The sequence below is a fragment of the Pseudomonas asgharzadehiana genome (assembly GCF_019139815.1).
Taxonomy (GTDB): Bacteria; Pseudomonadota; Gammaproteobacteria; order Pseudomonadales; family Pseudomonadaceae; genus Aquipseudomonas; species Aquipseudomonas asgharzadehiana.
Genome location: NZ_CP077079.1, coordinates 804,903 through 920,245, shown reverse-complemented (window position 1 = coordinate 920,245; position 115,343 = coordinate 804,903). Strand labels below are relative to the sequence as shown.

General features: G+C 62.3%; 99 protein-coding genes, 2 tRNA genes and 3 pseudogenes (2 of these 104 cut by a window edge). 55 read left to right on the top strand and 49 right to left on the bottom strand.

The genetic code is table 11. The annotated features are described in order from the left end of the window. Positions 1–318, top strand: the 3' portion of a protein-coding gene (locus KSS96_RS04065; RefSeq protein ID WP_217855749.1) for a 3-oxoacyl-ACP reductase. Its footprint begins 1,026 nt before the window's first position; 318 of the gene's 1,344 nt are visible here — the last part of the coding sequence; its start codon lies off the left edge, out of view; its stop codon occupies positions 316–318. A 3-nt stretch (positions 319–321) separates the two neighbouring features. Beyond that, entirely contained in the window at positions 322–1,179 is an 858-nt protein-coding gene (locus KSS96_RS04060) for a MaoC family dehydratase (RefSeq protein ID WP_065879407.1), read from the top strand. Between the two features lie 269 nt (positions 1,180–1,448). Here KSS96_RS04060 and KSS96_RS04055 read toward each other — a convergent pair whose 3' ends face one another. From KSS96_RS04055 to pbpC, 5 genes are all read right to left on the bottom strand, one after another. Then, positions 1,449–2,006: a DUF4136 domain-containing protein gene (locus KSS96_RS04055; protein WP_068937852.1), complete on the bottom strand. Its 558-nt coding sequence runs from the start codon at positions 2,004–2,006 to the stop codon at positions 1,449–1,451. 43 nt (positions 2,007–2,049) lie between these two features. Next, positions 2,050–2,652, bottom strand: coding sequence for a DUF4136 domain-containing protein (locus KSS96_RS04050; protein WP_017527867.1), 603 nt, complete (start codon positions 2,650–2,652; stop codon positions 2,050–2,052). A gap of 24 nt (positions 2,653–2,676) precedes the next feature. After that, on the bottom strand, positions 2,677–3,426 hold the full coding sequence (locus KSS96_RS04045; protein WP_017527868.1) for a methyltransferase: 750 nt from the start codon (positions 3,424–3,426) through the stop codon (positions 2,677–2,679). Beyond that, positions 3,419–3,727, bottom strand: coding sequence for a MazG-like family protein (locus tag KSS96_RS04040; protein ID WP_017527869.1), 309 nt, complete (start codon positions 3,725–3,727; stop codon positions 3,419–3,421). The genes KSS96_RS04045 and KSS96_RS04040 overlap by 8 nt, the downstream gene beginning before the upstream one ends. A gap of 105 nt (positions 3,728–3,832) precedes the next feature. Continuing rightward, complete coding sequence (pbpC, locus tag KSS96_RS04035) at positions 3,833–6,145, bottom strand: peptidoglycan glycosyltransferase PbpC (RefSeq protein ID WP_135196353.1); 2,313 nt, start codon at positions 6,143–6,145, stop codon at positions 3,833–3,835. A 140-nt stretch (positions 6,146–6,285) separates the two neighbouring features. On the opposite strand from pbpC, the gene KSS96_RS04030 reads away from it, so the two are divergent. Further along, positions 6,286–6,579, top strand: coding sequence for a hypothetical protein (locus tag KSS96_RS04030; RefSeq protein WP_017527871.1), 294 nt, complete (start codon positions 6,286–6,288; stop codon positions 6,577–6,579). Positions 6,580–6,669: 90 nt separating this feature from the next. Here KSS96_RS04030 and KSS96_RS04025 read toward each other — a convergent pair whose 3' ends face one another. Next, positions 6,670–11,571: an alpha-2-macroglobulin family protein gene (locus tag KSS96_RS04025; RefSeq protein WP_217855747.1), complete on the bottom strand. Its 4,902-nt coding sequence runs from the start codon at positions 11,569–11,571 to the stop codon at positions 6,670–6,672. A 231-nt stretch (positions 11,572–11,802) separates the two neighbouring features. Between KSS96_RS04025 and KSS96_RS04020 the strand changes: the two genes are divergently transcribed. Further along, complete coding sequence (locus tag KSS96_RS04020) at positions 11,803–13,146, top strand: MATE family efflux transporter (protein WP_217855745.1); 1,344 nt, start codon at positions 11,803–11,805, stop codon at positions 13,144–13,146. 129 nt (positions 13,147–13,275) lie between these two features. Here KSS96_RS04020 and speA read toward each other — a convergent pair whose 3' ends face one another. The 4 genes from speA to KSS96_RS04000 all read right to left on the bottom strand — a co-directional run bounded on the left by speA (position 13,276) and on the right by KSS96_RS04000 (position 17,398). Next, on the bottom strand, positions 13,276–15,189 hold the full coding sequence (gene speA, locus KSS96_RS04015) for an arginine decarboxylase (RefSeq protein ID WP_017527874.1): 1,914 nt from the start codon (positions 15,187–15,189) through the stop codon (positions 13,276–13,278). 142 nt (positions 15,190–15,331) lie between these two features. Continuing rightward, on the bottom strand, positions 15,332–15,703 hold the full coding sequence (locus tag KSS96_RS04010) for a translation initiation factor Sui1 (RefSeq protein ID WP_017527875.1): 372 nt from the start codon (positions 15,701–15,703) through the stop codon (positions 15,332–15,334). 178 nt (positions 15,704–15,881) lie between these two features. Continuing rightward, positions 15,882–16,418: an NUDIX hydrolase gene (locus KSS96_RS04005; RefSeq protein ID WP_065879411.1), complete on the bottom strand. Its 537-nt coding sequence runs from the start codon at positions 16,416–16,418 to the stop codon at positions 15,882–15,884. Between the two features lie 2 nt (positions 16,419–16,420). Beyond that, positions 16,421–17,398: a DUF2333 family protein gene (locus tag KSS96_RS04000; RefSeq protein WP_370671257.1), complete on the bottom strand. Its 978-nt coding sequence runs from the start codon at positions 17,396–17,398 to the stop codon at positions 16,421–16,423. Between the two features lie 391 nt (positions 17,399–17,789). Between KSS96_RS04000 and KSS96_RS03995 the strand changes: the two genes are divergently transcribed. From KSS96_RS03995 to KSS96_RS03935, 13 genes and pseudogenes are all read left to right on the top strand, one after another. Next, the gene (locus KSS96_RS03995) at positions 17,790–19,460 is read left to right on the top strand and encodes a response regulator (RefSeq protein ID WP_017527878.1); all 1,671 of its coding nucleotides are present in this window, start codon (positions 17,790–17,792) and stop codon (positions 19,458–19,460) included. A gap of 1,499 nt (positions 19,461–20,959) precedes the next feature. Then, positions 20,960–21,475, top strand: a pseudogene (locus tag KSS96_RS28220) (methyl-accepting chemotaxis protein); the annotation flags it as partial. A gap of 297 nt (positions 21,476–21,772) precedes the next feature. Next, positions 21,773–22,228 carry a type II 3-dehydroquinate dehydratase gene (gene aroQ, locus KSS96_RS03985; protein ID WP_003171482.1) on the top strand — a complete coding sequence of 152 codons (456 nt, stop codon included), beginning with the start codon at positions 21,773–21,775 and terminating at the stop codon, positions 22,226–22,228. Between the two features lie 24 nt (positions 22,229–22,252). Next, positions 22,253–22,714 (top strand): acetyl-CoA carboxylase biotin carboxyl carrier protein, encoded by a 462-nt coding sequence (gene accB / locus KSS96_RS03980; RefSeq protein ID WP_065879415.1) that lies wholly within the window; start codon positions 22,253–22,255, stop codon positions 22,712–22,714. A gap of 17 nt (positions 22,715–22,731) precedes the next feature. Beyond that, positions 22,732–24,093, top strand: a complete 1,362-nt coding sequence (accC, locus tag KSS96_RS03975; RefSeq protein WP_017527881.1) for an acetyl-CoA carboxylase biotin carboxylase subunit — start codon at positions 22,732–22,734, stop codon at positions 24,091–24,093. A gap of 180 nt (positions 24,094–24,273) precedes the next feature. After that, complete coding sequence (prmA, locus tag KSS96_RS03970) at positions 24,274–25,152, top strand: 50S ribosomal protein L11 methyltransferase (RefSeq protein WP_017527882.1); 879 nt, start codon at positions 24,274–24,276, stop codon at positions 25,150–25,152. A gap of 30 nt (positions 25,153–25,182) precedes the next feature. Next, entirely contained in the window at positions 25,183–26,430 is a 1,248-nt protein-coding gene (locus tag KSS96_RS03965) for a DUF3426 domain-containing protein (protein WP_017527883.1), read from the top strand. 185 nt (positions 26,431–26,615) lie between these two features. Further along, positions 26,616–27,629, top strand: a complete 1,014-nt coding sequence (gene dusB, locus KSS96_RS03960) for a tRNA dihydrouridine synthase DusB (RefSeq protein ID WP_017527884.1) — start codon at positions 26,616–26,618, stop codon at positions 27,627–27,629. Beyond that, complete coding sequence (gene fis, locus KSS96_RS03955; RefSeq protein WP_017527885.1) at positions 27,626–27,946, top strand: DNA-binding transcriptional regulator Fis; 321 nt, start codon at positions 27,626–27,628, stop codon at positions 27,944–27,946. The genes dusB and fis overlap by 4 nt, the downstream gene beginning before the upstream one ends. Positions 27,947–28,027: 81 nt before the next feature. Beyond that, the gene (purH, locus tag KSS96_RS03950) at positions 28,028–29,635 is read left to right on the top strand and encodes a bifunctional phosphoribosylaminoimidazolecarboxamide formyltransferase/IMP cyclohydrolase (protein ID WP_065879416.1); all 1,608 of its coding nucleotides are present in this window, start codon (positions 28,028–28,030) and stop codon (positions 29,633–29,635) included. 104 nt (positions 29,636–29,739) lie between these two features. Further along, positions 29,740–31,032: a phosphoribosylamine--glycine ligase gene (gene purD, locus KSS96_RS03945; RefSeq protein ID WP_065879417.1), complete on the top strand. Its 1,293-nt coding sequence runs from the start codon at positions 29,740–29,742 to the stop codon at positions 31,030–31,032. A gap of 126 nt (positions 31,033–31,158) precedes the next feature. Next, on the top strand, positions 31,159–33,930 hold the full coding sequence (locus tag KSS96_RS03940; protein ID WP_065879418.1) for a hybrid sensor histidine kinase/response regulator: 2,772 nt from the start codon (positions 31,159–31,161) through the stop codon (positions 33,928–33,930). A gap of 154 nt (positions 33,931–34,084) precedes the next feature. Beyond that, the gene (locus KSS96_RS03935) at positions 34,085–34,681 is read left to right on the top strand and encodes a MarC family protein (RefSeq protein ID WP_003171467.1); all 597 of its coding nucleotides are present in this window, start codon (positions 34,085–34,087) and stop codon (positions 34,679–34,681) included. On the opposite strand, the gene KSS96_RS03930 is transcribed toward KSS96_RS03935, so the two are convergent. From KSS96_RS03930 to cobG, 5 genes are all read right to left on the bottom strand, one after another. Continuing rightward, positions 34,678–35,454, bottom strand: a complete 777-nt coding sequence (locus tag KSS96_RS03930) for a hypothetical protein (protein ID WP_017527889.1) — start codon at positions 35,452–35,454, stop codon at positions 34,678–34,680. The genes KSS96_RS03935 and KSS96_RS03930 overlap by 4 nt on opposite strands. A 224-nt stretch (positions 35,455–35,678) precedes the next feature. Next, complete coding sequence (gene cobJ, locus KSS96_RS03925) at positions 35,679–37,316, bottom strand: precorrin-3B C(17)-methyltransferase (protein ID WP_068936054.1); 1,638 nt, start codon at positions 37,314–37,316, stop codon at positions 35,679–35,681. Then, entirely contained in the window at positions 37,316–38,047 is a 732-nt protein-coding gene (locus KSS96_RS03920; protein ID WP_017527891.1) for a precorrin-2 C(20)-methyltransferase, read from the bottom strand. The genes cobJ and KSS96_RS03920 overlap by 1 nt, the downstream gene beginning before the upstream one ends. Then, positions 38,047–38,673, bottom strand: coding sequence for a precorrin-8X methylmutase (locus KSS96_RS03915; protein ID WP_017527892.1), 627 nt, complete (start codon positions 38,671–38,673; stop codon positions 38,047–38,049). The genes KSS96_RS03920 and KSS96_RS03915 overlap by 1 nt, the downstream gene beginning before the upstream one ends. Continuing rightward, positions 38,666–39,955 (bottom strand): precorrin-3B synthase, encoded by a 1,290-nt coding sequence (cobG, locus tag KSS96_RS03910; RefSeq protein WP_223271431.1) that lies wholly within the window; start codon positions 39,953–39,955, stop codon positions 38,666–38,668. Before cobG ends, KSS96_RS03915 begins: the two co-directional genes overlap by 8 nt. A gap of 95 nt (positions 39,956–40,050) precedes the next feature. On the opposite strand from cobG, the gene KSS96_RS03905 reads away from it, so the two are divergent. The 20 genes from KSS96_RS03905 (at position 40,051) to ureC (ending at position 58,195) form a co-directional block, all read left to right on the top strand. After that, a complete protein-coding gene (locus tag KSS96_RS03905) occupies positions 40,051–41,256 on the top strand; it encodes a bifunctional cobalt-precorrin-7 (C(5))-methyltransferase/cobalt-precorrin-6B (C(15))-methyltransferase (RefSeq protein ID WP_065879421.1) in 1,206 nt (401 codons plus the stop codon). Further along, positions 41,253–41,972 carry a cobalt-precorrin-6A reductase gene (locus tag KSS96_RS03900; RefSeq protein ID WP_217855743.1) on the top strand — a complete coding sequence of 240 codons (720 nt, stop codon included), beginning with the start codon at positions 41,253–41,255 and terminating at the stop codon, positions 41,970–41,972. The genes KSS96_RS03905 and KSS96_RS03900 overlap by 4 nt, the downstream gene beginning before the upstream one ends. A 365-nt stretch (positions 41,973–42,337) precedes the next feature. After that, complete coding sequence (locus tag KSS96_RS03895; protein WP_017527896.1) at positions 42,338–42,640, top strand: type II toxin-antitoxin system RelE/ParE family toxin; 303 nt, start codon at positions 42,338–42,340, stop codon at positions 42,638–42,640. Positions 42,641–42,643: 3 nt separating this feature from the next. Continuing rightward, the gene (locus tag KSS96_RS03890; RefSeq protein ID WP_017527897.1) at positions 42,644–42,931 is read left to right on the top strand and encodes an addiction module antidote protein; all 288 of its coding nucleotides are present in this window, start codon (positions 42,644–42,646) and stop codon (positions 42,929–42,931) included. A gap of 97 nt (positions 42,932–43,028) precedes the next feature. Further along, positions 43,029–43,424, top strand: coding sequence for a DUF2946 domain-containing protein (locus KSS96_RS03885; protein WP_017527898.1), 396 nt, complete (start codon positions 43,029–43,031; stop codon positions 43,422–43,424). A 47-nt stretch (positions 43,425–43,471) separates the two neighbouring features. Continuing rightward, positions 43,472–43,954: a copper chaperone PCu(A)C gene (locus tag KSS96_RS03880; protein WP_017527899.1), complete on the top strand. Its 483-nt coding sequence runs from the start codon at positions 43,472–43,474 to the stop codon at positions 43,952–43,954. Between the two features lie 11 nt (positions 43,955–43,965). Continuing rightward, complete coding sequence (locus KSS96_RS03875; protein ID WP_065879425.1) at positions 43,966–44,364, top strand: DUF2946 domain-containing protein; 399 nt, start codon at positions 43,966–43,968, stop codon at positions 44,362–44,364. A 93-nt stretch (positions 44,365–44,457) separates the two neighbouring features. Further along, a complete protein-coding gene (locus KSS96_RS03870) occupies positions 44,458–46,518 on the top strand; it encodes a TonB-dependent copper receptor (RefSeq protein ID WP_065879426.1) in 2,061 nt (686 codons plus the stop codon). A gap of 116 nt (positions 46,519–46,634) precedes the next feature. Next, entirely contained in the window at positions 46,635–48,017 is a 1,383-nt protein-coding gene (locus tag KSS96_RS03865; protein ID WP_017527902.1) for a PepSY-associated TM helix domain-containing protein, read from the top strand. 205 nt (positions 48,018–48,222) lie between these two features. Then, positions 48,223–49,488, top strand: coding sequence for an urea ABC transporter substrate-binding protein (gene urtA, locus KSS96_RS03860; protein WP_026067266.1), 1,266 nt, complete (start codon positions 48,223–48,225; stop codon positions 49,486–49,488). A gap of 72 nt (positions 49,489–49,560) precedes the next feature. Then, positions 49,561–51,063 carry an urea ABC transporter permease subunit UrtB gene (gene urtB / locus KSS96_RS03855; protein ID WP_135196320.1) on the top strand — a complete coding sequence of 501 codons (1,503 nt, stop codon included), beginning with the start codon at positions 49,561–49,563 and terminating at the stop codon, positions 51,061–51,063. Next, positions 51,063–52,130: an urea ABC transporter permease subunit UrtC gene (urtC, locus tag KSS96_RS03850; protein WP_065879429.1), complete on the top strand. Its 1,068-nt coding sequence runs from the start codon at positions 51,063–51,065 to the stop codon at positions 52,128–52,130. The genes urtB and urtC overlap by 1 nt, the downstream gene beginning before the upstream one ends. Next, on the top strand, positions 52,127–52,960 hold the full coding sequence (urtD, locus tag KSS96_RS03845; protein WP_017527906.1) for an urea ABC transporter ATP-binding protein UrtD: 834 nt from the start codon (positions 52,127–52,129) through the stop codon (positions 52,958–52,960). The genes urtC and urtD overlap by 4 nt, the downstream gene beginning before the upstream one ends. Positions 52,961–53,018: 58 nt before the next feature. Next, positions 53,019–53,717: an urea ABC transporter ATP-binding subunit UrtE gene (gene urtE, locus KSS96_RS03840; protein ID WP_017527907.1), complete on the top strand. Its 699-nt coding sequence runs from the start codon at positions 53,019–53,021 to the stop codon at positions 53,715–53,717. Between the two features lie 31 nt (positions 53,718–53,748). Further along, positions 53,749–54,588: an urease accessory protein UreD gene (locus KSS96_RS03835; protein ID WP_017527908.1), complete on the top strand. Its 840-nt coding sequence runs from the start codon at positions 53,749–53,751 to the stop codon at positions 54,586–54,588. Between the two features lie 174 nt (positions 54,589–54,762). Continuing rightward, the gene (gene ureA / locus KSS96_RS03830) at positions 54,763–55,065 is read left to right on the top strand and encodes an urease subunit gamma (protein ID WP_003171437.1); all 303 of its coding nucleotides are present in this window, start codon (positions 54,763–54,765) and stop codon (positions 55,063–55,065) included. Positions 55,066–55,074: 9 nt separating this feature from the next. After that, positions 55,075–55,587, top strand: coding sequence for a GNAT family N-acetyltransferase (locus tag KSS96_RS03825; protein WP_217855741.1), 513 nt, complete (start codon positions 55,075–55,077; stop codon positions 55,585–55,587). 5 nt (positions 55,588–55,592) lie between these two features. Continuing rightward, a complete protein-coding gene (locus KSS96_RS03820) occupies positions 55,593–56,126 on the top strand; it encodes a GNAT family N-acetyltransferase (RefSeq protein WP_068936064.1) in 534 nt (177 codons plus the stop codon). Then, a complete protein-coding gene (locus KSS96_RS03815) occupies positions 56,123–56,428 on the top strand; it encodes an urease subunit beta (protein WP_017526372.1) in 306 nt (101 codons plus the stop codon). The genes KSS96_RS03820 and KSS96_RS03815 overlap by 4 nt, the downstream gene beginning before the upstream one ends. 66 nt (positions 56,429–56,494) lie before the next feature. Then, positions 56,495–58,195, top strand: coding sequence for an urease subunit alpha (gene ureC, locus KSS96_RS03810; protein ID WP_017526373.1), 1,701 nt, complete (start codon positions 56,495–56,497; stop codon positions 58,193–58,195). Positions 58,196–58,237: 42 nt separating this feature from the next. Here the strand turns inward: ureC and KSS96_RS03805 are convergent, their stop codons facing one another. Beyond that, on the bottom strand, positions 58,238–59,176 hold the full coding sequence (locus KSS96_RS03805) for a DnaJ C-terminal domain-containing protein (RefSeq protein ID WP_017526374.1): 939 nt from the start codon (positions 59,174–59,176) through the stop codon (positions 58,238–58,240). A 239-nt stretch (positions 59,177–59,415) separates the two neighbouring features. On the opposite strand from KSS96_RS03805, the gene KSS96_RS03800 reads away from it, so the two are divergent. After that, on the top strand, positions 59,416–60,684 hold the full coding sequence (locus KSS96_RS03800; RefSeq protein WP_017526375.1) for an Hsp70 family protein: 1,269 nt from the start codon (positions 59,416–59,418) through the stop codon (positions 60,682–60,684). A gap of 116 nt (positions 60,685–60,800) precedes the next feature. Here the strand turns inward: KSS96_RS03800 and KSS96_RS03795 are convergent, their stop codons facing one another. Next, positions 60,801–61,814 (bottom strand): AI-2E family transporter, encoded by a 1,014-nt coding sequence (locus KSS96_RS03795; RefSeq protein ID WP_017526376.1) that lies wholly within the window; start codon positions 61,812–61,814, stop codon positions 60,801–60,803. 148 nt (positions 61,815–61,962) lie between these two features. Continuing rightward, positions 61,963–62,262 carry a PsiF family protein gene (locus KSS96_RS03790; protein ID WP_017526377.1) on the bottom strand — a complete coding sequence of 100 codons (300 nt, stop codon included), beginning with the start codon at positions 62,260–62,262 and terminating at the stop codon, positions 61,963–61,965. Between the two features lie 119 nt (positions 62,263–62,381). Here KSS96_RS03790 and KSS96_RS03785 point away from each other — a divergent pair, with 119 nt between their 5' ends. Further along, the gene (locus KSS96_RS03785) at positions 62,382–63,272 is read left to right on the top strand and encodes a DMT family transporter (RefSeq protein ID WP_065879431.1); all 891 of its coding nucleotides are present in this window, start codon (positions 62,382–62,384) and stop codon (positions 63,270–63,272) included. Here KSS96_RS03785 and KSS96_RS03780 read toward each other — a convergent pair. After that, positions 63,253–64,143 carry an esterase/lipase family protein gene (locus KSS96_RS03780; protein WP_017526379.1) on the bottom strand — a complete coding sequence of 297 codons (891 nt, stop codon included), beginning with the start codon at positions 64,141–64,143 and terminating at the stop codon, positions 63,253–63,255. The genes KSS96_RS03785 and KSS96_RS03780 overlap by 20 nt on opposite strands. Positions 64,144–64,319: 176 nt before the next feature. Between KSS96_RS03780 and KSS96_RS03775 the strand changes: the two genes are divergently transcribed. After that, positions 64,320–64,850, top strand: coding sequence for a ferritin-like domain-containing protein (locus tag KSS96_RS03775; protein ID WP_017526380.1), 531 nt, complete (start codon positions 64,320–64,322; stop codon positions 64,848–64,850). A gap of 115 nt (positions 64,851–64,965) precedes the next feature. Here the strand turns inward: KSS96_RS03775 and KSS96_RS03770 are convergent, their stop codons facing one another. Beyond that, positions 64,966–67,035, bottom strand: a complete 2,070-nt coding sequence (locus KSS96_RS03770; protein WP_217855739.1) for an AsmA family protein — start codon at positions 67,033–67,035, stop codon at positions 64,966–64,968. A gap of 359 nt (positions 67,036–67,394) precedes the next feature. Between KSS96_RS03770 and KSS96_RS03765 the strand changes: the two genes are divergently transcribed. Continuing rightward, complete coding sequence (locus KSS96_RS03765; protein WP_017526382.1) at positions 67,395–67,808, top strand: hypothetical protein; 414 nt, start codon at positions 67,395–67,397, stop codon at positions 67,806–67,808. Between the two features lie 149 nt (positions 67,809–67,957). After that, positions 67,958–68,590 carry a TetR family transcriptional regulator gene (locus KSS96_RS03760; RefSeq protein ID WP_017526383.1) on the top strand — a complete coding sequence of 211 codons (633 nt, stop codon included), beginning with the start codon at positions 67,958–67,960 and terminating at the stop codon, positions 68,588–68,590. 5 nt (positions 68,591–68,595) lie between these two features. Here KSS96_RS03760 and KSS96_RS03755 read toward each other — a convergent pair whose 3' ends face one another. After that, complete coding sequence (locus KSS96_RS03755; RefSeq protein WP_135196322.1) at positions 68,596–69,093, bottom strand: C40 family peptidase; 498 nt, start codon at positions 69,091–69,093, stop codon at positions 68,596–68,598. A 277-nt stretch (positions 69,094–69,370) separates the two neighbouring features. Between KSS96_RS03755 and ureE the strand changes: the two genes are divergently transcribed. From ureE to KSS96_RS03730, 5 genes are all read left to right on the top strand, one after another. After that, on the top strand, positions 69,371–69,871 hold the full coding sequence (gene ureE / locus KSS96_RS03750) for an urease accessory protein UreE (RefSeq protein WP_017526385.1): 501 nt from the start codon (positions 69,371–69,373) through the stop codon (positions 69,869–69,871). After that, positions 69,868–70,542, top strand: a complete 675-nt coding sequence (locus tag KSS96_RS03745) for an urease accessory protein UreF (RefSeq protein WP_017526386.1) — start codon at positions 69,868–69,870, stop codon at positions 70,540–70,542. Before ureE ends, KSS96_RS03745 begins: the two co-directional genes overlap by 4 nt. 24 nt (positions 70,543–70,566) lie before the next feature. Further along, on the top strand, positions 70,567–71,181 hold the full coding sequence (ureG, locus tag KSS96_RS03740) for an urease accessory protein UreG (RefSeq protein WP_017526387.1): 615 nt from the start codon (positions 70,567–70,569) through the stop codon (positions 71,179–71,181). Positions 71,182–71,204: 23 nt separating this feature from the next. Then, on the top strand, positions 71,205–71,777 hold the full coding sequence (locus KSS96_RS03735; RefSeq protein ID WP_068936072.1) for a HupE/UreJ family protein: 573 nt from the start codon (positions 71,205–71,207) through the stop codon (positions 71,775–71,777). 173 nt (positions 71,778–71,950) lie between these two features. After that, entirely contained in the window at positions 71,951–73,060 is a 1,110-nt protein-coding gene (locus KSS96_RS03730) for an AGE family epimerase/isomerase (RefSeq protein ID WP_065879434.1), read from the top strand. A gap of 41 nt (positions 73,061–73,101) precedes the next feature. Here the strand turns inward: KSS96_RS03730 and KSS96_RS03725 are convergent, their stop codons facing one another. The 8 genes from KSS96_RS03725 to amaB all read right to left on the bottom strand — a co-directional run bounded on the left by KSS96_RS03725 (position 73,102) and on the right by amaB (position 83,025). After that, positions 73,102–73,866, bottom strand: coding sequence for an SDR family oxidoreductase (locus KSS96_RS03725; protein WP_017526390.1), 765 nt, complete (start codon positions 73,864–73,866; stop codon positions 73,102–73,104). A gap of 790 nt (positions 73,867–74,656) precedes the next feature. After that, positions 74,657–75,373 (bottom strand): ABC transporter ATP-binding protein, encoded by a 717-nt coding sequence (locus tag KSS96_RS03720; RefSeq protein WP_017526391.1) that lies wholly within the window; start codon positions 75,371–75,373, stop codon positions 74,657–74,659. Further along, positions 75,370–76,245, bottom strand: coding sequence for an ABC transporter ATP-binding protein (locus KSS96_RS03715; protein WP_116079030.1), 876 nt, complete (start codon positions 76,243–76,245; stop codon positions 75,370–75,372). The genes KSS96_RS03720 and KSS96_RS03715 overlap by 4 nt, the downstream gene beginning before the upstream one ends. Then, entirely contained in the window at positions 76,242–77,519 is a 1,278-nt protein-coding gene (livM, locus tag KSS96_RS03710) for a high-affinity branched-chain amino acid ABC transporter permease LivM (protein ID WP_017526393.1), read from the bottom strand. Before livM ends, KSS96_RS03715 begins: the two co-directional genes overlap by 4 nt. 2 nt (positions 77,520–77,521) lie before the next feature. Continuing rightward, entirely contained in the window at positions 77,522–78,436 is a 915-nt protein-coding gene (locus KSS96_RS03705; RefSeq protein ID WP_003236186.1) for an ABC transporter permease subunit, read from the bottom strand. A gap of 201 nt (positions 78,437–78,637) precedes the next feature. Beyond that, complete coding sequence (locus KSS96_RS03700; RefSeq protein ID WP_027607701.1) at positions 78,638–79,774, bottom strand: branched-chain amino acid ABC transporter substrate-binding protein; 1,137 nt, start codon at positions 79,772–79,774, stop codon at positions 78,638–78,640. Between the two features lie 373 nt (positions 79,775–80,147). Next, positions 80,148–81,431 (bottom strand): L-pipecolate oxidase, encoded by a 1,284-nt coding sequence (gene amaA, locus KSS96_RS03695; RefSeq protein WP_065879435.1) that lies wholly within the window; start codon positions 81,429–81,431, stop codon positions 80,148–80,150. A gap of 103 nt (positions 81,432–81,534) precedes the next feature. Next, positions 81,535–83,025, bottom strand: coding sequence for an L-piperidine-6-carboxylate dehydrogenase (gene amaB, locus KSS96_RS03690; protein WP_065879436.1), 1,491 nt, complete (start codon positions 83,023–83,025; stop codon positions 81,535–81,537). 153 nt (positions 83,026–83,178) lie between these two features. Between amaB and KSS96_RS03685 the strand changes: the two genes are divergently transcribed. From KSS96_RS03685 to nadE, 3 genes are all read left to right on the top strand, one after another. After that, complete coding sequence (locus tag KSS96_RS03685) at positions 83,179–84,069, top strand: LysR family transcriptional regulator (RefSeq protein WP_017526398.1); 891 nt, start codon at positions 83,179–83,181, stop codon at positions 84,067–84,069. 139 nt (positions 84,070–84,208) lie between these two features. After that, positions 84,209–85,423, top strand: a complete 1,215-nt coding sequence (gene pncB / locus KSS96_RS03680; RefSeq protein WP_017526399.1) for a nicotinate phosphoribosyltransferase — start codon at positions 84,209–84,211, stop codon at positions 85,421–85,423. A 3-nt stretch (positions 85,424–85,426) separates the two neighbouring features. Further along, a complete protein-coding gene (gene nadE, locus KSS96_RS03675) occupies positions 85,427–86,254 on the top strand; it encodes an NAD(+) synthase (protein ID WP_017526400.1) in 828 nt (275 codons plus the stop codon). A 136-nt stretch (positions 86,255–86,390) separates the two neighbouring features. On the opposite strand, the gene azu is transcribed toward nadE, so the two are convergent. Continuing rightward, the gene (gene azu / locus KSS96_RS03670) at positions 86,391–86,837 is read right to left on the bottom strand and encodes an azurin (RefSeq protein ID WP_017526401.1); all 447 of its coding nucleotides are present in this window, start codon (positions 86,835–86,837) and stop codon (positions 86,391–86,393) included. A 332-nt stretch (positions 86,838–87,169) separates the two neighbouring features. On the opposite strand from azu, the gene KSS96_RS03665 reads away from it, so the two are divergent. Next, positions 87,170–87,352, top strand: coding sequence for a hypothetical protein (locus KSS96_RS03665; protein ID WP_017526402.1), 183 nt, complete (start codon positions 87,170–87,172; stop codon positions 87,350–87,352). A gap of 46 nt (positions 87,353–87,398) precedes the next feature. On the opposite strand, the gene KSS96_RS03660 is transcribed toward KSS96_RS03665, so the two are convergent. From KSS96_RS03660 to rnr, 13 genes are all read right to left on the bottom strand, one after another. Beyond that, a complete protein-coding gene (locus KSS96_RS03660) occupies positions 87,399–88,289 on the bottom strand; it encodes a transglutaminase family protein (protein WP_017526403.1) in 891 nt (296 codons plus the stop codon). After that, positions 88,289–90,775 (bottom strand): circularly permuted type 2 ATP-grasp protein, encoded by a 2,487-nt coding sequence (locus KSS96_RS03655; RefSeq protein WP_017526404.1) that lies wholly within the window; start codon positions 90,773–90,775, stop codon positions 88,289–88,291. Before KSS96_RS03655 ends, KSS96_RS03660 begins: the two co-directional genes overlap by 1 nt. 70 nt (positions 90,776–90,845) lie before the next feature. Continuing rightward, positions 90,846–94,136 carry a transglutaminase family protein gene (locus KSS96_RS03650; protein ID WP_217855737.1) on the bottom strand — a complete coding sequence of 1,097 codons (3,291 nt, stop codon included), beginning with the start codon at positions 94,134–94,136 and terminating at the stop codon, positions 90,846–90,848. Positions 94,137–94,312: 176 nt separating this feature from the next. Further along, positions 94,313–94,762: a hypothetical protein gene (locus KSS96_RS03645; protein ID WP_017526407.1), complete on the bottom strand. Its 450-nt coding sequence runs from the start codon at positions 94,760–94,762 to the stop codon at positions 94,313–94,315. Further along, complete coding sequence (gene ssp4, locus KSS96_RS03640) at positions 94,755–95,678, bottom strand: Ssp4 family T6SS effector (RefSeq protein ID WP_017526408.1); 924 nt, start codon at positions 95,676–95,678, stop codon at positions 94,755–94,757. Before ssp4 ends, KSS96_RS03645 begins: the two co-directional genes overlap by 8 nt. 213 nt (positions 95,679–95,891) lie before the next feature. Continuing rightward, positions 95,892–98,195, bottom strand: a complete 2,304-nt coding sequence (locus KSS96_RS03635; protein ID WP_017526409.1) for a YgiQ family radical SAM protein — start codon at positions 98,193–98,195, stop codon at positions 95,892–95,894. 96 nt (positions 98,196–98,291) lie between these two features. Beyond that, positions 98,292–99,689, bottom strand: a complete 1,398-nt coding sequence (gene dnaB, locus KSS96_RS03630; protein WP_017526410.1) for a replicative DNA helicase — start codon at positions 99,687–99,689, stop codon at positions 98,292–98,294. Between the two features lie 110 nt (positions 99,690–99,799). After that, a complete protein-coding gene (gene rplI, locus KSS96_RS03625) occupies positions 99,800–100,246 on the bottom strand; it encodes a 50S ribosomal protein L9 (RefSeq protein WP_003171376.1) in 447 nt (148 codons plus the stop codon). An 18-nt stretch (positions 100,247–100,264) separates the two neighbouring features. Further along, positions 100,265–101,158: a YybS family protein gene (locus tag KSS96_RS03620; RefSeq protein ID WP_017526411.1), complete on the bottom strand. Its 894-nt coding sequence runs from the start codon at positions 101,156–101,158 to the stop codon at positions 100,265–100,267. A 36-nt stretch (positions 101,159–101,194) separates the two neighbouring features. Then, on the bottom strand, positions 101,195–101,425 hold the full coding sequence (gene rpsR / locus KSS96_RS03615; protein WP_003171373.1) for a 30S ribosomal protein S18: 231 nt from the start codon (positions 101,423–101,425) through the stop codon (positions 101,195–101,197). Positions 101,426–101,454: 29 nt separating this feature from the next. Continuing rightward, entirely contained in the window at positions 101,455–101,877 is a 423-nt protein-coding gene (rpsF, locus tag KSS96_RS03610; protein WP_003171371.1) for a 30S ribosomal protein S6, read from the bottom strand. Between the two features lie 247 nt (positions 101,878–102,124). Then, a complete protein-coding gene (gene rlmB, locus KSS96_RS03605) occupies positions 102,125–102,880 on the bottom strand; it encodes a 23S rRNA (guanosine(2251)-2'-O)-methyltransferase RlmB (protein WP_003217493.1) in 756 nt (251 codons plus the stop codon). Further along, positions 102,877–105,507, bottom strand: coding sequence for a ribonuclease R (gene rnr / locus KSS96_RS03600; RefSeq protein ID WP_068937862.1), 2,631 nt, complete (start codon positions 105,505–105,507; stop codon positions 102,877–102,879). Before rnr ends, rlmB begins: the two co-directional genes overlap by 4 nt. A 224-nt stretch (positions 105,508–105,731) precedes the next feature. On the opposite strand from rnr, the gene KSS96_RS03595 reads away from it, so the two are divergent. From KSS96_RS03595 to KSS96_RS03580, 4 genes are all read left to right on the top strand, one after another. Beyond that, positions 105,732–105,818 (top strand) — tRNA-Leu (locus KSS96_RS03595). Between the two features lie 153 nt (positions 105,819–105,971). Continuing rightward, positions 105,972–106,058, top strand: a tRNA-Leu gene (locus KSS96_RS03590). Positions 106,059–106,202: 144 nt separating this feature from the next. Further along, positions 106,203–107,228 carry an extracellular solute-binding protein gene (locus KSS96_RS03585; protein WP_017526413.1) on the top strand — a complete coding sequence of 342 codons (1,026 nt, stop codon included), beginning with the start codon at positions 106,203–106,205 and terminating at the stop codon, positions 107,226–107,228. Then, entirely contained in the window at positions 107,228–108,793 is a 1,566-nt protein-coding gene (locus KSS96_RS03580) for an ABC transporter permease (protein ID WP_065879440.1), read from the top strand. Before KSS96_RS03585 ends, KSS96_RS03580 begins: the two co-directional genes overlap by 1 nt. Positions 108,794–108,916: 123 nt before the next feature. Here KSS96_RS03580 and KSS96_RS28215 read toward each other — a convergent pair. The 6 genes and pseudogenes from KSS96_RS28215 to hflK all read right to left on the bottom strand — a co-directional run. Further along, positions 108,917–109,423 (bottom strand): annotated as a pseudogene (locus KSS96_RS28215) (methyl-accepting chemotaxis protein); the annotation flags it as partial. A gap of 399 nt (positions 109,424–109,822) precedes the next feature. Next, positions 109,823–109,876 (bottom strand): annotated as a pseudogene (locus tag KSS96_RS28210) (hypothetical protein); the annotation flags it as partial. A gap of 1,114 nt (positions 109,877–110,990) precedes the next feature. Further along, positions 110,991–112,280 (bottom strand): adenylosuccinate synthase, encoded by a 1,290-nt coding sequence (locus tag KSS96_RS03570; RefSeq protein WP_065879441.1) that lies wholly within the window; start codon positions 112,278–112,280, stop codon positions 110,991–110,993. A gap of 54 nt (positions 112,281–112,334) precedes the next feature. Further along, complete coding sequence (locus tag KSS96_RS03565; protein WP_017526417.1) at positions 112,335–113,522, bottom strand: ATP phosphoribosyltransferase regulatory subunit; 1,188 nt, start codon at positions 113,520–113,522, stop codon at positions 112,335–112,337. Between the two features lie 293 nt (positions 113,523–113,815). Beyond that, positions 113,816–114,682, bottom strand: a complete 867-nt coding sequence (gene hflC / locus KSS96_RS03560; RefSeq protein ID WP_010213607.1) for a protease modulator HflC — start codon at positions 114,680–114,682, stop codon at positions 113,816–113,818. Next, positions 114,682–115,343, bottom strand: partial view of an FtsH protease activity modulator HflK gene (gene hflK, locus KSS96_RS03555; RefSeq protein WP_017526418.1) — the 3' portion only. The gene runs 514 nt beyond the window's last position; the window shows 662 of its 1,176 coding nt (coding positions 515–1,176); its start codon lies beyond the right edge, outside the window; it ends in the stop codon at positions 114,682–114,684. Before hflK ends, hflC begins: the two co-directional genes overlap by 1 nt.

Sequence of the window (115,343 nt, the reverse complement as noted above, 5' to 3'; positions counted from 1 at the left end):
GGTATCGCCGGTAACCGTGGGCAAACCAACTATGCCGCGAGCAAGGCAGGCTTGATTGGCCTGGCCCAGGCATGGGCGCCGCTGCTGGCGGAACGCGGGATCAGCATCAACGCCGTGGCCCCAGGGTTTATCGAAACCCAGATGACCGCGCACATTCCGTTTGCCCTGCGCGAAGCCGGGCGACGCATGAGTTCGCTGGGCCAGGGCGGTGTGCCGCAGGACGTCGCCGAGGCCGTGGCGTGGCTGGCCCAGCCGGGCTCCGGTGCGGTCAGTGGGCAAGCCGTGCGGGTGTGTGGGCAAAGCCTATTAGGAGCGTGATGCATGCAATGGCAGACCTTGAGCAGCCCCCCGTTTCTGCCGCCGCTGTATTGGCGCGCGGCACTCAAGCGCAAGATCACCGGCACGGCCCTGCCTGAACAGGGCGTGCGCTGCCGGGTCAGCGTCAATTCCTGGCAGGTGGCGGCCTATCGCAAAGTCTGCGGGTTTGCCGACAGCCCGGTGCTGCCGGCCACCTACCCGCATATCCTGGCGTTCGGCTTGCAGATGCAGCTGCTCACCGATCACGCCTTTCCTTTCCCGCTGTTGGGCTTGATCCACCTGAGCAACCGCATACGCATCCACCGGCCTTTGGGCGGTGTGAGTGAACTGTCCATCGCCGTGCACGCGCAAAACCTGCAGCCACACCCCAAGGGTGCGACGTTTGACGTGGTGACCCGCGTCGAAGATTCCCTCGGCCTGTTGTGGGAAGCCGAAAGTCGCATGCTGTGCCGAGGCGTGAAACTCGACGGCGAAACGGCGCAGGCCGTGCAAGCCGCCCCCACTCAAACCGGCGAAATCACCCGTTGGAAAGCCCCCGCCGATATCGGTCGCCGCTATGCCCGTGTGTCGGGCGACTACAACCCGATCCACCTCAGTGCCTTCACTGCAAAACTGTTCGGCTTCCCCCAGGCCATCGCCCACGGCCTGTGGAACAAGGCGCGCACACTCGCCGCACTGGCTGAGCATCTGCCCGCGGCCAATATTGAACTAACGGTCGAGTTCCAGAAGCCCGTGCGCCTGCCCAGTGAAGTGGTATTGCTTGCCAGTGCTGCCGGTGCCCGTGGCGAATTGATGTTGAAAGGTGCGGGCGACATTGAACATATGCGGGGTAAATGGCAGCCGATCACGGAACGGCATTGATTAATTGTATATATACGCAAAAAGTTATAGCGGGCCTGATCAGGCCCGCTTCTGTTAATTAAGCTTCTGATTTAAAACACCTATACATTTGGAAAACCAGTACCGCATTGGCCCTGGCAGTCGCAATGACGCTCGGCGGCTGCAGCAGCGGCGCCGGCACCGACACACGCTGGGCACCACCCTGGGCAGCTTGCCGATCTTAGGCGTAACCGCCCGCGACCTGACCATCACCACCGGTACGACAGCCTCTGGGGCCGGTGCGGCGTTTTTCAGTGCGGCGGATAGCTGGAGAGCACGCGGCTGACCGTGGTGCGGATGGCTTTGTCGCGATCCTGCGGGTTGGGCGTGCTGCTCATCATCTGTTCATCGCTGCCGCGCCACACCAGTTTGCCGTCCTTGCCGTCGAGCAGGTCGATCTGGATGGTCGCGACTTTGTAGGTGATGTTGCGCGTTTCGTCGTACATCGGCGCGCCCCAATAGCCATTCCACGGGCCACCCCAGGCGCCACCGTAGCGGGTGGTGACTTGTTGCTGGCGGTCTTCGACGATCAGGTACGCCTGCACGTTCAGGTCAGCCCTGGTACCGGCCGCCGCAGGGCGCAGGCCGCGTTGGTCGAGTTGGTCGCCCACGGCTTGGCGGATGCGCTGCTCGGTAAGGTCGCTCTTGATACGCGGATCATCCGGGCGGTATTGCAGCGCCGGGTCTTTCCAGGCCCAACTGCGGTAGGCGGCGAAATCTCGGCTGGCGTCGAAATCGTGGTTGACCTGGCTGGTCTGGCAACCGCCCAGCAGCACGACAACAGCAAGCGTAGCGATGCGACGAAACATGGTGATCTCCAAAAACGAGCAAGGCGTCAGATGAGAATAGCTGTTAACTCGGAGGATACGCCGTCAGCGCCTTTTGCACCGCCTGGCGCAACGCATCCGCGCGCTCGCTGAGGCTGCCCTGGCTGCTGGTTTCCGCGCTGGCGCTCCACACCGGCTGGCCACTGCGCGCGTCGAACAGATTGACGCGCACCACCACCACTTGCACTTCATAAGTGCGCACGATGGGCGCCGAGTTGTACATGCCGTAGCCATTGCCGTAACGGTTATAGCCACCGTAGCCGTAGCCATAGTCGTCCTGGACCTGTTTGAGGCGCTTCTCCAGGCGCACATCGGCGCTTACCCACAGGTCCGGGGCACGCTTGTCATGCAGCGGGCGCAAGCCGCGCTGGTCAAGGGCACCGCTGACCGCTTCGGCCACTTGCGCCGAATCAGCCCACGCCGTGCCGGCCGGCAGCTGGCCGTTGCGCCAGGCCCAATTGCGGTAGGCGCCGTAATCGCGCACCGGCGCCGGGTAGGCGCTGGTATCAAAGGTGGTGGCCGCCTGGGCCGGTGCCGGCGGCATCGGGGCCGAGGCTGCGACGTAGGGGTTGGGGCTTGAGCAAGCGCTCAGGCCGAGGGATAACAGGATCAAACAGAGACGACGCATTTCGACCTCCGCAGACTGGGCCGCTTAAACCGGACGGCAGATCCAGTGCAAATAACGCCCAAGTCCGGCAAAGCTTGGGTGACGACGGTGAGCGAGTTCCATCTCTACAAGGTCCTGAAGATGGGCGCGGGCCTGGAATTCCACCGGCATGTAGTCGTGGAACACCCGCACCCCACTTTGGCTTTCGACCTGCCACAACCCCTGGAGTTGCGCCGCCAATTCGCGTGGGTCGAGGGGCTGCTGCGGGGTAAGGCTCTGCTTCTCGCCGGCCATGTCGTTCTTGCGCATTTTGCGAAAGTGGCCTTTGAGCAGGTTGCGGTAAATCAGCGCATCACGGTTGTAGAACGCCAGGGACAGCCAGCCGCCGGGCACCGTCAACTGATGCAGCACCGGCAGGATCGCATGGGGTTCGGCCAGCCATTCCAGCACGGCGTGGCACAGCACCAGGTCGTAGGGTTCGGTGAGTTGGCCGAGCAGGTCTTGCCAGGGCGCATGGATAAAGGTCGCGGCCTGCCCTGCTTCGGCAAACCGTTGGCGCGCACCGTCGAGCATCGGCTCGGCGGGTTCGGCCAGGGTTACCTGATGCCCGCGCTCGGCCAGCCACAGCGACATATGCCCCAGGCCTGCGCCAATATCCAGCACGCGCAAGGGCCGATCCGGCAGCGCTTCGGCCAGGTCGGCCTGCAACACCGCCAGACGGATCGCACCTTTGGCGCCACCGTAGATCTTCTCGGCAAAGCGCGTGGCCAACTGGTCGAAATGGCGATCACTCATGGCTAAACCGCCGTTCGCTGTCGGCCAGTTTGGCGCGTACCACTTCGTTCATGTCCAGGCCCAACTCGCTGCACAACAACAGCAGGTACAGCACGATATCGCCGACTTCCTGCCCGGCGTGGGCAAGTTTATCGGCAGGCAACTGGCGCGATTGGTCTTCGGTGAGCCATTGGAAAATCTCCACCAGTTCGGACATTTCCACACTGGCGGCCATGGCCAGGTTTTTCGGGCTGTGGAACTGCTTCCAGTGGTTGGTATCGCGGATGCGGTGCAGGCGTTCGGTGAGGTGTTCGAGGTTCATGCTGGGCTCCTGAAGGTGTGTAGCTTCGGGGGGATCAGGGATGAAGGCAAGTGAATAGGTGCGTTGTGCTCAAGGCCGCCATCGGGGCTTGCTCCCGATGGCAATTTAATCAACAACGCTGAATTCAAGGCGTGCCGTTTGGCCAGCCTCATCAAGGACACTGAGCTGATAACGCCCCAACCGCTCGAAACTGGCATTGATGAAGTCCTGATTGGCACTGTCGCCCAGCGGCTCGCCGTTGAGGAACCACCAGCGTCGGCCACTGCCGCCCAGGGCGGAAAGTTTCAGGCGCAAGGTTTGTTGGCTGCCGGCGGGCAGGCGCAGTTGGTCGCCTTCGCGCACGCCGACGATTGACAGCGGCGAGGACGCCGCCAGTGCCGGTGGCGGGCACTCCGGGTCGGCCGCCGGGATGCGCGCTTCACGGCGTTCCGCCCTCGGCAGCCACGGTTCCAGCGGCGCGGGCCACAGGGCGATACGCCTGGCGACCGCGCCCGGGCAATGGGCATCCACCCGCAGCCCCCTGGCGTTGACCCAGATACTTTCCATCAAGCCCACACTCAGCGGTTGGTCCAAGGCCTGCAAGGTCGGCGGCGTGGTGTTGTCCAGTGTCCAGGCGAAGCGCTGGCGCCGGCAATTGGGGTCGCCGCGGCTCATGGGCTGGCCGAGCGGCCAACAGATCGCCGCCACACCCACGTTCGCCGGCACCGGTTTAACCGGGGCGCTGATGCCGCGCTGGCTGTCGCGGTTGGTCAGCACGTCGTGTACTTGCAGCATCAACGGCGCAGCCGAAGCCAGGCCGAACTGCCCCGGCACCGGCGTGCCGTCCGGTCGGCCGATCCACACGCCGATCAAATAGCGCGGCCCCACGCCGATCGCCCAGGCGTCGCGAAAACCGTAGCTGGTGCCGGTTTTCCAGGCCAGCACCGGGCGCTGGACCAGTTCGGCGCGCGGGTCGCGGTCCGGCCGTGCCTGGCCGCTGAGGATGCGCCGCACAATCCAGGCAGCCCCTGGCGACAGCAACGGCCGTTCTCTAAGCGTGTCGTCCGGCTGCAATCGCAAGGTGGCGCTCTTGCCGTCGCGGGCGAAGGCGCTGTAGCCGCTCACCAGGTCTTCCAGTCGGCTACCCGCGCCGCCCAGGATCAGCGCCAGGTTGGGCTCGGCCAACGCCGGCAATGCCAGGGGCACGCCGCCGATACGCATCTGGGCGGCAAAGCGCTTGGGCCCGTACGCTTCCAGCAACTGCACCGCCGGCAGGTTGAGCGAACTGGACAGCGCCGTGCTCGCCGGCACCGCGCCGGTAAACCCCATGGAGAAGTTGCCCGGCCGGTAATCGCCGTAGCGCCGGGGCACGTCTTGCAACAGCGATTCGGAGTGGATCAAGCCTTCATCCAACGCCATGCCGTACAAAAAGGGTTTGAGGGTGGAGCCGGGCGAACGCAACGCGCTGATCATGTCCACATGACCGAAACGCTTGGCGTCGTTGATGTCCACCGAGCCCAGGTAGGCGCGCACCGCCATGCTTTCTGCCTCGACCACCAGGATCGCGGCCGAGGTGTGCTCCGGCAACCGCGCACGCCATCCCAGCAGCAGGTCTTCGAGGCGGCGTTGCAGGTTGGCGTCCACGGTGGTGCGAATAAGCGGCGGGCTGTCGGGGCGGTTCAGACGCCGGGCGAGCAACGGGGCAAGGCTTGGCTCCAGGCGCGGGGCGAGCAACAGCGGCTCTTGCAGGGCTTCATCGACGGCTGATTGCGGCCATACCTTGAACTCGCCCAGGCGGCGCAGCACCTTGTCGCGGGCAGCCTGGGCGCGTTGCGCGTGACGGTCCGGGCGCAAACGGCTCGGCGCCTGGGGCAACACCGCGAGCAGCGCCGCTTCGGCATGGGTCAACTGTGACGGGGACTTGCCCAGGTAGGCCCAACTGGCCGCCGCCACGCCTTGCAAGGTGCCGCCAAACGGCGCGCGGTTGAGGTAAAGGGTGAGAATTTCATCCTTGGACAAGTGCCATTCCAGCTGCGCCGTACGCCACAGTTGACGCAACTTTCCCTGGAAGGTGCGCGAATGCGGATCGAGCAAGCGCGCCACCTGCATCGACAAGGTGCTGCCGCCAGACACCACCCGCGCACCGGTCAGGTTCTGCCAGGTCGCCCGCGCCAGTGCCAGCGGGTTTACGCCCGGGTGCTGGAAGAACCAGCGGTCTTCGTAGGTGAGCAACGCATCCAGGTAATACGGCGACACTTCGTTGGTCTGCACCGGGTAGCGCCACACGCCATTGGCATCGGCGAACCGCCACAACGGTGTGCCATCCTCGGCCAGAACCACCCGTGCCAGGTCATCCTGGGGCAAGGGCAAGGGCCAGATGCGGTCGGCCAGCCATAACAGGGCAATCACCAGCAGCACAGACCCAAGAGCCCAGCGCAGTAAACCCTGTGGGCCCCGTGTACGCCCTTGAAGGATTAATCGAAACCTCAAACCGGCAAACCTCTATGCTTGTAGGGAACTAGCCTGTCGCAATAACAACCAATGCACAGATACGCCCACCTTCTCATCAGGACACACACATGCAGGTAGAAAGCTTCTTCGAATGGTTGGGCCAGGCGCTCGGTTCCGTCATCCGGTTTATCGTCGATGGCCTCAGTGGGCTGTTCGGTGCGCTGACCCATGCCGGCGGCAACTTTATCGAAGGCCTGTCGCGCACGTTGGGCATGGACACCTCGATCATCAGCATTCTCACGCTGATCATCGGCCTGATGTTGTTGTATTCGGCGGTACGCGCATTCATGCGGGCATCGATCATCATGGGGATTATCTGGTTGATGCTGGGCCTGTGGCTGCTCAGTTGGGTCGTGCACTGACCCTGAAACTGCCACAGCCCCCTGTGGGAGGGAGCCAGTCGAATCGTCGCACCGCCCCTCCCACATTCATCTTCATTCCAAGCTGAAGTATCAGCGGCCCTTGATCACCAGATCCGCCGGGGTCTCTCCCACCGCCTGCCAGTTCGGCCGGTACATCGACTCCACCTGCGGCGGCGGCACGCGGTAAGTGCCCGGTGTCACCGCACGCGCCAGGTACAGCAGGTGCGTGGTGCCATCGCTGTCCAGGTTGATCGCCGCCACGTAGCGATCATCACGGAATTCCTGATGCTTGAGCGCCGCGTTCTGCATCGACTCACGCCACTCCTTCACTTGGCTGCTGGCGTTTTCCAGGCTGGCGGCGCTTTGCGCCAGGTTCTGGTTTTCCAGCTCCAGGCCGGCGGGCAGCAGGTCGACCACCAAGGCATCCGGCACACGCTGCTTGGCGCTGACCGCCAAATGCACCAGTACCAGGTCGCCGCTATTGAGGTTGCGCAGGTTCAGCGGCTGGCCATTCATGCCCAGGTATTCGCGGCGGATGCTCAGGTTCTCGCCACCCGGCGCCGGTGGCACCTGGGGGTAACCCGAAATGGTCAGTTGCTGATACACCGGCGTGTCACTCTGATTGCTCAGGCTCAGGTCGTCGGAGAGCAATTTGTCGTCCAGTTGCAGCGTCGATTGTTGGTTATTCAACTCGCGTACGCCGCCACTGCCGGTCAGGGATACTTGCCAGTTTGCCTCAGGCCGGGCGAACCCAAGCCGCCCGGCCAGGAACAGCGAATTACGCTCCTGGGTCGACAAATACGGGCTGGCCGCCAATTGGTCCGACAGCGTAAACAGGCGCTCTTCACGCTTGCCCTTGGCCAGATCGTTTTCTTCAAGCAAGGCCAAGATCATCGCTTGGTCACGCAGCGGGCTGCCATAGTCGGCCAGCCATTCCTTGGCGCTGCGCTGCGCCGCCAAGCCGGCCTGCAAGGCCTGGTCCGCACGCGGCTGATCGCCCATTTTTTGCAGGGCGACGGCCAACTGCACCAGCGGCAACCCGGAACGCGCATCGCTGCGGCGCTCGAAAATACTGCGCAACGCCCCCAGCGGCGCCTGCTGACTGCGCGCCAACACCATGCCTGCATACGCTTGCACGGCAAAGCGCGTGTGTTCGGCATTGTCGCTGTAATCGACCTCGATCAGGTTGCGCTCCTGCACATACCGCAACAGGCGCTCGCTGGCCTTTTTCAGCGCGTCGCCCGGCACGGCAAAACCCTGGTCGCGGGCACGCAGCAAGAAGTCGGTGACGTAGGCGGTCAGCCAATATTCTTCCTCGCCATCGGCGCCCCACAAGCCAAAGCTGCCGTTGTAGCGCTGCATGCCCAGCAGGCGTTCGATGCCCAGTTCGATCTTGCGTTTGCGCTCGGCATCCGGCTCGCCCTTGATGCTCAGGCGCTTGAGCAACGCATCGTCGGCATACAGCGACGGGTACAGGCCGCTGGCGGTTTGCTCCAGGCAACCGTATGGGTAGGCCTTGAGCGCCTTGATCTGCGCCCCGAGATTCAACGGCGGCCGGCTCGACAGGCTCAGCAGCGCTTCGCGCCCCGAGGTATCGAATTGCTCAAGGGTGGCGGCAGGCAAGCTCCAGGGTTCGCTTTTCAGCACCGCGCGATACTGCTTGAGCAACGCGGGGTACGCAGGACGCACACCCAGGGCCCACTCCCGGCTGAACGGCGGCAGGCTTTCACCCGGCAGGTCCAGCCCGTTGACCGTCACTTTCACCTTGCCCTGGCCCAAACCGCCCCAGGCTTTGACCGGAATACGCAGCGTCGTGCGCTGGCCCTGCTTGAGTTCGACGGTTTGCGCGCCACCGTTGACGAGCTCCAACTGGCCGTCTGCGCTCAGTTGCACGTCGAGTTTCTGCGCCTTGCCCGACAGGTTGGACAGGTCCAGCGCCAGGCTGGTCTGGTCTCCACCCGCGAGGAAGCGCGGCGCCGACAGCTCGGCGATCAGCGGCGCGGCAATCACCGTCCTGGCTTCAGCCATGCCGTAGCGATCTTCGCTCCAGGCCTGGGCCATCAGGCGCAGTTCGCCGTTGAAGTCGGGGATATTGACGCTGACTTCGCCCTCGCCCTTGTCATTCAGGGCTACCGGCGCGCTTTGCAGGGCGACGATGGTCACGCTGGTGTCCGGGCGCTTGCCGCCCTTGGCCAGCGCGGCATCACCGCCAAAGGCCAGGCTGGCCAGACGGCCCTGGCCGGCTTCGATCAGTTGGCCGTAGATGTCGAACTGGTCCACGCCATAGGCCTTGCGGCCGAACAGGCTGGCGTAGGGATCGGGCGTCGGGTATTGGGTGATATTGAGGATGCCCACGTCCACTGCCGCTACCAGCACATGCACCTGTTTGGGGACGCTGCCATCGGCATTCTTGGCCGCGACTTTCACCGTCAACGGCTGCTTGGGACGCATTTTTTCCGGCGCGGTGAGGGTAACGCCCAGTTTGCGCTGGGTGCGATCCAACGGCAGGTGCAGCAAGCCAACCGCCCGTTTGGGGGTGATATTGGCTTTGCGCTCGCCGGGACGAATCACCAACGCACTCACGTACAGGTCATGGCGCGACCATTTCGGGTCGAGCTTCACCGCGAAGCTTTTGCCTTCGGCCGGCACCTCGATTTCCTGCCACCACAATGGCCCTTCGGCGGACTCCACCAACAGGTAGCCTTTACCGGCGGCCGGCGGCGTAACGGTGACGTTGGCGGTATCGCCGTCGCCATACGCCGGTTTATCCAGCGCCAGCTTGACCTGGTCGGGGCGCACGGCGCCGCCTTCGGTGTTGTCCTGGGCCTGGTAACCGGCCCAGAAGCGCAGGCTGCTGACCAGGCCGGTCTGCGGGTCTTCGACCTCGACGCGGTACGGCCCCCACTCCACCTGGAAGCTGACCTTGGCGGTGTCGCCGGCCTTGATGTTCAGGCTCTGTTCGTCGAGGTTGAGGAATTTCTCGTTGTAGTGGTAGCTCCAGCCGTCGTTGTCCGAGTAGTTCCAGTAGTAGTCGCGGCGCTCGCGCACCAGGCGCACCTTAAGGTTCTGCGCGGCGAGTTTCTGCCCGTCCGGGTTGGCCAGCAGCACTTCGAATTCCGCCGGGCCATCGCCATTGGTTTCGGTGCCGTCAAACAGCCCACGCAGGCCCGGCATCTGCTCCGCCGGCCAGATCGGTTGCACCAGGCGTCGGGTAATCGGGCGTCCGCCCGACTCCTGCAGGCTGGCCTGCACGATCAGTTGCAGCGGCGACTTGGCCTCGGCCCATTTGCTTTCCAGGATGATTTTTTCCTGGCCCTTGGCATCCAGCACGCCCTCGTCCAGTTCGAAATCCTGGCTCAGTTCTTCTTCGGTGACGGAGCCGAATTGATAGCCCGGCAGCGCCTTGACCGCTTCACGCAAGGGCCGCACATACACTTGCCCGCTGACCCGATTGCCGGCGGCCGGCGCGCCGTAGAGGTAGCGCCCGTCGAGCTGAATCACTGCGGTCTGCGCTGGGTTCAGCGGCGTGTCGCTGCCCTTGAGTTCGAGCGCCAGGCGCTCGGGCAGGAAGTCTTCGACGAGGAATTCATACAATTGCGGTTTGCCATCGCCCAGGTCGAACACCAACTGCCAGCGCCCGGTCGGTGCTTCGCCGGCCAGTTGCAATTGATATTGATAGAGGCCGGAAGCGTCGGCGTCCCACACAAACTTGCGGCTGACCTGTTCGTCGGGGCGGCGCACCTCGACACTCACCGGTTGCGGCTTGACTGCATTGCCGTCCTTGTCGCGCAGCAGCGCATTGAGCAGCACGGTTTCGCCGGGGCGGTACAGGTCGCGCGGGCCGAACACAAAAAACTGCAGTGGGTTCGACGGTTGGCCGCCAATATCGAACTCCGCCAGGTCCAGCGCCGCGCTGTCCAGGCGCAACAGGCTGGTTTGCTCGCCCTGCTTGGCCAGCAGCACCTGGGCTTTTTTCGGCAACGGCAGCTGCGCGTGGCCGCCCTTTTCGGTCTTGCCCTGGCCGACCACTCGGCCGTCGGCGTCGAGCACTTCCAGGGCCACGTCGTCCAGCGCCTTGCCGCCGTCCAGAGCCTGGGTGAACACATCCAGACGATTGGCGTAGCGATGCACCGACAGGCCGATGTCACTCAAGGTAAATAGCGTGGCCGGCTGCGAATAGTTGTAGGTGCCCGACGCGCGCATCACCGCCAGGTACACCCCCGGCTGCTGCAATTGTTTGAGGCCGGCGATCGGCAGCAACAGCGTTTCGCGGGTGTTGCGTGCAGGTTTCAGGTCGAAGCGGCCGCCATAGACCAGGTCGGCCAGCGGCAGCAATTCGCGGGACTCATAACTTTGCAGGCTGGTATTGCGCCCCCACTGCGCCAGGAACGAGGGCAGCGATTCGGGCTTGATACGGAAGAATTCGACGTCGATCTTGTCGACGTTCAACGCAATCACCGGCAGGCCCTCGGCCAGGCGCGTCGGCAACAGCGTGCCACGGCTGGCGAAGCCGACAGTGGCTTGCAGGTCGCGGGTTTCCAGGCGGGCGGTGTATTCGGCGGCGAGCTTGTTTTGATTGACTGCCTCGACCCCGGCATCCACCGTCAACACCAATTTGCGCTGGGGTTCCAGATGGCGCAGGCGCAGCTCCATCAGGTTGTCGGACAGCTCCCAGGCGCCGTCGACCTTGCCGGACTTGCTGTCCACCAGATGGAGTTTGTCGGCGAACTTCTGATCGGGGTCCAGCGGGATCGAGAAACTCACCGACAGCGTGCTGGCCCCGTCCAACTGCACCTCGGACACGTCCACCACGCTCAACTCACGCCCGGCATAACGCTGCTTCAACGCCGCCACATCCACCGCGGCCTTGACCGGTTTCGGCGCGGTGGTCGCCGCCGCCGCAGGAGCGGTGGGAGCGGCGGGTTTGTCGGAGGAATCGCAGGCGCTCAGCAGGGCCAGCGCGCAAGCGAGAAACAGTCCTTTGTTAAGCATGGGGCACTCATCGTCAGAGGGAACCGGGGGGTGAACTATATATCAGCCGGGGTAAGGCCGATGTGGCGCTGGTCACATTGACCGACGGAGGGTGGGTTTGTTCTGGAGGAGCCTGAAGCCAAGCCAAATCCCACAGCCTGCGAAGATCAAAATGAGGGAGGCCCCCCTCCCACATTCGCCCTGCTGCGCGGCTGATGGCCGGGTACAATGCCGCTCCCCCAAGGAGCCCGCATGCCCACCTTACTGACTGACTGGCGCGACCGCCCTACGCATCACCGTGTATGGGCTTTGGCCGCGCCGATGATTCTGTCGAATATCTCCGTGCCGCTGGTGGCGCTGGTGGACAGCATGGTCATCGGCCACTTGCCCCACGCCCATCAACTGGGCGCGGTGGCCGTCGGGGCCAGCCTGTATACCTTCCTTGCCTGGGCCATGGGCTTTTTGCGCATGGGCTCTACCGGGTTCGCCGCCCAGGCCGCCGGGCGCAATGATGGCGCGGCACTGCGGCAGATCCTGTTGCAAGGTTTGCTGCTGGCGCTGGGCCTGGCGATGCTGCTCGGCACCGTGGGCATTCCGCTGAGCCACCTGGCCCTGGAATGGATGCAGCCCTCGCCCGAATTGAACCAACTGACCCGCGACTTCTTCCACACGCGTCTGTTCGGCCTGCCCGCCGCGCTGGCCAGCTATGCCTTGGTCGGCTGGTTCCTCGGCACGCAGAACGCCCGCGCACCGCTGGCGATCCTGCTGACCACCAACCTGGTGAATATTGCGCTGAACCTGTGGTTTGTCCTCGGCCTGGACTGGGGCGTGGTCGGCTCCGCCCGCGCCTCGGTGATCGCCGAATGGACCGGCGCCCTGCTCGGCCTGGCGCTCACGCAAAAAGCCCTGCGCGCCTACCCCGGCCATATCGCCTGGGCCGCGTTGAAGCGGTGGCACAGCTGGCGCCCACTGCTGGCGGTAAACCGCGACATCTTTATCCGCAGCCTGGCGCTGCAGTCGGTGTTCTTTATGATCACCGTACAAGGCGCACGCCTGGGGGATGCCACGGTGGCCGCCAATGCCTTGCTGCTCAATGGGCTGTTGCTGACCGCGCATGCCCTGGACGGCCTGGCTCACGCCGTCGAAGCCCTGTGCGGGCACGCCATCGGCGCCCGAGACCGCCAAGCCCTGCGCCGCTCGCTGGTAGTGGCCGGCGGTTGGTCGCTGATCGCCAGCGTTGGCTTTACGCTGTTGTTCACCTTGGCCGGGCACGTGTTTATCGCCATGCAAACCGATATCCCCAGCGTGCGCGAAACGGCTGACCTCTACCTGCCTTACCTGGCGGTACTGCCGTTGATTGCGGTGTGGAGTTATTTGCTCGATGGCTTGTTTATCGGCGCAACGCGCGCGCGCGAAATGCGCAATGGGATGGTGCTGACGGTGTTGTTGGTGCTGCCGATTGCCTGGGCGTTGCAGGGGCTGGGCAACCACGGACTGTGGATAACTTTCCTGCTGTTCATGGCGGTGCGCAGTTTGACGCTGTGGGCGATTGCCTGGCGGCTGAATCGCCAAGGGCTTTGGCTGGGAGCTAACTGAAGAAATGCAATCCAAATGTGGGAGGGGGCTTGCTCCCGATAGCAGAGTGTCAGGCAACTAAAGTGTTGCTGATATACCGTTATCGGGAGCAAGCCCCCTCCCACATTTTTAAATCTGTATCAGTTGATGTTACGAGGACAGGTAGGAGGAGCGGGTCAAGCCAAGACGCAGCGCATCCAGGAACTGGGTGCGCTCAGACGCCGAGATCTTCGCACTCGCACACTTGTCACGGTAATGCGTCATCAATTCCTCCGGCGACAAGTGCACGTAGCGCAGCATGTCTTCGATGGTGTCGTGGGTCTCGATCCCGGCGCTGTACACCGAACCGTCTTCACGCTGGTAGATGTTCACCGAGTCGGTGTCACCGAACAGGTTATGCATGTCGCCCAGAATCTCCTGGTAGGCACCCACCAGGAAGATGCCCAGCAGGTAGTCCTCGCCTTCGTTCAAGGCATGTACCGGCAGGCTGGTCTCGATGCTCTGCTCGTCGACGTATTGCTTGATCTTGCCGTCGGAGTCGCAGGTCAGGTCTTGCAGCACGGCACGGCGCAGTGGTTCTTCGTCGAGGCGATGCAGCGGCAGGATCGGCAGCACCTGGCCGATCGCCCAGGTGTCCGGCAGGCTCTGGAACACCGAGAAGTTACAGATGTACTTGTCGGCCAGCTTGTCGTTGAGTTCGTCCAGCACTTGGCGGTGCGAGCGCTGGCGAGCCTTGAGCGAGTTGTGCAGGCGGCGGCACACGGCGAAGTAGCATTGCTCGGCCAGGGCTTTCTCGGCCAGGGTCAGCTTGCCGTCGGCGTACTGGGTGGCCACGTCGCTCATGTAGTGGGTAGCGCGCCAGTAGGTTTCGGTGACCATCTCGATATCGGTGGGGCCGAGCAGGTCCACCAGCCATTGCACGGTTTCCGGCAGGCTTTCCTTGTTCTCGATCTTTGGGATTTCGTCGTTGTGTTTCTCCACGTCGGTGACCTGCACCACCAGCATGGCGTGGTGCGCGGTCAGGGAGCGGCCGCTTTCGGAGAAAATGTGCGGGTGCGGCAGGCTCTGCGCGTCGCAGAATTCCTTGAGCATGCCCACGACCACACCGGCGTAGTCGTCCATGTCGTAGTTGATCGAGCTGGCATTGCGCGAGTGGGTGCCGTCGTAATCCACGCCCAGGCCACCGCCGACGTCGATGTGATCCACCGGCAGGCCGAGGTTGCGCAGTTCGCCGTAGTAACGAATGGCTTCCTTGAAGCCGTGCTGGTAGTCGGCCAGGTTGGCGATCTGCGAGCCCATGTGGAAGTGCAACAGGCGGATGCCCTGGTCCAGGCCGGCCGCGCGGAAACGCTCGACCACCGACAGCAATTGCGCCGCCGACAGGCCGAACTTGGACTTCTCGCCACCGGTGTCCGCCCACTTGCTCGACGCCAGCGACGACAAGCGCACACGCAGGCCGACCTGCGGCTTGACCTTGAGGCTGGCGGCCTCTTCGATCACCAGGCCGACTTCGGATTCTTTTTCGATCACGATGAATACGTTGTGGCCAAGCTTCTGGCCCATCAGCGCGAGGCGGATGAACTCACGGTCCTTGTAACCGTTGCAGACGATGGTGCCGCCCTTCGGCGCCAGGGCCAGCACGGCCAGCAACTCGGGCTTGGAACCGGCTTCCAGGCCGATGGACACGTTCTGGGTGGCGATGATGTTTTCGATCACCGCTTCCTGCTGGTTCACCTTGATCGGGTACAGCGCGGTGTACTTGCTCTGGTATTCCAGGCGCTCGATGTTGGCATCGAAGGCGCCGGTCAGTTGGCGCACGCGGTCTTGCAGGATATCGGGAAAGCGCACCAGCAATGGCAACGACAGGCCGCTTTTGCGCAACTGGTCGACTTGCTCGTACAGGTCGACGGGCGTGCTGTTCGGGCCGTTCGGACGGACTTCAACGCGACCGGCGTCATTGATCGCGAAATATCCGGCCCCCCAATGGCGAATCCCGTAAACACTGCGGCTGTCCGCAACTGTCCATTGGCTGCCATCGTCTTTGCGTGTGCGTCGTACGGACATCGAAGTCCCCTATAAATGAAGGCGAAGGCGCCACCCCTCGTGGAGGCTGGCGCAGTCTAAAGAATGAAAATGACGATTTGCCTGTAAGAAGGTCAGACCCCACTCGCAGGACAGAGTTTAGACACAGGTTGGGAAGCGGCTGTCAGCCGCCGGACTTCTTGGCCTTGTAACCCAGCTTGATCAGCTCGGCCAACAGCAGTTCGACGTGATCGCCCTGGATCTCGATGACCCCGTCTTTCAACGCGCCACCGGTGCCGCAACGCTTTTTCAGCGCGGTGGCCAGTTCCTTCAGCGCCTCTTCAGCCAGCGGCACGCCGGTGATGGTGGTCACCGTCTTGCCGCCACGGCCCTTGCTCTCGCGTCGCACGCGGGCAATACCGTCGCCTTCAGGGATCAGGGTCTGTTTGCAGGTGCACGAACCCACGGGCTGACGACAGTCCGGGCAGTGTCGACCTGCATCGGTGGAAAATACCAGGCCACCAAGGGCGGCGAAGGATGCGGCTTTTTTGGCCACCGGCAATCCTCTTGGGAGGATGAAGACTGATCGGCGCGCCAAGCGTCACCGACCGCGAAGCCCCACTCAGGCAGGGGCAGCGCTACCGAGTCGCCAAGGCGGCTCGGGTGAAAAGTCGCGCAGTGTAACGGCAAAAAGCGAAGTTGCTAAGAGCCAAATGGCGCCAATTCATGCAAGTTTAGCGACGCAAGGCCAGATAGCGCCGCAAGCCCTCTTGAGCATCCGGGCAGTAAGGCTTTTGCGCAGCCTCTTGCAGCACCGTTTCGATGGGTAAAAAGCGCGCCTCCATGACTTCTTCAGGCTGCAAGTGCAGGGGGCCATCCCACACGGCGGAGTAGGACATGCACCACAGGCGGCTATCGCCATCCTCAAAATAAAAGTGGTCGTGCTCGACCAGCTCCACCCCGCTCACGCCGAGTTCTTCAGCCAATTCCCGCTGCGCCGACTGGGCATAACTCTCCCCCGCCGCCACCATGCCACCGGCCGCCGTGTCCCAGAAACCTGGGTACAGCGCCTTGCTCAAGGTGCGCCGATGCACACACAGCTCACCTCGGGTGTTGAACAGGAAGATAAAGGTGCAGCGGCCGATCAGGCCGCGCTGGCGAAGGTCAGACCGGACAAGGTGACCGAGCAGGTTGTCCTGCTCGTCGACCCAGCAGATCAGTTCGGCATCGGAGGCCGCGCGGTGGGCGGCCTCCTTCTGAGCGGCGTCCATCATCAACCCTGGTTGAGGAGCTGACGCAAATCGATCACTGCAGCGTTGGCCCTGGAAATGTAGTTGGCCATCACCAGCGAGTGGTTCGCCAGCACACCGAAGCCGCTGCCATTCAGAATCATGGGGCTCCACACCGGTTCCTGCGAGGCCTCCAGTTCACGAATGATCTGGCGCACGCTGACGGTGGCGTTTTTCTTGGCGAGTACGTCGGCAAAGTCGACTTCGATGGCGCGCAGCAGGTGAGACAACGCCCACGCCTGGCCACGGGCTTCGTAGAACACGTTGTCGATCTGCATCCATGGCGTCTCCACCACTTCTTCATCGACCTGCGGCACTTCACCCGGCGCCAGGGCTTCGGTTTTCAGTGCGGTGTTCAACTTGACCCGACCGACGCTGGCCGACAGGCGTTGCGACAATGAGCCCAGACGGGTGGCGACATCGCCCAGCCAGTTGTTCAGGTTGTCGGCACGCGCATAAAACAGCGCGCCGCGCTGGTTCGGGTCGGACAGGCGCGCTTCATAACGGTTCAGGGAGTTGATGCCTTCCTGGTATTCGGACTCGCTGGACGGCAGCACCCAACTCTTGTTGTCAAAGTTGAAACGCGGCTCGGCCTTGGCCAGGTCGGCGTCTTCAGCCGATTGCGACTGGGAGCGGGCAAAGTCCTTGCGCAGGGCGCGGGTCAGGTCACGCACCTGCACCAGCACGCCGTATTCCCAGCTGGGCATGTTGTCCATCCACAGGCCTGGCGGGAAACGGTCGTTGGAAATATAGCCGCCGGGCTTGTTCAGCAAGGTGCCGACCACGGTCTTGAGGGTTTCAACGGTGGTGTAGCCCACCACCATCTGCTTGCCTTCCTTCTCGGCGGCAAGCTGGGCGTTTTGCTGGACCGGGAACAGCGCCGGCTCTTCGCTCCAGTACCAGCCCAGGGCGCCGGTGACCAACAGGTACAGGCCGAGCACGCTGAGCACCGCTCGGCTCATCAGCAGAGTACGAAAATAGCTGCGGTTGGCCGACTTGGGCTCAGGGGCGGGGCCTTTGGCACTGCCTGCACGGTTTTTCCAGTCCAGCATGGCGATATCCTTTCAATCACTTGAGTTCATGCACTTTAAAAGGCGGCGTGCGTTCACACACTCCGACAGCAACCCTACCCCATCGTGCCAGCCAATGCGGGGCTTTTCGTCAAACTGGCGCGCCTGGGGAGTTGGACTATAAAGGATGCACGCTTTTTACGCTGCGCGACCGGCCGGTCATCAACTGAATGTCGGGATATGCGCAGTTAATTGATGTATGACACTGATGCGATTCGAAAGAGGTGCTAGCATAGAGCCATCATTTTCGATCTCAGCATGCACCCTTACTAGCAGTCAGGATATGACCGAGTCAGAAGACCCCAGCCGTGAGCGTCTCAAGCAGCACTTTGCCCAGCGGGTAATTCATCAGGCACGTCAAATTCTTGAGATCTGGCAGCGCCTGCAACGCAGCGAATGGTCGAACGCCGACTTCAGCGAACTCAGCGAAGCCAACCTGCGCCTGCTGCGCTTTGCCGAGCGCTTTGAACAACCGGAGCACGGCCAGCTGGCGCGCCATATTGGCGAGTCGCTGAAGGCCGTGGACGAAAACCGCGGGCGCCTGAGCAGCCAACTGATCACCGAACTCAACCGCCTGATGCAGCGCCTGTCCCGCACCGGCCTGCGTCAAGGCGACCAGTTGGAACAGACGCTCCTGCCGCCGATGCGCAAGCCGATCTACGTGATGCTGGCCGATCACGACCGCGCCGAGCGCCTGGCCAAGCAGCTGGAATTTTTTGGCCTGAGCGCGCAGTCGCTGGACAGCGTGGCGGCATTTCGTGCATCGATGGCCGAGCGCTTGCCGTCGGCGATTGTGATGGACGTGGATTTCTGCGGCGCAGGCCTGGGCCTCAAGCTCGCCGCCGAAGCCCAGGAAGGCCTGGAGCACAAGCTGCCGCTGCTGTTTTTCAGCCTGCACGAAACCGACACCCCAACCCGACTGGCGGCCGTGCGCGCCGGTGGCCAGGAGTTCCTCACCGGCACCCTGGAAGCCTCCAGCCTGCTGGAAAAGATCGAAGTGCTGACCTGCGTCGCTCAGTACGAACCCTACAAAGTGCTAATCATCGACGACTCACGGGCCCAGGCGCTGCACACCGAGCGTCTGCTCAACAGCGCCGGCATCGTCACCCGCACCCTGATCGAGCCGATCCAGGCCATGGCCGAGCTGGCGGATTTCCAGCCCGACCTGATCATCCTCGACATGTATATGCCCGCGTGCACCGGTACCGAGCTGGCCAAGGTGATCCGCCACAACGACCGCTATGTGAGCGTGCCGATCATCTACCTGTCGGCCGAAGATGACCTGGATAAACAGCTGGATGCCATGAGTGAAGGCGGCGACGACTTCCTCACCAAGCCGATCAAGCCACGCCACCTGATCACCACCGTGCGTAACCGCGCGGCCCGCGCACGCCACCTCAAGGCGCGGATGGTGCGCGACAGCCTGACCGGCCTGTACAACCACACCCATATCCTGCAACTGCTCGAAGACTGCAGCTTCCGCGCACGCCGCGAGAACAAGCCGCTGAGCTTTGCCATGCTCGATATCGACCACTTCAAGCGCGTCAATGACAGCCATGGCCACCCCATGGGCGACCGCGTGATCAAGAGCCTGGCGCTGTTTCTCAAGCAGCGGTTGCGCAAGACCGACTATATCGGGCGCTACGGCGGTGAAGAATTTGCCATTGTGATGCCCGACACCGACCTGGAGTCGGCCTGCAAAGTGCTGGACGAGATCCGTGGGCGCTTTGCCGAAATCCATTATCCGGCCCAGCCCCAGGACTTATGGTGCACCTTCAGCGCCGGGCTGGTGGAGCTGTGCGATGACTCCGACAGCTTGATGATGGCCGCTCAGGCGGACGAAGCGCTGTACCGCGCCAAGGGCGCAGGACGCAATCGTGTACAGGCCGCGCGCACATCAAAGCAAAGTGCCACCTTTTCACCGGAATCCACTGATTCCGTCATAACCTTGTAATGTAAATGCAATAACTTCAGGCACTTACCTTTTGCTGTCGGTTGAAACCCCGCATGCGCCTGAAGCTGCTGACCAATCTCAATACCCTTCTTCTGGTGGCCGTGTGCCTGGCACTCGGGGCGACGCTGTGGTGGTCGCAACGCGCGCTGGAACGCCCGTATCTATTGATGGAACGCTACCTGGGGCTGTCGCAGAGCTTTCAGAACCAGGCCGCGCGCAATATCGACGACTACCTGGCCAGCGGCGACGCCCTGCGCTTGAGCAGCGCCAGCCAGAGCCTGGAAAACCTGCTGCGGGACCTGAATGAATTGCCCGCCGAGCTGGCGCAAAATCTGCGCCCCAGCCTGGTAGAGCTGGACGCCTTCAGCAAAACCGACCTGCTCGCCGCCGGCAAGTTGGCCGGCGACCCGCAAGCCCTGTTGCTGCAAGCCGAACGCGAACTGGGCGCGAACCTGGAGCAATTGGGCCAGTACGCCATGGGCGTGAACGCCCCCGAAGCAGCGCGTTATCTGCCGCCGCTGCTGGCCGCATCCCAGCATCTGGGCAAACTGTCCCTGGCGCGCGACAAACTGGTGAGCAGCGGACGCGCGGAACTGGCCGCTGACGTGGAGCGCGAAGTCGGCAGTATCCGCAGCCAGGCTGACCTGCTGGAGCAACTGCCCTTGCTCGGCGTCAAAACCAGTACCGAATCCAACACCGACGATTTTTCCGCCCTGATGGGCCTGCAAAACAGCGAAAAAACCGAAGCCCAGGACACCGGCGTCGACCTCAAGCGCGAACTCAACAGCTTGCTGACCCGCTACCCCGCCGAACTCCAGCGCACCCGCGAGCAGATCCAGAAACGCGCCGACCTGGCCGCCGCCACCCATCTGAAAATCAGCGCGGTGCAACAGGCCATCGCCGGTCTTGAGCCGGTGGTGCGCGCACAACACGCCATTATCCAGGGCGAAGTGCGCGTGATGCAGGGCGTGATGATCGGCTTGATCCTGCTGATTGCGCTGCTGATCGACACCTTGCAACGGCGCCTGGCGCGCGTGCTGACCAACCTGGCGCCGGCCCTGTCGACCTGGGGCGAAGGCGACTTCAGCCAGCCGATCGCCCTGGGCAAGACCAACCGCGAACTGCACGATATCGAAGCCTCACTGAACCGCTTGCGCGCCTACCTGGCGGACCTGGTGGGCACTATTCGCGGCAATGCCCAGGAAGTGGCCGGCAGCAGTCGCGCCCTCGCCGAACTGAGCAGCGGCTTGCACGACGGCGCCGAGCGCCAGGCCGGGGACACCGCGCAGATTCGTGACTCGCTGGGCGAACTGGAGGCCACCATCCAGCAAGTGGCCGGCGATGCCAGCCAGGCCGCCGGCGCCAGCCGCAGTGCGGGCCAGGCCGTGGAGCAAGGCCAACGGGTGATAGGCCTGAGCCTCACCGGCCTGCACGCGCTGGTGGGAGAAGTGCAGCAAAACGCGCAGATGATCGAAAAACTCGCCGCCGAGTCCGCCACCATCGGCGGCGTGCTCACCGTGATTCGCTCGATTGCCGACCAGACCAACCTGCTGGCACTCAATGCCGCGATCGAGGCCGCCCGCGCCGGGGAAGCAGGCCGTGGGTTTGCGGTAGTCGCCGATGAAGTGCGCACACTGGCCCAACGCACGGCGGGCGCCACCGCTGAAATCCAGGGTTTGATCAGCGGCCTGCAAACCGCCGCCCACCAGTCGGTGGAAGGCATGCGCGCGCAGGTCGAACATGCCGAAGCCACCGCCCAGCAGGCCCAGGCGGCCGACGGCGCGCTGGATGAAATCGTCGGGGCGATCCAGACAATTTCCGACACGGCGGTACGCATTGCCGATGTGACCGCGCAGCAGAGCGGCGCCGTGAGCGAAATTCGCGACAACAGCGAAAGAATTCACCAGTTGGGTGAGGATAATTTGCTGCGTATCGGCCAGGGCCGCCGCCAGGGCGAACACCTGTTGGCGCTGGGTGGGCAGCTCAATACGGCGGTGCAGGCCTTCCGCGTTTGAACCGACCTCATGCCAAATACAGTTCAACATGTGGGAGGGGGCTTGCTCTCGATAGCGGTGGATCAGTTACAGATAGTGAGACTGACACACTGCAATCGGGGGCAAGCCCCCTCCCACATTTGATCTCCTGTGGGTTCAAAACCGTGTTGGCAATGACCAGACTGGAGAACTGGGTCACATATTTTTCGCAATCCTCGCTAATCGTGCGGCCTACTGCATAGAACTGGACAGTCACAAAGGCTTTGCGGCATAGTCGCCGGGTTCTGCCGTACTCCCCTCAATAACAAGGAACAGCCGATGGCGACCTTACTGGTTCTTCACGGACCCAACCTGAACCTGCTCGGCACCCGTGAACCGGGCGTCTACGGGGCAGTGACCCTGGATCAGATCAACCTCGATCTGGAACGACGGGCCCGTGAAGCCGGCCACCATCTGCTCTACCTGCAAAGCAATGCCGAGTATGAATTGATTGATCGCATCCATGCCGCGCGCGGCGAAGGCGTGGACTTTATCCTGATCAATCCCGCCGCTTTTACGCATACAAGCGTTGCATTACGTGACGCGCTGCTGGCGGTGAGCATCCCATTCATCGAAGTGCATTTATCGAACGTGCACAAACGCGAACCTTTCCGCCATCACTCTTACTTCTCCGACGTAGCAGTAGGAGTGATCTGCGGCCTTGGCGCCAGCGGTTACCGACTGGCCCTGGAGGCCGCCCTGGAACAGCTTGAAGAACAGGCTAAACGCCCCTGACCGACCCTTGGGAGTTGATGATTCATGGATATCCGTAAAGTTAAGAAATTGATCGAACTGCTGGAAGAATCCGGTATCGACGAGCTGGAAATCAAGGAAGGCGAAGAGTCCGTACGGATCAGCCGCCACAGCAAAACCCCGGCCCAACAGTTCTACGCACCGCAGATGCAAGCACCGGCTCCCGCCGCTGCTGCTCCGGCTGCCGCGCCTGCCGCCGCTGCACCTGCCGCCCCAGCCGCGCCTGTGCTGAACGGTTTCGTGGCCAAGTCGCCAATGGTCGGTACCTTCTACCGCACCCCCGCGCCGGGCTCGCCAGCCTTCGTTGAAGTCGGCAAAACCGTGAAAGTGGGCGACACCCTCTGCATCGTTGAAGCGATGAAGATGATGAACCACATCACGGCCGAAAAAGCCGGCGTCATCGAATCCATCCTGGTAGAAAACGGTCAGCCGGTTGAGTACGACCAGCCGCTGTTCACCATCGTTTGAACCGCGGAGCGCCTTCGATGTTGAAACCTGCGAAGAAACTGCAAAAAGTCCTGATCGCCAACCGCGGCGAGATCGCGCTGCGGATCCTGCGCGCCTGTAAGGAAGAGGGCATCAAGACCGTCGCTGTTTACTCGACGGCCGATACCGAATTGATGCACGTGAAACTGGCGGACGAAAGCCTCTGCATCGGCCCGCCACTGGCCTCGAACTCGTACCTGAACATCCCGAACATCATCGCCGCGGCAGAAGTGACCGGCGCTGATGGCATCCACCCTGGCTACGGCTTCCTCGCGGAAAACGCCGATTTCGCCGAACAGGTGGAAAAATCCGGGTTCGCGTTCATCGGCCCTAAAGCCGAAACCATTCGCCTGATGGGCGACAAGGTCTCGGCCAAGGACGCCATGATCGCAGCCGGCGTGCCAACCGTTCCAGGCTCCGACGGCCCACTGCCTGAAGACGAGGAAACCGCCCTGCGCATTGGTCGCGAAGTCGGTTACCCGGTGATCATCAAGGCCGCCGGTGGCGGTGGTGGTCGCGGCATGCGTGTGGTGCACAAGGAAGAAGACCTGATCGAAGCCGCCAAGCAGACCCGTGCGGAAGCCGGCGCCTGGTTCGGCAACCCGATGGTCTACCTGGAAAAGTACCTGACCAACCCACGTCACGTGGAAGTCCAGGTACTGTCCGACGGCCAGGGCCATGCCATCCACCTGGGCGACCGTGATTGCTCGCTGCAACGCCGTCACCAGAAGGTGTTGGAAGAAGCGCCGGCACCGGGCCTGGACGAGAAAGCCCGCCAGGAAGTGCTGGCTCGCTGCGTCAAGGCGTGCATCGACATCAACTACCGTGGCGCCGGCACCTTCGAGTTCCTCTACGAGAACGGTCGTTTCTACTTCATCGAGATGAACACTCGCGTGCAGGTAGAGCACCCGGTGTCGGAGATGGTCACCGGTATCGACATCGTCAAGGAGATGCTGAGCATCGCCGCCGGTAACGTGCTGTCCTTCACCCAGGCTGACGTGAAGATTCACGGCCACTCCCTGGAATGCCGGATCAACGCCGAAGACCCGAAAACCTTTATGCCGAGCCCAGGCCTGGTCAAGCATTTCCACGCGCCCGGCGGCAACGGCGTACGTGTGGATTCGCACCTGTACAGCGGCTACAAGGTTCCGTCCAACTACGACTCGTTGATCGGCAAGCTGATCACCTGGGGCGCCACCCGCGACGAGGCCATGGCCCGCATGCGTAACGCCCTGGACGAAATCGTGGTCGACGGCATCAAGACCAACGTCCCGCTGCACCGGGACCTGGTCCGCGATGAAGGCTTCTGCGAAGGTGGTGTGAACATTCACTACCTGGAACACAAACTGGCCAACCAGTAAGTGCTCCACCCAACAAAACCGCCTTCGGGCGGTTTTGTTGTTTCTGCGCGCTCGATCTTGAAGATGTACACCCTGCAAATGTGTTCAGTCAGTACAGTCGTCTTCTGCCGTGAGCTCGCGTAAACTTGCGCGCTTTCGCGACTCTGCGGTCGCACACTCATTTTTTCAAAGGTGCCCGCCATGCCTTGGCTGCAAGTCCGTCTCGCCATCAGCCCAGAACAAGCCGAAACCTACGAAGACGCTTTCCTCGAAGTGGGCGCTGTGTCGGTGACTTTCATGGACGCCGAAGACCAGCCGATCTTCGAACCCGAGCTGAACACGACCCCACTGTGGTCTCACACCCACTTGCTGGCCCTGTTCGAAGACGGCACCGATGCCGCCGCCGTGCTGGCCCATATGGAGCTGCTTACCGGCAGCCCGTTGCCGGAGCACCACAGCGAAGTGATCGAAGACCAGGACTGGGAACGCAGCTGGATGGACAACTTCCAGCCGATGCGTTTCGGCCAACGCCTGTGGATCGTGCCAAGCTGGCACGCCGCACCGGAACCCGAGGCGGTCAACCTGCTGCTGGACCCGGGCCTGGCCTTCGGCACCGGCACCCACCCCACCACCGCGCTGTGCCTGGAATGGCTGGACGGCCAGGACCTGACCGACAGCCACGTGCTGGACTTCGGCTGCGGCTCGGGGATCCTGGCGATTGCCGCCCTGCTGTTGGGCGCCAAGGAGGCCGTGGGTACCGATATCGACGTGCAGGCGCTGGAAGCCTCCCGCGATAACGCCGGGCGCAACAATATCCCTGAAGGCAAATTCCCACTCTACCTGCCTGAAGATCTGCCCCAGGTGCAGGCCGATGTGCTGGTGGCGAACATCCTCGCCGGGCCGCTGGTTTCCCTGGCGCCGCAGCTGTCGAGCCTGGTCAAGTCCGGCGGGCGCCTGGCGTTGTCGGGCATCCTCGCAGAACAGGGCGAAGATGTAGCCGCCGCGTATGCCAAGGATTTCGAGTTGGACCCGATCGCCAACCGTGACGGCTGGGTACGCATCAGCGGGCGTCGGCGCTAGAATGAGCGCTTGCCTGAATCGGATGGCCGCATGACCGACAGTTTCGTCACCCAGTGCCCGCATTGCCAAGCCCGTTTCCGCGTCAACCACGCCCAGTTGAGCGTGGCCCGTGGCGTGGTACGTTGCGGCTCGTGCCTGCAAGTGTTCAACGCCGCTCGCCAGTTGCTCGAGCAGCGCGCCCATGCGCCGGCGCCGGGGCAGCCGACCGCGGCCGAGCCAACGCCCGAAGCGGTGCCCGAGCCACAGCGGGCAATCAGCCAGAAACAGTGGACCGCCGAAGAGCTGGACCTGGACAACCTGGACCTGGATAAAGAACTGGCCAAGCTGGAACGCCGCGAGATTCAGCACACCCTGCCCGTGGGCGCGGAACGCCGTCAGCCCGGCGCCGAGCGTCGGCAAAAAGACGACGCCCTCAGCGCCACTCGCGAAACCGTCAAGGCCGATGAAGAAAAATGGGCCGCCAGCCTGTTCAGCGAACCGCCTGAAGAACGCGCCACTCACGCTGAAGACGAGCCCGAGCCGATTAAAGGCCCTGCGACAAAACAGCGCACCGAACCGTCCATGTCGCCGCACACTGACGAGATCGACGACGAACCACCGCTGCACTCAACCCCAGACGATGACGAGCGCGACCCGCCGTTCACTCCCCTGACAGCCGCGGCACAGGAACCGGAGCCCGAAGAGCGCCCGCAACCCCGCCGCAAGCGTCCGCGCCCCGAAGCCGGAATCCACGACGAGCTGCTTCAGGACCTGGAAGACGACCCGCTGCACCTGTATGCGCAAAAACGCCCGCAGGGCTGGGGCCGTCGCCTGATCTGGATACTGCTGGTGCTGATCGCCGCCGCCGGCCTGGCCGTCCAATACATTGCTTACCAATTCGACGACCTGGCCCGCCAGGACGCCTACCGCCCATGGTTCCAGCAACTGTGCCCCACACTGGGCTGCACGGTGCCATCACGGGTTGATATCGCCCATATCAAGAGCAGCAACCTGGTGGTGCGCAGCCATCCGGAGTTCGCCGGCGCGCTGGTGGTGGATGCGATCATCTACAACCGCGCGACATTCTCCCAGCCCTTCCCCCTGCTGGAGCTGCGGTTTGCCGACCTCAATGGCAACCTGATCGCCAGTCGTCGCTTCAAACCCGCCGAATACCTGAGCGGCGAACTGGCCGGTGTGAGCGAAATGCCATCGCAAACCCCGATTCATATCTCCCTGGATATCCTCGACCCAGGCAATAAAGCCGTGAATTACAGCTTGAGCTTCCATTCTCCAGAGTGAATCGGCGGATGCACCGAAGCTTGACGGTGGAATATTGACTTCACGCCGCGCAACCAAACCGGTAGCGATAAAGAATTAACTGTTCAGATTTTATCCAATTCAGCCTTTATCCAGTCATCGAGAGCGGGTATCATGCCAACCCTTTTTCGAACTCTAATGATCCGGCCCCACAACAGGGAAGTCCTATGTCGGCGGTACGCATCGGCCCATATACATTGCAGAACGGCTTGATTCTCGCCCCGATGGCGGGCGTCACCGACCAGCCCTTTCGTCAGCTCTGCAAACGTTTGGGCGCGGGTCTTGTAGTCTCGGAAATGGTCACCAGTGACATGAGTTTGTGGAACACCCGCAAATCGCGGATGCGCATGATCCACGAAGGTGATCCCGAGCCCCGCTCGGTACAGATCGCCGGTGGTGACGCGCAGATGCTGGCGGATGCGGCCCGAGCCAACGTGGAGCTGGGCGCACAGATCATCGATATCAACATGGGCTGCCCGGCCAAGAAGGTCTGTAACAAGGCTGCCGGTTCCGCCCTGTTGAAAGATGAGCAGTTGGTTGCCGAGATCCTGCAGGCCGTTGTCGCCGCCGTGGATGTGCCGGTGACCCTGAAGATTCGTACCGGCTGGGACCGGGACAACAAGAATGGCCTGACGGTGGCGAAGATCGCCGAACAGGCGGGCATTACAGCGCTGGCGGTGCATGGCCGCACCCGCGCCGACCTTTATACCGGTGAAGCCGAGTACGACACCATCGCCGCGATCAAGCAGGCGGTGTCGATGCCGGTATTTGCCAATGGCGATATCGACTCAGCCGAGAAAGCCCGGCGCGTGCTGCACGCAACCGGTGCCGATGGTTTGTTGATAGGCCGGGCCGCCCAGGGGCGCCCGTGGATTTTTCGTGAGATCGAACACTTTCTGCGTACCGGCGAAGTCCTGCCGGCACCGGAGTTGGTCGAGGTGGAACGTATTCTGCTAGAGCATCTGGCTGCCCTTCACACTTTCTATGGGGATGTGATGGGCGTACGCATTGCTCGCAAGCATGTGGGTTGGTATCTCGCAACCCTGCCGGGCGCCAGGGAGTTTCGCGCCGGGTTCAATCGTTTGGATGAAACGCAAGCACAGGTCACCGCCGTTCGTGAGTTTTTTGCCGAACGAGACAAGAGCCTGAGAGCAGGGGACGGAGAGGGGGTGGCCGCATGACGATCATGACCGAGACTTTAGTGAGTGGAACAACACCCGTGAGCGACAACGTCAATTTGAAACAGCACCTCAACACGCCGAGCGAAGAAGGCCAGACCCTTCGCGGGAGCGTTGAAAAGGCGCTGCACAATTATTTCGCCCACCTTGAGGGCGCTTCAGTCACGGACGTGTACAACCTGGTGCTCTCCGAAGTCGAGGCGCCCTTGCTCGAAAGCGTGATGAACTACGTCAAGGGCAACCAGACCAAAGCCAGTGAGCTGCTGGGCCTCAACCGTGGCACCTTGCGCAAAAAGCTCAAGCAATACGATTTGCTGTAAGCATTCAATCAAACCAGAAAGGCGCCCGCGTAAAACCGGTCGCCTTTTTTGCTGACTCCTTTGCTTTTGATGGAAATTGAAATGACCGACCAGACTACCCGCCTGCCGATCCGCCGCGCCTTGATCAGCGTTTCCGACAAGACCGGCATCCTCGAATTTGCCCGGGAGCTGGAAGCCCTGGGCGTGGAAATCCTCTCCACGGGCGGGACCTTCAAACTGCTGCAGGACAACGGCGTGGCCGCAGTAGAAGTCGCGGACTACACCGGTTTCGCGGAAATGATGGACGGTCGGGTCAAGACCCTGCACCCGAAAATCCACGGCGGCATCCTCGGCCGTCGCGGTATCGACGACGCCATCATGAACGAGCACGGCATCAAGCCGATCGACCTGGTGGCCGTCAACCTCTACCCCTTCGAAGCCACCATCAACAAGCCCGGCTGCGACCTGCCGACCGCCATCGAAAACATCGATATCGGCGGCCCGACCATGGTGCGCTCGGCAGCCAAGAACCACAAAGACGTGGCCATCGTGGTCAATGCCGGCGACTACAGCCAGGTGCTCGAAAGCCTGAAAGCCGGCGGCCTGACCTACGCCCAGCGTTTTGACCTGATGCTCAAGGCGTTCGAACACACCGCGGCCTACGACGGCATGATCGCCAACTACATGGGCACCGTGAACCAGGCCGCCGACACCCTGAGCACAGAAGGCCGCAGCCAGTTCCCGCGCACCTTCAACAGCCAGTTCATCAAGGCCCAGGAAATGCGCTACGGCGAGAACCCGCACCAGAGCGCGGCGTTCTACGTGGAGGCAAAACCGGCCGAAGTCGGCATTGCCACCGCGACCCAACTGCAAGGCAAAGAACTGTCCTACAACAACGTGGCCGACACCGATGCCGCGCTCGAATGCGTGAAAAGCTTCGTCAAGCCGGCCTGCGTGATCGTCAAGCACGCCAACCCGTGTGGCGTGGCCGTGAGCCCGGACGCCGAAGGCGGTATTCGCCAGGCCTACGAACTGGCCTACGCCACCGACACCGAGTCGGCCTTCGGCGGCATCATTGCCTTCAACCGTGAGCTGGACGCCGAGACCGCCAAGGCCATCGTCGAGCGTCAGTTCGTTGAAGTGATCATCGCGCCAAGCGTCAGCGAAGAAGCGCGCGCCATCGTTGCAGCGAAAGCCAACGTGCGCCTGCTGGCCTGCGGCGAATGGTCGGCTGACCGCGCCGCTGCCTGGGACTACAAGCGCGTCAATGGCGGCTTGCTGGTACAGAGCCGCGACATCGGCATGATCGGCAGCGCCGACCTGAAAGTGGTAACCCAGCGTGCTCCCACCGAGCAAGAGATCAACGACCTGATCTTCGCCTGGAAAGTGGCCAAGTACGTTAAATCCAACGCCATCGTCTACGCCAAGAACCGCCAGACCATCGGTGTCGGCGCCGGCCAGATGAGCCGCGTGAACTCGGCGCGTATCGCCGCGATCAAGGCTGAACACGCCGGTTTGCAGGTGGTGGGCTCGGTGATGGCGTCCGACGCTTTCTTCCCGTTCCGTGACGGCCTGGACAACGCCGCGAAAGCGGGCGTGACCGCCGTGATCCAACCGGGCGGTTCGATGCGCGATGCTGAAGTTATCGCCGCCGCTGATGAAGCTGGCATAGCGATGGTCTTCACCGGCATGCGCCACTTCCGCCACTGATCCAACCCGATTGAAATGTAGGAGCGGGCTTGTGTGGGAGGGGGCAAGCCCCCTCCCACATTTAAAAGCGCTCCTCTGGCGCCTACAGAATTTGAGGTTTTGAAATGAATGTTTTGATCATTGGCAGCGGTGGCCGTGAACACGCCCTGGCCTGGAAAGTTGCCCAGGACCCCCGCGTCCAGAAAGTTTTCGTCGCGCCCGGCAACGCCGGCACCGCCATTGAAGCCAAGTGCGAAAACGTCGCTATCGACGTGCTGGCGCTTGAGCAACTCGCCGATTTCGCCGAGCAAAACGTCTCCCTGACCATCGTCGGTCCGGAAGTACCGTTGGTGGCCGGCGTGGTCGACCTGTTCCGCAGCCGCGGCCTGGATTGCTTCGGCCCAACCGCCGGCGCCGCGCAGCTGGAAGGTTCCAAGGCGTTCACCAAGGACTTCCTGGCGCGCCACAAGATCCCGACCGCCGACTACCAGAACTTCACCGAGATCGAGCCGGCCCTGGCTTACCTGCGTGAGAAAGGCGCACCGATCGTGATCAAGGCCGATGGCCTGGCCGCCGGTAAAGGCGTGATCGTGGCGATGACCTTGCAGGAAGCCGAAGACGCCGTGCGTGACATGCTCGCCGGCAATGCCTTTGGCGACGCAGGCTCGCGCGTGGTGATCGAGGAGTTCCTCGACGGCGAAGAAGCCAGCTTCATCGTGATGGTCGACGGCAAGAACGTATTGCCGATGGCCACCAGCCAGGACCACAAGCGCGTCGGCAACGGCGACAGCGGCCCCAACACCGGCGGCATGGGTGCCTACTCCCCTGCCCCGGTGGTCACCCGCGAAGTGCACCAGCGCGTCATGGACCTGGTGATCTGGCCAACCGTGCGCGGCATGGCCGACGAAGGCAATGTGTACACCGGTTTCCTCTATGCCGGCCTGATGATCGACAAGGCCGGCAACCCGAAGGTCATCGAGTTCAACTGCCGCTTCGGCGACCCGGAAACCCAACCGGTGATGCTGCGCCTGCAATCGAGCCTGGTATTACTGGTGGAAGCCGCCCTGGCCCAGGCCCTGGACAAGGTCGAAGCCCAGTGGGACCCACGCCCGAGTGTCGGCATCGTACTGGCGGCCGGCGGTTACCCTGCCGACTACGCCAAGGGCGATGTGATTGAAGGCCTGGATGCGGCGGCTACGCTGGAAGGCAAAGTGTTCCATGCGGGCACCGCGCTCAAGGATGGCAAGGTGGTAACCGCCGGTGGCCGTGTGCTGTGCGCTACCGCCATGGGCGCCAGTGTCGACGCCGCGCAACAACAGGCGTACAAACTGGCCGCAAAAATCGATTGGAAAGGCTGCTTCTACCGCACCGACATCGGTTACCGCGCCATTGCCCGTGAACGTGGCGAAACGCACTAAGGCGCAGACGTCGCAAGCCTCGTCACTAGCTATCCGTTCGGTCAGGCAAGGGCCTCTGGCCCTTGCCGTACACCGGCCACCCCGCGCATAGTTAACCCGTGCATCAACCTACGAAGGGATTTCGCCGTGCGCTGGCTCAGGATCGCCATAGGTTTCACTGTCAGTCTGCTGACGCTGCTCTGCTTGTTCCCGGCCCAGGCCGCCGCGCAAGGCAGTGGCTGGGCAGTATTGCTTGATGAACAGGCCGACCTGCAACTGAGCGACATTCGTTCCTCGCGCTACACCAACCAATTCAGCCCCATCGAACTGGACCGCATTACCGCCGCGCAACCGGACGGTGCGTTGTGGGTACGTTTCAAGCTGCAACCCGGCAAGCACGAGCAAGTGCTGCGGGTATTCGCCCCGGACCTGTCCTACCTGAGCCTCTACGTGCTGGACGGCGACACCCTGATCGAGCAACAGAACACCGGCACCCGCCAGCCCCAGACGGAACGCCCGTTACCCAGCAGCGACTTCATGCTACCGATGCCCCAGAGCCAGAAGCCGCTTGAGGTCTACCTGCGCCTGGTCTCGGAACATGAGCTGCGCCCCTATATCACCCTGGAGCCGGCCGTACTGGCCGCCGCCGACCAGACCCAGACGCTGGTCTACGGCCTGCTCTTCGGTTGCCTGTTGATGCTGATCCTGCACAACCTTTCACGCTTTGCTTACCACCGCTCGCGCAGCAGCCTGTGGCTGGCGGCGTGCGAAATACTGTTGATGCTCAGCCTGGCGCTGCTGCTCAACCTAACGGGCCCATGGCTGCCGAACTGGCACGCTATCCAGACCCCAGGCGCGTACCTGGCGCTGCTGCTGACCGCGCCGTGCGGGCTGATGTTCGCCTACCGCTTCTTCATGCCCCTGGGCCCGCACCCGCTGAACAAGCTGTTGATGGCCGATATCCTGTTTATCGTGCTGTGCGGCCTGCTGCTGTTGTTTGTCAGCACCCTGCCGCTGAACATCATCACCTATGCGCTGGTGGCCCTGGCAGGCCTGAGCATGCTGTTTGTCTCGGCGTATCACTGGCAGAGAGGCTATGGCCCGGCGCGTTTGTTCGTGGCGGGCATGGTGGTGTTCAACATCGGCACGCTGATCATCCTCCCGGCGTTGCTGGGCCTTACGATGGTGTCGCCACAGGGGCTGATCGTCACGCTCCTCGCGTTTATCTGCCTCAGCGGCCTGTTGATGAGCCTGGCCCTGGGTGAACGCCAGCGCGCCCTCGTGGAAGCGCGCTTCAGCCTCAGCCGCGACCTCGCCGCGAGCAACGCCGAAATCGCCGCAAAGGCCGAGTTCCTGGCCAAGATCAGCCACGAAATCCGCACCCCCATGAACGGCGTGCTGGGCATGACCGAACTGCTGCTGGGCACCCCGCTGTCGGTAAAGCAGCGCGACTACGTGCAGACCATCCACAGCGCCGGCAACGAACTCCTTACCCTGATCAACGAAATCCTCGACATCTCCAAACTCGAATCCGGGCAGATCGAGCTGGACGACGTGCAGTTCGACCTCAACGCGCTGATCGACGACTGCCTGAGCATCTTCCGCGCCAAGGCCGAACAACAGAACGTCGAGTTGATCAGCTTTATCCAGCCCCAGGTGCCGCGCGTCATCAGCGGCGACCCGACCCGCCTGCGCCAGGCGCTGTTGAGCCTGCTGGAAAACGCCCTGCAAAAAACCGATGAAGGCGAAGTCCTCATCGTCGTCGCCCTGGACGACCGCAGCACCAAGCCGCGCCTGCGCATTGCCGTGCAAGACAGCGGCCTGCCGATGGAACCCGCCGAGCGCGAGGCACTGCTGCACAGCGAACTGCACAGCAAGAACTTCCTCTCGGCCACCCGCTTGAGCGGGCACCTGGGCCTGGTCATCGCGCGTCAACTGATCCTGTTGATGAACGGTGAGTTCGGCATCAAGAGCGGCAGCCATCAGGGCAGCACCCTGTGGCTGACCCTGCCGCTTGACCCGGAACGCCTGGAGCACCCGACCTCCGACCTCGACGGCCCGCTCAGGGATGCGCGCGTACTGGTGGTGGACGACAACGACACCTGCCGCAAAGTGCTGGTGCAGCAATGCACGGCCTGGGGCCTGAACGTCAGCGCGGTACCTTCGGGCAAAGAAGCCCTGGCCTTGCTGCGCACCAAGGCGCACCTGCGTGACTACTTCGACGTGGTGCTGCTGGACCAGAACATGCCCGGCATGACCGGCATGCAACTGGCGGCAAAAATCAAGGAAGACCCAAGCCTGAACCACGACATCCTGCTGATCATGCTCACGGGCATCAGCAATGCGCCGAGCAAGATCATCGCGCGTAACAGCGGGATCAAGCGCATCCTCGCCAAGCCGGTGGCCGGTTACACCCTCAAGACGACCCTGGCCGATGAACTGACCCAACGCAGCAAAGGCGGCGTGCCGCCCCGCGCGGTCCTCAGCCCGCCGGCGGAGGTGGCCGTGCCCAGCGATTTCAAGATCCTGGTGGCCGAGGACAACAGCATCTCCACCAAAGTGATTCGCGGCATGCTCGGCAAGCTCAACCTCAACCCGGACACCGCCAGCAACGGCGAAGAAGCATTGGAGGCAATGAAAGCCCAGCGCTATGACCTGGTGTTGATGGACTGTGAAATGCCAATCCTCGATGGCTTCTCGGCCACCCAGCAATTGCGCGCCTGGGAAGTCAGCCATCAACGCATTCGCACGCCGGTGGTGGCGCTCACGGCGCATATCCTTTCGGAACATAAGGAACGCGCGCGCCAGGCCGGCATGGACGGGCACATGGCCAAGCCGGTGGAGTTGTCGCAATTGCGCGAACTGGTGGCGTTCTGGGTGGCGCAGCGCCAACAACGCCCCGAGCACGAACCCTCCTGACCGCAAATACAGTGGGAGGGAGCTTGCCCCGATGGCGGTCTGTCAGCCGACCACTTAGGGATTGATATACCGCTATCGGGAGCAAGCCCCCTCCCACATTTGATCTGTGTCGCCTGATAGACTCCCAACACTTCTCCTGCCGCGAGCCGCCCTTATGCTCCACGTGTTATTCAGCGTTTACCTGAAGATGCTGGTGCTCTACAGCCCGTTCTTCGTGCTGTCCTGCTTTATCAGCCTGACCCGTGGCTATTCCAGCAAAGAACGGCGGCGCCTGGCCTGGAAAGTGGCGCTGGCGACCCTGGTGTCGAGCGTGCTGCTCTACCTGTTCGGCCGCGTCATTTTCAGTGTGTTCGGCATCACCGTGGATGCCTTCCGCATCGGCGCCGGCAGTGTGTTGTTCATCTCTGCCCTGGGCATGGCCCAGGGCAAGTCGGCGGTGCAGACCGACAACGTGCAGCAAGACGTGACCATCGTGCCGCTCACCATCCCCCTCACCGTCGGCCCCGGTACCATCGGCGCCTTGCTGGTGATGGGCGTCAGCCAGCCGCACTGGGATGACAAACTCACCGCCATCCTCAGCATCGCCCTGGCCAGCCTCACGGTCGGCGTGGTGCTGTATCTGTCCAACCGTATCGAACGCATCCTCGGTGACCAGGGTTTACAGATTGTCAGCCGGCTGATGGGCCTGTTCGTGTGCGCCCTCGCCGCGCAAATCATCTTCACCGGCGTGCGCGGTTATCTGGTGCCTTAGATGCGGTACTTGGCGATCGCCAATTGCACCTTGTCGCCCGCGCTCTCGCGCATCAGCCGGATGGTTTTTTCGTTGACCACCGAGGTATTGAGCACCAGGCAGGTCTGCCCGCTGAAGGCCTCGAACGAGGAACTGTCCCACTCAAGGAACGGCAGCCCCACCTGTTTGCTCACTCCCTGGGTGCTGTAGGTCACCAGCACCATCATCAATTCCCCGTCTGTTTCGGCACAGGACGCCAAGCCAAAATCACCGCCCTGGTGCACCGTGCTGTTGCGTTTGAACAGTTCGAAAGACGCCGGCTGGCGCTTCAAGGCCTCCAACGCATCAGCGGCCAGCTTCGGCAGCGCGGCCAGCAGCGGCCCGGCCAGCGATGTCGAGGCCCATAACGTGGCGATGATGTTCAGCGCCGCCAGTTGCACCGTCAGGCCTTTGCTGGTGCTTGAGACGCGCTCGAACCGGCTGCGCACCGGCAGCCAGCCCAGGCTGATCATCACCTTGATAAATTCGTCATACCAGGCTTGGCCGCCGCGCTGGATGTTCAACACATCGCTGACGTAGCTGCTGGCCAGCAGGTAGCTTTTGCGAATGTACTCGCGGTTAATCCCCGACAGCCCCTCGGCAAATGAAATCACGCCGTTGTTGACCACCGCTGCATTGCTGTCGTCGTCGACCGGCTCAGCAACGACCTGCTGGCCTCGCGCGCCGGGCAGCGTGTAGGCGGCAATCAACTTGCGCCGCTTTGTACTGTTGATCCTTTTGTGATGTCGCTCCATTTTCGTTCTCCACAAGCGCCCCACATGGGGCTTGCTCGCACACTAGTCCAGCGCCCGGTGGACTTTCCAGGCCACAAACATCGCTTGCGCGAGCGCGCCGGAAAACGCCGCCCAGCAATCGTAGGGGGCAGCCGTCGCCCTTGCGGTTTTCCTCGATAAAAAAAGAAAAAGCTCCGAATAACGGCAGGTGGTTACCCAGCGTCAATCGGAGCTTTCGTGCAGCGTCAGGCGACGGGTTTTTCGCCGTACCAACGCGGCGTATAGACCCATTCACCACCACCGGCCCTGGGGAATGTGCAGGTGGTGGACGAGCCGATCAGCACCATGGTGCGCATGTCCACCTGCTCCGGCGTCAGTTGCCCCAGCGTGGTGACACGCAAGGTCTGGCCTGGGCGCCCGACATCACGGCCCAGCACCACCGGCGTTTGCGGGGTGCGGTGCAGCGCGACGATTTCCAGGGCGCGCCCCAACTGCCAGGGCCGCGACCGCGAGATCGGGTTGTAGAACGCCAGGGCCAGGTCGGCCTGGGAGGCAAGGTCCAAGCGTTTTTCGATGATCGACCAGGGCTTGAGGTTGTCCGACAGCGACATCACACAGAAGTCATGCCCCAGCGGCGCACCTGCCTGGGCGGCGGTGGCCAGCGAAGCCGAGACGCCCGGCAGGATCTCCAGGTCGACCTGATGCCAGGCCGGGTCGCCGGACTCGTGCAACGCTTCGATCACGGCAGCGGCCATGGCGAATACGCCAGGGTCACCGGACGACACCACCACCACCGAACGGCCTTGGGCGGCCAGTTCGAAGGCGTGGCGCGCACGCTGCATTTCTTCACGGTTATCGGTGCAGTGCTGCACCTGGTCGTCACGGAACGGCCCCGCCATGCGCACGTAGGTTTCATAGCCCAGCACGTCGGTGCAACGGGCCAGTTCAGCCTTGACCGCCGGCACCATCAACTCGGCCGCGCCAGGGCCCAGGCCGATCACGGCAAGACGGCCACGCGCACGCCCTACCTGGAACAGGTCCAGGGGTTGCTCGGCAACGTGAATCACGATGTCGGCGTCTTGGCTGACGCTGGCGAAACGCAGCGGCACAGCCAATGCCGAGGCCGCTTCATGCAGCGTCGCCTCGGCCATCTGCGTATCGCTGGCGAGCAGGCACGCCAGCGATTGCACGGCAATGCCCGCGTCATGCAACGCAGCACGCACACGCTCGGCCAATCGCGCGCCCGGTTTGCAGGTCACGCTTACATTCTTGGGGTAGATCAACAATTCGTTGGCGACGGGCACGCGCTCGGCGCTGCTCACATGGATCGCCAAACGCGCTTGCGGGTCCTGGGGCAGATGCGCTTGATCCAACCACGGCGCGGCGCCTTCGATACGTACGCTTTCGCCGCCCAGCAAGTCGCTGACGAAGCGCTTGCCCAGTTCCAGGTCCGCCAGCTCATAACCCGCGGGCGGGTTGAGCAGGCAGGTGCCGAAACGCAACTCGCCACTGGTGGTGATCGCCGCGGCGACATTCAGCGCGGCGCCGATGTGCCGCGCCATCACGTTAACCCCGCCCAGGCCACCGAGCAGCGGCACCACGGCGCTGCCGTCTTCGGCCACGGCGAGCACGGCGGGCTCGTCACCTTTTTCCAGCAGCAGCGGCGCCAGGGTGCGGATCACGATGCCGGCGGCGCACAGCGCAATCAGCGGCGTGCCGTGTTGATACAGCCGGCGCAGGGTGGCGCCGAATTCGTCGTAGGCCTGGTCGGCGCCCTCAACCCGCCCCGCCAGCCCATGGATCAAGGCGCCGGGGTACAGCTGCTGGATCCTGCGCGCCGTGGCCAGGCTGCCCTGGCCCAGTATGACAATCGCTGGCGTCATCACCCTTGCCACCGCTCACCGGGCACGATGATCAGCGAGAAATACGGCGACGACATCGGCTCCACCTGATCCAGCGGCACGATCTTTTGGTTAGCCATGGTGGCGCGCTCCACATACAACGCGCGCTCGGCCAGGCCGAGTTCTTCCAGTACCTGGCGCACCTTGGGGAAGTTGCGACCCAGTTTCATGATCACGGCGGCATCGGCATCCGCCAGGCGGCGCTTGAGGTCGTCATGGGGCAGCACGCCCGACAGCACCGACAGGCTCTGGTTGCGATACACCAGCGGCGCGCCCAGCACAGAGGCGCCACCGAGCATCGAACACACGCCGGGGATGACCTGCGCGTCGTAACGTTCGGCCAAGCGGTCGTGCAGGTACATGTAGGAGCCGTAGAAGAATGGATCGCCTTCGCAGATCACCGCCACATCGCGCCCGGCATCCAGGTGCGCAGCCACATTGACGCTGGCGGTATCGTAGAAATCGCTGATCACTTGCTCGTACGACAGCGGCGCCGGCAATGCCTCGGTCGTCACCGGGTACACCAGCGGCATCAGGGTCTGTTGCGGCACCAGGTGATCCTCGATGATGCCGAATGCATTGCCCTTCTTGCCCTTGGCCACGAAGTACGCCACCACCGGCGATTCACGCAGCAGGCGCAGGGCCTTGAGGGTGATCAGTTCCGGGTCGCCGGGGCCTACGCCCAGGCCGATCAAACGTCCGCGCACGGGCATTATTCGACCTCCGTGGCGAGTGCATTGACCGCGGCGGCGGCCATGGCGCTGCCGCCCAGCCGGCCCTGCATGATCACGAACGGCACGCCACGGCTATCAGCCGCCAGCATCGCCTTGGATTCGGCAGCACCGACGAAACCCACCGGGAAGCCAAGGATCAACGCCGGTTTCGGCGCGCCGGCGTCGAGCATTTCCAGCAAGTAGAACAAGGCGGTCGGCGCATTGCCGATCACCACCACGCTGCCTGCCAAATGCGGGCGCCACAGCTCCAGGGCGGCAGCGGAACGGGTGTTGCCCAACTCCCGCGCCAACTCAGGCACGCTGTCGTCGCGCAGGGTGCAGATCACCGGGTTATTGGCCGGCAGGCGCGCACGGGTCACGCCCTCGGAAACCATCCGCGCATCACACAAGATCGGCGCGCCGGCGGCCAGCGCGTCGCGCCCGGCCTTGCCGGCACCGGCGGAGAATTGCAGGCCGTCGATGGCATCCACCATGCCGCACGCATGAATCACCCGCACCGCGAGTTTTTCCAGGTCGGCCGGGATACGCTCCAACCTGGCTTCCGCGCGAATAATGGCGAAGGAGTTGCGATAGATCTCCTGACCGTCGCGGATGTAATCAATCATCGGTGTTGCTCCGTGGACGAGCGCGTAACAGGGCGCCCGCCGCTTCAATGGAAAGAGTGCGCGCGTGCAGCCGGCCAAAACCTGGCTGGGCTGCATCGCGAAAATAGAGGTCGTAGTGGCCAGGGCTCACTGCCAGCAAGGTGACCGGCGCGGTGTGCGCGGCGGCGCAGGAACGTGGGCAGCCGGACAGATGCGCCTCGGCGCCGGGTGCCTGCGCGGCCAGTTGCATGGCATCGGCCTTGGTGTCGGCCAAGGCTTTGCCGCAACCGCTGGAGCCGGTGCAGGCGACCAGGCGCGCCAGGGGCTGGTCGGCCGAGCAAAGGAAGCCCAGCTGTGCCAGGCGCTCGGTCACGGCGTAAGGTTTTTCGACATTGGGCAGCAGCACGCCCTGCCAAGGGGTGAAGCGCAAAGTGCCGTCCCCGTAATCGCCGGCAAGCTGTGCGGCGCCCTTGAGCATCGTTGAATCGAGGCGGCCCAAGGGCGCGACAGCGGCGACATAAAACTGATTCTGTTGAGGCTGTGGATAAGTCCCAAGGTGTAACAAAGCGCCACTGGCCGGGCGATTGAAACCGCTTGCCGGCAGCAGAGGCAGGCTCAGGTGGCTCAGTACGTTATCCACAGGCAAATGGCGCATGCGGGTTTGCTCTGGGGCCGCGAGGGCAAGGAACGCTTCGAGGACGGCCACCACCAGTGCGTGCCCCTGGTCCAATCGCACGGCGGCCAGCGGCGCATCCAGGCCCGGGCAACCCGCCAGGCCAAACGCGAGCAACGTCTGGCCATCGCGCACGAATGCCGACAACCACAGGTCATGATGATGTTCGAGCATCGCCAGGGCCTCGCCGCCATCCAGTTGCACGGCGAACTTGGCCGACAACCCGTGAAAACGCGGATTATTTTCCAGCGTGGCAAGGATCTGCCCAGCCAGGGGGCGGGTGTCGAACAGCATCTGCGGGTCGATACCGGCGCTGGGGCTGAGCATCAGGTTGCGTACATCGTCACCAGCGGCGTTGTTCGGGCCAAGGCCAGCGGCGAGCAGCCTCGCGATCAAGGCATCCTGCTCGGCGCCGATCCCGCGGATCTGCAGGTTGGCGCGGTTGGTTGCCTCGATCACCCCACCGGCATAGGCCTGGGCCGCGTCCGCCACGGCGTTGGCCTGGGCGGCGCTGATCGAACCACCGGCCAACTTGATCCGGCAAATGCCGCCGTCCAAGGCCTGGACGATACGCAGCAACCCCGGACAAGCCGAGGGGCGCAAGGTATTCAGAGCGGGCGTTGGGTTCACGGAGCTACCGGTTCACGGGTAAAGGCGCGGTATTATGCCTGCTTTGTCCGGCGGCATGAAAAGCCTGCCCGTCGGATGTCGCTCAAGGAATGGATATGTCGCCCTGGCTGACGGTTGTAGGCATCGGTGAAGACGGCTTCAAGGGGCTGGGCAGGAATGCCCGGCATGCCCTGTTGCGCGCCACGCGGATTATAGGTGCTCAGCGCCAGTTGGACCTGTTGCCCGTGTGCATTCGTGGCGAGCGCCAGCTGTGGCCGAGCCCGTTTTCCCTGGAACCGGTGCTGGCAAAACGTGGCGAACCGGTGTGCGTGCTGGCCAGCGGAGATCCGATGTTCTATGGCGTGGGGGCCAGTCTGGCGCGGCAGATCGCGGCTGAAGAGTTGCTGATTTTACCGGCACCGTCGTCGGTTTCCCTGGCAGCCGCGCGTTTGGGCTGGCCGTTGCAGGACGTGGTGACGTTATCCGTGGTGGCCCGGCCCTTTGCGGCAATCAATGCGCACCTGGCCAGCGGCGTGCGCTTGTTAGTGCTGAGCAATGACGGTGGCAGCCCTGCGTTGATGGCGGCGTTATTGACCGAGGCAGGGTTCGGGCCCAGCCGATTGACGGTGTTTGAACAGGTGGGCGGCGCGCACGAGCGGCGCCTCGATGGACTGGCCGCAAGCTGGCAACACCTCAGCACTGCCGATCTGAACCTGGTCGCCATCGAGTGCATCGCCTCTGCCGACACACCACCGTTGTCACGCCTGGCGGGCCTGCCGGACGCGGCCTTCAAACACGACGGCCAACTGACCAAGCGCGATGTGCGCGCCATGACCCTCGCCCGCCTCGCGCCGATGCCCGGCGAACTGCTGTGGGACGTGGGCGCGGGCAGCGGCTCCATCGGTATCGAGTGGATGCGCACGCACCCCAGTTGCCGAGCGCTGGCGATTGAAGCCGACGAAGGTCGCCAAGGCCTGATCGAACACAACCGTGACGCCCTCGGTGTGCCCGGCCTGCATCTGGTGCGCGGTAAAGCCCCGGACGCATTGCAGGGCCTGCCGGTACCCGACGCGATCTTCATCGGTGGCGGCGTCACCCGCGACGGCGTACTCGACACCTGCTGGCACCACCTGCGCCCCGGCGGGCGGTTGGTCGCCAACGCCGTGACCCTGCAAAGCGAAATGACCTTGATGAACTGGCGCGCGGAGCACGGCGGCGAACTGACCCGCATCCACGTGGCCCAGGCGCAGCCGTTGGGGGAGTTTGATACCTGGCGCCAGGCGCTGCCGATCACCCTGCTGGACGTGGTCAAGCCGCTATGAAACGGATTCTGCTGCTGGGCGGCGTGACTGAAGCGCTGGCCATTGCCCGCACGCTGGGCCCGGAACATCTCTACAGCCTGGCCGGTGTCGGTCGCGTGCCGACCGACCTTACCTGCCAGGTGCGTGTCGGCGGTTATGGCGGCGCCGAGGGGTTGGCGCAGTTCGTTCGTGATGAGGGCATTAGCCTGATCCTCGACGCGACCCATCCGTATGCAGCGCAGATCAGCCGCAATGCCGCCGAGGCTGCACAGTTGAGTGGCGTGCCCTGCTGGGCACTGCGGCGCCCAGCGTGGCAACCGCAGGTAGGCGATGATTGGCGTGAGGTCAGTGACTGGGCCGGGCTGATCCAGGCCTTGAAACCGTTCAACCGGCCGCTGTTCACCTTGGGGCGCGAGCCGTTGCAGCACCTCGACGAAATTCCCCCCGGGCAGTTCTGGACGTTACGGGCGCTGGAGGTATACCCGGGAAATGAGCGCTGTGAAGTGATAGGCGCACGTGGACCGTTTCTGATCGAGGACGAGCGCGAGTTATTCGAGCGACGCGCAATTGATGTGCTGATCAGCAAGAACAGCGGCAGCACCGCCACCGAGCCCAAGCTGGAAGTGGCGCGGGAACGAGGGGTGCCGGTGCTGGTGCTGAAGCGACCGGTGTTGGCGACCGTGGACCGGGAGTTCGCCACCGTGTCGGCGGCCTTACAGGCAATCACCCTTCTTTAAACACCACCGATCCATTGTGGGAGGGGGCTTGCTCCCGATGGCGGCGTGTCAGCCACTGATTGACTGACTTCACACCGCCATCGGGAGCAAGCCCCCACATTTAAAACTGCGTCATCCAGCTACTGCTGCGGTCTGCGCAACGCCGAGTAATTCCTCTCGGAACCAACCGAACAGCCAACTCTCGGGCCTCACCACCGAAAGTCGAATCCCCTACAAACACTTCTGAACAAGCTGGCTGGCTCAGCCAAAAGCCCTCGCCCTAACCTCCCCGCTCGCGGTTTTGCATCAGCGTCCGCGATGGGGATGCCTGCTTTTTGCAGCGCATCGCAACTTGCCAATGTGTATCCCAAGGAATACGATCCGAGATGATTCACTTCAAGAGGTCTGATGAGTTTCAGGAATGGCTTTATTCGTTGCGCAGTCAACCCGCCCATGGACGCGTACTAACAAGATTGGATAACGCAAGAATGGGTAATTTTGGAGACTGCGAAAACGTCGGAAATGGCATATCCGAAATGCGCATCCACTATGGCCCTGGATACCGTGTGTACTTCAAGCGTGTAGGTGAGGTGGTTTACCTATTGCTGACAGGTGGCGATAAATCAACGCAAAAACGCGACATTGAGCGCGCTAAAGCAATTGCCGATGAATTTGAGAGAAAGGAGTGACCCATGACTCAATTTAACGATTTCGACATAGCCGAACACCTGACGAGCCCTCAGGACATTGCGGGGTATCTGGAAGCTTCTTTCGAGGAGGACGCCGGTGACGGGCTGCTGATTCGTTCAGCGCTCAACAACATCGCCCGCGCCCAAGGCATGACCCAAATCGCCCGCGACGCAGGTCTCGGACGGGAAAGTCTATACAAAGCCCTCTCCAGCACTGGCAATCCTGAGTTCGCGACTATCATGAAGGTCATGAAGGCGTTAGGCCTGAGACTTCGCGCCACCGCTATCTGATGGCACTGCGACACCAAACCACACCGTCCCTTTTTACTTCTCCCCACCGATCAGGCTAAATACCCGCCTGCTCCTTTAACCCTACGGATTGTCCGCCATGGCCCGTCAACGCTTTGCAATTGCCTGGATCGCCTGCCTTGCAGTGCTGTTCAATGCGTTTGCCATGCCGATGGCCAGTGCGATGCAGCAGACGGATGACCCGGTCAAGCGGCTGATGTGGGGCGGGTTCTGTTCTTCCAATGGCGCCAGCCTGAAGACGATTGCCCTGGGCAAGCTGCAAATCCCGGCGCCGCAGCAGGACGATCATTCCACCATGCAGCATTGCTGGTGTTGCTCCGGCGGGGCGCCCTTGGTGGCGTTGCCGGGGCATGCGTCGCAGTTGTACGTCACGCGGTTCGACGCGGTACAGAGCCTGCCACCCCCCTCGTTGCAAACCCCAACCCCGCGCCAGCAATGGCCGAGCCTCAACCCCCGCGCCTCTCCAACGGTCTGAGCTTCTTCGCAAGTGAACTGCGTTTAGAACCGTTCTGGAGAACTGCCATGCTTAAATCTTCCCTGCTTCTGGCCGCGTTGCTGCTGCCGGTGTTCAGTGCCGCCAACGCCGAAGACTACAAGGCCGGCGACCTGCTGGTCAGCGACCCCTGGTCCCAGGAATTGCCGCCGAACGCGCCGACGGTTGCGGCGTACTTTGTCATTCATAACACCGGCGCCACCCCGGATCGCCTGCTCAGTGCTCAGACGCCCTTGGCGCAGAAAGCCGAATTGCATGAGCATGTGATGCAGGGCGATTTAATGAAGATGCAGCAAGTGCCCAGCGTGGCCGTGCCGGCCAAGGGCGAACTGACCTTCGCGCCCATGGCTTATCACGTGATGCTGCTGGGCCTCAAAGACCGCAGCCTGTTGGCCGATGGCAAGCAATTTCCGTTGACCCTGACCTTCGAAAAAGCCGGCAAGGTCGAGGTGCAAGTCTCGGTACAAAAAGTGCCGCCGATGGCCAACCACGGGCATAAGCACGCTCAATAGGCCAACACTCGATGGGCGCCCCTCGCGCCAGGCTCTCTCCACACCGCGTGAAGCGCGGCAGTTGGGTCTGCCTGTTTGCCATGTTGATGATCTTTATCGGCCCGCTGATTTCCCAAGCGATGCCGATGGACCATCACGCCGGTATGTCTATGGCAATGCCCATGGAGATGCCGGGCGACCACGGCGAATCCCATCATCCCAAAGCCCCCAGCGAACACCACGCACTCTGGGCCAAGTGCGGTTATTGCGACCTGCTGTTCAGTTGCCCCGCCCTGCCCGGCAGCGTGTCATGCGTGGCCCTCGGTCCCCCGCCGCCGGCCAATGCCCTCACCCCCGCCACGCGCCTGGGCCATGCCCGGCAGAGCATCTTCCCCGGCGCCCGCAGCCGTGCGCCGCCCGTCGTTTCGTAAACGTCTGACACCGTTACTTCACCCCGGCCGACTTTAGACAGACAGCCGCAGGCTGCTGGCCGTGTTGTTTACGAATGATTGATGGAATTTGTCATGTCCAGGTTTTCTGCTGACACCCGATTGGGAAGTACCACTGCGCTCGCCATTTTATGCGGCGCATTCCTGGCGCCACAGGTTCAGGCCGACGAGCATGAGCTGAGCCCCACCGTGATCACCGCGATCGCACCCAGCTCGCCGCTGACCGTGGTCACCGACCCGAAAGACCCGCGCCAACCGGTGCCCGCCAGCGATGGCGGCGACTACCTCAAGACCATCCCCGGCTTCGCCCTGGTGCGCAACGGCGGCACCAATGGCGACCCGGTGCTGCGCGGCATGTTCGGCTCGCGCCTGAACATCCTCACCAACGGCAGCATGATGCTCGGCGCCTGCCCCGGCCGCATGGATGCGCCCACCTCGTACATTTCGCCGGAAACCTACGACACCCTAACCGTGATCAAGGGCCCGCAAACCGTGCTCTGGGGCCCAGGCGCTTCGGCCGGCACCATTTTGTTCGAGCGCGAGCCGGAACACTTCGGCGAGCTGGGCACGCGGCTCAATGCCAGTGTGCTGGCCGGTTCCAACGGGCGTTTCGACAAGGTCATCGACGCCGCCGCCGGCGGGCCGCGGGGCTACGTACGGGTGATCGGCAACCAGGCACACGCCGACGATTACAAGGACGGCAACCACGACACCGTCGCCTCACGCTACGACAAATGGAACGGCGACGTGGCCGTGGGTTTTACCCCCGACGCCGACACCCTGCTGGAACTCACCGCCGGCCGTGGCGATGGCGAAGCACGCTACGCCGGGCGCGGCATGGACGGCTCGCAGTTCCTGCGCGAAAGCCTGGGCCTGCGCTTCGAAAAATCGAATATCGGCGAGGTGCTGGACAAGGTCGAGGCCCAGGTCTACTACAACTACGCCGACCACGTGATGGACAACTACAGCCTGCGCACGCCCTCGGGCACCGGGATGATGGCCGGGCCCATGGCCTCCAACGTTGACCGTCGCACCCTCGGCGCGCGGGTCAAAGCCACCTGGCGCTGGGCCGATCTGCAGTTGATCAGCGGCCTGGATGCACAGACCAATGAACACCGCGCACGCAGCAGCATGGGCATCGACACCTACAAAGACCTGCCGCGCACCAAGGACGCCAACTTCCACAACTACGGCGTGTTCGGTGAACTGACCTGGTACGCCGCCGACCGCGACCGCCTGATCAGCGGCGCGCGCCTGGACCGCGCCTCGGCCAAGGATTTTCGCCAAACCCTCGGCTCCGGCATGAGCACCCGCCCAAACCCGACCGCCGACAATAGCCGCGCAGACACCCTGCCCTCGGGCTTCATGCGTTACGAGCACGACCTGGCCGACACCCCCACCACGCTCTACGCCGGCCTGGGCCACGCCGAACGGTTCCCGGACTACTGGGAACTGTTCTCCCCCAACACCGGCGCGGCAGGCTCAGTGAATGCCTTCGACGGGGTGAAACCGGAGAAAACCACCCAACTCGACTTCGGCGCGCAATACAAAGCCGCCGACCTCGAAGCCTGGGCCTCGGGCTATGTGGGCCAGGTGCGTGACTTCATCCTGTTCGACTACCGGGCCGGCAGGATGGGCACCACCTCCCAGGCGCGCAATGTCGACGCGCGCATCATGGGCGGCGAACTGGGCGCGGCATACAAGCTGACGCGCCACTGGAAAGCCGACGCCAGCCTCGCCTACGCCTGGGGCAAGAACAGCAGCGACGGCAAGCCCCTGCCGCAAATGCCGCCGCTGGACACACGCCTGGGCCTCACCTACAGCGAAGACGACTGGAGCGCCGGCGCCCTCTGGCGGGTGGTCGCCGCGCAACACCGCATCGACCCGAACAAGGGCAATGTGGTCGGCAAGGACTACGACAAGAGCGGCGGCTTTGGCGTGTTTTCGCTGAACGCCGCGTACCGCCTCAATAAACACTTCAAGGTCAGCACCGGCGTCGACAACCTGTTCGGCAAAGCCTATGCCGAGCACCTGAACCTAGCGGGCAACGCCGGGTTCGGCTACCCGGCCAGCGATCCGCAGGCCATCAAGGAGCCCGGCCGAACCCTTTGGACCAAGGTGGACATGAGCTTCTAAACGCATCGCCGGCAAGCCAGCTCCCACATTGGAATACCTCCCAAATGCGGGAGGGGGCTTGCCCCCGATGACGGTGTACCTGACACAAAAAACTCAAAGCCTTGCGGAGCCCGATGATGAACAAGCAAAAAATCTCCTTCTACAACCTGGCCTGGCGCTGGCACTTCTACGCCGGGCTCTTCGTCGCCCCCTTCATGGTGCTGCTGGCAATCACCGGCATCATCTACCTGTTCAAACCCCAACTCGACCCGTTGATGTACGGCCACCTGCTGACCGTCCCCGCCGCCGAACACACATTGAGCGCCGACGAACAACTGCAACGCGCCAAGGCCGCCTACCCTCAGGGCGCAATCAGCAAGTACCTGCCCCCGGTGGACGCCACCCGCAGCGCGCAGTTCGTGATGCACAACGGCGGCCGGGAAATCACCGTATTCGTCGACCCCTATCGCGGCACGGTGCTCGGCGAACAGGACGCAAAATACAACCTGCAAGCCATCGCCCGAGCCCTGCACGGCGAGCTGATGATCGGCACCACCGGCGACCGCCTGGTGGAACTCGCCGCCGGCTGGGGCGTGATGCTCGTCGTGTCCGGCCTGTACCTGTGGTGGCCGCGCGGCAAGTCGTCGGCCGGGGTATTGTGGCCGCGCATTAACAGTCGTGGCCGAGTGTTCTGGCGCGATATGCATGCGGTCGCGGGCTTCTGGGGCGCTGCGTTTTTGCTGGTGATGCTGCTCAGCGGCATGACCTGGACCGGCTTGTGGGGCAAGCAATACGCCGACCTGTGGAACCGCTTTCCAGCCGCCATGTGGAACAACGTGCCGCAGTCCGACCAGCAAGCGCGGGTGCTCAACACCGCGACGCAACAGACCGTGCCCTGGGCCATGGAAAACACGCCGATGCCGATGTCCGGCGACCACGCCGAGCACATGAACCACGGCGCCATGCATTCCGCTCCCGCCGCCCCCACCCTGCGACTGCAACAAGTAGTGGACCTGGCCACCGCGCACAAAGTCGAGCCCGGCTACAGCATCACCTTCCCCACCACCGCCGAAGGCGTGTTCACCATCGCCGTGTTCGCCGACGACCCGCGCTTTGATGCCACCCTGCATGTGGACCAGTACACCGGCAAGGTCCTGGCCGATGTGCGTTGGGCGCACTACAACCTTGTCGCCCGCGCCACCGAAACCGGCGTGATGCTGCACGAGGGCAAGATGTTCGGCTGGGTCAACCAACTGATCGTGCTATTGATCTGCCTGATGATTCTGCTCAGCGCCGTCAGCGGCGTGGTGATCTGGTGGAAGCGCAGGCCCCAGGGCGGCCTGGGCGTTCCGCCGTTGCGCCATGACCTGCCCAAGTGGAAAACCGCGATGCTGATCATGCTCGGCCTGGCGATTGTTTTCCCGCTGGTGGGCGCCTCGCTGATCGCGGTGTGGGCGTTGGATCGCCTGGTGTTGGCGCGCTTTTTCGGCCAGCGCGCGCCCGCCACCGATCAGGCATAAGCCAGGCAACGCCAATCGCTCGCTAACGCACCAGCGCGGTGCCCGCTGCGCACCATCGCCGGATCCAGGCGCCGAATCGGTGCAGGGTCTGGCGCTCATCGCGGTGCGCAGCACCGGATTCAAGGGCTGGCCCGAGCGGGCACAGCCTTTGCAATCACTCCAGTATCTGACCCACAACAACACTCAGGCACTCGGAGATCGCACCATGAAGCGTCGCAGCTTGATCAAGGCTTTCACTTTGTCGGCATCCATTGCCGCCATGGGCATGACCTGGACTATCCAGGCCGCCGAGACCATCAAGGTCGGCATCCTGCACTCGCTGTCCGGCACCATGGCCATCTCCGAAACGTCGCTTAAAGACATGGCGTTGATGACCATCGATGAAATCAATGCCAAGGGTGGCGTGAACGGAAAAATGCTCGAGCCCGTAGTCGTCGACCCTGCGTCCAACTGGCCGCTGTTCGCCGAAAAAGGCCGGCAGTTGCTGACCCAGGATAAAGTCGCCGTGGTGTTCGGCTGCTGGACCTCGGTGTCGCGCAAATCCGTGTTGCCGGTGTTCGAAGAACTCAACGGCCTGTTGTTCTACCCGGTGCAATACGAAGGCGAAGAGATGTCGCCGAACGTGTTCTACACCGGCGCGGCGCCGAACCAGCAGGCGATCCCGGCGGTGGAATACCTGATGAGCGAAGAAGGCGGCGGCGCCAAGCGTTTCTTCCTGTTGGGCACCGACTACGTGTACCCGCGCACCACCAACAAGATCCTGCGTTCGTTCCTGCATTCCAAAGGCGTGGCGGATAAAGACATCGAAGAGGTCTACACCCCGTTCGGCCACGCCGATTACCAGACCATCGTCGCCAACATCAAAAAATTCTCCGCCGGCGGCAAGACCGCGGTGATTTCCACCGTGAACGGCGACTCCAACGTGCCGTTCTACAAAGAACTGGCCAACCAAGGCTTGAAGGCCACCGACGTGCCGGTGGTGGCCTTCTCCGTCGGCGAAGAAGAACTGCGCGGCATCGACACCAAGCCGCTGGTAGGCAACCTCGCCGCCTGGAACTACTTCCAGTCGGTGGAGAACCCGGTGAACAAAAAGTTCGTCGCCGACTGGAAGGCCTACGCCAAGAAACACAACCTGCCGGGCGCCGACAAAGCCGTGACCAACGACCCGATGGAAGCCACCTACGTGGGCATCCACATGTGGGCGCAGGCGGCCGAGAAAGCCAAGTCCACCGACGTCGACAAAGTGCGTGAAGCGCTGGCCGGCCAGACCTTCGCCGCACCGTCGGGCTTCACCCTGACCATGGACAAGACCAACCACCACCTGCACAAGCCGGTGATGATCGGCGAGATCCAGGCCGACGGGCAGTTCTCGGTGGTGTGGCAGACCCAGGAGCCGATCCGCGCGCAGCCGTGGAGCCCGTACATCCCTGGCAATGACAAAAAGCCGGACTATGCGGTGAAGAGCAACTAAAGCCCCCCAGGCCAAATGTGGGAGGGGGCGATCCTCTTCCCACACTGTCCGGCACGACTAGGACATTTGTTTATGCCCGCTGCCCTCCATCGCTATTTCCTGGCACTGCTGCTGTTACTGCCTTTGGCGGTACACGCAAGCGACGCCGAAGACTTCCTCGCCGCCAACCCGGCGCAGCAAGCCAAACTCCTCCAGGATTGGGCCGCCAACCCCGACCCAGCGCGCATTGAGCTGGTGGACGCCCTGGAGCAAGGCCAGCTCACGCTCAATGGCGAAACCAAAACCGTGCGCCTGAACAACCGCCTGCGCGCCCTGATCGATAACGTACAAGCCAGCCAGCAACTGCTCGCCGCCGATCCCAAGGTCCGTTTGACCGCCGCGCAAACCCTGCAAAAAAGCGCACAACCGGCGCAGCTCAAATTCCTCGACCAGCGCGTCGCCGCCGAAACCGATGAAGGCGTGCACACCGCGCTGAGCCTGGCGCTGGCCAACCTGCAATTGGTCGACCCCGACCCGGTGGTGCGCCTGGCCGCCGTGCGTTTGCTTGGCAGCACCGGCGACCCGCTGGCCCGCACGCGCCTGGAAGCCCTGCTCGCGCCCGGCGTCGAAACCGATGCCGGCGTGCACACCGCCGCCGAAACCAGCCTGGCCCAGGTCAAACGCAAACTGATGATGGGCGAGATCCTCGGCCAGGCGTTCAGCGGCATGTCCCTGGGTTCGATCCTGTTGCTGGCGGCGCTGGGGCTGGCGATCACCTTCGGCCTGCTTGGCGTGATCAACATGGCCCACGGCGAAATGCTGATGCTCGGCGCCTACTCGACCTATGTGGTGCAGTTGCTGATGCAGCGCTACGTGCCCGCGGCCATCGAGTTCTACCCGTTGATCGCGCTGCCGGTGGCGTTCTTTGTCACCGCCGCCATCGGTATGGCGCTGGAACGCACGGTGATCCGCCATTTGTACGGCCGCCCCCTGGAAACCCTGCTGGCCACCTGGGGCATCAGCCTGATGCTGATCCAACTGGTGCGCCTGGTGTTCGGCGCGCAGAACGTCGAGGTGGCCAACCCGCAATGGTTGTCCGGTGGCATCCAGGTGCTGCCCAACCTGGTGCTGCCGTACAACCGCATCGTGATCATCGCCTTTGCGTTGTTTGTGGTGGTACTCACGTGGCTGCTGCTGAATAAGACTCGCCTGGGCCTGAACGTGCGCGCGGTCACCCAGAACCGCAACATGGCCGCCTGCTGCGGCGTGCCCACCGGGCGCGTGGACATGCTCGCCTTTGGCCTCGGCTCCGGCATCGCCGGCCTGGGCGGCGTGGCGCTGAGCCAGATCGGCAACGTCGGGCCGGACCTTGGCCAGAGCTACATCATCGACTCGTTCCTGGTGGTGGTGCTCGGCGGTGTCGGCCAACTGGCCGGCAGTGTCACGGCGGCCTTCGGGTTGGGCATCGCCAACAAAATTCTTGAGCCGCAGATCGGAGCCGTGCTCGGCAAGATCCTGATCCTCGCGCTGATCATTCTGTTTATCCAGAAACGCCCGCAGGGACTCTTCGCACTGAAAGGACGGGTGATCGACTGATGAACCAGCCATTGATGCTTACGGCCGCACAAAAGGCCGGCCCCAAGGCGACGATTGCCGTCGGTGTGATCGTGCTGATCCTGCTGCTGGCGTTGCCGTTGTGCTCGCTGCTGTCGCCGCAAAACCCGCTGCACGTGTCGGCGTACACCCTGACGCTGGTGGGCAAGATCCTCTGCTACGCCATCGTCGCGCTGGCCCTGGACCTGGTGTGGGGTTATGCCGGGATGCTGTCCCTGGGCCACGGGCTGTTTTTTGCCCTGGGCGGTTATGCGATGGGCATGTACCTGATGCGCCAGGCCGCCGGCAGTGAGTTACCGGCGTTCATGACGTTTTTATCGTGGACCGAACTGCCTTGGTATTGGGCCGGCACCGACCACTTCCTGTGGGCCCTGTGCCTGGTGGTATTGGCGCCGGGGTTGCTGGCGTTGGTGTTCGGCTTCTTCGCCTTCCGCTCGCGGATCAAGGGCGTGTATTTCTCGATCATGACCCAGGCCCTGACCTTTGCCGGGATGCTGCTGTTCTTTCGCAACGAGACCGGGTTTGGCGGCAATAACGGCTTTACCAACTTTCGCAGCATTCTGGGCTTTGGCATCACCGAGCCGGGTACGCGCGCCGTGCTGTTTACCGCCACGGTGCTGCTGCTGGTGGCGAGCCTGTATATCGGCTGGCGCCTGGCGCAAAGCAAGTTCGGCCGCGTGCTGACTGCCCTGCGCGATGCCGAGAACCGCCTGATGTTCTGCGGCTACGACCCGCGTGGTTTCAAGCTGTTCGTGTGGGTGTTGAGCGCCGTGTTGTGCGGCTTGGCCGGGGCTTTGTATGTGCCGCAGGTGGGCATCATCAACCCCAGCGAAATGTCGCCGACCAACTCCATCGAAGCCGCCGTGTGGGTGGCCCTGGGCGGGCGCGGCACGCTGATCGGCCCCTTGCTCGGCGCCGGGGTGGTCAATGGCATGAAGAGCTGGTTCACCGTGGCCTTCCCGGAATACTGGCTGTTCTTCCTCGGGGCGTTGTTCATCATCGTCACCCTGTACCTGCCCAAGGGCGTTATCGGCCTGCTGAAGAAATGAGGAACGTCATGCTTGAACCTATTTTCGATGCAGGCAGCGGCCGTGATGCGATCGGCATCGGCCAGGCTGCAGGCAAGGGCCTCAACACGCGCCATGGCACGATCCTGACCCTGGAAGACATCAGCGTCAGCTTCGATGGTTTCAAGGCGCTCAACGACCTCAACCTGTACATCGGCGTCGGCGAACTGCGCTGCATCATCGGCCCCAACGGCGCGGGCAAGACCACGCTGATGGACGTGATCACCGGCAAGACCCGACCCAGCCACGGCAACGCCTGGTTCGGCGAAACCCTGGACCTCACCGGCATGAGTGAAGTGCAGATCGCCCAGGCCGGCATCGGCCGCAAGTTCCAGAAGCCCACGGTGTTCGAAGCCCTCAGCGTGTTCGAAAACCTGGAGCTGGCGCAGAACACCGACAAGTCGGTGTGGGCCAGCCTGCGCGCGCGCCTGAGCGGCGAACAGAAAGACCGTATCGAAGAAGTGCTCGACACCATTCGCCTCACCGCATCGGTACAGCGCCCTGCCGGCCTGCTGTCCCACGGCCAGAAGCAGTTTTTGGAAATCGGCATGCTGTTGATGCAGGACCCGCAGCTGTTGCTGCTGGATGAACCGGTGGCGGGCATGACCGACGCCGAAACCGAGTTCACCGCCGAGCTGTTCAAACGCCTGGCGGGCAAGCATTCGCTGATGGTGGTGGAACACGACATGGGCTTTGTCGGCTCGATTGCCGACCACGTGACGGTGTTGCACCAGGGCAGCGTGCTGGCCGAGGGGTCGCTGGAACAGGTGCAGGAAAACGAGCGGGTGATCGAGGTGTACCTCGGCCGCTGACTTGCTGGAAGGGGGCTTGCCAGCCCCCTCCCACAAAGGATTTGAGGAGAATTTGGGTATGCTGCAAGTCGAAAAATTGCACCAGTACTACGGCGGTAGCCACATCCTGCGCGGGCTGTCGTTTGACGTGAAGATCGGCGAAGTGACCTGCCTGCTCGGCCGTAACGGCGTGGGCAAGACCACCCTGCTCAAGTGCCTGATGGGGTTGCTGCCGGCCAAAGAGGGCGCGGTGAATTGGGAAGGTCGCGCCATTACCGGTTTCAAGCCACACCAGCGCGTGCATGCAGGGATCGCCTACGTGCCCCAGGGTCGCGAGATTTTCGGGCGCCTGACGGTAGAAGAAAACCTGCTGATGGGCCTGTCGCGCTTCCCTGGCTCGGAGGCCAAAGAGGTGCCGGCGTTTATCTACGAGCTGTTCCCGGTGCTGCTGCAGATGAAGCATCGGCGCGGCGGTGACTTGTCCGGCGGGCAACAACAGCAGCTGGCCATCGGCCGTGCCCTGGCCAGCCGCCCGCGCCTGTTGATCCTCGACGAACCCACCGAAGGCATCCAGCCGTCGGTGATCAAGGAGATCGGCGCAGTGATCAAACAGCTCGCGGCACGCGGCGACATGGCGATTCTGTTGGTGGAGCAGTTCTATGACTTCGCCGCCGAACTGGCCGACCAGTACCTGGTGATGTCGCGGGGTGAAATCGTGCAGCAGGGCCGTGGCGAAAATATGCAAAGCGACGGTGTGCGCGGCCTGGTAACGATCTAATCTGTAGCGTCCTGACGATAAGCACCCAACCATGAACCTGCCCGTTTCCTCTGCCTTGTTCACCCCCAGCTGGCACGCCGAGCTGGAACTCGGCTACGCGCGTTTCGGCGACACCACGCGCCCGGTGATGCGCCGCCACCTCGGCCCGCTGCGCGTGCAAAAGCACCTGTATGCCGAAGGCCCCGAGGTGTGCCAGCACATCATCGTGCACCCGCCCGGCGGCATTGCCGGCGGGGATCGCCTGGCTATCAGCGCCCATGTCGCCGAAGGTGCCTGGGCCCAATTGACCAGCCCCGGCGCAGCCAAGTGGTATCGCGCCAAGGGCCCTGCGTATCAGCACCTCGACCTGCGCGTCGCAGCGGGCGCCACGCTGGAATGGCTGCCCCAGGAAACCATCGTATTCAGCGCCGCCCAGGCCGAACTCACCACGCGCATTGACCTGCAAGGCGACGCCCGCCTGTTCTACTGGGATGTGGTCGCCCTGGGTCGCCCAGCCAGTGGCGAGCGCTTCGACCTGGGCCATTTTCAAGCCCATTTGGATATCCGCCGCGACGGTCGGTTGCTCTGGCATGAACGCCAGCGCATCGTCGGCGGCGATGGCTTGCTCGACTCACCGATCGGACTGGATGGGCAACCGGTGTTCGCCACATTGCTGGTCACCGGCGACATCCCTGCTCAGTTGCTTGAACAATGTCGCGCGCTGCCGAACGCCGTACGCGGCGACCTGACCCAACTGCCCGGCTTGCTGGTGGCGCGTTGCCTGGCCGGTGAAGCGCTGCTGGCGCGGGGATGGTTGATTGATTTATGGCGGCTGTTGCGTCCGGCGGCACTTGGGCGCGAAGCCGTCGCACCACGAATCTGGAGCACATGAAGATCAAAATGTGGGAGGGGCGGTGCGACGATTCGACGTGCTCCCGATAGCTGAGTGTCATGCAATAAATCTGTCACTGATCCATCGCCATCGGGAGCAAGTCGAATCGTCGCACCGCCCCTCCCACATTTGATCTCCACTGTATTTAAGAATGCATTTAAAGGACCTTGAACCATGGACCTCACCCCACGGGAAAAAGACAAGCTGTTGATCTTCACCGCAGGCCTGGTGGCCGAGCGTCGCCTGGCGCGCGGTGTGAAGCTCAACTACCCGGAAACCATCGCCTACATCAGCGCCGCGCTGATGGAAGGTGCCCGCGATGGCCGCACTGTGGCCGACCTGATGCACTACGGCACCACCCTGCTCAGCCGCGAACAGGTGATGGAAGGCATCCCGGAAATGATCCCGGATATCCAGGTGGAAGCCACCTTCCCGGACGGCACCAAGCTGGTCACCGTCCACCAACCGATTGCCTGAGGCCCGGCCATGATTCGTGATGCAACCGAAAAGGACCTTCCCGCCATTCGCGACATCTACAACGACGCGGTGTGCAACACCACGGCGATCTGGAACGAGCAACCGGTGGACCTGGCCAACCGCCAGGCCTGGTTCAGCGCGCGCCAGGCCCAGGGCTACCCGATTCTGGTGGCGGTGGAAAACGATGAGGTCACCGGCTACGCCTCGTTCGGCGATTGGCGGCCCTTCGAAGGCTTCCGCTACAGCGTCGAGCACTCGGTGTACGTGCGTAACGACCAGCGCCGCAAAGGCCTGGGCCCGCGCCTGATGCAAGTCTTGATCGAACGCGCGCGCGCCGCCGGCAAATACGTGATGGTCGCCGCCATCGAAAGCGGCAACCAGGCCTCGATCCGCCTGCATGAGCGCCTGGGGTTCGTCACCACCGGGCAGATGCCGCGAGTGGGCATCAAGTTTGGCCGCTGGCTCGACCTGACCTTTATGCAACTGGCCTTGAACCCGGGCGCCGAACCGTCCAAGGAGTGAGATCGATGAGCGCTGCACAACTGCGTCGAGTCCATGCTGAAAGCTTTGCCCATTACCGCCAGGGCTTGATCGAACTGTTGCTGGACGCGGTGAAGCATGGCGCCTCGGTGGGTTTCATGGCTGACTTCGATGACGCCCAGGCCCGCGCTTATTTGAGCGGCGTGCAAGCCGGTATCGAAGACGCCGGCTTGCTGTTGTGGGTGGTGGTGCGCGATGAACAGGTGCAGGCCAGCGTGCAATTGGCGCTGTGCCAGAAAGCCAATGGCCTGAACCGTGCCGAGGTGCAAAAACTGCTGGTGCACAGCAGCGCCCGGCGCCATGGCCTGGGCCAGCAATTGATGCACGCGCTGGAACTCGCCGCGCGCCAACACAAACGCGGCCTGCTGTACCTGGACACCGAAGCCGGCTCTACGGCGGAAGCCTTCTACCAGGCGCTGCGCTACACCAAGATCGGTGAACTGCCCGATTACTGCCAAAGCCCGGACGGGCGCTACAGCCCGACCGCCATCTACTTCAAAACCCTGGGGCAACCTGCATGATTCCTGGCCAATACCGCATCCAGCCCGGCGAGATCGAACTCAACGTCGGCCGCCGCACCATCATCCTGAGCGTGGCCAACAGCGGCGACCGGCCGATCCAGGTGGGTTCGCATTACCATTTTTTTGAAACCAATGACGCGCTGACGTTTGACCGTGCCGCCAGCCGGGGCATGCGCTTGAACATTCCGGCGGGGACTGCGGTGCGGTTTGAGCCGGGGCAGAGCCGCGAGGTGGAGTTGGTGGATTTGAGTGGTGGGCGGCGGGTGTTTGGGTTTGCCGGTCGGATCATGGGCGACCTTTAGGGCCTCATCGGGAGCAAGCCCCCGATAGCGGCCTCATATTCAACACACATTTTTCAGGACAACCCTATGAAAATCAGCCGCCAAGCCTACGCCGACATGTACGGCCCCACCGTCGGTGACAAGGTGCGCCTGGCCGACACCGAATTGTTCGTCGAAGTGGAACAGGACTTCACCGTCTACGGCGAAGAAGTCAAATTCGGTGGCGGCAAGGTGATCCGCGACGGCCAGGGCCAAAGCCAGTTGCTTGCCCATGAAGTGGTCGACACCCTGATCACCAACGCGCTGATCATCGACCACTGGGGCATCGTCAAGGCCGACGTCGGCTTGAAAAACGGGCGTATTCACGCGATCGGCAAAGCCGGTAACCCGGACATCCAGCCAGGCGTGACCATGGCTATCGGCGCCAGCACCGAAGTGATTGCCGGCGAAGGCATGATCCTCACCGCCGGCGGCATCGACAGCCACGTGCATTTCATCTGCCCGCAGCAGATTGAAGAAGCACTGACCAGCGGCGTGACCACCATGATCGGCGGCGGCACGGGGCCGGCTACCGGTACCAACGCCACCACCTGCACCTCGGGCCCCTGGCACCTGGCGCGCATGCTGCAGGCCAGCGATTCGTTCCCGATGAACATCGGCTTTACCGGCAAGGGCAACGCCAGCCTGCCGGAGCCGTTGGTCGAGCAGGTCAAGGCCGGCGCCATCGGCTTGAAGCTGCATGAAGACTGGGGCACCACGCCCGCCAGCATCGACAACTGCCTGAGCGTCGCCGACAGGTACGACGTGCAGGTGGCGATCCACAGCGACACGCTCAACGAATCCGGCTTCGTCGAAACCACCCTCGCCGCGCTCAAGGGGCGCACCATCCACACCTATCACACCGAGGGCGCCGGCGGCGGCCACGCGCCAGACATCATCAAGGCCTGCGGCTTCCCCAACGTGTTGCCCAGCTCAACCAACCCAACGCGACCGTTTACGCGCAACACCATCGACGAGCACCTGGACATGTTGATGGTCTGCCATCACCTGGACCCAAGCATCGCCGAGGACGTGGCCTTCGCCGAAAGCCGCATCCGCCGCGAGACCATCGCCGCCGAAGATATCCTGCATGACCTCGGCGCGTTCTCGATGATCAGCTCCGACAGCCAGGCCATGGGCCGCGTCGGCGAGGTGATCACGCGTACCTGGCAGACCGCCGACAAGATGAAAAAGCAACGCGGCGCCTTGCCCGGCGACGGCGCGGGTAACGACAACTTCCGCGCCAAGCGCTACATCGCCAAATACACCATCAACCCGGCGATCACCCACGGCATCAGCCACATCGTCGGCTCCATCGAGGTGGGCAAGTGGGCCGACCTGGTGCTGTGGCGCCCGGCGTTTTTCGGCATCAAGCCGACCCTGATCCTCAAGGGCGGCGCGATTGCCTCAAGCCTGATGGGCGACGCCAATGCCTCGATCCCAACGCCGCAACCGGTGCACTACCGCCCGATGTTCGCCAGCTTCGGCAGCTCGCTGCACGCCACCAGCCTGACGTTCATCAGCCAGGCCGCACTGGAGGCCGGCTTGCCGGAAGCCTTGGGTTTGAAGAAACAGATCGCGGTGGTGAAGGGGTGTCGCGACGTGCAGAAAAGCGACCTGATCCACAACGATTACCTGCCGGATATCGAGGTCGACCCACAGACGTATCAGGTCAAGGCGGATGGGGTGTTGCTGTGGTGTGAACCGGCTGACGTACTGCCGATGGCGCAGCGTTACTTCCTGTTCTGACTTACCCCGGTGGCGAGGAGCGTGCTCCCTCGCCACCGGGGCTTAGAAGTTTTCGCGCGGGTTGAAGTTGGCCTTTTTCGCCAGTGCCTGCCACAGCGCGATGGTCTCGTCGTCGGCCTGTTTGGGCATGACCGCCTTGAGTTGCACAAACAGGTAGCCGCGCTGCCCGGCCTTGTTCAGCAAACCGTGGCCCTTGGCACGCATGCGCTGGCCGTTCTGGCTGCCGGCCGGCACCTTGAGGTTGATCTTGCCGGTGAGGGTGGGCACGGTGACTTCGGTGCCCAACGCCAATTCCCACGGCGCCAATGGCAGGTCGATGATCAGGTTTTCACCGTCCACTTCGAACTTGGGGTGCGGCGCGAACTTGATGATCAGGTACAGATCGCCATTGGCCCCGCCACCGATACCCGGCGCGCCCTGCGCTTTGAGGCGGATGCGCTCACCGTCGGTCACGCCGGCGGGGATCTTCACGTTCAGGCTCTTGGTGGTGTTGCTGACGTGCCGGCCCGAGGCGTCGTATTGCGGCACCTGGAAGGTGACCTGCTTGGACTCGGTGGACAGCGTCTCCTCCAGGAACACCGACAGCTGCATTTCCACGTCCTGGCCTTTACGCCCGGTGGGCCGGCGCTGGCCGCCACCAAAGGCATCGCCGCGCGAGCCGAAGATCGAACTGAAAAAGTCCGAGAAATCGCCCGCGTCCTGGCCGCCGCCAAAGCCGCCACGGCTCTGCCAGCCCGGTGGCCCCTGGAACGGCTGGCCATGCTGGCCGTACTTGCGCAGTTCGTCGTACTCGGCGCGTTTGTCGGCGCTTTTAAGCGCCTCATAGGCTTCGGACGCGTCCTTGAACTTGGCTTCGGCGTCTTTTTCCTTGCTGACATCCGGGTGATATTTGCGCGCGAGCTTGCGATAGGCGGCCTTGATTTCCTTGTCATCGGCGCTCGGCTCGACACCCAATATCTTGTAGTAGTCTTTGAAATCCATCGGCGGTTCACCATCCTTAATCGAGATCGCACAGCCCGGGGCACAACGTGCGTTGTTTTGCACCTGTTGAGTGATGTGGCCTGGGGGTGCGTCGCAGTGTTAATCGGCACGTGCCGTATGCACCACATGTGGGGGCGAATCGCGCACTTTCAAGCACGATTTAACGGATGGTCGGCCTACGCATCCGCCTTCGACTGGCATACACTGCGCGGCCGTTTTTCGACCGGAACCCGATAGACATGAAAAACCCATCCCCAGCCCGTGCCTGCGGCATCGACTTTGGCACGTCCAACTCCACCGTCGGCTGGATCCGCCCCGGCCAGGAGACGCTTATCGCGCTGGAGGACGACAAGATCACCTTGCCGTCGGTGGTGTTCTTCAACTTCGAGGAGCGTCGCCCGGTGTACGGTCGCCTGGCACTGCACGAGTACCTGGAAAACTACGAAGGCCGCTTGATGCGCTCGCTCAAGAGCCTGTTGGGCTCCAAGCTGATCAAACACGACACCAGCCTATTGGGCACGGCGATGCCGTTCACCGACCTGCTGGCGCTGTTTATCGGCCAACTCAAGAGCCGCGCCGAAGCCAACGCCGGCCGAGAGTTCGAAGAAGTGGTACTGGGCCGCCCGGTATTTTTCGTCGATGACGACCCGATGGCCGACCAGGAAGCGGAAAACACCCTGGTCGACGTGGCGCGCAAGATCGGCTTCAAGGACATCTCGTTCCAGTACGAGCCGATCGCAGCGGCGTTCGACTACGAGTCCACCATCGAAAAAGAAGAGCTGGTGCTGATCGTCGATATCGGCGGCGGTACCTCCGACTTCTCGCTGGTGCGCCTGTCGCCGGAGCGTCGTCACAACGACAACCGCCAGAGCGACATCCTCGCCACCGGCGGCGTACACATCGGCGGTACCGACTTCGACAAACAGCTCTCGCTGGCCGGCATGATGCCGCTGTTCGGTTACGGCAGCCGCATGAAAAGCGGCGCCTACATGCCCACCAGCCACCACATGAACCTGGCCACGTGGCACACGATCAACTCGGTGTACTCGCAAAAGTCCCAGTTGGCCCTGGGCAGCATGCGCTACGACATCGAAGACACCGGCGGCATCGACCGCCTGTTCAAGCTGATCGAACAGCGCGCCGGGCACTGGTTGGCGATGGAGGTTGAAGAAACCAAGATCCAGTTGACCCACGAAGAACGCCGCCACGTGCCGCTGGACCGTATCGAAGCGGGCCTGAGCGTCGACCTGAGCCGGGCGCTGTTCGAATCGTCCATCGACGCCTTGCTCGAACGCGTGCGCGCCAGCGTGACGCAATTGCTCAACGATGCTTCGGTGAGCGTGGCGCAGGTGGACACGGTGTTCTTTACCGGCGGCTCCAGCGGCATCCCGGCGCTGCGTCACAGCATCGCGGCGATGCTGCCGAATGCGCGGCATGTGGAAGGCAATATTTTTGGCAGTATTGGCAGCGGCCTGGCGATTGAGGCGAGCAAGCGCTACGGGAACTGAGTTTCACCTGTGTGACGCCATCGGGGGCAAGCACCCTCCCACATTTTGATTTGTGAACACATTCAAAGGTGGGAGGGGGCTTGCCCCCGATGAGGCGCGCCCAGGCAGCACAAGGCTTAAACCATACCGCCGAGCTTCAGCTCACTCTTCAGATACGCGTAATAAATCGGCCCCGCCACCACCCCCGGCAGGCCGAATGCCGCTTCAAACACCAGCATCGCCAACAACAATTCCCACGACTTGGCACTGATCTGCCCGCCGACAATGCGCGCGTTGAGGAAGTACTCGACCTTGTGGATCACGATCAGATACCCCAACGCCGCCACCGCCACCCAGATCGACAGCGACAGCGCGACGATGGTGATGAGGGTGTTGGACATCAGGTTGCCGATCACCGGCAGCAGGCCGAGCAGGAAGGTCAGCACGATCAGGGTTTTGGTCAGCGGCAGGTGGATGCCGCACAGCGGCAGTACCACGGCGAGGAACACCGCCGTGAACGCGGTGTTGAGCGCGGCGATCTTGATTTGCGCGAACACAATGTTGCGAAACGCCTGGACCAGCAGGTGCAGGCGGTCGAACAGCGCGGCGGCCAGGGGCTTGCGTTTGGTCAGGTCGGGGATGCGTTGCAAGGCGATGATCGCGCCGAGCACCATGCCGATCAGCAGGGTGACGAACATGTGCGCCGCGTCTTTACCAACCAGTTGCAGTTCACTCAGGTGCTTGCTCAGCCATTCGCCGATGGCCACGCGGAATTCGGCGGCGCTGGCGGGCAGGTAGGCATCGAGGAACGGCGGCAATTGGCCGCGCGCGCGGTCGACCACACCCATGAATTTGTCGAGGGAAGCCCCAGGGTTTTCGGCTTCGTGGAGCAGGAAGCTGATGGCGCCGGCAAAGATCAACGTCAGTACGCTGACGATCAGGGTGCCGAGCAAGGCCACCGCCAGCCAGCGCGCGCGGCGGCCTTCGATCAGCCGTTGCAGTTGGGGGGTGAGCATGTTGACCAGTTCATAGACCAACAGGCCGGCCAGCAGGCTAGGCAGTAGTTTGAGCGGCAGGACCAGCAGCAACCCGCCAAAAATGATGATGTAGCTGGCCAGCAACAACATAGGACGCTGAGAAAACGTTGGCATACAGCCTCAAAACGAACGGCGTTAAAGGATGGGCAGTCTGCCAGCGTTCAAGAAATCAAGCGAGAGCTGAAGGCGCGAATGCCGATCAAGTGTGGGAGGGAGCAAGCCCCCTTCCACAGTTGTTTTCCAGCGTTGGCGAAATAGGGGGTCAGCCTTTGAGGCAGGTGCTCATGAACGTCTTGCGCGCATCGCCGGTCAGCGCCTTGGTTTTCGCCGAGGCATTGCAATCCTTCATTTTCTGCTGCTGCGGGGTCAGGGTCTTGGCGTCATTGGCCGCCGGGGCCGACAGGCAGGTTTTCATGAAGGCCTTGCGCTCGTCGCCTTTGAGCGTCTTGGTGGTGGCTTCGGCATTGCAGGTGGTCATTTTGTTTTGCTGCGCGGTGGCGGCAAAGCCTTGGGAACAGAGCAGCAGGCCTATCATCATCAACGGAACACGCAACATCTTCATGGAGTTTTCTCCCGGTTACCGCGCCGAGGGGCGCAGCCTTCGCAGAGTGTAGCCAAATCCTGTTACACATTCCCACGAAGAGAGGATAATCCCCGTTCATTCCTCTGTACGGCGATGTCATGCAATACGCGTATCCCTTGCTGGCCATCTTCATCTGGGCCGGCAATACCGTGGTCAACAAACTGGCCGTCGGCTCGATCTTCCCCTCGGAGATCGGTTTTTACCGCTGGCTGTTCGCGGCGCTGCTGTTCACACCGTTCATGCTCAAACCGGTAGTCGCCCACTGGGCCCGCATTCGCCCGAACCTGGGCAAGATCGTGATCCTCGGCGTGCTGGGCATGGCCGTGTACCAAAGCCTGGCCTATTACGCCGCAGCGCTGACCAGCGCCACCAACATGGGCATCATCCTGTCGCTGATGCCGTTGATGGCCCTGACGGCGGCCATCATCAGCCTCGGCCAGCGCCTGACCTTCGGCGCACTCACCGGTGCCGTGCTGTCGTTTGCCGGCGTGGCCGTGGTGGTCTCGGCCGGCAGCCTGGGGACGCTGCTGCAACATGGGGTCAACCTGGGCGACGGCATGATGCTGGTTGCGACCCTGGCGTATGCGGTCTACAGCACCCTGCTGAAAAAATGGCAACTGCGCCTGCCGCCGTTGGTGTTGCTGTACTTGCAGATACTCGTCGCGGTGGCGGTACTGTTGCCGTTGTTTGTGTTCTCGCCCAAGGCAGGCCTGGGTTGGGCGAATGTTCCGCTGGTGCTGTACGCCTGCATGCTGGCATCGATGCTCGCGCCACTGGCCTGGATGCACTCGGTCAAGACCCTGGGCCCCAGCCGCACCACGTTGTTTTTCAACTTGCTGCCGTTGATTACGGCGTTGATCGCGGCCGTGGTGCTGAAGGAGCAATTGGCGCTGTACCACTTGATAGGTGGCTTGCTCACGCTGGGCGGGGTGATTTTGTCGGAGCGTTGGACAACTCCGGTTCGACTCGCTACACCCCGGCGGCCTTGAGCCGCTGCGCATGCTCCACAAACAGGCGGATCGGCTCGGCGCCCTTGCCCACCAGCCCCAAGGACTGGTTGACGATATCGAAATGGTCCAGCGCATAGTCGTCACCGATCACCCGCCCCAAGTGCGAGCTGTAGCGCCCGACCATGCCGTCGCACTGGCCTTTTTCGCGCACAAAACTGCGGGCAAACAAGCGGCAGCTGCGGTTAGTACCGTCGAACAGGTTGCGGCCACGGTCAGTGGTGCCTGGCTGCAACGTGCCCGACCACGAGTAATAGCGCACGCCATTGACCAGCTCCGCGCCCTGCCCGCCCCACGTGTCGGGCAGCCCCTGGGGGTACTGGCGATTGAACAGCGCTACGCCCGCGCTGGTCAGCGACAGGTGCGATGCGTGCAAGTCTGCCTTGAAGCGCGGCCCGCGATAGCCGGTTTCCAGCACGCCCATCAGCCAGGCAACCAGATGAAACAGCGCACTCATGAGGCGGCCTTTGGCGCCCTCGACGGGGTAGTGGGCATGGATATGGTCGGCCAACTCTGAACCGTGGTTGGGGCCGGCCACCGACGTCACCGACGCCACCCACTCCGGCCGCTTGGCTGCGGCATAACGCGCGGTCAGTGAGCCTTGGCTATGGCCGATGAGGTTGACCTTATCCAAGCCGGTGTCGCGGCGGATCTGCGCGATGTGCACCAGCAACTGCTCGCCACGCACTTCGTTGGAGTCCAGCGGCGCCACCTGCACCGGGAATACCTGGGCTCCACCGGCGCGCAGTGCCGGGACGATGCCATACCAATAGGGGAAGAACCCCAGGCGCACAAACCCGAGCATGCCGGGCACCAGCACCAGCGGATAACGCGTGGCTAACGACTGCGACATGAAGCGAACGTCCCTGATCAAGGAGGAGTCAGTGCAGCGTAGCCGTCTGCGGCTACGTACTCATGACACCTGTAGACAAATCCGATAAAACTTTTTGCGTTGCCTGGGACTCACAACTTGCAGTGATCACGCCGCCAGAGCGTGGCACCCAACCGGATTAGCCCCAGGAGATCGAGATGACTGAAGCACATTTGACCGACGTTGCCACCCTGCGCAGCCGCGCCCGCCAGAACGTCGAAAACGGCGCCGTGACCGAAGGCTACGACGCCGACCGCCAGGAAATCATCCGCCTGCTCAACGAGTCGCTGGCCACCGAGCTGGTGTGCGTGTTGCGCTACAAGCGTCACTACTTCATGGCCAACGGCCTGAAAGCCAGCGTTGCCGCCAATGAATTCCTCGAACACGCGACTCAGGAAGCCGAACACGCCGACAAACTGGCCGAGCGCATCGTGCAGTTGGGCGGCGAACCGGAGTTCAACCCCGACCTGCTGTCCCAGAACTCCCATGCTCAATACGTTGCGGGCAATACCTTGAAGGAAATGGTCTTCGAAGACCTGGTGGCCGAGCGCATCGCGGTGGACAGCTATCGCGAAATCATCCAGTACATCGGTGATAAAGACCCGACCACGCGCCGGATCTTCGAAGACATCCTGGCCCAGGAAGAAGAGCACGCCGATGACATGGCGGACATCCTGCAGGACCTGTAAACCCGTACGGGAGGAGGCTTGCATCCGATAGCGGTGGGTCAGTCAGTACACCCGGCACTGACCCACCGCTATCGGGAGCAAGCCCCCTTCCACATTTAAAGCTGCGTTTGGTCAGTCAGCCCTTCACGGTTTTCGGCGCCTTGCCTTCCTTCATCTGTTGCAGCAACGGCGCGCATTGGTTCGGCACATCCCCACTCGGTGCTACCAGCGCCAGCAACCCCGCCGCCGGCCCCGCGATCACTCCCAGCGCTACCATGCCGGCGCCACGCAGCATCAACGGTACGGCTTTGACCCCGGCATTGGGCTTGATGAACGGCCCGTTCACGTACAGCGGCGAGCGTAGCGAAAACAGGCGAAAGCCCTTGGATTCGGGGGTGATGGTCAGGTCCAGTTGCTCGCTGGCCATGTTCGCGGTGCCGTCGATGTAGATGATGGCGTTCTCGGTATCGAACACAAACAGCCGTGTGGTTGCCAGGCCGGTCTTGATGCCGAAGTCCGCCGCCGCGCAGTTGATCTTCACTTCCTTGTCGCCGAACAGGCGGCCAACCACGTAGTTACCCACGTTGAGCCCGGCGATTTCCATCAGGCCACGGCTGATGGCGCCATCGTTGATCAGCATCTTCAGGTCACCGTTGGCGCTGCCCAGCAGCGCCGCCACCGAGTTACCGCGCCCGGTTATATCAGCGTCGCCGTTGAGTTCACCGAAGCTGGTCTTCATCGGTTCGAACGTCGGGAACAGTTGTTTGAGCTTGAAGTTGCGCGCGGTGAGCCTGGCGCGGCCCTCCATCGGCGTGAGGCGGCCATTCAGGCGGATCTGCGCATCGAGCTTGCCGCCGGCCACGCCGAAGCGCAGCGGTTCCAGGCTCAGTTCGCCATCGTTGAGCACCAGGTGCGTGTAGAGGTCCGTGAAGGGCAAGTCGGCGCTGTGCACGATGCGTTTACCGGTGAACTCCACATCGGCATCCATGTCGCGCCAGCGCTCGGTGCGGAACGCTTCTACCGGCAGCACTTTGGTCGCGGGCTGTTTGCTTTCACCGCCACGGGCTTTTTGCTTGGCGTTGGAATCGGCGCCGATCAAGGGCGCAAGGTCGGTCATCAGCAGTTGGTTGGACACCAAGGCGCCGCTGAGCTTGGGCCGCGGCTGGCTGGCCAGGTAGGCGAGGTTGCCGTGAATGTCGCTGTTGCCGATTTTGCCGTTGAAGTTTTCATAGCGAAATGACGCGCCGCCGGCCTCGTGCAGCTTGGCGATCAGGTGGCCGTCGGTGGAATACGCCGGGGAATCCGGCAGGGTCACGCCAGTGAGTGGGTACAGGTTGCCCAGGCTGGCGCCCGCCAGTTTCAGGCGCAGGTCGAGGGCGCCGAGGTTGAGCGGATCGGTCAGCGTGCCGGCCAGGGCGATGCTGGTGTCGGCGATCTTCACTTGGGCTTGCAGGGGGAACGGCTTGGTCGCGTCCTGCAGGGCCAGCAGGCCGCCGATCTTGCCGGCGCCATCGAGTTTCTGGCCGTGGTATTGGCCTTTGACCTTGAGGCCGAAGGCATAGTCCTGGGGCGCGGCGCCTTTTTCCAGGGCTTTTTTGGCATCGGCATCGCCGACGATTTCGCCGAACGGGATGGGTTTGCCCAGCGGGTCGATGATCACATCGAGTTGGGTCTTGAGGGTTTGGTCGTCGAGGGTCACATGGCCCTTGTCAAAACCGATGGCGCCGATGTCCACCACCCAGTTGGAGGGTTCGGCGTTCGGGTCCTTGGGGTCGAACGTGAAGGTCCAATTGGCGCGGCCATCGGCCAGGCGCTGCAGTTCGGCACTCGGTTCGGTGAGGTCGATACGCGGGATCACCACGCGCTGCACCAGCAGGGCCAGGGGCGAGACGCGCAGTTCGACTTTTTTCAGCGTGACCATGTGCGGTTTTTTCGACCAGTCGGGGTTGCCCAGGGTCAGGTCTTCGGCAATCACGTGGGGCCACGGCACCCAGGCACGCCAGCCGCCTTCATTGGGCTCGCGCTGCCACACCACGGCCAGGTTGCCATTGATGGCGAACGGGCGGTGCAGCTCTTCGGAAACTTTGGCATTGAGGGGCGGTTTGATGCGGTTCCAGTCGAAGAACATCAGAACCAGCACGACCACAGCGATTAACAGAACGAAGCTGGCGCAGCTCCAAGCGACGATTTTACGAGTGCGCGTCATTGCACAGGACTCCTGAATACGACTGGCTGGGTCACAGCCATTGGGACAGCTTTATAAAGCTACGACTGGCAAACCGCCAGGGGGTTTAACGCAGCGGCGAATTTAACTGAAAACACGCATTTTTCTGATCAACCGGACAAATTCGCGCATCAACGGCGCACCATTGTTACCCAGCGTTGTGTCGAAAATACCCACCCCGGTGCAAAACCGCGTGCTTGAGAGCCGCGTCCTAGAGCCCTCGCCGAGAACAATCAATTCTGTTGATTATTACCATTGTGTTTATGAACTTTTATATCGACTTATCGAGAGTAGCATTAGCCCCGTACCCACTTTATCGCCCTCCCAAGGAGCAACCCATCATGAAACGCCAAGTACTCGCTACCGTCCTGTTGTCCATCCTGGCTTCCAGTGCCTTTGCCCTGCCGGCCGCCGAACAGGTCACTCCACAAGTCAAAGCCGACGCCGCGCACTTCAACCAGACCCTGGCTCGCAGCGGCTCCCAAGAAGACGAGAACCGTGACTACGCTAAAGGCGCTGTCGCTGAAAACGGTTCGGACAACGCCAACAAACGCGCTTACACCGAAGGCCTGACCGAAAACGGCCGCAACCGCCTGGAAGAGAAAGGTCTGGTTGAAGGTGGCGCTGATCGCCTGCAAGAACGCAACGCTGTCGCCGAAGGCGGCGCTGAACAAGCCAACGACCGTGCCTACACCCAAGGTATCGCCGAAGGTGGTGCCGACCGCCTGCAAGACCTGCATCAAGCACAGAGCTAACCCGGTGGTGGCCCAGAAAAAAGCCCGATCAGTCGATCGGGCTTTTGACTTTTTGTAACCTGCATCACGCCTGCCTGCGTCAAGTTCGACGCCAACGAAGCTGTTTTGCTAGAGTGCGTCGCTGTACTTACCGACAAAGCTCACCCACCATGCTGCCCCGCGCCGAACAGAAGCAACAGACCCGCCTCGCCCTGATGGACGCTGCCCGCCATCTCATGGAGTGTGGCCGTGGGTTCGGCAGCCTGAGCCTGCGCGAAGTGGCCAAGACGGCCGGCATCGTGCCCACCGGGTTCTATCGCCACTTTGCCGATATGGACCAGCTTGGGCTTGTGTTGGTCAGTGAAGTCGGCCAGACCTTTCGCGCCACCATCCGCCTGGTGCGCCACAACGAATTCGTGATGGGCGGCATTATCGATGCCTCCGTGCGGATTTTTCTCGATGTGGTCTCGGCCAACCGTTCGCAATTCCTGTTCCTGGCCCGCGAGCAATACGGCGGCTGCCTGGCCGTGCGCCAGGCCATCGGTGCGTTGCGCGAGGACATCACCCGCGACCTGGCGGCCGACTTGACGCTGATGCCCAAGTTGCAACACCTGGATGCCGATGGCCTGCACGTGATGGCGGACCTGATCGTCAAAAGCGTGTTCGCCACCCTCCCCGACATCATCGACCCACCGGCCCAGGCGTTGCCCGCGCACCTCACGCCCCAGGCGAAAATCACCCAACAACTGCGTTTTATCTTTATCGGCCTCAAGCACTGGCAAGGCCTGGGCAGCACCGAGTAAACCGATCAGCCGGCCTGATGGAATCGCTTCGCGCTGGTGTAGTACTTGTTCCAGTAGCGGTTGCTGAGCGAATCAATGCGCACCGTCTTGCCGGTACGTGGCGAATGAATGAACTTGCCCTCGCCTATATAAAGCCCCACGTGGCTGACCGGACCGTGCCCATTACCCTTGAAGAACACCGCATCGCCGGGCTTGAGCGCACTGCGCTGAATGGTGGTGGCCGTTGAGCGGTGCATCGCCGTGGTGGTGCGGGGTAATTGGATATTGGCTTGGGTCTTGAACAGGTAGACCAGAAAACTGCTGCAATCGAAACCCTGCTGTACCGAGGTGCCTCCCAATTTGTAGCGGGTGCCCACCAACTGGTGAGCGCGGTCGATCACATCGTCGATCGCCGCGCCTTGCTCGGGCGCGGCAAAGGCGGGGCGTGGCTGCAGATTGGCCGAAGCCGAGGACATGCCCACGGACAGACCGAGAATGACCACAAAAAGTAATAGCTTGAACATGATGAACGTCGCGGCGAATTAAACACGGCGCAAAGCCTAATGATTTCGCAGGTAATGTGATGAACGTAGAATCCCCAGATCCCGTAGGACAAATCCGAGATTGCTCAGAGCGAGTGCGCATGGCGGTAGCGCGCACCATTTTGGAGCACGCGCCGACTCTTTCAACGCCCTGTTTAGTGGCATTGCCCTGCCCGCCTACAGGTAATTCCTACTCTTGACCGGGGTTGGCAAGCCCCTTGCTCTAGCTGTTTCATCGCTCATAGCTGGAAGCTTCCTGATGCTGGTGATCCACCGCCGAATCGCCCCCCAAGCCCTCTGGGCCGCTGAGCTGCTGCTGAATTTCGAAGCCCGCAGCAAAAGCCGCCTGCGCTGTTTCAGTGCCGACGGTGAAGACGTCGGCCTGTTTCTGGAGCGTGGCCAGCCGCCGCTTCACGATGGCGAATTCCTACAGGCCGAAGACGGACGTGTCGTACGCGTGTGCGCCCGGCCTGAACAACTGCTGCATGTCACCTGCGCCAGCGCCTTCGAACTGACCCGCGCTGCCTATCACCTGGGCAACCGCCACGTGGCGTTGCAAGTCGGGGATGGCTGGCTGCGCCTGCTCGATGACTACGTGCTCAAGGCCATGCTTGAACAATTGGGCGCCCATACCGAAACCCTTGAGGCGCCGTTCCAGCCGGAACACGGTGCGTATGGCGGCGGCCATCATCATTCACGCCACGGCGATGAAGATTTCAACTACCCGCCCAAGCTGCACCAGTTCGGCGTACGTTTATGAACCCAGCCTGGGCGCTGCTGCGCCTGGCCAGTCCGCAATTGCCGATTGGCGGCTACAGCTATTCCCAGGGCCTGGAAATGGCCGTGGAGAATGGCCGCGTCAAGGATGCGAGCAGCGCCCGACGCTGGATCAGCGACCAATTGCTGCTCAACCTGGCGCGCTTCGAAGCGCCGCTGTTGCTCGCCCATTGCCGCGCCGCCGCCGAGCAGGATTGGCCGAGGCTGGCGCAATTGTGTGAAGAACACCAAGCCAGTCGTGAAACCCGCGAGCTGTACCAAGAGAGCCGGCAGATGGGTTATTCGCTGCAACAGTTGCTCAATGGCTTGCCGGAGCTGGACGGCGCCGCTCGCGCCTTGCTTGAGCAACACAGCGAGCCCCATCTGGCGTTGGGCTGGGCCCTGGCGGCTCGCGCCTGGAGCATCAGCCCCGACGACGCCCTGGCGGCCTGGCTGTGGAGCTGGCTGGAAAACCAATTGGCCGTGCTGATGAAAACCCTGCCCCTGGGCCAGCAGGCCGCCCAGCGCCTGACCAGCGAACTGCTGCCGCTGCTGCAACAAGCCCAGCAGGATGCCGGCCACATCGCCCCCCACTCGTTCGGCAGTGCCGCTTTCGGCCTGTCATTGGCATGCATGGCCCACGAGCGCCAGTACAGCCGCCTGTTCCGTTCCTAGGAGTTCTTGATTTTGGAGAAGCACATGAACACACAACCCCTGCGCGTCGGCATCGGCGGCCCGGTGGGCTCCGGCAAGACCGCCCTGACCCTGGCCCTGTGCCTGGCGCTGCGCGACCGCTACAACCTGGCGGTGGTGACCAACGATATCTACACCCGCGAAGACGCCGACTTCCTGGTACGCAACGAGGCCCTGGCGCCCGAGCGCATCATCGGCGTGGAAACCGGCGGCTGCCCGCACACGGCGATTCGTGAGGACGCCTCGATCAATCTGGAAGCGGTGGACCAACTCAACCGCCGCTTTCCGGGCCTGGACCTGATCCTGGTGGAGTCCGGTGGGGATAACTTGTCGGCGACCTTCAGCCCCGAGCTGTCGGACCTGACCATCTACGTGATCGATGTGTCTGCCGGCGACAAACTGCCGCGCAAAGGCGGCCCGGGCATCTGCAAATCCGACCTGCTGGTGATCAACAAGATCGACCTCGCGCCGCTGGTCGGTGCCTCGCTGGAGTTGATGAACAGCGATACCCAACGCATGCGCAACGGCAAACCCTTTGTCTTCAGCAATCAGAAAACCGGTGTCGGCCTGGATGACATCGTCGCCTTTATCGAACGCCAGGGCTTGCTGACCGCCGCATAAATCAACCCATAAGGAATCTGCTCATGAGCCTCAAAAAACTCTTCGCAGCCGCCGCCTTGCTGCTCGCCCCGGCCCTGGCCTTCGCTCATCCGGGCCACGGCGACAACGGGCTGCTCGCCGGTATCAGCCACCCCCTGGGCGGCATCGACCATCTGCTTGCCATGGTTGCGGTCGGCCTGTGGGCCGCGCAGCAAAAAGGCGCCGCCCGCTGGGCGCTGCCGTGCACCTTTGTCGGCACCCTGCTGATCGGCGGCGTATTGGGCTTTGAGGGTCTGGCGTTGCCGGCACTGGAAAGCGGGATTGCCGCGTCGGTCCTGGCGCTGGGCCTCGCCGTGGCGCTGGCGGTGCGCCCGCCGTTGTTCATGGCGGTAGGCGCGACGGCGTTGTTTGCGCTGTTCCACGGTGTGGCCCATGGCCTGGAGTTGCCGGACATGACCAGCCCTTGGACGTATGCGGCAGGGTTTGTCGGTGCGACTGCGGTATTGCACGCGGCGGGTTATGCGCTGGTGCGTTGGCTGCCGGCTGCTGCGGCGCCGCTGGTGCGGGTGGCTGGGGCGGCTTCGGCGGTGACGGGAGCTTGGTTGCTGGCGGGCTGATTCGCGGCGCGGTCGAGGGCCTCATCGGGGGCAAGCCCCCTCTCACATTTGAACTGTGTTCACACGTCTGAATGTGGGAGGGCGCTTGCTCCCGATAGCGGTCTCAAAACCAACATCCACCCCAAGCCTGCTACCATGCGCGGCAAACACCCCTGCCGTGACGACGCCAGCCAATGCCCATCGCTTCCCCGCCTGCCTTGAATACCGTGCTCACGCACTTCCACAGCCTGATCGTGCCCCTCTGGCAGGGCCCGGGCTGGAACGCCGAGCTGGCGTTGCCCTATGAGGCGCTGGACGCCGATCACCGGCCTTTGCCCCCCCAACGCTATCGCGCCATGGCGTGCGCCCGACAGTTGTACCTGTTCGCCAGCCTGATTGGCGAACCCGGTGCGGCCTTCGCCGAAGCACGCGCGGCAGTGTTGTTCCGCTCGCTGCAACGGCACTTCCACGACGCGGAGCACGGCGGCTGGTTCTACAGCATCGACCCGGCCGGGCAGCCGTTGGATAAACGCAAAGACCTCTATACCCACGCCTTCATCATCTTTGCCTGTGCCCACTACTGGGCCAAGGTGCGTGAACCGTTGGTGGAGTCGGTGCTCAATGCCGCGCTTGCCGTGGTCGCCGAACGCTTCGCCAGCGGCGACGGCCTGTACGAAGCGGTGCTGGAACGCAACTGGTCTTCCCTCAACGCCGGGCCCTTGCAGAACCCGCTGATGCACCTTGCCGAAGGCTTCCTGGCCACGCTGAGCGTGCGTGAAGACGCCGTCACACAGGACGCGTTGCTCGACTTGGCCACGGCCCTGCAAAAGCGCTTCATCGACCGCCTGCACGGCGTGATGATGGAAAAACCGCTGGGCGCGGTGGATAACTGGTTCGAGCCGGGACACCAGTTCGAATGGTTCTTTTTGCTTGAGTCGTCGGATGTGCTGCGCGGCACTGCGCTGCATGCTTCGCTCACGCGGGCATTTGCCTACGCCGAGCAAAAAGGTGTGGATACGTTAAGCGGTGCGGTCAGCGGCATGCTCGCCCTCGACGGCAGCGTGCGCGACGGTACCCAACGCATCTGGGCCCAGGCCGAATACCTGCGGGCCTTGACCCTGCGCCCCGCCAGCGAAGCGCGGTTACAGCACCAATTGCTGGCGCTGCAACACAACTTCCTGCATGACAAAGGCTGGCACGAATGCCTGGATGCCAACGGCGCCGTGAGCCGACGGGATATGCCGTCGACCACGCCGTATCACCTGGCGACGTGCTATCAGGGGCTTAGCCAGCATTTTTGTTGATTTTTAGGGCCGCATCGGGGGCAACGCCCCGATCCAAAGCCTTACTTGGCGCCACGCTCAATCGCAAACCCAGCCCAGGTCTGGCTCACCGGCATCAGTTCCAGGCGGTTGATATTGACGTGCGCGGGCGTGTTCATGACCCAGAAGATCGTGTCGGCAATGTCTTGCGGCTGGATCGGCTCGGCGCCGGCGTAGGTGGCGTCGTAGCGCGCCTGATCACCGCCGAAGCGCACCAGGGAGAACTCGCTCTCGCACAGGCCGGGCTCGATGTTGGTCACGCGCACGCCGGTGCCTTGCAAGTCGCAACGCAGGTTCAGCGAGAACTGTTTAACGAACGCCTTGGAGCCGCCATACACGTGGCTGCCCGGGTAGGGGTAGCTGCCGGCGATGGAGCCCAGGTTGATGATCCCGGCGCCCCGGCCATGGGCGATCAAGCGTGGCAGCAGCAGGCTGGTGGTGGTCAGCAGGCCCTTGATGTTGGTGTCGACCATGGTTTCCCAATCGTCGAGGCTGCATTTGGGCGCCGGGTCCGTGCCCACGGCCAACCCGGCGTTGTTGATCAGGCCGCGCAACGTGGCGAACGACGGCGGCAGGTTGGCGATGGCGTCTTCCATGCCTTGGCGGTCACGCACATCCACGACCAAGCCATGCACTTCGGTCTGCTTGGAAAGCTCTTCAACCAGGGCATTCAAACGCTCGGCGCGACGGCCGGTGAGCACGAGTTTCCAGCCGGCTTCGGCAAACCGACGGGCGCAGGCTTCGCCGAAACCTGAGGTGGCGCCAGTGATAAACAGCGTGTTGGTCATGGTGTTCTCCTTGCGGGCATCGGGAAAAAATCAGCCAGCAGAATGCCCGTACCCCGCTGTTGCGGCAACCGCTATGCACCTACCTTCATACACAGCTGGTTGTTTTTTAACCACTCAGAGCAACGCCTTATAAACCGTGGCCTGCAGCCATATGCGCGCAGGTTATCCACAACTGCGCCCACAGTCTTTGGGGGCAAGTGCAAAACAGCTCAAGCCTCTATCCACAAGGCCTGCAGGCGATTTTAGAAAGTTTTTTGCTTGACCTCGGCCGAAGCGTATGTAGAGCCACGGCAAGCGGAAAAATCCGAACGATGGCTCCAGGCCAGACATTTCGGCCTCTGCGGCCGTCTTTCCAGAGTTTAGTCACAGACTTATCCACAGGCTGACGAGACATATTCCCGTCATATACCTGTGTCTTTAAACAGGTTGACAAACCCCTTGGGCGGTCGCGAAAAAGTCACTGATCAAAAAACAACCGTCGCGCTGTAAGCCACGGTTTTAAAGGCGTTCAGCCAGCTACTCCCACGTTACCCACAGCCGGTTCCACAGCGGATGGGGACAAGTCAAAACGGTGACAAAACAGGGATTTGCGGCGGCTATATGTCGCGCTTTGGGAGGTGGCCGGATTTGTTTTCCACAATTTCCTAAGCGCCGCAAAACAAATGTGGGAGGGGCGGTGCGACGATTCGACTTGCTCCCGATAGCGGTGGGTCAGTATCAGATGTGCTGACTGATACACCGCTATCGGGAGCAAGCCCCCTCCCACAGGGGGTCGGCGTTTTTATTTAGATCAGTGACCGCCGAGGTAGGCGTTGCGCACGTCCTCGTTCACCAGCAATTCTTTACCGGTGCCCGTCAGGCGGATCTCGCCGTTGACCATCACATACGCCCGGTCCGACAGACGCAGCGCGTGGTTGGCGTTTTGTTCCACCAGGAAGATGGTCATCCCAGTGGCCGCCAGCTCGCGCAGGGTCGAGAAGATCTGCTTCACCACAATCGGCGCCAACCCCAGGCTCGGTTCGTCCAGCAACAACAGCTTGGGCCGGCTCATCAGCGCGCGGGCGATGGCGAGCATCTGCTGCTCGCCACCGGACATGGTCATGGCCCGCTGGTTGCGCCGTTCCTTGAGGCGCGGGAACAGCTCGAACATGCGCTGCATGTCTTCCTGAGCGTATTTGTCGCCAATCGGGATGGTGCCCATCAGCAGGTTTTCCTCCACGGTCATGTCGGGGAACACCCGCCGCCCTTCCGGCGACTGCGCGATGCCATTGGAGGCGATGTAGTGGGATGACTTGTGGGTAATGTCGACACCGTTGTAGAGGATTTGCCCCGACTCGGCCCGCGGCTGGCCGAAGATCGACATCAGCAGCGTGGATTTGCCCGCGCCGTTGGAGCCGATCAGGCTGACCGTTTCACCTTCGTTGATGTGCAGCGAGACTTTTTTCAGGGCCTGGATCGGTCCGTAGAACACGTCCAGGTCCTTCATTTCGAGGATAGGTGCGCTCATACCACTTCCTCTTCGTCTGCGCCCAGGTAGGCGGCAATCACTTTCGGATCGTTGCGTATCGCTTCCGGCCCGCCTTCGGCGATCACGTTGCCGTGGTCCAGCACCACGATGTGGTCGGAAATACTCATCACCATGCCCATGTCGTGTTCGATCAGCACCACCGTAAGGTCGTGTTCGTCGCGCAGCAGGCGAATCATCGCGCTGAGGGCTTCGGTTTCCTGGGGGTTGAGGCCGGCTGCGGGTTCGTCCAGACAGATGATTTGCGGCCGCGTGCACATGGCACGGGCGATTTCCAGGCGGCGCTGCTGGCCGTAGGAAAGCTCACCGGCGAGGCGGTTGGCGCAGTCCACCAGGTCGACCACTTCGAGCCAGTAGAACGCGCAGTCCAGCGCGTCGCTTTCGGCCTTGCGATAGCCCTTGGTGTTGAGAATGCCGGCCAGCATGTTGCGGTTGACCCACATGTGCTGGGCCACCAGCAGGTTTTCCAGCACCGACATTTCCTTGAACAGGCGAATGTTCTGGAAGGTCCGCGCCAGGCCGGCGCGGTTTACCAAGTGGGTGCCGCCAAACATCTTGTAGTACACGCGGCTGAGGAAGCTTTTCGGCGAAACGAAGTCCGTGGCCTGGAAGCGTTCGCCGAGCAGTTGGATCACGTTGGTCTGCTTGCCACGCACGTTGAGTTCGATCTTGCCGCCACTGGCCTTGTAGAAGCCGGTGAGGCAGTTGAATACCGTGGTCTTGCCGGCGCCGTTGGGGCCGATCAGAGCGAAGATCGAGTTGCGTTCGACCTTGAGGCTCACATCGCTCAGGGCCTTGATGCCACCGAAGTGCATCATCAGGTGTTCCACGGACAGGACGACTTCCTTGTTCATGGCGCCACTCCTTTACGTGGGGTTACACCGGTACGGCTGATGCGGATCAGGCCGCGCGGTCGCCAGATCATCATCACCACCATCAGCACGCCAAACAGCAGCACGCGGTACTCGGAGAAGCTGCGCAGCAGTTCCGGCGCTACCGTCAGCACGAATGCCGCGATCACCACGCCGACCGTCGAGCCCATGCCGCCCAACACCACGATGGCCAGGATCAGCGCCGACTCGAAGAAGGTGAACGACGACGGGTTGACGAAGCCCTGGTAGCTGGCAAAGAACACCCCGGCCAAACCGGCGGTGGACGCGCCGATGGTGAATGCAGAGAGCTTGACCAGTACGTGATTCAGGCCCATGGAGCGGCAGGCGATTTCATCTTCACGCAGGGCTTCCCAGGCGCGGCCGACCGGCATGCGGGTCAGGCGGTGCTTGATGTACAACACGGCCAGCACCACCAGGAACAGCACGATGTAGATGAACATGAACTTGATGTTGGGGTTGTAATCGATGCCGAAGAACTCGTGAAACGGGATGCCGCCATCTTTGGCACGCTTGCCGAACTCCAGGCCCAGAAAGGTCGGCGAAGGCACCGGCATACCATTCGGCCCGCCGGTGAACGACAGCCAGTTGTTGAGTACCAGGCGGATGATTTCACCGAAGCCCAGGGTCACGATGGCCAGGTAGTCACCGTGCATTCGCAACACCGGGAACCCGAGTATGCACCCCGCCAGCGCCGCCGCGATGGCCGCCAGTGGCAGTACCGTCCAGAAGCCCAGGCCCAGGTATTGGTAACCCAGCGCCAGGCCATAGGCGCCGATGGCGTAGAACGCCACGTAACCCAGGTCGAGCAGGCCGGCCAGGCCGACCACGATGTTCAGGCCCAGGCCGAGCAGTACATAGATCAAGCCCAGGATGACGACGGTGAGCAGGTACTTGTTGGCGAAGATCGGGAACACGATGGCGATCACGATCAATGCCGGGATAATCCAGCGCAGCCGCGATTTGTAGTCCGGTGCCAGCACATGCACGCCCGAACCACTGCTCTCGAAGCCCTGCAGGATCTTCACGCCCTTGGAGGTTTGCAGGAACAGGCTCATGGCAAAACGGCCGGCCATCACGATGGCGACCAACAGGCCCACGCGAGCCGGTTCCAGGTTGAAGCTGTAGCCGTCGAGGACCACGCCGACAATCGGGCCGAACACGATCAGCGAAATCAGCCCGGCGAGGATCGTATCGACGACACTTTTCTTGATATCGATAGGTTTGGCAGCAGACATGTTTACACCTTCGCCACGAGTGGGCGACCAAGCAGGCCCTGGGGACGGAAAATCAGAATCACCACCAGCAGGGAGAAACTGAACACGTCTTTGTAGTCAGAGTTGATCAACCCCGAGAACAACGACTCGGAGATACCGAGGATGATCCCGCCCAACATCGCCCCAGGCAGGGAGCCGATGCCGCCGAGTACCGCTGCGGTAAACGCCTTGATGCCGATGATGAAGCCGGCATAGAAGTCGAAGGTGCCGTAGTTGAGGGTGATCAGCACGCCGGCCAACGCGGCCATGGCGGCCCCTATGACGAACACATAGGAGATCACGCGATCGGTGTTGATCCCCAGGATCGAGGCCATCTTGCGGTCTTGCTGGGTGGCGCGGCACATGCGGCCGAGCTTGGTGTACTTGATGATGTAGGTCAGCAAAGCCATGCCCGCGAAGGCGGCGACCAGGATGAATACTTTGGTGTAGGTGAGCTGGACGAACCCACTGCCGATATCGACACGCCAGGCCCCGGCCAGCAGGGTAGGAATACCTTGTTGCTTGGCGCCCTGGGCGATCTGCGCGTAGTTCTGCAGGATCAGGGAGATCCCGATGGCGCTGATCAGCGGTGCCAGTCGGGTGGAATTGCGCAGCGGTTTGTAGGCGACACGCTCAATGACCCAACCGTACACGCCAGTGACGACCACGGTGAAGATCAAGGTGCCGAGTATGAGCAGCGGGAAGGATTCGATGCCGAAGTAAGCCAGCAGTGCCAGACTGATCGCCGCGAGGTAAGCGGAAATCATATAAACCTCGCCGTGGGCGAAGTTGATCATGCCAATGATGCCATAGACCATTGTGTAGCCGATGGCGATCAGGCCATAGACCGACCCGAGGGTCAGGCCGTTGACCAGTTGCTGCAGGAAAATACCATCCATAACGCAATCTCACGCGGTGAGCACCTGCACACCGGTGGGTGTGCGGCGCTTCTGGAGGAAAAGACAGATCTTGATAACAACACGGCCTTTTGTGGGAGGGGGCTTGCTCCCGATTGCGGTATGCCAGTCAATAGATTTGAACCTGATGCACCGCTATCGGGGCAAGCCCCCTCCCACAGGGGGGGCCCGTGGCGTTTGTGCTTACTTCTGCTTTTCCAACTGGTGGTATTTGCCGTCCTTGTCCCACTGGTAAACCACGTAGTCGGACACTTTCAGGTCGCCTTTGGCGTCCCAGGTCTTCTCACCCATCACGGTCTTGACCGGGTGAGCCTTGAGCCATTTGGCGGCGTCTTCGCCCTTGTTGGACTTGGCGCCGTTGAAACCGGCGGCCAGGGCCTGCAGCGAGGCGTAGGCGTACAGGGTGTAGCCTTCAGGCTCGTAACCGGCCTTGCGGAACTCTTCGACCACGGCCTTGCTGTCCGGCAGCAGGCGCGGGTCAGCGCCGAAGGTCATGTACACGCCATCGACGTACTGCGCGCCGCCGGCGGTGGCCACCAGTTCGTCGGTCACGACACCGTCGTCGGACATGAACTTGACGTCCTTGAGGCCGGCTTCACGGATCTGGCGGACCAGTGGACCGGCTTCCGGGTGCAGCCCGCCGAAGTACACCACGTCGGCGCCCAGGGAGCGGATCTTGGTGACCAGGGCGCTGAAGTCTTTCTCGCCACGGGTCAGGCCTTCTTCGAGCACCGGCTTGACGCCGCGCTTGGTCAACTGCGCAGCGGTGGCATCGGCCAGGCCTTTGCCGTAGGTGTCCTTGTCGTTGATGACCGCGACTTTCTTACCCTTGAGCACGTCGACGATGTAGTCGCCGGCGACGATGCCTTGCTGGTCGTCACGCCCGCACATGCGGAACATGGCGCCCAGGCCACGCTCGGTCACCTGTGGGTTGGTGGAGCCGGGGGTGATCGCGATGATGCCCGCCTCGTCGTAGACCTCGGAGGCCGGGATGGTGTTGGACGAGCAGAAGTGCCCGACCACGCCGATCACTTTGTCCTGGTCGGCCAGGCGGTTTGCCACGGCCACGGCCTGCTTGGGTTCGCAGGCGTCGTCGCCGGCCACCAGCACGACTTTCTCACCGTTGATGCCGCCGGCCTTGTTGATGACTTCGGCCGCCGCCTGGGCACCCTTCATGTACTGCTCACCGAACGACGCGTTGGCGCCCGTCATGGGCCCCGCCACGCCAATCTTCACATCAGCTTGAACAAACGTAGAAACACCCAGCGCCGCTGCAACGGCGAGGGCCAGAAAACCTTTCTTGTAAAACGTCTGGGACATGAGTGGTGCTCCGATATTTTTGATTTTTGGCACGACAACTTGCGTTCAAACCTTTCACTGAAAGCTCAGAGCAAGCAGCGTGCCATTACGTTTTTATTCTTCAAAAAGACACGGTGTCATTGTTATTACAGGCGTTTCGCCACCGCTTGCCAGCACGTGCAACCCTCTAGCCCAAAGAGGTGCAACCAACCGCTATAAAAAGTACAACCCTAACGGGTCGCACCTGCAACCGGACGCATAAACGACTCTTCCTACACTTGTTACAACGTGCGTAACGGAACTGCACATTTACAGTGCGTGACTGCTACAACTTGCACCAATACAGATGAGTAGCCGCCTAATAAAACCCGGCTATGGAGCGGCAGTTCGCCGCTCAGATCACGATCCGCAGGCATTGCCCGGCGTGATACAGCGAGAATCCCGCCTCATACAGACAACTGCGCAACCCCACACCGGCCAACGGCTGCATCGGCGCGAACGGAATCGGCAATGCCTGGGCATTCTGGTGACACAGGTAGTCGGCAAACGCCTTGCCGACCACGCTGCCGGTGGTCACGCCCCGCCCGTTATAGCCGGTGACGGCCACAAGGCCCGGCGCCGGTTCGAACAGGCGCATCAAGTGGTCGGGCGTGAAGGCAATGCAACCAGTCCAGGTGTACTCCCACTGCACCGATTTGAGGTACGGGAAGTAGTGCTGCTGCACCCGATCGGCCCACGCTTTGAGGAACCAGGCCGGTTTCTGATTGCCGTTACCCAGGCTGCCGAGCAACAGGCGACCCTCGGCATCGCGGCGGATGCTGCTCAAGACCTGGCGCGTATCCCACGACCCCTGGCCACCAGGAAGGATTTGTTTGGCGGCGTCGTCGGTGAGCGGGGCCGACGCGACCTGGTAGTAATAACCGGGGAAAAAGTTACGCCGCAGCTCGGTCCATTCGCCTTCGGTGTAGGCATTGGAGGCGATGACCACCTGTGCCGCCTGCACGGCCCCTTGGGCAGTCTGCACCGACCAGTGGGACCCCTGGCGTTCCAGCCGGGTAACCGGCGAATGGTCGAACAGTTGCCCGCCAAGCCCCACGGCCGCCTCTGCAAGCCCCGAGGTATAGGCCATCGGGTTCAACGTACCCGCCCGTCGGTCCAACAGGGCGGCGGCAATTTTTTGGGTGCCGGTGGCCTGCTCGCAGGCCTGGCCGGTGAGCAACTCCACTGGCGCGCCACGGCGCTTCCATTGTTCTTCACGACTGCGCAGGTCCGCCTCGCCACGGGCGTTGTGCGCCATGTGCAACGTGCCCTCACGGCGCAATTGGCAATCGATGTGGTATTTGTCGATCAGGCTGAACACCAGCGACGGCGCCGCGCCCAACATGCGGTTGAGCTGGCTGCCCACCGCTTCGCCGAACCCGGCTTCGATGTCGTCCGGCGGGATCCACAGGCCGGCGTTTACCAACCCGACGTTGCGCCCCGAACCGCCATGGCCGGTGCGATGGGCCTCCAGCACGGCGACGCTTTTACCCTGTTCCAGCAAGTGAACGGCCGCCGATAAACCGGTGATGCCGGCGCCGATCACGCACACGTCCACCTTGGCCTCGCCCCGAAGCGCGGCACGGTCCGGCCGGCTGGGGGTGAGGTGTTCCCATAAACATGTTTCGCGTAGTGCCATTGCCAGACTCCGATGAGACCCAACAAACCTCTAACTGCAAATGCGCTCAGCGGTGGGAGGTGGCAAGCCCCCTCCCACACTCATCTCACTGCGACTTCAGGTATCAGTCGAAGGTAATGCCCTGGGCCAACGGCAACTCCAGTGAATAGTTCACGGTGTTGGTCTGGCGACGCATATACCCGCGCCACGCATCCGAACCCGACTCACGCCCGCCGCCGGTTTCTTTTTCACCGCCAAACGCGCCACCAATCTCCGCGCCGCTCGGGCCGATATTGACGTTGGCGATGCCGCAGTCACTGCCCACCGCCGACATGAACTGCTCGGCTTCGCGCACATCGGTGGTGAAGATGCACGACGACAAGCCTTGCGGCACGGCGTTGTTCAGGCGCAGCGCTTCGGCGAAGTCGGTGTAGCCGACCACGTACAGAATCGGCGCGAAGGTTTCGGTGCACACCACATCGCTTTGCTCGGGCATTTCCACAATCGCCGGCGATACGTAGTAGGCGTTGGGGAAGGTGTCTTGCAACTGGCGTTTGCCGCCGAACACCTTGCCGCCTTCGCTCAAGGCTTGCTCAAGGGCATCTTGCATGTTGTCGAAGCCGTGCTTGTCGATCAGCGGGCCGATCAGGTTGCCTTCCAGCGGGTGGCCGATGCGCACTTTGGAATAGGCGGCCTTGAGGCGGGTGACGATTTCTGCCTTGACCGACTCATGGGCGATCAGGCGGCGCAGGGTGGTGCAACGCTGGCCGGCGGTGCCGACGGCGCTGAACAGAATGGCGCGTACGGCCATGTCCAGGTCGGCGCTTGGGCCGAGGATCATCGCGTTGTTGCCGCCCAGCTCCAGAATGCTGCGGGCGAAACGCGCGGCAACTTTCGGCGCCACTTCACGGCCCATGCGGGTGCTGCCGGTGGCGCTGATCAACGCTACGCGTGGGTCATCCACCAGCGCAGCGCCGGCATCGCGACCACCAATGATCACCTGACTGAGGTACTGCGGGGCATCGTTAAAGTTTTTCAGCACGCGCTCGAACAGCGCCTGGCACGCCAGGGCGGTGAGCGGGGTTTTTTCCGACGGTTTCCAGATCACCGCGTTGCCGCACACCAGCGCCAGCGCGGTGTTCCACGCCCACACCGCGACCGGGAAGTTGAAGGCGCTGATCACACCGACCACGCCCAGCGGGTGCCAGGTTTCACGCATGTGGTGGCCTGGGCGCTCGGAGGCGATGGTCAAGCCGTACAACTGGCGCGACAGGCCGACGGCGAAATCGCAGATGTCGATCATCTCCTGCACTTCACCCAGGCCTTCCTGAGTGATCTTGCCGGCCTCCCAGGACACCAGCTCACCCAGGTCAGCCTTGTATTCACGCAGCACGTCGCCGAACTGCCGCACCAGCTCGCCACGACGGGGCGCCGGCACGTTGCGCCAGGCTTGGAATGCATGCTCGGCGCGACTGACCTGTTGCTCCACCTCGGCGGCACCTTCCCACTGGACACTGCCGATCAGGCTGCCATCAATCGGCGAATGCACGGGCTGTTTACCCGCCTGGTACAGCGCCGGGTTTACCCCGAGACGATCAAGCAATGCGGCAACCATGGTCACTCCCTCAAATCTGCGTACAAAAAATCGCGCCGCGACATGCACGGCGATCCAGCGCTTATTTGTAGCTGGCCCAAGACTTGCCAACAAACGACGATTAGGCGAGATATCATTCCGTTTATTCATGCAAAGCATAAAAAGAGGCACACCGTGCTGAACAAAAGACATTTGCCCTCGATCACCGCCCTGCAGTGTTTCGAAGCCGCCACCCGCCACCTGAGCTTCACCCGCGCCGCCGAGGAACTGAACCTCACGCAGAGCGCCGTGAGCAAGCAAGTGGCGCAGTTGGAGGAGTTGCTGCAACACCTGCTGTTTCGCCGCGTGCGTCGTCGCCTGCAGATGACCCCGGCGGGCGACCTGTACCTGGTGGAAGTGCGCAAAATCCTCACCCAGGTGGAGATGTCCACCCACTACCTGCGCTCCTATGGCGGCGAAACCGAAGTGTTGCGCGTGTCCACGCCCTACACCTTCGGGGCCCGCTGGTTGGTGCCGCGCCTCAAGGGCTGGCGGCTGCGTCACCCGCAAATCCACCTGGACCTGTGCAACGAACAGGAACCGGATGACTTGCTGCAGGGCAAGGCCGACATGGCGTTCTATTTCGGCCAGGGTTCACGTCCCGGCACCGAGAGTTTGAAGTTGTTCAGCGAGGAACTGGTGCCGGTGTGTGCACCGGAAAGCCTGCCGGCCAAACCGCTCACCGACCCTACGCAGCTCAGCGAGTTGGTGTTGCTGCAAAACGCCTCGCGCCCGCAGGGTTGGCACGATTGGTTTGCCGACCAGGGTTACCAGACCGAACACAGCTACCACGGGCCGCGTTTCGATACGTTCTATATGTGCATTCGTGCCGCGCAGGTGGGCTGTGGGGTCGCGCTGCTGCCCAGGTTTCTGGTGGAAGAGGAGTTGGCCGACGGCAAGCTGGTGATTCCCTGGCCGCATGCGATGCCGAGCCGGGATGCTTATTACCTGGCGTATCCGGAGCACTCGGCGGAAGTGCCCAAGGTACGCAATTTTGTGAAGTGGATGATGGAGCAGGTTATTTAGTGCCTGCTCCCGATAGCGTCAGTAGCCGTGGCAAAAAAAATCACTGGCAAAACCCCACAGGTCTATGCGCCACTAGCCCCCTTCCTTAATTGCGCGTAAAGGCCGGCGCTCAGCGCCGACCCGTCTGGAGATTCCCGTTATGAGCGAGAGTGTGTTTGCCGATCGCATCGTGCAGAACCTGCTCGACACCGACTTCTACAAGCTGACCATGATGCAGGCGGTGCTGCACAACTACCCCAACGTGGAAGTTGAATGGGAGTTTCGTTGCCGTAACAGTGAGGATCTGCGCCCCTACCTGGCCGAGATCCGCTACCAGATCGAGCGCCTCGCGGACCTGAGTCTGAGCCCTGACCAGTTGGGGTTCCTGGAGCGCATCAGCTTTATGAAGCCGGATTTTTTGCGCTTCCTGGGGCTGTTCCGCTTCAACCTGCGCTATGTGCAAACCGGCATCGAGAACGGTGAGCTGTTTATCCGCCTGCGCGGGCCATGGCTGCATGTGATTCTGTTCGAGGTGCCGATGCTGGCCATCGTCAGCGAAGTGCGCAACCGCTACCGCTACCAGAGCGTGATCCTCGAACAGGCTCGCGAGCAGCTGTACCGCAAGTTCGACTGGCTGACCGCAAATGCCGGCAGCGATGAACTGGCCGAGCTGCAAGTGGCCGACTTCGGCACGCGCCGGCGCTTCTCGTACCGGGTGCAGGAAGAAGTGGTCAACGTGCTCAAGCACGACTTCCCCGGACGGTTTGTCGGCACCAGTAACGTACACCTGGCCCGCGAGCTGGACATCAAACCCCTGGGCACCATGGCCCATGAATGGATCATGGCCCACCAGCAACTCGGCCCGCGCCTGATCGACAGCCAGATCGCCGCCCTCGACTGCTGGGTCCGCGAATACCGTGGCCTGCTGGGTATCGCCCTGACTGATTGCATCACCACCGACGCCTTCCTGGGCGACTTCGACTTGTACTTCGCCAAGCTGTTCGACGGCCTGCGCCACGACTCCGGCGACCCGGTGCAATGGGCAGAAAAAGCCATCGCCCACTACCACAAGCTCGGTATCGAGCCGATGAGCAAGACCCTGGTGTTCTCCGACAGCCTGTCGCTGCCCAAGGCCCTGGAGATATTCCGCGCGTTGCGGGGCCGCATTAATGTGAGCTTCGGCATCGGCACCAACCTGACCTGCGATATCCCAGGGGTGGAACCGATGAGCATCGTGCTTAAGATGACCGCCTGCAATGGCCAGCCCGTCGCTAAGATCTCCGATGAAGCGGGCAAGACCCACTGCACCGACCCGAATTTTGTCGCCTATTTGCGTCACGTTTTCAAAGTACCTGCCCTATCCAGCAAGGAGTGAATCATGCAAGCCGTACAGCGTGAGATTGCGCAGCAGCTCAACGTGCAAGCGCCGTTCAAAGACCAGGCCGCCCTTGAGGCCGAGGTGGCGCGCCGCGTGACCTTTATCCAGGACTGCCTGCGCAATTCAGGCCTCAAGGCGCTGGTGCTGGGCATCAGCGGCGGTGTCGACTCCCTCACCGCCGGCCTGCTGGCCCAGCGCGCCATGCAGGAACTGCGCGCCAGCACCGGTGATGAGGCGTATACGTTCATCGCCGTGCGCCTGCCCTACGAAACCCAGTTCGACGAAATCGACGCCCAGGCCTCGGTGGACTTTATCGAACCCCACGAGCGCCACACCGTGAATATCGGCCCGGCGGTGAAATCGCTGGCCAATGAGGTGGCGGCGTTTGAAGGCCAGGCCGCGGTGTCCCGCGACTTCGTGCTAGGCAACACCAAGGCGCGCATGCGCATGGTGGCGCAATACACCATCGCCGGCGCGGCCGGTGGCCTGGTGATCGGGACCGACCATGCGGCGGAAGCGGTGATGGGGTTTTTCACCAAGTTCGGTGATGGGGCCTGTGATCTGGCGCCGCTGAGCGGGCTGGTAAAGAACCAGGTGCGTGCCATTGCGCGGCATTTCGGTGCGCCGGAATCGTTGGTTGAGAAGGTACCGACGGCCGACCTCGAAGACCTGTCGCCGGGCAAGCCGGACGAAGCGTCACATGGCGTGACCTACGCCGAGATCGATGCGTTCCTGCACGGCGAGCCGGTGCGGGAAGAGGCATTCCGGATCATCTGCGAGACATACCGCAAGACCGAGCACAAGCGGGTGATGCCGTTTGCGCCGTGAGGTGAGTCAGACAGCTTTGCAGTGACTGTCAGATAGCTATCGGGGGCAAGCCCCCTCCCACACTTGACCGAGTTCCAGCATGTGAATGCGGTCGAATGTGGGAGGGGGCTTGCTCCCGACGAACGATGACGCGGCCTTATTTGACGACCACAGTGCCTTTCATCATCGAGATGTGGCCTGGGAACGAGCAGAAGAACGCATAGTCCGTCCCGGCGGCCAGTTTCGACACATCGAACGTCACCGAATCTTTCTCGCCGGCACCGATGATCTTGGTGTGGGCGATGATGCGGGCGTCACCTTCTTTCAGGTAGTTCTTGTCGATACCGGCGGCCATGCCGTCGCTGGCGATACCAGGCATATCGGCGGCAGAACTCAGTACCCAGTTATGCCCCATGACATTTTTCGGCAAGCTGCCGGAGTGAGTCAGCTCAACGGTGAACGTCTTGCAGCTTTTGTCGATTTCAATGGCTTTGGTGTTGAAGGACATCTGGTCAGTGGAGTCGACGGTGACCTTGCACTCTGCAGCAAGCAACTGGCCGCTCGCCAGAGTCAGCAGGGAAACAGCAACGAGTTTGGCAAACATGTGAATCTCCAAGGCAGGGTTTAAACAACGCGGATTGCGATAAGGGTGCCTCAAACGGGCTTGAATGCTTATGATCTGAATCAACAAATTGTATACAACTTTAGGCTATCAGACTTATCAACACAATCTACCAGCCTAAGTCGCAGCACCCGCCTATGATCGGCCCAACACTCACTGGAGCCCGAGCCATGCACTTCAATCAATTCTTCAACGGCCTGTTGGCCGCGTATGCCTGCGGTAAGTGAAGACCAAGCGCGTCGCTAAGCTGCTACCATAGCGACCCAAGGCAGCTGCGCGCCGCCACCCTCACCTTCGACCCAAGAGGATCGCCCATGGCCAAACCTAATTACTCCTTCGCCAAACGTCAGAGAGACTTGGCCAAGGAACAGAAGAAAGAGGAAAAACTGCAACGCAAGAAAGCCGCTGCCGATGAAGAAACCGGCGCACTGAACCCGGACGTCGATGCTGAAGAAACGAACGACGAGACGGAAACACCAAAAGATCCGGCTGAATAATTTTCTTTGTGGTGAGCCGGCGCGCCCTGCTCACCACAATCCACCGTCACTCCAGCGGCATCACCGTCACCCGTACCTCCGGGTCATGGCTCCCTCCCCCCAGAATCACCCCCCGCAACGGCGACACATCGGAAAAATCCCGGCCCCAGGCCAGGGTGATGTGCTCCAGTGCCGGCTGTACGTTATTCGTCGGATCAAAATCCACCCAACCCGCCACCGGGCAAAACACCGAGACCCACGCATGGGAGGCATCGGCGCCGATCAGCCGTGGCTGGCCGGGCGGTGGCTGGGTGAGCAGGTAGCCGCTGATATAACGCGCCGCCAGGCCCCGCGAACGCAGGCAGGCGAGCATCAGGTGGGCGAAGTCCTGGCATACGCCGCGGCGGCGTTCCAGCACTTCCACCAAGGGCGTGGCGACCTGGGTGGCTTCGGCATCGAAGGTGAATTCACTGAAGATTTTTTCCATCAGCGCCTGCACGCCGAGCAGCAAGGGCTCGCCGGGCGGGAAACAGCTTTCGGAGAACTCGACGAAGGTTTTTTTCAGGTGCACGTAGGGTGATTCGAAGCGATAGCGGCACGCTTCGATCCGCTCAGGGGTCATTGTGTGGCTGCTGTAGGTCAGGCTGTCACGCGTCTGATCCCAGGGCGGCGACTGCTGAAAATCCAGCACCGGCCGTGCCAGCACTTCGACGGTCAGCCCGGCATTGACCAACAGTTCATCGTGGGGACGCTCGAAGGCCAGGCGCGTGATCGGGTTGCCGAACACATCCAGCTCATCGCGCCGCGACGACGGCTGCGGGCTGATTTCCAGTTGCTGCGCGGTGCAGCGCTGCCAGGCACACGGCCGTGGCCACAGGTGCGCCAGTTGCTGCGCCAGGGACACCGGGCTGTCGTAGTGGTAATGGGTATCGTGGAAAATCTGGTAGCGCGCGCTCATTACACCGACACCGTTTGCTGGCTGACATCATCCACATGGGCAAAATGGCGCAAGGCCAGGCGGTCCGACACTTGCCCGCTTTCATCGGCCACCGCTTGCAGCAGGTCGGCCAAGCCATCCAGCGCGGCACGCACGCTGGTTTCGCCAAACAGCCCGTTCTCCAGGCAGCCCAGGTCGAAACGCGCCAGGCGCTCCACCAAGGGGGCCAGGCCGGTCTCGCGAGGTACGCCAAAATCGTCGTTGAGCCGACGCAGGGTGCGGCTCACCAGCTTGAGCTGGAACAGCACCGCATGGGGGTTCTGCTCGTCAAGCAGCAACAGGTCGAGCACCGGGATCAACTGCGGCACCGCCAGGTAGCGCGAGCGATAGGTGATGCTGCTATTGCCCAGTTCCAGCAACCACTCCAGCCCCGCCTGATCGAATACCGCCACGCCGCGCAGAAACGCCGCAAGGCTGCTGCTCAGAAATTGCAGGCGCTCGATACGCCGGCCCATCATCAGGAAGCGCCAGCCTTCGTCGCGCGTCATGTCGTCCAGGGCAAAGCCGGACAGCGCGGCGAGGGACATGACCAGGCGGTTGAGAAAATCGAGCAACTCGCCAAAGTCCGGGCTTTCGTTTTCCAGTTCCAGGGCTTCGCGTTGCAGCTCGACCAGAGCCTGCCAGTTCTCACGGGACAACTTGCCGCGCACCTGGGACGCCGCCCACTGCAAGCGCTGCAGGTTGGCGCGCAGGCTTTGCGGCCAGTCATCACCGAGTAACGCGGCCATCAGGCGTTCGGGCAGCGCGTCTTCCTCCGGCAACAGACGCAGGTTTTCACCCAGCTCCACGGCGGCCTGCAACGCCAATGGATCGTCACCATCGACGTAGCGCGCCAGCACGATACGCAGCCAACGCGCACTGTCATCGCAACGCTCGCAATAGCGGCCGAACCAGAACAGGTTCTCCACCACGCGGGACGGCAGATAAGGATCGCGGCGCACCAGGTCATGCGCGCCAATCATGCGCTGCGCACGCCACTGCTCGCCGCCCGGCGCGCGTTCGCCGAGCACCCAGGTGTCTTTGCTGGCGCCACCGCGCTGCATCGACACCACTTCGGCATCGGCCTCGGCCGCCACGCGGGTCAGGCCACCGGGCAGCACGCGGTAGCCATCGGCGCTGGCCACGGCGTACACACGCATGCCGATGGCGCGGTGTTGCAGGTGGTCATCCACGGTGTGCCATACCGGCGCCTGGGACAGTTGCGCCAACTCTTGGGCGACATAGGCATAGGGTCGTGCACGCATGCGCTGGGCCAGGGCCTGGCGTTGTTCATCGTTCAAATCGCGGCCAAAGACCGGGGCGAAACTCTGCGATGGAAATGCCGGTTTGATCAGCAACTCCGGCAGCTTCGCCAAGGCTTCGGCGAGCACCGGCGCCTCACCGCACCACCACGTGGCGATGGACGGCAGAATCAGCGCTTCACCGAACAGGAATTCGTTGATTTTCGGCAGAAACCCCAGCAGCCCCGGCGACTCCAGCACGCCACTGCCCAACGCATTGGCCACCAGCACATTGCCCTGGCGTACCGCATCAAGCAGGCCGGGCACGCCGAGGGCCGAGTCGGTGCGCAGCTCCAACGGGTCACAGAAGTCATCATCCAGGCGCCGCATGATCGCGTGCACCCGGCGCAGGCCGCTGAGGGTCTTGAGGTACACGGTGCTGTCGCGCACGGTCAGGTCGCCGCCTTCCACCAAGGGGTAGCCGAGCTGGCGGGCGAGGTAAAGGTGTTCGAAGTAGCTTTCGTTGAAGCGGCCAGGGGTGAGCAGCACGATCAGCGGCGGCTGGTCGTCGCCGGGGGCCTGGCGGGCCAGGGTTTCCTGAAGCGTACGGAAGAAACCGGTGAGGTGTTGCACCTGCAAATCACGGTACAGGTCCGGGAAGGCGCGGGACACGATGGTGCGGTTTTCCAGCGCATAACCGGCGCCGGACGGGGCCTGGGTCCGGTCGGCGGTGACCCACCAACGACCATCCGGGGTGCGCGCCAGGTCCACGGCGTACAGATGCAGAAAGGTGCCGTCGGGGGGCAGGATGCCCTGGCACGGCCACAGGAAATTGTTATGCCCGAACACCAGCTCCGCCGGCAGCAAGCCTTCCTTGATCAGGCGCTGCGGGCCGTAGAGATCGGCAAGCACAGCATTGAGCAGGCGCGCACGCTGGGCGATACCGGCAGACAACTGCTGCCATTCATCGGCGGCCAGCACGTGGGGCAACAAGTCCAGCTCCCACGGGCGGTCGGCGCCCTTGGGGTCGGCGTAGACGTTGTAGGTCACGCCGTTTTCCTGGATCTGCCGCGTCAGCAGCGCCTGGCGCTGGGCCAGTTGCGCCGGGGTGCTGCGTTGCAGGTGGTCGAGCAGGCGCCGCCAATGGGCACGCACCTCACCGCTGTCATCCAGCAGTTCATGATAAGTGCCCGCGGTGAGCGGGTAACGGTCGAGCAAGTCGGACATGGAACGCTCGGGCAGAGGCAAAGGGGCTCAGATTAACCTAACAAACACTGCAAATCCGCTGTGGTCGCATTCAGTCTTTTTTATTGGGAAAACGTCGTAGATCCAGAGTCATCGGCAGCTCGTCATTAATCTCCAGGTTTGGCACCGGCAGCTTTCCAGGCGTATGCCCCAACCGGAAGAACCGCTCCTGCCGCCGGCTCTCGGCTCCGTTGGCATTCACCGGCAAGCTGTCGTAATTGCGCCCGCCCGGGTGCGCGACGTGGTACTGGCAGCCGCCCAAGGAGCGTTGCATCCAGGTGTCCAGCAGGTCGAACACCAACGGCGCGTGCACCGGGATGGTCGGTTGCAGGCAGTTGGCCGGTTGCCAGGCGCGATAGCGCACACCGGCGACAAACTCACCTACACGGCCGGTGGGTTGCAGCGGCACCGGGATGCCGTTGCAGGTCAGCAGATAACGTTGCGGCGCCAGGCCGCTGAGCTTGACTTGCAGGCGCTCCAGCGACGAGTCCACATACCGCACCGTGCCGCCCACTGCGCCCTCCTCGCCCAGGACATGCCAAGGTTCAAGGGCCTGGCGCAGTTCCAGTTCGATGCCGCTGACGGCGTAGTCGCCGATCTTGGGAAAACGGAACTCCAGGTGCGCGGCAAACCACTCGGCGCGCAGCGGGTAGCCGGCGGCGTTGAGTTCGACAATGACGTCGGCGAAATCCTGCTCGATAAAGTGCGGCAGCAGGAAACGGTCATGCAGCTCGGTGCCCCAGCGTGCCAATGTCGGCGGTGCATAGGGTTCACGCCAGAAGCGCGCGACCAGCGCCCGCAGCAGCAGCTGCTGGGTCAGGCTCATGCGCGCATGGGGCGGCATTTCAAAGGCACGCAGTTCCAGCAGGCCCAAGCGGCCTGTGGCGCCGTCGGGCGAGTAGAGCTTGTCGATGCAGAATTCGGCGCGGTGGGTGTTGCCCGTCACGTCGATGAGCAGGTTGCGCAACAGGCGGTCCACCAACCAAGGGGGGCAGTCTTCACCGGGGGCGGGCATCTGTGCAAAGGCGATTTCCAGCTCATACAACGCATCGTTACGCGCTTCATCCACCCGTGGCGCCTGGGAGGTCGGGCCGATAAACAAGCCGGAAAACAGGTAAGACAGCGACGGATGGTTATGCCAGTAGCTGATCAAACTGCGCAGCAAGTCGGGGCGACGCAGGAACGGCGAGTCCTTGGGCGTGGCGCCGCCGAGTACAAAGTGGTTACCGCCACCGGTGCCGGTGTGGCGCCCGTCGATCATGAACTTCTCTGTGGTCAGGCGGGTTTGCCGAGCCTCTTCATAGAGGAACTCGGTGCGCTCGACCAACTCGTCCCAGGTGGCGGACGGCTGCACGTTGACCTCGATCACACCGGGGTCCGGCGTGATCCGGAAGTTGCTCAGGCGCATATCGAACGGCGGTTCATAGCCTTCCAGCAGCACCGGGCAGTGCAACTCCTCAGCGGTGGCCTCGATGGCAGCCACCAGCTCCAGGTAATCTTCGACCCGCTCCAAGGGCGGCATAAACAGGTACAGGCGCCCTTCCCGTGCTTCAGCGCACAGCGCGGTGCGGGTCAGCCAATCGGCGGACTCGTCCACCTCTGGCACGCGGTCTTCACTGGGCGCAGGCTCACCGTGGCTTTGCAGTTGCGCGGTGGTGGGCAGCGGCGGCTGCTCCTGGTTCGGGTCAGTGGGATGCACAAACGGATATTCCGCCGCCGTCACCCATGGCTGCGACGCCAGCGGCAGGCGATAGCCCAGCGGCGAATCCCCCGGCACCAGGCGGCAGTGATTGTCGCGCAGGTACCAGCGGCCGCTTTGCCAACGGTCATTGGCCGCCGTGCGCGCCAACGGCAACACTTGACCGATGACTTTATCCAGCCCCTGGCTGAACACTTTGCGCAGGCGCGCGCGCTCCAGGTCATCGCTCAGGCGCGGTTCTTGGGCGGTGACGTTGTGCGGCAGCGCGCCTTCACGCCACAGGTAGTAGAAATTGTCTTCGAAAGCCGGGAACACAAAGCGCGCCGGCAGTTTGAGGCGCTCGGCGACGCTGGCCAGGAAGCGCCCGGCCATCACCCCATCGGCGCCGTAGTCTTGTTGTTCATCGGCAATCAACGCGCTGTTGTGCCAGATCGGCACGCCGTCGCGGCGCCAGTAGCAGTTGAGCGACCAGCGCGGCAGTTGCTCGCCGGGGTACCACTTGCCCTGGCCGAAATGCACCAGGCCCTTGGGCGCATAGTGCTGGCGCATGCGCTGGAACAGCTCGGCCGACAGGCGACGTTTGTCCGGGCCGAGGGCCGCGGTGTTCCACTCGGCGCCATCGGGATCGTCGATGGACACGAAGGTCGGTTCGCCGCCCATGGTCAGGCGTACATCGTCCTTGAGCAGGTCGCCGTCGATTTGCCGGCCCAGGGCCTGGATCGCCAGCCATTGCTCTTCGGTGTAGGGCTTGGTCACCCGTGGGGCTTCCCAGATCCGCTCTACCGACATTTCGTGGGTAAATTCGCACTCGCACGGTTCCACCAGCCCACTGATCGGTGCGGCGGACGATGGGTCAGGGCTACAGGCCAACGGGATATGCCCTTCACCGGCAAACAAGCCGGACGTGGCGTCCAGGCCGATCCAGCCGGCACCGGGCAAATACACTTCGCACCAGGCATGCAGGTCGGTGAAGTCCACTTCGGTGCCGGACGGGCCATCAAGGGCTTTGACGTCGGCGGTCAGTTGAATCAGGTAGCCCGACACAAACCGCGCCGCCAAGCCCAGGTTGCGCAGCAGTTGCACCAGCAACCACGCCGAGTCGCGGCACGAGCCGGAGGCGTTTTCCAGGGTGAATTCCGGGGTTTGCACGCCCGGTTCCATGCGGATCAGGTAACCGATATCGGCGGCCAGGCGCTGGTTGAGGCCCACCAGAAAGTCCACGGCGGGCAACGGCGTACGGTCGATACCGGCCAGGTAGGCGGCGAATTTCGGGGTCAGCGGCAGGGTTTCCAGGTACGGCGCCAACTCACGTTGCTCATCGGCGGCGTAGCTGAAGGGGATTTTCTCGGCGTAAGGCTCAAGGAAAAAGTCGAACGGGTTGAACACCGCCATCTCGGCGACCAGGTCGACTTCGATACGCAGTTGATCGGTCTTTTCCGGAAAAACCAGGCGCGCCAGGTAATTGCCCTGGGGGTCTTGCTGCCAGTTGATGAAGTGCTGCTCGGGCAGCACTTTGAGTGCGTAGGACAAAATCCGCGTACGGCTATGAGCCGCTGGGCGTAAACGCACGATTTGTGGGCCGAGTTCAACAGCGCGGTCGTAGCGGTAATGCGTAACGTGGTGCAACGCGACATGAATCGACACGGCGGCCTCCTGCGAGCCAGGGCATGGACACAACGTGCGCAAGACTTATGCCAGAGCGGCGATCATTGCGCGTTATCGTAAGACCCGCTGCAGTACAGCACCAAAACGGCGCCAATGTACGTGCCATGGTGCAAGAGCTGCACATATTTGTGGCGCAGGGTGGCGAATCTACCCATCTAGCGTGCTTTGTGTGTGGCGATGATGGCTTGGCGCAGCCGCCTCACTTCAACCAGTTTCTGGCGCATTTCGCGGTGACGCTTACTGTTGAGCAGCAGCAACCCCAACAGCGGGAACAGCAGGCTCAAGCCATAGGAAAGCGGATGCGGACCAAACGCGATGGTGGGCAGCACCCCCAGAACACAGAGCGCAAGCAACATCACCAGCGGCCATACCCATTGCGGCCGCCCGCGCGCGATCATGAAATTGCACTGCACGATGCCCCACGTCAGCGCGAGGCCACCCAGGAAGGAATACTTGAGGTTGTCGTCCATCGGCAAGCGCGGGAAATAACTGTCGAAAATCAGTGGCACCGCGAATACCAGGCTGAACACCGCCGCGAAAATCGCCCCCATGAAGACCGGGAAGTACTGCGCCAGAAAACTGCGAATACCGGGTAGCTCATTCATTGCTCATTTCCTCATACAGTCCCACGGCAATGGTGCGTACGTTCCCCGAGATTGCACTGCCGGTGAAGCCGATGGCCGCGCCCAGGGCATCCTGTATCTGGGTCACCGTTGCATGCTTGACCTGGGCGGGGGTGAAACGCTTGGTCGCCTCGCCGGACAGTTGCTTCAACTTGAGCATTTTGGCGGTCATGCGCGGGTCCTGGATGCTGAGCAGTTCCTTGGTGAGCTTGGCGCGCTCTTGCCGGTTCAATCCTCGCAATACCTCCCGCACGCTTTTGCCGGTGGTGGCCTGGTTCAGCCGCACCAGCTTTATCGTGGTCAACGTCGATGCCCCGACCCCGATCAAGGACGCCGCATCCAGCGCGATCATCGTGTACTGATACCACTCCGAGCTGTCGAGCTTGTCGTTTTTGGAGGGGTCACTGATCTCATTGCTGACGCGATAACCACTGGCAAAACACTGCAGCGTGCTGGCCGTGGCGGCGGTATAGCCGATGGCCGTGATCACGCTGCTGGCGCCCGCCGTGAACGGCACGGCGACGGTACCGCTGAGCACGACGATCCAACCGATGATCGCGCCTGCGCAGGACAGAGACGTATTGATCGCCTCTCCCACGAGGCGCGATTCGCGAGGGTTGTCCTGGACCTGTTGCGCAAACTGCGCCGGGGCAATGTACTTCTGCGCTTCACGCAAAATAATGCGCTTGGGGGCAATGCTGCAGATCGGCTGGAATTCACGCAGGGTGACCACGTTGAAATCGGCGTCGATATACACGACGCCCGCCCCCACGATGGCCGGGTCAGCATCAATGGCCGCAAACAGGCGTGGCAGGTTGATCTGGCTTTCGATGCGCTGGCGCGCCATGAACTGGGAGCGGTTGGAGTCCATGCCGATGTTGAGCAGGGGGTTGCTCATTGGGGTGCTCTTCCTTGAAGGGGGGTGGTGACTGGGCTGATGCTATCGGGGGCAAGCCCCCTCCCACATTTTGAATGTATTCACGCAACACGTGTGGGAGGGGGCTTGCTCCCGATGGCGATCTAATGGGCGCCACCTTAGCAAACAGGCTACCCACTCGCCACACAGCAAAACGCCAGCTCAAGGCTGGCGTTCTGCATATTCAAGCGGCGATCAACGAGGTACAACCGGCTTGCGCGCCGGCTTGCCGCCTTTACCCTTGGCCGCATCGCTGCGCTCTTTGGCCGCCTGTTTGTTACGTGCCTGGGCGGCGGCCTTGGCTTGTTCACGCTTGTCCCACGGGTTGCTGCCGTCGCTGCCACGAGGCGGCAAACCGGTGTGCTGGGTGAGGATTTTAGTGGTGGTTTCCTTGGCGACCTTGTGGCTGCCGGCCGGCGTCGAGTTCTTGCGACGGGCGCTCTGGTAGCTGTCGGTGCTCGGCTGGTGCAGCGGGATCAACTGGTCCTTGCCCGGGCCGATCAGGTCGGCACGGCCCATGCGGGTCAGCGCTTCACGCAGCATTGGCCAGCCTTTGGGGTCGTGGTAACGCAGGAACGCCTTGTGCAGGCGGCGCTGCTCCTCGCTCTTGACGATGGTGACCGCGTCACTCTTGTAGGTGACCTTGCGCAGCGGGTTCTTGCCCGAGTGATACATCGCGGTGGCGGTGGCCATCGGCGACGGGTAGAACGCCTGCACCTGGTCGGCACGGAAACCGTTGCCCTTGAGCCACAGGGCCAGGTTCATCATGTCTTCATCGGTGGTGCCAGGGTGGGCGGCGATGAAGTAGGGGATCAGGTACTGCTCTTTGCCCGCTTCCTTGGTGTACTTCTCGAACATGCGCTTGAACTTGTCATAGCTGCCGATGCCCGGTTTCATCATCTGGTTGAGCGGACCTTCCTCGGTGTGTTCCGGGGCGATCTTGAGGTAACCACCGACGTGGTGGGTCACCAGCTCTTTCACGTATTCCGGCGACTCGACGGCCAGGTCGTAGCGCAGGCCGGAAGCGATCAGGATCTTCTTCACACCCGGCAACGCACGGGCGCTGCGGTACAGCTGGATCAGCGACGAATGGTCGGTGTTCAGGTTCGGGCAGATGCCGGGGAACACGCAGGACGGCTTGCGGCACGCGGATTCGATTTCCGGGCTCTTGCAGGCGATGCGGTACATGTTCGCGGTCGGGCCGCCGAGGTCGGAGATCACCCCGGTGAAGCCGGGTACTTTGTCGCGGATCTCTTCGATTTCGCGAATGATCGATTCTTCGGAACGGTTCTGGATAATGCGGCCTTCGTGCTCGGTGATCGAGCAGAAGGTGCAGCCGCCGAAGCAGCCCCGCATGATGTTCACCGAGAAGCGGATCATGTCGTAGGCCGGGATCTTTTCCTTGCCGTACGCCGGGTGCGGAACACGTGCGTAAGGCATGCCGAACACGTAGTCCATTTCTTCGGTGGTCATCGGGATGGGCGGCGGGTTGAACCACACATCCACTTCACCGTGCTTTTGCACCAGGGCACGGGCGTTGCCCGGGTTGGTTTCCAGGTGCAGCACGCGGTTGGCGTGGGCGTAGAGCACCGCGTCGCCACGGACCTTTTCCACCGACGGCAGGCGGATCACGGTCTTGTCACGGGTCATGCGCGGGCTGGCCAGGATCTGTACGACCTTGGCTTCTTCCGGGTCATCAACAGGCCCCTTCTCTTGCTCGATAGCGCAAGCCTGGGTGTCCTGGGTGTTGACGTACGGGTTGATGATCTTGTCGATCTTGCCCGGACGGTCGATACGCGTGGAGTCCACCTCATACCAGCCCGCCGGCGTGTCCCGGCGAATGAACGCGGTACCGCGCACGTCGGTGATGTCTTCGATCTTGTGGCCCCACGACAGGCGCTGGGCAACTTCGACAATGGCCCGCTCGGCGTTGCCGTACAGCAGGATATCGGCGGTGGCGTCGATCAGGATCGAGTTGCGCACGCGGTCCTGCCAGTAGTCGTAGTGGGCAATGCGACGCAGGGACGCTTCGATGCCGCCGAGTACGATCGGCACATTCTTGTAGGCTTCCTTGCAGCGCTGGCTGTACACCAGGCTCGCACGGTCCGGGCGCTTGCCGGCCATGCCGCCGGGGGTGTAGGCGTCGTCGGAACGGATTTTCTTGTCGGCGGTGTAGCGGTTGATCATCGAGTCCATGTTGCCGGCCGCGACGCCAAAGAACAGGTTGGGCTCGCCAAGCTTCATGAAATCGTCTTTGGACTGCCAGTTCGGCTGGGCAATGATCCCGACGCGAAAGCCCTGGGACTCCAGCAGCCGGCCGATGATCGCCATGCCGAACGAGGGGTGGTCAACGTAGGCATCACCGGTGACGATGATGATGTCGCACGAATCCCAGCCAAGCTGATCCATCTCCTCCCTGCTCATGGGCAGGAATGGCGCAGGACCGAAACATTCGGCCCAGTACTTGGGATAGTCAAATAACGGCTTGGCTGTTTGCATGACGGTGACCGGTGTTGAGATGAAAAATCGCGGGCGCGGAATATAGCACAAATTTTGACCAATTCCGACGGTAATGGTCGGAATTGAATAGACGGATTATTCGTCGTCGTCGAAGTTGTAACTGCCCGGCGCCAGGTTCTCGAAACGCGTGTACTTACCGATGAATGCCAGGCGGATAAAGCCAATCGGGCCGTTACGCTGCTTGCCGATGATGATCTCGGCAATGCCTTTGTGTTCCGTTTCGGGGTGATACACCTCGTCGCGGTACACGAACATGATCACGTCGGCGTCCTGCTCGATCGCTCCGGATTCACGCAAGTCGGAGTTCACCGGACGCTTGTTGGGACGTTGCTCCAGGGAACGGTTGAGCTGGGACAGCGCCACCACCGGGCAGTTGAACTCCTTGGCCAGGGCTTTCAGCGACCGGGAGATCTCGGAAATTTCGTTGGTACGGTTGTCACCGCTGGAACCTGGGATCTGCATCAATTGCAGGTAGTCGATCATGATCAGGGCGATGTCGCCGTGCTCACGCACCAGGCGACGGGTACGCGCGCGCATCTCGGAGGGGCTGATGCCCGCCGTATCATCGATAAACAGCTTGCGGTCATTGAGCAGGTTGACCGCCGAGGTCAGGCGTGGCCAGTCATCGTCTTCGAGGCGACCGGCACGCACCTTGGTCTGGTCGATACGGCCGAGGGACGAAAGCATACGCATGATCAGCGATTCACCTGGCATCTCCAGGGAGTACACCAGGACTGTCTTGTCGCTGCGCAACACCGCGTTTTCCACCAGGTTCATCGCAAAGGTGGTCTTACCCATGGATGGACGGCCGGCGACGATGATCAAGTCGGACGGCTGCAGGCCGCTGGTCTTCTCATCGAGGTCCGTGTAGCCGGTGGAAATACCGGTGATCGCGTTGTCGGTGTTGAACAGGGTGTCGATGCGATCGATGGCCTTGGTCAACAGGTCGTTGACGCTGACCGGGCCGCCGGTTTTCGGGCGTGCTTCGGCGATCTGGAAGATCTGGCGCTCGGCCTCGTCGAGAATCTCGGCGGCGGTGCGGCCCTCGGGGTTGAAGGCACTGTCGGCGATTTCGGTGCTGATGCCGATCAATTGGCGCAGAGTGGCCCGCTCGCGCACGATCTGGGCATAGGCCTTGATGTTGGCGACGGACGGCGTGTTTTTTGCCAGCTCACCGAGGTAGCCGAGGCCGCCGACCTGGGAGGTCTGACCCTCTTTGTCCAACTGCTCGGCCAGGGTCACCACGTCGATCGGTGAGTTCTGGTCGGCCAGCTTGGCGATGGCGCGGAAAATCAGGCGGTGGTCATGGCGGTAGAAGTCACCGTCCGAGACTTGATCCAACACGCGTTCCCAGGCGTTGTTGTCCAGCATCAAGCCACCGAGCACGGCCTGTTCGGCCTCGATGGAATGCGGCGGCACCTTCAGGGCAGCGGTTTGCAGATCGTATTGCTCAGGAGCTGAAATATCGTTCATGGCCACTTGGAATTTGGGGATTGTAGAAAAACAAAAGGCACGACCTGTAAACAGGATCGTGCCCGATGTTAACCGGCTGACACGCGAGGTGCCAGCCAGTTAGGTGCTGCTTAAGCTGCTACCACGACAACGCGTACGGTGGCTTCAACTTCGGCGTGCAGGTGCACGGCTACGTCGAATTCGCCTACGTTGCGGATGGTGCCGTTCGGCAGACGAACTTCGCTCTTCTGCACTTCAACGCCGGAGGCGGTCAGTGCATCAGCGATGTCGTGGGTGCCGATCGAACCGAACAGCTTGCCTTCGTCACCAGCGGTGGCAGTGATAGTCACTTCCAGCTCAGCCAGTTGGGCAGCGCGAGTTTCGGCCGAAGCTTTCTTGTCTGCTGCTGCTTTTTCCAGCTCGGCACGACGCTCTTCAAACGCAGCCAGGTTGGCAGCGGTTGCAGCGGTGGCTTTGCCGTATGGCAGCAGGTAGTTACGACCGTAACCGGCCTTAACGTTCACTTTGTCGCCCAGGTTGCCCAGGTTGGCGACTTTTTCCAGAAGGATCAGTTGCATGTGAAAATCCTCTAACTTTTAACCTTCACCGTTCGCGTTATCGGCGTCTTTCGGCGCCAGACGACCGCGAAAATCAATCAGGCCGTCGACAATGGCCAGAACCACGAGTAACGGATAGATCAGCTGCATGAACAGCAACAGCGTGACGTACAACCCCACCAGCCAGAACCTGGCCAGGCGCTTGCGCGCAACGAGCCCATGGATCAGGGCCAACCCGGCAAACACCAGCGGTACGCTGCAAATCGGCGCCAGCAAGGCCATCTGTGGGCCGAAGTTCGGCCCGACAACCATGCACGCCAGCAGCAACATCGCCGGCCCCGCGGGGATTCTGATACCGCGAAACTCGCGACCAAAACCACCCGGGTTGTACAACAACGCCTGCCAATAACGCCCAAGAATCAGGCTCAGCACGCTGACGACCTGCAACAAAGCCGCAATCAGGCCGGTCAGGACCGGGGCAATCAGTGACGCAAACCGCGCTCGCTCATCTACCGATAATTGCTGGTAGAGATCCCCGAGGGCCAGCGGCAGGATCTTGACGATCTCCTGCGCCAGCGCCTCGATTTGCGGGCGGAAAGCCGCGCCAAGCATCACTGAGTACACCAACCCCAATGCCACGCTGACCAGCAGCGTACGGACCCAGGACTCACTTGCGCGCAAAACCAACGCAAGGCTCGATGACCCCAGCAGTACCAGAAGTACCCGTGGATCACCCATTTGCAGCCACCAGATCAAGGCCGGCAACAAACCCAGGGCAAGAACGCCAAGGGCGTCCTTCAAACCGCGCCGCAGCAGCACAAGGCAACCCGCGGCGGCACCCAACCAATAAAGCAACGGCAATGCCGCACAGCCAGCCACTACCAGAGTGGCCTGCATACGGCCGCGCATGATGAACTCAGCTAAGGCGCGCATGCATTCAATCCCTTACTACTTGTCGACTGCCCGGTCTCAGCGGCCGTGGCTGTCGGTGTAGGCCAGCAGGGCCAGGAAGCGGGCGCGCTTGATAGCGGTGGCCAGCTGACGCTGATAACGTGCTTTGGTACCGGTGATACGGCTTGGAACAATTTTGCCGGTCTCGGATACGTAGGCTTTCAGAGTGTTGAGATCTTTGTAATCGATCTCCTTCACTTCTTCAGCGGTGAAGCGGCAAAACTTACGACGACGGAAGAAACGTGCCATTTGATAGGCTCCTTAATAAGGTCCGTGGATTACTCGTCAGCGTTATCGCTGCTGTCGCTGTCATCACTGTCAGCGCTATCAGCGCCTTCGTGCTCAGGACGGTCGCGACGCTCACGGCGCTCACTGCGGTTTTCTTCAGCCTTGAGCATCTCGGATTGGCCGGTAACGGCTTCTTCGCGACGGATGACCAGGTTACGGATCACTGCATCGTTGTAGCGGAAGTTGTCTTCCAGCTCGGCCAGGGCCTTGCCGGTGCACTCAACGTTCAGCATCACGTAGTGAGCCTTGTGAACATTGTTGATTGCGTAGGCCAGTTGACGACGGCCCCAATCTTCCAGACGGTGGATTTTGCCGCCGTCTTCTTCGATCAGCTTGGTGTAACGCTCAACCATGCCGCCGACTTGCTCGCTTTGATCCGGGTGGACCAAAAAGATGATTTCGTAATGACGCATGAATGCTCCTTACGGGTTGTAGCCTGCCGCTCAAAAACGGTCAGACAAGGAGTGAATGACACTTATGGATCTTGCCGCAAGGGAGGCACATGCGTGCCTGCCGAGTGGGCAAGGGGCGCAATTGTAGAGAAGGGGGAGAAAGGGCGCAAGGTGATTGGTGATTATTTGAACAATCTCTCAGACACCCCAGAAACAACTGTGGGAGGGGCTTGCCCCCTCCCACAGGTTGGATCCATGCCAAGCCTGATTACTTCTTGGCCTTGGCCTTGGCGCCACGCTGACGCTGGGCTTCAAACAAGCACACGCCGGTCGCAACCGACACGTTCAGGCTGCTGACGCTACCGGCCATCGGCAGGTGCACCAAGTAGTCGCAATGCTCACGCGTCAGGCGACGCATGCCTTTGCCTTCGGCGCCCATGATCAGGATGGTCGGCCCGGTGAGATCCTGGTCATAAATGCTGACCTCGGCCTCCCCCGCCGTACCCACGACCCACAGGCCGCGCTGCTGGAGTTTCTCCAACGTGCGCGCCAGGTTGGTCACGGCGACCAGTGGAATCACTTCCGCCGCACCGCAGGCCACTTTACGCACCACCGGCGTCAGGGTTGCCGACTTGTCTTTAGGCACGATCACCGCCAGCGCACCCGCCGCATCCGCCGAGCGCAGGCAGGCGCCGAGGTTGTGCGGGTCGGTCACACCGTCCAGCACCAACAACAGCGGCGCGCCTTCGGTACGGTCGAGCAGTTCGTCGAGCATGGCTTCGCCCCACACCTGGCTCGGGCTGACGTCCGCGACCACGCCCTGGTGAACGCCTTCGACCCACACGTCCATTTCCCGGCGCTCGGCCTGGCCGATGGCAACCTTGTTCTGGTTGGCCAGTTCGACCAGCGCTTGCACGCGCGGCTCGCTGCGACCTTCCGCCAACCACACCTGCTTGACGCGTTTAGGGTGGTGACGCAGCAGTGCTTCTACGGCATGCACGCCGTAGATTTTTTCCAGACTCATGACTTGGCCTTAGGTTTGCGCGACCCGCCGCTTTTCGCGGGGGCCGAACCCGCTTTTGGCGGGCCTTTACGATGCTTACTGGGTTTGCTCGACGGTTTTTCCGCCGCGTGGGACTTTCCCCCAGACGCCGCTTTACCACCGCTTTTGGCTTCGTTGAGCAACTGCTGCTTCAACTCGCGGCTTTTGCGCAATTCAGCATTTTTAGCCGCTGCGTCGCTGGGGCGGTAGGCTTCGGGGGCCTTGTCCTTGGCCGACGAACGCCGACCGGCCTTGGCCGGTTCAGGCTCAGCGGTTTTAGCAGGAGCACCTTTACCTTTGGTCGCCGGCGCCGCGGTTTCGCTGCCGCGCTTTTTACGGCCCGTCGGCGATTCGGCGGGTTTGTCAGGCATGCCGAAGTCGATCTTGCGCTCGTCGAGGTCGACGCGCATGACCTGCACTTCCACCGTGTCGCCCAGGCGGAAGCTGCGACCGGTGCGCTCGCCCGCCAGGCGGTGGTGCACGGGATCGAAGTGGTAGTAATCACCCGGCAAGGCGGTGACGTGCACCAGGCCCTCGACGTAGATATCGGTCAGCTCGACGAACAAACCAAAGCCGGTCACGGCGGTGATCACACCAGGGAACGATTCGCCCACGCGGTCTTTCATGAACTCGCACTTGAGCCAGTTCACCACGTCGCGGGTGGCTTCGTCGGCGCGGCGCTCGCTCATGGAGCACTGCTCGCCCAACTGTTCCAGGGCCGCCTCGTCGTACGGATAGATCCGCGCTTTCGGAATGGTCATGGCACCGGCGCGCTTGACGTGCGGGGTGTTCTGCTTGGAGTGGATCACGCTGCGGATCGCGCGGTGCGTGAGCAGGTCCGGGTAACGACGGATCGGCGAGGTGAAGTGGGTGTACGCCTCGTAATTCAGGCCGAAGTGGCCTTGGTTATCGGCGCTGTACACCGCCTGGCTCAGTGAGCGCAGCATCACCGTCTGGATCACGTGGTAATCCGGACGATCCTTGATGCTGGCCAGCAGTGCCTGGTAATCCTTCGGCGTCGGGCCTTCCTTGCCTTTGTGCAGGGACAGGCCGAGCTCGCCGAGGAAGGCGCGCAGTTTTTCCAGGCGCTCCGGCGGCGGGCCGTCGTGCACGCGGTACAACGCAGGAATCTCGTGCTTCTTGAGGAATTCAGCAGTGGCCACGTTGGCCGCCAGCATGCACTCTTCGATCAGCTTGTGCGCATCGTTACGGGTGGTCGGGGTGATCGCGGCGATCTTGCGCTCGGAGCCGAAGACAATCCGGGTTTCCTGGGTTTCAAAATCGATCGCGCCACGCACGTGACGGGCACCCAGCAACACCTTGTACAGCGAATAAAGCTGCTTGAGGTGCGGCACGACACCGGCGTACTCGGTACGCAGGGCCTTGGCTTCGCTGGTCTTCGGCGTTTCCAGGATGGTGCTGACCTTGTTGTAGGTCAGGCGCGCCTGGGAGTGAATCACCGCCTCGTAGAACTGGTAGTCGGTCATTTCGCCGGTTTTGGAGATGGTCATCTCGCACACCATGGCCAAACGGTCGACTTTCGGGTTCAGCGAGCACAGGCCGTTGGACAGCTGCTCAGGCAGCATCGGGATCACGCGCTCAGGGAAGTACACGGAGTTGCCGCGCACCTGGGCCTCGTTATCCAGGGCCGAACCGATCTTCACGTAGCTGGACACGTCGGCAATCGCGACGAATAGCTTCCAGCCGCCGGAGAACAGGCGCAGCTTGCCGGGCCTGGCTTCGCAGTAGACCGCATCGTCAAAGTCGCGGGCATCTTCACCGTCGATGGTGACGAACGGCAGATGGCGCAGGTCGATGCGTTTTTCTTTGTCTTTCTCTTCGACTTCAGGCTTGAGCTTGGCGGCTTCTTTGAGCACGGCCTCAGGCCAGACGTGAGGAATATCGTAGGTGCGCAGGGCAACGTCGATTTCCATGCCCGGCGCCATGTAGTTGCCGACCACTTCAACGATATCGCCCTGGGGCTGGAAGCGCGCGGTTGGCCAGTGGGTGATTTTCACCTCGACGAACTGGCCGACCTTGGCGGCGCCATTGCGGCCCGGGGTGATCAGCACTTCCTGCTGCACCTTCGGGTTATCCGGCACCACAAAGCCGATACCGCCTTCTTCGAAGTAACGGCCGACAATAGACTCGTGGGCACGGGACACCACTTCGACGATCACGCCTTCACGGCGACCACGACGGTCCAGGCCGGAAACACGTGCCAACGCACGGTCGCCATCGAACACCAGACGCATTTGCGCCGGGCTCATGAACAGGTCGTCGCTGCCGTCGTCCGGGATCAGGAAGCCAAAGCCGTCACGGTGGCCGGCGATGCGGCCGAGGATCAGATCGAGCTTGTCTACCGGCGCATAGGTGCCACGACGGGTGTAGATCAGTTGAGCGTCGCGCTCCATGGCACGCAAACGGCGGCGCAGGGCTTCGAGTTGGTCTTCGGTGGTCAGACCGAATTCTTCAACCAACTGCTCACGGCTAGCAGGCGAACCCCGATCGGCGAGATGCGCCAGGATCAGTTCGCGGCTAGGAATAGGGTTTTCATATTTTTCCGCTTCACGAGCGGCCTCGGGATCGAGGGACTGCCAATCGGCCATTAGAGAGTTTTCACCTTGTCTATATGCGGGTTAGTTTGGCATACGCGTATTGAAACGGGAAATTTCAGGTATCAACAAGCGTTTAAAAGCGCTTTATCGCCCTCGGCGCACACGTTGCACGACCATTGGCGAAATTTTCCAGGCTTTTTTAATGCAAGGGGTTTACAGCCAAAAATCCACTCCGTATAGTGCGCGCCATCGACGACGGCAACGTTGAAGATACTGCCCAGATGGTGAAATTGGTAGACACGCCAGCTTCAGGTGCTGGTGGCCGCAAGGCCGTGGAAGTTCGAGTCTTCTTCTGGGCACCACATTCAGATCAAACCCGCGAAAGCGGGTTTTTTCGTTTAAAGCCTTTGATTTTTAACGAGAATCTCGATTTATTTTTTTGAATCAGGGGTTTACAGATCAAAAAGCCCGCCGTATAGTTCGCCCCATCAACAGCGGCAACGTTGCTTGATAATGCCCAGGTGGTGAAATTGGTAGACACGCCAGCTTCAGGTGCTGGTGATCGCAAGGTCGTGGAAGTTCGAGTCTTCTCCTGGGCACCAAATTCAGATCAAACCCGCGAAAGCGGGTTTTTTCGTTTCCGGGGTTTAAAAAACTTACCCGCATGGGCAGTCATGCCGCACTTGAGAAACTTTATCGTTTATCCTTGCAATGATTTGTTGCATCTCAAGTGAGGAAAACCCCGGATGATGATCCGCGATACCCGTCTCAAGACATCCCTTCTGCGTGGCCTGACCATCACTCTACTCGGCCTGACCCTGCTCTCGCCCGCCGCCCATTCTGCCGACAAGGTGTCCCTGACCCTGTACAACGGCCAGCACAAAGAAGTCGGCGACGAACTCGCCAAGGCCTTCGAGGCCAAGACCGGCATCCACGTCAATGTGCGCAAAGGCAGCAGCAACCAGCTCGCCAGCCAGGTTGTTGAAGAAGGCGAGCGCTCTCCCGCCGACGTGATCTATACCGAAGAATCGCCACCCCTGAACAAACTCGGCGAACAAGGCCTGCTTGCCAAGATCGACGCCGGCACCCTCGATGTACTGCCCAAGGATTACGTCGGCCGCAACGGCGACTGGATGGGCGTGACCGCCCGCACTCGCGTGGTGGCGTTCAACCCGAAATTGATTGCCGAGAAAGACCTGCCCAAATCGGTGCTGGATTTCGCCGGCCCCGAATGGCAAGGCAAAGTTGGCTTCGTGCCTACCAGCGGTGCGTTCCAGGAACAGGCCGTGGCGATCATCAAGCTGCACGGCCGTGAAGCCGCTGAAGAATGGCTGACCGGTCTACGCGCCTTCGGCAAGGTGTACAGCAACAACATGGTCGCTCTCAAAGCCGTGGAGAATGGCGAAGTGGCCACCGTCCTGGTGAACAACTATTACTGGTTTGCCCTGAAGAAAGAAAAAACCAATCTGGATTCGCAGCTGCACTACTTCACCAACGGCGACGCCGGCGGCCTGATCACCGTGTCGTCCGCTGCCGCGCTGAAATCCAGCAAGCACCCCCAGCAAGCCCAGCAACTGCTGGCGTTCATGGCCAGCGAAGAAGGCCAACGCGTGATTACCAATACCTCGGCGGAATACCCGCTGCGCAAAGGCATGCAATCGAACCGTGGCCTCAAGCCGTTCAGCGAACTACAACCGCCCAACGTTACGCCAGCAGACCTGGGCAACGCCGAAGAAGCGCTGGAGCTGGAACGTGACGTTGGCTTGAACTGATGAACCCATCGCTGCCCGCCCCCGCCCTGCGCGGGGGTTTTAGCCCCCGACGCAAACGCCCCTCGATCTGGCTGCTGCTCCCCGTGCTGTTTCTGGTTGGCTTGAGCCTGCTGCCGCTGGCCTACGTCGGGCTCAAAGCCTGGCAGGCAGGCTGGGCAGAGGCGGTGCATTTGTTGTGGCGACCTTATGTATTCGGGCTGCTGCGCAACACCCTGGCGCTGATGGCCGGCGTGACGGTGACTTGCTGCGTGATCGGGCTGTCCCTGGCCTGGTTGCTGGAGCGCAGCAACCTGCCGGGGCGACGTATCTGGGGCGTAATCCTATGCCTGCCGTTTGCCGTGCCGGCGTTTATCAGCAGCTTTACCTGGGTGTCGCTGAGCGCCAACTTCGAAGGGCTGGGCGGGGCGATCCTGGTGATGAGCCTGTCCAAATACCCGTTGGTGTTTTTGCCGGTAGCGGCGACGCTGCGCAATCTTGACCCCTCCCTGGAAGAATCCGCCCGCACCCTGGGCCTGAATCGCTGGGGCGTGTTCCGGCGCATCACGCTGCCGTTGCTGTGGCCGTCCTTAGTGGCCGGGGCGCTGCTGATTGCCCTGCACATGCTGGTCGAGTTCGGCGCCTTGTCGATTATTGGCCTGCAAACCTTCACCACAGCGATCTATCAGCAATTCGAACTGGAATTCAGCAATGCCAACGCCGCGATGCTCTCGGCGGTGTTGCTGATGATGTGCCTGAGCCTGTTGTGGCTGGAGCTGCGCGTGCGGGGCAAAGGCCGTCATGTGCGCATCGGCCAGGGTGCCGCACGGCATGCCGGGCAGGTCAAGCTGGGCAAGTGGGCGCCGTTGGGCCAGGCGTATTGCCTCGCGCTGGCGATCATTGGCAGCGGCATTCCTCTGGGGATGCTCGGCTATTGGTTGGCCGTAGGGTCGTCGGCGGCGTTTCCAGTGGCGCAAATCAGCGAGGCACTGCTGTCCTCCCTGGCGCTATCGCTGGGTGGCGCGGCGCTATGCCTGGTGCTGGCGGTGCCGGTGGGGTTGCTGGTGGTGCGCTACAAGGGCCAACTGGCGATCTGGGCCGAACGCCTGCCGTATCTGCTGCATGCCCTGCCCGGCCTGGTTATTGCGCTGACCCTGGTGTATTTCGCCCTGCATTACGTGCCCGCGCTGTACCAGACGTCGGCGCTCCTGCTGATCGCCTACGCGCTGTTGTTTTTACCGCTGGCCCAGGCGCCGATTCGCACGGCGCTGAACAAGGCGGCACCGCAGTTGGAAGAGGCGGCGCGCACGCTCGGCGCCTCATCGTTCAGTGCGTTTTGCCGCGTGACCTTGCCGATTATCTTCCCGGCGCTGGGTGCGGCGTTTGCGCTGGTGTTCCTGGATGCGATGAAGGAGCTGACCGCAACCTTGCTGCTCAGCCCGACAGGGCTCAACACCTTGGCCACGGCCGTGTGGGCGCATACCTCGAATGTAGAATTCGCGGCGGCGGCGCCTTATGCGGCGTTGTTGATTCTGGTGTCGGGGTTGCCGGTTTACCTGCTCACGACGCGGATGTATTTGAGCCGCTGAGATTGCTATCGGGAGCAAGCCCCCTCCCACATTTGACTTCATTCCAAAGATGAAACCCGGTCAGGTGTGGGAGGGGCGGTGCGACGATTCGACTGGCTCCCGATGCGGCCGACACAGACACCGCTAAGCCCTGAACTGCCCCAAACTCGCCTTCAACTGCGCCGCCAAGCCATCCAGCACCTTGCCACTGGCGGTCGTTTCCACCACCGCCTGGGCAGCGCGCTCAGCCTGGGCATGAATCACCTCGACCCGCCCACGCACCGCATGCGCGCCCTGAGCCTGATGCTCCGCCGCGCGCGTCGCCAGACCAATTGCCGCATGCACCTGCTCCACCGAGGCCTGCACCGTCTGCTGCAACCGCACGCTGTCGCGCAGCACCAATAACCCTTCACTGGCCTGGCGCCCGGCCTTGCCGATGGTCTCCACCGCTTCACGCGCCCCCTGTTGCAACGCGACGATATGCGCTTGGATATCGCCCGTGGAGCTTTGGGTCTTGCTCGCCAGCGCACGCACTTCGTCCGCCACCACCGCAAAGCCGCGCCCGGTTTCCCCGGCGCGCGCGGCCTCGATGGCTGCGTTGAGCGCGAGCAAGTTGGTTTGCTCGGCAATGCCATGAATGACCGTCAGCACCACCTCGATCTGTTCGCTTTGCTGGGCCAGACGCTCGATCACCTGAGAACCGGCCTGGACCTGCCCGGCCAAGGCTTCGATCAAACTGCCGACCTCGGCCGAGGTGCGTGAGTTTTCATCCGTGGCCTGGCGAATATCCACGACCTGCTGCAAGGCCGCCTGCATGGCATGGCTTTCGGCCTGGGCTTCCTCGGCCATCTGCTCAAGGGCACGCAAGCTCTCGGCCACTTCATCGCGCTGCAGGCCGGCCGCGGCATCGGCACCCGCATTGCGCAGCGTCATGGCGCCAATCTCCACGCCGGTACGCTGGGCCACATCGCCCGCCTCGCGCACGATCGGCTGCAACTTATCCACAAAGCGATTGACCGCCGAGGCCATATCGCCGATTTCATCCTTACTGCTGATCTGCACGCGCTTGGTGAGGTCGCCCTCGCCCGCCGCCAGGTCGTCCATGGCCGCAATCAGCAGCTTCAGGCGATTGACTACGCGACGGCCGAGTACGACGGCGATCAGCAGCAACACGCCGAAACCGACCACCGCCAGCCCCATGCCGATGCGCCAGCGCAAAGTACCGGCGGCCTCCTGCACGGCACCGGTGGTGTTGGCGGTCATCTGGGTGGCGGTGGCTTGCGCCGACTGCAGGCGGGCGCCCATGGCGGCGGCACTGTCTGCGGCAGCCCCCTTGAGGCTGTCGCCGACCAGTTGATCGCCGCTGGCGATCAGGGCGGCAAAACGCTTGTCCAGCGCCTGCAGGTCAGCCTCCACCGACGCGGTCGACACGCCCATAAGCACCTTACCGATCTCAACGCCGTTGGGGCTGATGGACGCCTCGACGTAGAACACCGAAGGGTCATTTTTCGCGGCATTGAGCACCTTGTCCAAGGCGCGGTCGCCCTGGCCTTTTTCCAGCAACGCCTTGTTGATCGGGTTTTCGCGGTTCAGGTAGCGGGTCAAATGCTCGCCCGCCGCATCGTCGTAGACCACAAACAGCACGTTAGGATTGCGCTGGGCACGCCGGGCAAACTCAGACAGTGTCGGCACATCGCTGTCCCACATGGCGCGAGGCGCCACCGAGGCCAGCAGTTGCGCCATGTCATTGGCAGAGTCTCGCAGGTCTTTTTCCAAGGTCGCGCGCAGTTGCTTCTGCTCCTCCTGCAGGCGCGAGGAAAGCCCGGCGGTCAGACGCTGGCGCGTGCTGGCGGACAGGCTGTCCAGGCTGGATGTAACTTCTTTGCCGGCCTGCGCCAACTCGCCAGACAGCTTCTGACTATCGACACCCAGCCGAGCGCCTAAATCGGCCTCCAGCGCAGTGACAGTGCTCCGAGTCAGCGCCACCGCCACCAGCACCTGCACCAAAAGGGCGATACCTAGGGTAACGAACACCGGCCGCAACAGACGGCTTTGTAACAATGAGAGAACGGCAGACATCGGTAATCCCTCCACCACGGGTGCCATTAATTTGATAGCACCGCGAAAGAAGGAATTACAGCAAGGGTCGTGCCGCTTGGCGAACAGAAACGAAAAAGGGCTCCCGAGGGAGCCCTTTCCTTTTTACATCAACAGCTTATTAAGCGAACGGATGACGCAGAACGATGGTTTCGTTGCGGTCCGGGCCCGTCGAAATAATGTCAATCGGCGCGCCGATCAGCTCTTCAACGCGTTTGATGTAGGCACGAGCGTTGGCCGGCAGCTCTTCCAGGGTCTTGGCACCCACGGTCGACTCGCTCCAGCCCGGCACTTCTTCGTACACAGGCTGCAGGCCCACGTAGCTGTCAGCGTCGGTCGGCGCAACACTGTTGCCTTGCGCGTCTTTGTAGCCGACGCAGATATTGATGGTTTCGAGGCCGTCAAGTACGTCCAGCTTGGTCAGGCAGATGCCCGAGATGCTGTTTACATCGATAGCGCGACGCAGGATAACCGCATCGAACCAGCCGCAACGACGGGCACGACCGGTCGTAGCGCCGAACTCGTGACCTTGCTTGGCCAGGTGCGCACCGACTTCGTCGAACAGCTCAGTCGGGAACGGACCCGAACCTACGCGAGTGGTGTAAGCCTTGGTGATGCCCAGGATGTAGTCCAGGAACATCGGGCCAACGCCCGAACCGGTGGCCACGCCGCCAGCGGTGGTGTTGGAGCTGGTCACGTACGGGTAGGTGCCGTGGTCGATGTCCAGCAACGAACCTTGGGCGCCCTCGAACATGATGTCCTTGCCGGCGCGACGCAGGTCGTGCAGCTCGGCGGTCACGTCCAGCATCAGCGGCTTGAGCAGCTCGGCGTATTCCTTGCACTCGGCCAGGGTCTTGTCGAACTCGATGGCCGGCTCTTTGTAGTAACCGACCAGCATGAAGTTGTGGTAGTCCACCAGTTCACGCAGCTTGTCTTCAAAGCGCGGCATGTTGAGCAAGTCGCCTACACGCAGGCCACGACGCGCAACCTTGTCTTCGTAGGCTGGGCCGATGCCACGACCGGTGGTGCCGATCTTCAGCTCGCCACGCGCCTTTTCACGGGCCTGGTCCAGCGCAACGTGGAAGGACAGGATCAGCGGGCAGGACGGGCTGATACGCAGGCGCTCACGCACCGGTACGCCTTTCTCTTCCAGCTTGGTGATCTCGCGCAGCAGGGCATCCGGTGCAACCACCACGCCGTTGCCGATCAGGCACTGCACGCCTTCGCGCAGGACACCCGAAGGGATCAGGTGCAAGACGGTTTTTTCGCCATCGATAACCAGCGTGTGGCCAGCGTTGTGGCCACCTTGGTAGCGCACTACGGCGGCAGCATGTTCGGTCAGCAGATCAACGATCTTGCCTTTGCCCTCATCACCCCATTGGGTGCCCAGGACTACGACATTCTTACCCATAACACTTGTCCTCATTCGCGCAAACTTGGTGCCGGCGATGGCCGGCAGGAAAACTCAAGAAGCCAGTGGCGATACTTGCCAAAGCCCGTTCTGCAGAATCAATTGCCGGTCGCAGTCCGCTTCACGGGCGGCGGCCAATGGTTGCCCAGGCAAGGCCTGCACAACACGCTGACCCTCACTGCGCAACTGGCAGACCTGCTGCCAGAGTGCCGCGTCCGTACTGTCGGGCATCCAAATGCCACCAGACGGCAGCTCGACCTCAGCACGCCCCAGGGTCACCAGGGTTTTCAAATCGGTGGAGAAACCAGTGGCCGGACGCGCGCGACCGAAGTCAGCGCCGATATCGTCATAACGACCACCTTGGGCAATGGCTTGGCCAACACCCGGAACGAACACCGCGAACACCACACCCGTGTGGTAGTGGTAACCGCGCAGCTCGCCCAAATCAAAGTACAACGGCAACTGCGGGAAACGTGCCGACAACCGCTCGGCAATCGCCAGCAGGTCGTCGAGTGCCGCCAGCACCGGCGCCGGCGCATTCGCCAGGCGCTCGCGTGCAGCCACCAACACTTCGCGGCCGCCGCACAGGTTGACCAGCGCCCGCAGCATAGCGGCCAGGTCGGCCGGCACGCCTTCGGTCAGGGCGATGACTTCATCGATAGCCTTGCGCTGCAGGGCATCGAACAACTGTTGCTCAACCTCACCCGACAAACCGGCCGCACGGGCCAGGCCACGGTAAATGCCGACATGGCCCAGGTCCATGTGGACATCCGGTACGTCAGCCAGTTGCAGCATGGCCAGCATCAAGCTGATCACTTCGACATCGCTGCTCGGGCTGGCGTCGCCGTACAACTCGGCGCCCAACTGGATCGGGCTACGGGACGACGACAAGGCACGCGGCTGAGCATGCAGCACGCTGCCGGCGTAGCACAGGCGGCTCGGGCCTTCACGACGCAGGGTGTGCGCATCGATGCGCGCCACTTGCGGCGTGATGTCGGCACGGAAACCCATTTGCCGGCCCGACTGCGGGTCGATGACCTTGAAGGTGCGCAGATCCAGGTCCTGGCCCGCGCCGGTCAGCAGGGATTCCAGGTACTCGATATGCGGGGTCACGACAAACTCGTAACCCCAGCTCTGGAACAGATCCAACACCTGGCGACGCGCTACTTCAATGCGCGCCGCCTCCGGTGGCAGTACTTCTTCGATGCCATCTGGCAGCAGCCAGCGGTCTACCGTTGCCATTACGCCATTCCCCTTAGATCCGGGCGGCCAGCCCTCGGCCGAGCCTTGAGTGAAGCAGAAAATACCCGGCCCTCGCATAAACCACGCGCAAGAGCGACGTGACGAACGGCCTGCCAGCGGCCTCGTCGGGCACTTTCCTCGAAAAACCTGTCACGCCTGCCGAATCAAACATGCAGACGCAAAAAAGCCGGGAATTTCCCGGCTGCCGCATCATACACCCGTTTTCTGAAAGGATCACCCCGCCAGGCGTTTTAGCCGCCCGACGGAGTGTGTCCTACACAGTGACGAGCTGATTACTTGGATTTTTCCAGGTAGCGGAAGAAGTCGCTACTTGGGTCCAGCACCATGACGTCGGTTTTGTTCGCGAAGCTTTCACGGTAGGCACGCAGGCTACGGTAGAACGCGTAGAACTCCTGGTCCTGACCGTAGGCCTTGGCATAGATTGCCGCGGCTTGAGCGTCGCCATCACCACGGGCCTCTTCAGACTCGCGATAGGCCTCTGCCAGAAGGACACGACGCTGACGGTCGGCATCCGCACGGATACCTTCAGCCAGTTCGTTACCCTTGGCGCGGTGCTCACGGGCTTCACGCTCACGCTCGGTGCTCATGCGCTCGAACACACTGCGGTTCACTTCCTTCGGCAGGTCGATAGCCTTGACCCGGACATCGACCACTTCGATGCCCAGCTCTTTTTCCGCCATCGTGTTCAACGAACGCGTGATGTCAGCCATCAGCGCGTCACGCTCACCGGATACCACCTCGTGCAGGGTGCGCTTACCAAACTGGTCACGCAGGCCCGACTCCAGACGGCGCGACAAACGCTCGTCGGCGATCTGCTTGAGGCCGGAGGTCGCGGTGTAGAAGCGTTCGGCATCCTTGACGCGCCACTTGGCGTAGGCGTCAACCATCACGGCTTTCTTTTCCAGGGTCAGGAAGCGTTGTGTCGGTGCATCCAGGGTCATCAGGCGGGCGTCGAACTTGCGCACCTGGTTGACGTAGGGGACTTTCACATGCAGGCCCGGCTGGACATCCGCCTGGACCACACGACCGAATTGCAGCAGCACCGCACGCTCGGTCTGAGCCACGATGTAGAAGCAGTTCCAGGCAGCGATGACCACGACGACGCCCACAATCAGGGCGGTCAGCGATTTATTGCTCATCAACGACTCTCCCTGGTACGTGTTTGCTGTTGCAGCAAGTCAGCGGCCGCACGGGCGCTCGCTTCGTTGGCAGCGGCATTCGAACCGGTGGACGGCGCGCTGGTGCCACTACGACCACCTTCGATCATCTTGTCCAGCGGCAGGTACAGCAGGTTGTTCTGCCCACCCTTGCTGCCGGTCACGAGAACCTTGCTGGTGTTGCTGAAGACTTCCTGCATGGTGTCCAGGTACAGACGCTGGCGAGTGACTTCAGGTGCCTTGCGGTACTCGACGACCAACTTGGTAAAGCGATCCGCCTCACCCTTGGCGCGCGAGACCACTTCGTCGCGGTAACCGTTGGCATCTTCGATGATGCGCTGGGCCTGGCCACGGGCCTCCGGCACCACGCCATTGGCGTAGGTTTCGGCCTGGTTACGCGAACGCTGCTCGTCTTCACGCGCGCGGATCACGTCATCGAAGGCTTCCTGCACTTCACGCGGTGCCGCTGCGCTCTGTACGTTCACCTGGGTCACAGTGATACCGGTGCGGTAGGTGTCGAGGAACCGTTGCAGGCGCTCCTTGATTTCGCTGGCCATCAATTCACGACCTTCGGTCAGCACCTGGTCCATGGCGGTGGAACCCACCACATGGCGCAGGGCGCTTTCGGTGGCGTGTTGCAGGC

Bases quoted from the DNA above. Each gene is read 5' to 3' on its own strand.
- KSS96_RS04060 (WP_065879407.1), top strand. From the start codon at position 322: ATGCAATGGCAGACCTTGAGCAGCCCCCCGTTTCTGCCGCCGCTGTAT.
- KSS96_RS04055 (WP_068937852.1), bottom strand. From the start codon at position 2,006: ATGTTTCGTCGCATCGCTACGCTTGCTGTTGTCGTGCTGCTGGGCGGT.
- KSS96_RS04050 (WP_017527867.1), bottom strand. From the start codon at position 2,652: ATGCGTCGTCTCTGTTTGATCCTGTTATCCCTCGGCCTGAGCGCTTGC.
- KSS96_RS04045 (WP_017527868.1), bottom strand. From the start codon at position 3,426: ATGAGTGATCGCCATTTCGACCAGTTGGCCACGCGCTTTGCCGAGAAG.
- KSS96_RS04040 (WP_017527869.1), bottom strand. From the start codon at position 3,727: ATGAACCTCGAACACCTCACCGAACGCCTGCACCGCATCCGCGATACC.
- KSS96_RS04030 (WP_017527871.1), top strand. From the start codon at position 6,286: ATGCAGGTAGAAAGCTTCTTCGAATGGTTGGGCCAGGCGCTCGGTTCC.
- KSS96_RS04025 (WP_217855747.1), bottom strand. From the start codon at position 11,571: ATGCTTAACAAAGGACTGTTTCTCGCTTGCGCGCTGGCCCTGCTGAGC.
- KSS96_RS04020 (WP_217855745.1), top strand. From the start codon at position 11,803: ATGCCCACCTTACTGACTGACTGGCGCGACCGCCCTACGCATCACCGT.
- speA (WP_017527874.1), bottom strand. From the start codon at position 15,189: ATGTCCGTACGACGCACACGCAAAGACGATGGCAGCCAATGGACAGTT.
- KSS96_RS04005 (WP_065879411.1), bottom strand. From the start codon at position 16,418: ATGGACGCCGCTCAGAAGGAGGCCGCCCACCGCGCGGCCTCCGATGCC.
- KSS96_RS04000 (WP_370671257.1), bottom strand. From the start codon at position 17,398: ATGAGCCGAGCGGTGCTCAGCGTGCTCGGCCTGTACCTGTTGGTCACC.
- KSS96_RS03995 (WP_017527878.1), top strand. From the start codon at position 17,790: ATGACCGAGTCAGAAGACCCCAGCCGTGAGCGTCTCAAGCAGCACTTT.
- aroQ (WP_003171482.1), top strand. From the start codon at position 21,773: ATGGCGACCTTACTGGTTCTTCACGGACCCAACCTGAACCTGCTCGGC.
- accB (WP_065879415.1), top strand. From the start codon at position 22,253: ATGGATATCCGTAAAGTTAAGAAATTGATCGAACTGCTGGAAGAATCC.
- accC (WP_017527881.1), top strand. From the start codon at position 22,732: ATGTTGAAACCTGCGAAGAAACTGCAAAAAGTCCTGATCGCCAACCGC.
- prmA (WP_017527882.1), top strand. From the start codon at position 24,274: ATGCCTTGGCTGCAAGTCCGTCTCGCCATCAGCCCAGAACAAGCCGAA.
- KSS96_RS03965 (WP_017527883.1), top strand. From the start codon at position 25,183: ATGACCGACAGTTTCGTCACCCAGTGCCCGCATTGCCAAGCCCGTTTC.
- dusB (WP_017527884.1), top strand. From the start codon at position 26,616: ATGTCGGCGGTACGCATCGGCCCATATACATTGCAGAACGGCTTGATT.
- fis (WP_017527885.1), top strand. From the start codon at position 27,626: ATGACGATCATGACCGAGACTTTAGTGAGTGGAACAACACCCGTGAGC.
- purH (WP_065879416.1), top strand. From the start codon at position 28,028: ATGACCGACCAGACTACCCGCCTGCCGATCCGCCGCGCCTTGATCAGC.
- purD (WP_065879417.1), top strand. From the start codon at position 29,740: ATGAATGTTTTGATCATTGGCAGCGGTGGCCGTGAACACGCCCTGGCC.
- KSS96_RS03935 (WP_003171467.1), top strand. From the start codon at position 34,085: ATGCTCCACGTGTTATTCAGCGTTTACCTGAAGATGCTGGTGCTCTAC.
- KSS96_RS03930 (WP_017527889.1), bottom strand. From the start codon at position 35,454: ATGGAGCGACATCACAAAAGGATCAACAGTACAAAGCGGCGCAAGTTG.
- cobJ (WP_068936054.1), bottom strand. From the start codon at position 37,316: ATGACGCCAGCGATTGTCATACTGGGCCAGGGCAGCCTGGCCACGGCG.
- KSS96_RS03920 (WP_017527891.1), bottom strand. From the start codon at position 38,047: ATGCCCGTGCGCGGACGTTTGATCGGCCTGGGCGTAGGCCCCGGCGAC.
- KSS96_RS03915 (WP_017527892.1), bottom strand. From the start codon at position 38,673: ATGATTGATTACATCCGCGACGGTCAGGAGATCTATCGCAACTCCTTC.
- KSS96_RS03905 (WP_065879421.1), top strand. From the start codon at position 40,051: ATGTCGCCCTGGCTGACGGTTGTAGGCATCGGTGAAGACGGCTTCAAG.
- KSS96_RS03900 (WP_217855743.1), top strand. From the start codon at position 41,253: ATGAAACGGATTCTGCTGCTGGGCGGCGTGACTGAAGCGCTGGCCATT.
- KSS96_RS03895 (WP_017527896.1), top strand. From the start codon at position 42,338: ATGATTCACTTCAAGAGGTCTGATGAGTTTCAGGAATGGCTTTATTCG.
- KSS96_RS03890 (WP_017527897.1), top strand. From the start codon at position 42,644: ATGACTCAATTTAACGATTTCGACATAGCCGAACACCTGACGAGCCCT.
- KSS96_RS03885 (WP_017527898.1), top strand. From the start codon at position 43,029: ATGGCCCGTCAACGCTTTGCAATTGCCTGGATCGCCTGCCTTGCAGTG.
- KSS96_RS03880 (WP_017527899.1), top strand. From the start codon at position 43,472: ATGCTTAAATCTTCCCTGCTTCTGGCCGCGTTGCTGCTGCCGGTGTTC.
- KSS96_RS03875 (WP_065879425.1), top strand. From the start codon at position 43,966: ATGGGCGCCCCTCGCGCCAGGCTCTCTCCACACCGCGTGAAGCGCGGC.
- KSS96_RS03870 (WP_065879426.1), top strand. From the start codon at position 44,458: ATGTCCAGGTTTTCTGCTGACACCCGATTGGGAAGTACCACTGCGCTC.
- KSS96_RS03865 (WP_017527902.1), top strand. From the start codon at position 46,635: ATGAACAAGCAAAAAATCTCCTTCTACAACCTGGCCTGGCGCTGGCAC.
- urtA (WP_026067266.1), top strand. From the start codon at position 48,223: ATGAAGCGTCGCAGCTTGATCAAGGCTTTCACTTTGTCGGCATCCATT.
- urtB (WP_135196320.1), top strand. From the start codon at position 49,561: ATGCCCGCTGCCCTCCATCGCTATTTCCTGGCACTGCTGCTGTTACTG.
- urtC (WP_065879429.1), top strand. From the start codon at position 51,063: ATGAACCAGCCATTGATGCTTACGGCCGCACAAAAGGCCGGCCCCAAG.
- urtD (WP_017527906.1), top strand. From the start codon at position 52,127: ATGAGGAACGTCATGCTTGAACCTATTTTCGATGCAGGCAGCGGCCGT.
- urtE (WP_017527907.1), top strand. From the start codon at position 53,019: ATGCTGCAAGTCGAAAAATTGCACCAGTACTACGGCGGTAGCCACATC.
- KSS96_RS03835 (WP_017527908.1), top strand. From the start codon at position 53,749: ATGAACCTGCCCGTTTCCTCTGCCTTGTTCACCCCCAGCTGGCACGCC.
- ureA (WP_003171437.1), top strand. From the start codon at position 54,763: ATGGACCTCACCCCACGGGAAAAAGACAAGCTGTTGATCTTCACCGCA.
- KSS96_RS03825 (WP_217855741.1), top strand. From the start codon at position 55,075: ATGATTCGTGATGCAACCGAAAAGGACCTTCCCGCCATTCGCGACATC.
- KSS96_RS03820 (WP_068936064.1), top strand. From the start codon at position 55,593: ATGAGCGCTGCACAACTGCGTCGAGTCCATGCTGAAAGCTTTGCCCAT.
- KSS96_RS03815 (WP_017526372.1), top strand. From the start codon at position 56,123: ATGATTCCTGGCCAATACCGCATCCAGCCCGGCGAGATCGAACTCAAC.
- ureC (WP_017526373.1), top strand. From the start codon at position 56,495: ATGAAAATCAGCCGCCAAGCCTACGCCGACATGTACGGCCCCACCGTC.
- KSS96_RS03805 (WP_017526374.1), bottom strand. From the start codon at position 59,176: ATGGATTTCAAAGACTACTACAAGATATTGGGTGTCGAGCCGAGCGCC.
- KSS96_RS03800 (WP_017526375.1), top strand. From the start codon at position 59,416: ATGAAAAACCCATCCCCAGCCCGTGCCTGCGGCATCGACTTTGGCACG.
- KSS96_RS03795 (WP_017526376.1), bottom strand. From the start codon at position 61,814: ATGCCAACGTTTTCTCAGCGTCCTATGTTGTTGCTGGCCAGCTACATC.
- KSS96_RS03790 (WP_017526377.1), bottom strand. From the start codon at position 62,262: ATGAAGATGTTGCGTGTTCCGTTGATGATGATAGGCCTGCTGCTCTGT.
- KSS96_RS03785 (WP_065879431.1), top strand. From the start codon at position 62,382: ATGCAATACGCGTATCCCTTGCTGGCCATCTTCATCTGGGCCGGCAAT.
- KSS96_RS03780 (WP_017526379.1), bottom strand. From the start codon at position 64,143: ATGTCGCAGTCGTTAGCCACGCGTTATCCGCTGGTGCTGGTGCCCGGC.
- KSS96_RS03775 (WP_017526380.1), top strand. From the start codon at position 64,320: ATGACTGAAGCACATTTGACCGACGTTGCCACCCTGCGCAGCCGCGCC.
- KSS96_RS03770 (WP_217855739.1), bottom strand. From the start codon at position 67,035: ATGACGCGCACTCGTAAAATCGTCGCTTGGAGCTGCGCCAGCTTCGTT.
- KSS96_RS03765 (WP_017526382.1), top strand. From the start codon at position 67,395: ATGAAACGCCAAGTACTCGCTACCGTCCTGTTGTCCATCCTGGCTTCC.
- KSS96_RS03760 (WP_017526383.1), top strand. From the start codon at position 67,958: ATGCTGCCCCGCGCCGAACAGAAGCAACAGACCCGCCTCGCCCTGATG.
- KSS96_RS03755 (WP_135196322.1), bottom strand. From the start codon at position 69,093: ATGTTCAAGCTATTACTTTTTGTGGTCATTCTCGGTCTGTCCGTGGGC.
- ureE (WP_017526385.1), top strand. From the start codon at position 69,371: ATGCTGGTGATCCACCGCCGAATCGCCCCCCAAGCCCTCTGGGCCGCT.
- KSS96_RS03745 (WP_017526386.1), top strand. From the start codon at position 69,868: ATGAACCCAGCCTGGGCGCTGCTGCGCCTGGCCAGTCCGCAATTGCCG.
- ureG (WP_017526387.1), top strand. From the start codon at position 70,567: ATGAACACACAACCCCTGCGCGTCGGCATCGGCGGCCCGGTGGGCTCC.
- KSS96_RS03735 (WP_068936072.1), top strand. From the start codon at position 71,205: ATGAGCCTCAAAAAACTCTTCGCAGCCGCCGCCTTGCTGCTCGCCCCG.
- KSS96_RS03730 (WP_065879434.1), top strand. From the start codon at position 71,951: ATGCCCATCGCTTCCCCGCCTGCCTTGAATACCGTGCTCACGCACTTC.
- KSS96_RS03725 (WP_017526390.1), bottom strand. From the start codon at position 73,866: ATGACCAACACGCTGTTTATCACTGGCGCCACCTCAGGTTTCGGCGAA.
- KSS96_RS03720 (WP_017526391.1), bottom strand. From the start codon at position 75,373: ATGAGCGCACCTATCCTCGAAATGAAGGACCTGGACGTGTTCTACGGA.
- KSS96_RS03715 (WP_116079030.1), bottom strand. From the start codon at position 76,245: ATGAACAAGGAAGTCGTCCTGTCCGTGGAACACCTGATGATGCACTTC.
- livM (WP_017526393.1), bottom strand. From the start codon at position 77,519: ATGTCTGCTGCCAAACCTATCGATATCAAGAAAAGTGTCGTCGATACG.
- KSS96_RS03705 (WP_003236186.1), bottom strand. From the start codon at position 78,436: ATGGATGGTATTTTCCTGCAGCAACTGGTCAACGGCCTGACCCTCGGG.
- KSS96_RS03700 (WP_027607701.1), bottom strand. From the start codon at position 79,774: ATGTCCCAGACGTTTTACAAGAAAGGTTTTCTGGCCCTCGCCGTTGCA.
- amaA (WP_065879435.1), bottom strand. From the start codon at position 81,431: ATGGCACTACGCGAAACATGTTTATGGGAACACCTCACCCCCAGCCGG.
- amaB (WP_065879436.1), bottom strand. From the start codon at position 83,025: ATGGTTGCCGCATTGCTTGATCGTCTCGGGGTAAACCCGGCGCTGTAC.
- pncB (WP_017526399.1), top strand. From the start codon at position 84,209: ATGAGCGAGAGTGTGTTTGCCGATCGCATCGTGCAGAACCTGCTCGAC.
- nadE (WP_017526400.1), top strand. From the start codon at position 85,427: ATGCAAGCCGTACAGCGTGAGATTGCGCAGCAGCTCAACGTGCAAGCG.
- azu (WP_017526401.1), bottom strand. From the start codon at position 86,837: ATGTTTGCCAAACTCGTTGCTGTTTCCCTGCTGACTCTGGCGAGCGGC.
- KSS96_RS03665 (WP_017526402.1), top strand. From the start codon at position 87,170: ATGGCCAAACCTAATTACTCCTTCGCCAAACGTCAGAGAGACTTGGCC.
- KSS96_RS03660 (WP_017526403.1), bottom strand. From the start codon at position 88,289: ATGAGCGCGCGCTACCAGATTTTCCACGATACCCATTACCACTACGAC.
- KSS96_RS03655 (WP_017526404.1), bottom strand. From the start codon at position 90,775: ATGTCCGACTTGCTCGACCGTTACCCGCTCACCGCGGGCACTTATCAT.
- KSS96_RS03645 (WP_017526407.1), bottom strand. From the start codon at position 94,762: ATGAATGAGCTACCCGGTATTCGCAGTTTTCTGGCGCAGTACTTCCCG.
- ssp4 (WP_017526408.1), bottom strand. From the start codon at position 95,678: ATGAGCAACCCCCTGCTCAACATCGGCATGGACTCCAACCGCTCCCAG.
- KSS96_RS03635 (WP_017526409.1), bottom strand. From the start codon at position 98,195: ATGCAAACAGCCAAGCCGTTATTTGACTATCCCAAGTACTGGGCCGAA.
- dnaB (WP_017526410.1), bottom strand. From the start codon at position 99,689: ATGAACGATATTTCAGCTCCTGAGCAATACGATCTGCAAACCGCTGCC.
- rplI (WP_003171376.1), bottom strand. From the start codon at position 100,246: ATGCAACTGATCCTTCTGGAAAAAGTCGCCAACCTGGGCAACCTGGGC.
- KSS96_RS03620 (WP_017526411.1), bottom strand. From the start codon at position 101,158: ATGCGCGCCTTAGCTGAGTTCATCATGCGCGGCCGTATGCAGGCCACT.
- rpsR (WP_003171373.1), bottom strand. From the start codon at position 101,425: ATGGCACGTTTCTTCCGTCGTCGTAAGTTTTGCCGCTTCACCGCTGAA.
- rpsF (WP_003171371.1), bottom strand. From the start codon at position 101,877: ATGCGTCATTACGAAATCATCTTTTTGGTCCACCCGGATCAAAGCGAG.
- rlmB (WP_003217493.1), bottom strand. From the start codon at position 102,880: ATGAGTCTGGAAAAAATCTACGGCGTGCATGCCGTAGAAGCACTGCTG.
- rnr (WP_068937862.1), bottom strand. From the start codon at position 105,507: ATGGCCGATTGGCAGTCCCTCGATCCCGAGGCCGCTCGTGAAGCGGAA.
- KSS96_RS03585 (WP_017526413.1), top strand. From the start codon at position 106,203: ATGATGATCCGCGATACCCGTCTCAAGACATCCCTTCTGCGTGGCCTG.
- KSS96_RS03580 (WP_065879440.1), top strand. From the start codon at position 107,228: ATGAACCCATCGCTGCCCGCCCCCGCCCTGCGCGGGGGTTTTAGCCCC.
- KSS96_RS03570 (WP_065879441.1), bottom strand. From the start codon at position 112,280: ATGGGTAAGAATGTCGTAGTCCTGGGCACCCAATGGGGTGATGAGGGC.
- KSS96_RS03565 (WP_017526417.1), bottom strand. From the start codon at position 113,522: ATGGCAACGGTAGACCGCTGGCTGCTGCCAGATGGCATCGAAGAAGTA.
- hflC (WP_010213607.1), bottom strand. From the start codon at position 114,682: ATGAGCAATAAATCGCTGACCGCCCTGATTGTGGGCGTCGTCGTGGTC.